Annotated in this window: 95 protein-coding genes, 1 tRNA gene and 1 pseudogene (2 of these 97 only partly in view); 51 read left to right on the top strand and 46 right to left on the bottom strand. The window is 55.7% G+C overall.

Translation table 11 applies throughout. From position 1 onward, the window contains the following. A protein-coding gene (locus tag K1718_RS04320; protein WP_209006818.1) for a M23 family metallopeptidase crosses the window boundary here: on the top strand, positions 1-899 show its 3' end. Its footprint begins 988 nt before the window's first position; only the last 899 of its 1,887 coding nucleotides appear in the window; the start codon falls outside the window, past its left edge; it ends in the stop codon at positions 897-899. Positions 900-983: 84 nt separating this feature from the next. Here K1718_RS04320 and clpB read toward each other — a convergent pair whose 3' ends face one another. The 6 genes from clpB to K1718_RS04290 form a co-directional block, all read right to left on the bottom strand. Continuing rightward, entirely contained in the window at positions 984-3,581 is a 2,598-nt protein-coding gene (gene clpB / locus K1718_RS04315; protein ID WP_265679623.1) for an ATP-dependent chaperone ClpB, read from the bottom strand. A 215-nt stretch (positions 3,582-3,796) separates the two neighbouring features. Then, complete coding sequence (locus tag K1718_RS04310; protein WP_418068106.1) at positions 3,797-4,522, bottom strand: DUF4167 domain-containing protein; 726 nt, start codon at positions 4,520-4,522, stop codon at positions 3,797-3,799. Positions 4,523-4,886: 364 nt separating this feature from the next. Further along, the gene (prmC, locus tag K1718_RS04305; protein WP_265679625.1) at positions 4,887-5,741 is read right to left on the bottom strand and encodes a peptide chain release factor N(5)-glutamine methyltransferase; all 855 of its coding nucleotides are present in this window, start codon (positions 5,739-5,741) and stop codon (positions 4,887-4,889) included. A gap of 2 nt (positions 5,742-5,743) precedes the next feature. Then, complete coding sequence (gene prfA / locus K1718_RS04300) at positions 5,744-6,817, bottom strand: peptide chain release factor 1 (RefSeq protein ID WP_152499721.1); 1,074 nt, start codon at positions 6,815-6,817, stop codon at positions 5,744-5,746. Between the two features lie 53 nt (positions 6,818-6,870). Further along, the gene (ptsP, locus tag K1718_RS04295) at positions 6,871-9,138 is read right to left on the bottom strand and encodes a phosphoenolpyruvate--protein phosphotransferase (RefSeq protein ID WP_152499720.1); all 2,268 of its coding nucleotides are present in this window, start codon (positions 9,136-9,138) and stop codon (positions 6,871-6,873) included. Between the two features lie 72 nt (positions 9,139-9,210). Continuing rightward, positions 9,211-10,461: an aspartate kinase gene (locus tag K1718_RS04290; protein ID WP_152499719.1), complete on the bottom strand. Its 1,251-nt coding sequence runs from the start codon at positions 10,459-10,461 to the stop codon at positions 9,211-9,213. A gap of 303 nt (positions 10,462-10,764) precedes the next feature. Between K1718_RS04290 and ubiG the strand changes: the two genes are divergently transcribed. The 3 genes from ubiG (at position 10,765) to K1718_RS04275 (ending at position 12,968) form a co-directional block, all read left to right on the top strand. Then, positions 10,765-11,526: a bifunctional 2-polyprenyl-6-hydroxyphenol methylase/3-demethylubiquinol 3-O-methyltransferase UbiG gene (gene ubiG / locus K1718_RS04285; protein WP_152499718.1), complete on the top strand. Its 762-nt coding sequence runs from the start codon at positions 10,765-10,767 to the stop codon at positions 11,524-11,526. Next, positions 11,523-12,221 (top strand): alpha/beta fold hydrolase, encoded by a 699-nt coding sequence (locus tag K1718_RS04280; RefSeq protein ID WP_209006817.1) that lies wholly within the window; start codon positions 11,523-11,525, stop codon positions 12,219-12,221. The genes ubiG and K1718_RS04280 overlap by 4 nt, the downstream gene beginning before the upstream one ends. A gap of 246 nt (positions 12,222-12,467) precedes the next feature. Continuing rightward, positions 12,468-12,968, top strand: coding sequence for a hypothetical protein (locus K1718_RS04275; RefSeq protein ID WP_152499717.1), 501 nt, complete (start codon positions 12,468-12,470; stop codon positions 12,966-12,968). Between the two features lie 74 nt (positions 12,969-13,042). Here the strand turns inward: K1718_RS04275 and K1718_RS04270 are convergent, their stop codons facing one another. From K1718_RS04270 to K1718_RS04255, 4 genes are all read right to left on the bottom strand, one after another. Beyond that, positions 13,043-13,570 carry a DUF1178 family protein gene (locus K1718_RS04270; RefSeq protein WP_152499716.1) on the bottom strand — a complete coding sequence of 176 codons (528 nt, stop codon included), beginning with the start codon at positions 13,568-13,570 and terminating at the stop codon, positions 13,043-13,045. Beyond that, complete coding sequence (locus K1718_RS04265) at positions 13,567-14,421, bottom strand: carbon-nitrogen hydrolase family protein (RefSeq protein ID WP_152499715.1); 855 nt, start codon at positions 14,419-14,421, stop codon at positions 13,567-13,569. The genes K1718_RS04270 and K1718_RS04265 overlap by 4 nt, the downstream gene beginning before the upstream one ends. Before the next feature lie 45 nt (positions 14,422-14,466). Continuing rightward, the gene (gene grxC, locus K1718_RS04260) at positions 14,467-14,724 is read right to left on the bottom strand and encodes a glutaredoxin 3 (protein ID WP_152499714.1); all 258 of its coding nucleotides are present in this window, start codon (positions 14,722-14,724) and stop codon (positions 14,467-14,469) included. A 138-nt stretch (positions 14,725-14,862) separates the two neighbouring features. Further along, positions 14,863-15,621 (bottom strand): ComF family protein, encoded by a 759-nt coding sequence (locus tag K1718_RS04255; protein ID WP_152499713.1) that lies wholly within the window; start codon positions 15,619-15,621, stop codon positions 14,863-14,865. Between the two features lie 173 nt (positions 15,622-15,794). Here K1718_RS04255 and K1718_RS04250 point away from each other — a divergent pair, with 173 nt between their 5' ends. Then, entirely contained in the window at positions 15,795-16,685 is an 891-nt protein-coding gene (locus K1718_RS04250; protein WP_152499712.1) for a class I SAM-dependent methyltransferase, read from the top strand. 34 nt (positions 16,686-16,719) lie between these two features. Here K1718_RS04250 and K1718_RS04245 read toward each other — a convergent pair whose 3' ends face one another. The 5 genes from K1718_RS04245 to K1718_RS04225 form a co-directional block, all read right to left on the bottom strand. After that, positions 16,720-16,950 (bottom strand): Flp family type IVb pilin, encoded by a 231-nt coding sequence (locus tag K1718_RS04245; RefSeq protein WP_265679626.1) that lies wholly within the window; start codon positions 16,948-16,950, stop codon positions 16,720-16,722. A 29-nt stretch (positions 16,951-16,979) separates the two neighbouring features. After that, on the bottom strand, positions 16,980-17,381 hold the full coding sequence (mutT, locus tag K1718_RS04240; RefSeq protein WP_152499710.1) for an 8-oxo-dGTP diphosphatase MutT: 402 nt from the start codon (positions 17,379-17,381) through the stop codon (positions 16,980-16,982). 85 nt (positions 17,382-17,466) lie between these two features. Then, positions 17,467-18,708: a bifunctional glutamate N-acetyltransferase/amino-acid acetyltransferase ArgJ gene (gene argJ, locus K1718_RS04235; RefSeq protein ID WP_152499709.1), complete on the bottom strand. Its 1,242-nt coding sequence runs from the start codon at positions 18,706-18,708 to the stop codon at positions 17,467-17,469. A gap of 154 nt (positions 18,709-18,862) precedes the next feature. Further along, entirely contained in the window at positions 18,863-19,726 is an 864-nt protein-coding gene (locus K1718_RS04230; protein ID WP_209006816.1) for a peptidylprolyl isomerase, read from the bottom strand. A 128-nt stretch (positions 19,727-19,854) separates the two neighbouring features. Further along, on the bottom strand, positions 19,855-19,995 hold the full coding sequence (locus tag K1718_RS04225) for a hypothetical protein (protein ID WP_173005890.1): 141 nt from the start codon (positions 19,993-19,995) through the stop codon (positions 19,855-19,857). Here K1718_RS04225 and secA point away from each other — a divergent pair, their 5' ends adjacent. The 6 genes from secA (at position 19,996) to K1718_RS04195 (ending at position 27,958) form a co-directional block, all read left to right on the top strand. Further along, complete coding sequence (gene secA / locus K1718_RS04220) at positions 19,996-22,767, top strand: preprotein translocase subunit SecA (protein WP_265679627.1); 2,772 nt, start codon at positions 19,996-19,998, stop codon at positions 22,765-22,767. It abuts the gene before it with no gap. A 102-nt stretch (positions 22,768-22,869) separates the two neighbouring features. Next, on the top strand, positions 22,870-23,904 hold the full coding sequence (locus K1718_RS04215) for a glycosyltransferase family 2 protein (RefSeq protein WP_265679628.1): 1,035 nt from the start codon (positions 22,870-22,872) through the stop codon (positions 23,902-23,904). Next, positions 23,894-24,325 (top strand): GtrA family protein, encoded by a 432-nt coding sequence (locus K1718_RS04210; protein WP_265679629.1) that lies wholly within the window; start codon positions 23,894-23,896, stop codon positions 24,323-24,325. Before K1718_RS04215 ends, K1718_RS04210 begins: the two co-directional genes overlap by 11 nt. A 2-nt stretch (positions 24,326-24,327) precedes the next feature. Further along, positions 24,328-25,851: a glycosyltransferase family 39 protein gene (locus K1718_RS04205; protein ID WP_265679630.1), complete on the top strand. Its 1,524-nt coding sequence runs from the start codon at positions 24,328-24,330 to the stop codon at positions 25,849-25,851. Between the two features lie 58 nt (positions 25,852-25,909). Next, positions 25,910-27,100 (top strand): adenylate/guanylate cyclase domain-containing protein, encoded by a 1,191-nt coding sequence (locus K1718_RS04200; RefSeq protein WP_285806061.1) that lies wholly within the window; start codon positions 25,910-25,912, stop codon positions 27,098-27,100. A gap of 63 nt (positions 27,101-27,163) precedes the next feature. After that, positions 27,164-27,958: an alpha/beta fold hydrolase gene (locus K1718_RS04195; RefSeq protein WP_265679632.1), complete on the top strand. Its 795-nt coding sequence runs from the start codon at positions 27,164-27,166 to the stop codon at positions 27,956-27,958. A 24-nt stretch (positions 27,959-27,982) separates the two neighbouring features. Here the strand turns inward: K1718_RS04195 and K1718_RS04190 are convergent, their stop codons facing one another. Together K1718_RS04190 and K1718_RS04185 are read right to left on the bottom strand one after the other, a co-directional pair. Continuing rightward, on the bottom strand, positions 27,983-29,167 hold the full coding sequence (locus tag K1718_RS04190) for an NAD(P)/FAD-dependent oxidoreductase (RefSeq protein WP_152499703.1): 1,185 nt from the start codon (positions 29,165-29,167) through the stop codon (positions 27,983-27,985). A 136-nt stretch (positions 29,168-29,303) separates the two neighbouring features. Continuing rightward, a complete protein-coding gene (locus tag K1718_RS04185) occupies positions 29,304-31,310 on the bottom strand; it encodes a methyl-accepting chemotaxis protein (RefSeq protein WP_265679633.1) in 2,007 nt (668 codons plus the stop codon). 138 nt (positions 31,311-31,448) lie between these two features. Here K1718_RS04185 and K1718_RS04180 point away from each other — a divergent pair, with 138 nt between their 5' ends. Next, entirely contained in the window at positions 31,449-32,324 is an 876-nt protein-coding gene (locus K1718_RS04180) for a DMT family transporter (protein WP_265679634.1), read from the top strand. Between the two features lie 15 nt (positions 32,325-32,339). Here K1718_RS04180 and K1718_RS04175 read toward each other — a convergent pair whose 3' ends face one another. Then, the gene (locus tag K1718_RS04175; protein ID WP_265679635.1) at positions 32,340-33,227 is read right to left on the bottom strand and encodes a YihY/virulence factor BrkB family protein; all 888 of its coding nucleotides are present in this window, start codon (positions 33,225-33,227) and stop codon (positions 32,340-32,342) included. 164 nt (positions 33,228-33,391) lie between these two features. Between K1718_RS04175 and K1718_RS04170 the strand changes: the two genes are divergently transcribed. From K1718_RS04170 to K1718_RS04155, 4 genes are all read left to right on the top strand, one after another. Beyond that, complete coding sequence (locus tag K1718_RS04170) at positions 33,392-35,080, top strand: acyl-CoA dehydrogenase family protein (RefSeq protein WP_265679636.1); 1,689 nt, start codon at positions 33,392-33,394, stop codon at positions 35,078-35,080. A gap of 167 nt (positions 35,081-35,247) precedes the next feature. Next, positions 35,248-37,125 carry an SLC13 family permease gene (locus K1718_RS04165; RefSeq protein WP_265679637.1) on the top strand — a complete coding sequence of 626 codons (1,878 nt, stop codon included), beginning with the start codon at positions 35,248-35,250 and terminating at the stop codon, positions 37,123-37,125. 157 nt (positions 37,126-37,282) lie between these two features. Beyond that, positions 37,283-38,443, top strand: coding sequence for a glycerate kinase (locus tag K1718_RS04160; protein WP_265679638.1), 1,161 nt, complete (start codon positions 37,283-37,285; stop codon positions 38,441-38,443). A 267-nt stretch (positions 38,444-38,710) separates the two neighbouring features. Continuing rightward, on the top strand, positions 38,711-39,085 hold the full coding sequence (locus K1718_RS04155; protein WP_152499697.1) for a YkvA family protein: 375 nt from the start codon (positions 38,711-38,713) through the stop codon (positions 39,083-39,085). Positions 39,086-39,111: 26 nt separating this feature from the next. Here K1718_RS04155 and K1718_RS04150 read toward each other — a convergent pair whose 3' ends face one another. Next, positions 39,112-39,594, bottom strand: a complete 483-nt coding sequence (locus K1718_RS04150; protein ID WP_265679639.1) for a translation initiation factor IF-3 — start codon at positions 39,592-39,594, stop codon at positions 39,112-39,114. A gap of 326 nt (positions 39,595-39,920) precedes the next feature. On the opposite strand from K1718_RS04150, the gene infC reads away from it, so the two are divergent. Together infC and K1718_RS04140 are read left to right on the top strand one after the other, a co-directional pair. Beyond that, positions 39,921-40,460 (top strand): translation initiation factor IF-3, encoded by a 540-nt coding sequence (gene infC, locus K1718_RS04145; protein ID WP_152499695.1) that lies wholly within the window; start codon positions 39,921-39,923, stop codon positions 40,458-40,460. A 94-nt stretch (positions 40,461-40,554) separates the two neighbouring features. Beyond that, positions 40,555-41,292 (top strand): class I SAM-dependent methyltransferase, encoded by a 738-nt coding sequence (locus K1718_RS04140; protein ID WP_265679640.1) that lies wholly within the window; start codon positions 40,555-40,557, stop codon positions 41,290-41,292. Positions 41,293-41,330: 38 nt separating this feature from the next. Here K1718_RS04140 and K1718_RS04135 read toward each other — a convergent pair whose 3' ends face one another. Then, on the bottom strand, positions 41,331-42,230 hold the full coding sequence (locus tag K1718_RS04135; RefSeq protein ID WP_265679641.1) for a GlxA family transcriptional regulator: 900 nt from the start codon (positions 42,228-42,230) through the stop codon (positions 41,331-41,333). A 96-nt stretch (positions 42,231-42,326) separates the two neighbouring features. On the opposite strand from K1718_RS04135, the gene K1718_RS04130 reads away from it, so the two are divergent. Continuing rightward, positions 42,327-43,163, top strand: a complete 837-nt coding sequence (locus K1718_RS04130; protein ID WP_265679642.1) for an MBL fold metallo-hydrolase — start codon at positions 42,327-42,329, stop codon at positions 43,161-43,163. A 6-nt stretch (positions 43,164-43,169) separates the two neighbouring features. Here the strand turns inward: K1718_RS04130 and K1718_RS04125 are convergent, their stop codons facing one another. Both K1718_RS04125 and ppk2 read right to left on the bottom strand, forming a co-directional pair. Further along, positions 43,170-44,177, bottom strand: a complete 1,008-nt coding sequence (locus K1718_RS04125; RefSeq protein ID WP_265679643.1) for a Gfo/Idh/MocA family protein — start codon at positions 44,175-44,177, stop codon at positions 43,170-43,172. Positions 44,178-44,377: 200 nt separating this feature from the next. Then, positions 44,378-45,286, bottom strand: a complete 909-nt coding sequence (gene ppk2 / locus K1718_RS04120; RefSeq protein WP_152499691.1) for a polyphosphate kinase 2 — start codon at positions 45,284-45,286, stop codon at positions 44,378-44,380. Positions 45,287-45,463: 177 nt separating this feature from the next. On the opposite strand from ppk2, the gene K1718_RS04115 reads away from it, so the two are divergent. The 9 genes and pseudogenes from K1718_RS04115 to K1718_RS04075 all read left to right on the top strand — a co-directional run bounded on the left by K1718_RS04115 (position 45,464) and on the right by K1718_RS04075 (position 54,861). Further along, positions 45,464-46,105 carry a TetR/AcrR family transcriptional regulator gene (locus K1718_RS04115; RefSeq protein WP_265679644.1) on the top strand — a complete coding sequence of 214 codons (642 nt, stop codon included), beginning with the start codon at positions 45,464-45,466 and terminating at the stop codon, positions 46,103-46,105. Position 46,106: 1 nt separating this feature from the next. Further along, the gene (locus K1718_RS04110; protein WP_265679645.1) at positions 46,107-47,714 is read left to right on the top strand and encodes a carboxyl transferase domain-containing protein; all 1,608 of its coding nucleotides are present in this window, start codon (positions 46,107-46,109) and stop codon (positions 47,712-47,714) included. A 9-nt stretch (positions 47,715-47,723) separates the two neighbouring features. Next, complete coding sequence (locus tag K1718_RS04105; protein WP_265679646.1) at positions 47,724-48,557, top strand: alpha/beta fold hydrolase; 834 nt, start codon at positions 47,724-47,726, stop codon at positions 48,555-48,557. A 3-nt stretch (positions 48,558-48,560) separates the two neighbouring features. Further along, positions 48,561-48,899: pseudogene (locus K1718_RS04100) on the top strand (ASCH domain-containing protein); the annotation flags it as partial. 81 nt (positions 48,900-48,980) lie between these two features. After that, positions 48,981-49,508 carry an O-acetyl-ADP-ribose deacetylase gene (locus K1718_RS04095; RefSeq protein ID WP_265682407.1) on the top strand — a complete coding sequence of 176 codons (528 nt, stop codon included), beginning with the start codon at positions 48,981-48,983 and terminating at the stop codon, positions 49,506-49,508. Then, complete coding sequence (locus K1718_RS04090; protein WP_265679647.1) at positions 49,508-51,502, top strand: acetyl-CoA carboxylase biotin carboxylase subunit; 1,995 nt, start codon at positions 49,508-49,510, stop codon at positions 51,500-51,502. The genes K1718_RS04095 and K1718_RS04090 overlap by 1 nt, the downstream gene beginning before the upstream one ends. Beyond that, the gene (locus K1718_RS04085) at positions 51,489-53,120 is read left to right on the top strand and encodes an acyl-CoA synthetase (protein WP_265679648.1); all 1,632 of its coding nucleotides are present in this window, start codon (positions 51,489-51,491) and stop codon (positions 53,118-53,120) included. Before K1718_RS04090 ends, K1718_RS04085 begins: the two co-directional genes overlap by 14 nt. 95 nt (positions 53,121-53,215) lie before the next feature. Continuing rightward, positions 53,216-54,076 carry a hydroxymethylglutaryl-CoA lyase gene (locus tag K1718_RS04080; RefSeq protein ID WP_265679649.1) on the top strand — a complete coding sequence of 287 codons (861 nt, stop codon included), beginning with the start codon at positions 53,216-53,218 and terminating at the stop codon, positions 54,074-54,076. Beyond that, positions 54,073-54,861 carry a crotonase/enoyl-CoA hydratase family protein gene (locus K1718_RS04075; RefSeq protein ID WP_265679650.1) on the top strand — a complete coding sequence of 263 codons (789 nt, stop codon included), beginning with the start codon at positions 54,073-54,075 and terminating at the stop codon, positions 54,859-54,861. Before K1718_RS04080 ends, K1718_RS04075 begins: the two co-directional genes overlap by 4 nt. Before the next feature lie 10 nt (positions 54,862-54,871). Here the strand turns inward: K1718_RS04075 and K1718_RS04070 are convergent, their stop codons facing one another. The 8 genes from K1718_RS04070 to hemC all read right to left on the bottom strand — a co-directional run bounded on the left by K1718_RS04070 (position 54,872) and on the right by hemC (position 63,987). Next, positions 54,872-55,693: a hypothetical protein gene (locus K1718_RS04070; protein ID WP_209006812.1), complete on the bottom strand. Its 822-nt coding sequence runs from the start codon at positions 55,691-55,693 to the stop codon at positions 54,872-54,874. A gap of 198 nt (positions 55,694-55,891) precedes the next feature. Next, positions 55,892-56,701: a response regulator gene (locus tag K1718_RS04065; RefSeq protein ID WP_265679651.1), complete on the bottom strand. Its 810-nt coding sequence runs from the start codon at positions 56,699-56,701 to the stop codon at positions 55,892-55,894. 285 nt (positions 56,702-56,986) lie between these two features. Beyond that, the gene (locus K1718_RS04060; protein WP_265679652.1) at positions 56,987-57,793 is read right to left on the bottom strand and encodes a type 2 periplasmic-binding domain-containing protein; all 807 of its coding nucleotides are present in this window, start codon (positions 57,791-57,793) and stop codon (positions 56,987-56,989) included. Between the two features lie 175 nt (positions 57,794-57,968). Beyond that, a tRNA-Thr gene (locus K1718_RS04055) sits at positions 57,969-58,044 on the bottom strand. Between the two features lie 218 nt (positions 58,045-58,262). Further along, positions 58,263-60,188, bottom strand: coding sequence for a heme biosynthesis HemY N-terminal domain-containing protein (locus K1718_RS04050; RefSeq protein WP_265679653.1), 1,926 nt, complete (start codon positions 60,186-60,188; stop codon positions 58,263-58,265). 72 nt (positions 60,189-60,260) lie between these two features. Next, positions 60,261-62,216: a COG4223 family protein gene (locus K1718_RS04045; protein WP_285806060.1), complete on the bottom strand. Its 1,956-nt coding sequence runs from the start codon at positions 62,214-62,216 to the stop codon at positions 60,261-60,263. A gap of 120 nt (positions 62,217-62,336) precedes the next feature. Then, positions 62,337-62,975 (bottom strand): uroporphyrinogen-III synthase, encoded by a 639-nt coding sequence (locus K1718_RS04040; RefSeq protein WP_285806059.1) that lies wholly within the window; start codon positions 62,973-62,975, stop codon positions 62,337-62,339. Between the two features lie 85 nt (positions 62,976-63,060). Beyond that, positions 63,061-63,987 (bottom strand): hydroxymethylbilane synthase, encoded by a 927-nt coding sequence (gene hemC / locus K1718_RS04035; protein ID WP_265679658.1) that lies wholly within the window; start codon positions 63,985-63,987, stop codon positions 63,061-63,063. Positions 63,988-64,082: 95 nt separating this feature from the next. Between hemC and tsaD the strand changes: the two genes are divergently transcribed. The 15 genes from tsaD (at position 64,083) to K1718_RS03960 (ending at position 76,722) form a co-directional block, all read left to right on the top strand. Beyond that, positions 64,083-65,189, top strand: coding sequence for a tRNA (adenosine(37)-N6)-threonylcarbamoyltransferase complex transferase subunit TsaD (gene tsaD, locus K1718_RS04030; protein WP_265679659.1), 1,107 nt, complete (start codon positions 64,083-64,085; stop codon positions 65,187-65,189). 132 nt (positions 65,190-65,321) lie between these two features. Further along, positions 65,322-65,825, top strand: a complete 504-nt coding sequence (locus K1718_RS04025; protein ID WP_265679660.1) for an NUDIX hydrolase — start codon at positions 65,322-65,324, stop codon at positions 65,823-65,825. Between the two features lie 6 nt (positions 65,826-65,831). Further along, complete coding sequence (locus K1718_RS04020) at positions 65,832-66,329, top strand: NUDIX hydrolase (RefSeq protein WP_265679661.1); 498 nt, start codon at positions 65,832-65,834, stop codon at positions 66,327-66,329. Continuing rightward, positions 66,316-67,323 carry an NAD(P)H-dependent glycerol-3-phosphate dehydrogenase gene (locus tag K1718_RS04015; RefSeq protein WP_265679662.1) on the top strand — a complete coding sequence of 336 codons (1,008 nt, stop codon included), beginning with the start codon at positions 66,316-66,318 and terminating at the stop codon, positions 67,321-67,323. Before K1718_RS04020 ends, K1718_RS04015 begins: the two co-directional genes overlap by 14 nt. Positions 67,324-67,484: 161 nt before the next feature. Continuing rightward, positions 67,485-67,775 (top strand): YciI family protein, encoded by a 291-nt coding sequence (locus K1718_RS04010; RefSeq protein WP_152499673.1) that lies wholly within the window; start codon positions 67,485-67,487, stop codon positions 67,773-67,775. Beyond that, positions 67,776-68,201: an EVE domain-containing protein gene (locus K1718_RS04005; RefSeq protein WP_265679663.1), complete on the top strand. Its 426-nt coding sequence runs from the start codon at positions 67,776-67,778 to the stop codon at positions 68,199-68,201. It begins immediately after the preceding gene. 1 nt (position 68,202) lies between these two features. Next, on the top strand, positions 68,203-68,862 hold the full coding sequence (locus K1718_RS04000) for a class I SAM-dependent methyltransferase (protein WP_265679664.1): 660 nt from the start codon (positions 68,203-68,205) through the stop codon (positions 68,860-68,862). Between the two features lie 147 nt (positions 68,863-69,009). After that, positions 69,010-70,182: a M20 aminoacylase family protein gene (locus K1718_RS03995; protein WP_152499670.1), complete on the top strand. Its 1,173-nt coding sequence runs from the start codon at positions 69,010-69,012 to the stop codon at positions 70,180-70,182. 57 nt (positions 70,183-70,239) lie between these two features. Then, the gene (locus tag K1718_RS03990; protein WP_152499669.1) at positions 70,240-71,034 is read left to right on the top strand and encodes an AlbA family DNA-binding domain-containing protein; all 795 of its coding nucleotides are present in this window, start codon (positions 70,240-70,242) and stop codon (positions 71,032-71,034) included. Then, entirely contained in the window at positions 70,991-71,812 is an 822-nt protein-coding gene (locus K1718_RS03985; RefSeq protein ID WP_152499668.1) for a sulfite exporter TauE/SafE family protein, read from the top strand. Before K1718_RS03990 ends, K1718_RS03985 begins: the two co-directional genes overlap by 44 nt. Before the next feature lie 189 nt (positions 71,813-72,001). Continuing rightward, a complete protein-coding gene (gene leuB, locus K1718_RS03980) occupies positions 72,002-73,114 on the top strand; it encodes a 3-isopropylmalate dehydrogenase (RefSeq protein WP_265679665.1) in 1,113 nt (370 codons plus the stop codon). A 43-nt stretch (positions 73,115-73,157) separates the two neighbouring features. Next, positions 73,158-73,610 (top strand): hypothetical protein, encoded by a 453-nt coding sequence (locus K1718_RS03975; protein ID WP_265679666.1) that lies wholly within the window; start codon positions 73,158-73,160, stop codon positions 73,608-73,610. An 11-nt stretch (positions 73,611-73,621) separates the two neighbouring features. After that, complete coding sequence (locus K1718_RS03970; protein ID WP_152499666.1) at positions 73,622-74,011, top strand: VOC family protein; 390 nt, start codon at positions 73,622-73,624, stop codon at positions 74,009-74,011. A gap of 186 nt (positions 74,012-74,197) precedes the next feature. After that, positions 74,198-75,274 carry a patatin-like phospholipase family protein gene (locus tag K1718_RS03965; protein WP_152499665.1) on the top strand — a complete coding sequence of 359 codons (1,077 nt, stop codon included), beginning with the start codon at positions 74,198-74,200 and terminating at the stop codon, positions 75,272-75,274. Next, positions 75,271-76,722, top strand: coding sequence for a GntP family permease (locus K1718_RS03960; protein ID WP_152499664.1), 1,452 nt, complete (start codon positions 75,271-75,273; stop codon positions 76,720-76,722). The genes K1718_RS03965 and K1718_RS03960 overlap by 4 nt, the downstream gene beginning before the upstream one ends. A 34-nt stretch (positions 76,723-76,756) precedes the next feature. On the opposite strand, the gene K1718_RS03955 is transcribed toward K1718_RS03960, so the two are convergent. The 3 genes from K1718_RS03955 to K1718_RS03945 form a co-directional block, all read right to left on the bottom strand. Continuing rightward, positions 76,757-77,191, bottom strand: coding sequence for a YqaA family protein (locus K1718_RS03955; protein ID WP_152499663.1), 435 nt, complete (start codon positions 77,189-77,191; stop codon positions 76,757-76,759). Positions 77,192-77,438: 247 nt separating this feature from the next. Next, positions 77,439-79,334 (bottom strand): methyl-accepting chemotaxis protein, encoded by a 1,896-nt coding sequence (locus tag K1718_RS03950; protein ID WP_152499662.1) that lies wholly within the window; start codon positions 79,332-79,334, stop codon positions 77,439-77,441. Positions 79,335-79,531: 197 nt separating this feature from the next. Continuing rightward, entirely contained in the window at positions 79,532-81,745 is a 2,214-nt protein-coding gene (locus tag K1718_RS03945; RefSeq protein ID WP_265679667.1) for an esterase-like activity of phytase family protein, read from the bottom strand. A gap of 228 nt (positions 81,746-81,973) precedes the next feature. Between K1718_RS03945 and K1718_RS03940 the strand changes: the two genes are divergently transcribed. The 5 genes from K1718_RS03940 to K1718_RS03920 all read left to right on the top strand — a co-directional run bounded on the left by K1718_RS03940 (position 81,974) and on the right by K1718_RS03920 (position 86,371). After that, entirely contained in the window at positions 81,974-83,173 is a 1,200-nt protein-coding gene (locus K1718_RS03940; RefSeq protein WP_152499660.1) for a multidrug effflux MFS transporter, read from the top strand. A gap of 203 nt (positions 83,174-83,376) precedes the next feature. Further along, entirely contained in the window at positions 83,377-83,514 is a 138-nt protein-coding gene (locus tag K1718_RS03935) for a hypothetical protein (RefSeq protein WP_265679668.1), read from the top strand. Positions 83,515-83,624: 110 nt separating this feature from the next. After that, complete coding sequence (locus K1718_RS03930; protein ID WP_152499659.1) at positions 83,625-84,659, top strand: aspartate-semialdehyde dehydrogenase; 1,035 nt, start codon at positions 83,625-83,627, stop codon at positions 84,657-84,659. Positions 84,660-84,733: 74 nt separating this feature from the next. Further along, complete coding sequence (locus K1718_RS03925; protein ID WP_265679669.1) at positions 84,734-85,474, top strand: TenA family protein; 741 nt, start codon at positions 84,734-84,736, stop codon at positions 85,472-85,474. Positions 85,475-85,477: 3 nt separating this feature from the next. Continuing rightward, a complete protein-coding gene (locus tag K1718_RS03920; RefSeq protein WP_265679670.1) occupies positions 85,478-86,371 on the top strand; it encodes a DMT family transporter in 894 nt (297 codons plus the stop codon). Between the two features lie 23 nt (positions 86,372-86,394). Here K1718_RS03920 and K1718_RS03915 read toward each other — a convergent pair whose 3' ends face one another. The 7 genes from K1718_RS03915 to K1718_RS03885 all read right to left on the bottom strand — a co-directional run bounded on the left by K1718_RS03915 (position 86,395) and on the right by K1718_RS03885 (position 94,706). Further along, positions 86,395-87,390, bottom strand: coding sequence for a LacI family DNA-binding transcriptional regulator (locus tag K1718_RS03915; protein WP_152499656.1), 996 nt, complete (start codon positions 87,388-87,390; stop codon positions 86,395-86,397). Between the two features lie 73 nt (positions 87,391-87,463). Beyond that, positions 87,464-88,390: a ribokinase gene (gene rbsK, locus K1718_RS03910; RefSeq protein WP_265679671.1), complete on the bottom strand. Its 927-nt coding sequence runs from the start codon at positions 88,388-88,390 to the stop codon at positions 87,464-87,466. Further along, positions 88,387-88,797, bottom strand: a complete 411-nt coding sequence (rbsD, locus tag K1718_RS03905) for a D-ribose pyranase (protein WP_265679672.1) — start codon at positions 88,795-88,797, stop codon at positions 88,387-88,389. The genes rbsK and rbsD overlap by 4 nt, the downstream gene beginning before the upstream one ends. Beyond that, positions 88,794-89,792 carry an ABC transporter permease gene (locus K1718_RS03900; protein ID WP_152499653.1) on the bottom strand — a complete coding sequence of 333 codons (999 nt, stop codon included), beginning with the start codon at positions 89,790-89,792 and terminating at the stop codon, positions 88,794-88,796. Before K1718_RS03900 ends, rbsD begins: the two co-directional genes overlap by 4 nt. Next, positions 89,789-91,357 (bottom strand): sugar ABC transporter ATP-binding protein, encoded by a 1,569-nt coding sequence (locus K1718_RS03895; RefSeq protein WP_265679673.1) that lies wholly within the window; start codon positions 91,355-91,357, stop codon positions 89,789-89,791. The genes K1718_RS03900 and K1718_RS03895 overlap by 4 nt, the downstream gene beginning before the upstream one ends. Positions 91,358-91,436: 79 nt before the next feature. After that, on the bottom strand, positions 91,437-92,357 hold the full coding sequence (locus K1718_RS03890) for a sugar ABC transporter substrate-binding protein (RefSeq protein WP_152499651.1): 921 nt from the start codon (positions 92,355-92,357) through the stop codon (positions 91,437-91,439). Positions 92,358-92,720: 363 nt separating this feature from the next. Continuing rightward, complete coding sequence (locus tag K1718_RS03885; protein ID WP_265679674.1) at positions 92,721-94,706, bottom strand: vWA domain-containing protein; 1,986 nt, start codon at positions 94,704-94,706, stop codon at positions 92,721-92,723. Positions 94,707-95,177: 471 nt separating this feature from the next. Here K1718_RS03885 and K1718_RS03880 point away from each other — a divergent pair, with 471 nt between their 5' ends. Beyond that, on the top strand, positions 95,178-96,266 hold the full coding sequence (locus K1718_RS03880) for an HD-GYP domain-containing protein (RefSeq protein WP_265679675.1): 1,089 nt from the start codon (positions 95,178-95,180) through the stop codon (positions 96,264-96,266). A 38-nt stretch (positions 96,267-96,304) separates the two neighbouring features. On the opposite strand, the gene K1718_RS03875 is transcribed toward K1718_RS03880, so the two are convergent. The 6 genes from K1718_RS03875 to K1718_RS03850 form a co-directional block, all read right to left on the bottom strand. Continuing rightward, entirely contained in the window at positions 96,305-96,826 is a 522-nt protein-coding gene (locus K1718_RS03875; protein ID WP_265679676.1) for a DinB family protein, read from the bottom strand. A gap of 2 nt (positions 96,827-96,828) precedes the next feature. Beyond that, complete coding sequence (locus K1718_RS03870; RefSeq protein WP_152499648.1) at positions 96,829-97,503, bottom strand: carbonic anhydrase; 675 nt, start codon at positions 97,501-97,503, stop codon at positions 96,829-96,831. 109 nt (positions 97,504-97,612) lie between these two features. Further along, the gene (locus tag K1718_RS03865; RefSeq protein WP_265679677.1) at positions 97,613-97,924 is read right to left on the bottom strand and encodes a P-II family nitrogen regulator; all 312 of its coding nucleotides are present in this window, start codon (positions 97,922-97,924) and stop codon (positions 97,613-97,615) included. 10 nt (positions 97,925-97,934) lie between these two features. Next, positions 97,935-98,924, bottom strand: coding sequence for a sodium-dependent bicarbonate transport family permease (locus K1718_RS03860; RefSeq protein WP_152499646.1), 990 nt, complete (start codon positions 98,922-98,924; stop codon positions 97,935-97,937). 195 nt (positions 98,925-99,119) lie between these two features. After that, positions 99,120-99,500 carry a hypothetical protein gene (locus tag K1718_RS03855; RefSeq protein WP_152499645.1) on the bottom strand — a complete coding sequence of 127 codons (381 nt, stop codon included), beginning with the start codon at positions 99,498-99,500 and terminating at the stop codon, positions 99,120-99,122. A gap of 192 nt (positions 99,501-99,692) precedes the next feature. Next, complete coding sequence (locus K1718_RS03850) at positions 99,693-101,690, bottom strand: protein meaA (RefSeq protein WP_265679678.1); 1,998 nt, start codon at positions 101,688-101,690, stop codon at positions 99,693-99,695. Positions 101,691-102,081: 391 nt separating this feature from the next. On the opposite strand from K1718_RS03850, the gene ccrA reads away from it, so the two are divergent. Then, on the top strand, positions 102,082-103,377 hold the full coding sequence (ccrA, locus tag K1718_RS03845) for a crotonyl-CoA carboxylase/reductase (protein ID WP_265679679.1): 1,296 nt from the start codon (positions 102,082-102,084) through the stop codon (positions 103,375-103,377). 189 nt (positions 103,378-103,566) lie between these two features. Then, positions 103,567-103,577, top strand: the 5' portion of a protein-coding gene (locus K1718_RS03840) for a CAP domain-containing protein (RefSeq protein ID WP_335343017.1). 526 nt of this gene lie beyond the right edge of the window; the window shows 11 of its 537 coding nt (coding positions 1-11); the start codon lies at positions 103,567-103,569; its stop codon lies beyond the right edge, outside the window.

Here is a 103,577-nt window from a genome sequence, read left to right as displayed (position 1 = left end):
TTGCCCGGTCCGATAGCGGAAGCTACATCAAGGCCAAGGAGCCGAGCACCTTTTTGGCTGGCGCGTTCGAGGAAGCGGACCGCGTTTCATACGGCGGTCCGACACCGGCCATTTATGACAGTCTCTATCAGACTGCGCTCGAACAAGAGCTGCCGGAGGAAATCATCAACGATCTGGTGCGGATGTTCTCTTTCGACGTCGATTTCAACGCCAGAGTGCAGCCAGGCGATGCGCTGGAACTGTTCTTCACCCAGTCCGACGCAAATGCGGCGCCAAAGATCCTCTACGCTGCTTTGAATACTGGCAACACCAAGCGAGAATTCTATCGCTACCGCACACCCGACGACGGCATCATGGACTTTTATGACAGCTCGGGTCAGAGCGCAAAGAAATTCCTGATCCGCAAGCCGCTCAATGGCGGCAAGTTCCGGTCCGGTTTCGGCATGCGCCGTCACCCGATCCATAAATACACCAAAATGCACCGTGGCGTGGACTGGTCTGCACCGCGCGGCACGCCGATTATGGCAGCAGGCAATGGGACGGTCCAAAAGGCCGGCTGGAGTTCAGGTTACGGACGCCGGATCGAGCTGCGTCACACTAACGGCTATACCACCACCTACAATCACATGACCGGCTTTGCCAAGGGCGTGCGCGAAGGTGCGCGCGTGACCCAGGGTCAGATTATCGGGTATGTCGGCTCAACAGGTCTTTCGACCGGGCCTCACCTGCACTACGAAGTTCTTGTCAACGGGCGTTACATGGACCCGATGCGGATCAAACTTCCCAAGGGCCGTACCCTCGATGGCGAAATGCGCACAGCATTCGAAGCTGAGCGCTACCGTGTCGACACTTTGATTGATCGCGCCCGCAAACCTTCCCGCGTTGCTGCGGTCAACTAAATCCGGAAAGTCTGCTTTGATCAAAAAAAGCCCGCGGATTGCTTCCGCGGGCTTTGTTCATTTCAGCTCGAAACGAAACCTCCGTCAGGCAGCGACGATTTCAGAACCGGCGACCTGAAACAGGAGACGGTCCGCACCTGCTGAAACATCTACAGTCTGCCCATCCATGACATCTCCGGACAACAGTTTTTCTGCCAGAGGATCCTGAACGTCCTTTTGGATAATACGCTTCAGCGGCCGGGCTCCGTATGCCGGGTCGTACCCCTTCTGCGCCAGCCAGCCGAGGGCGCTATCGTCCAGATTCAGCGTGATCTTGCGATCGCTGAGCAGACTGCGAAGCCGCTCAAGCTGGATCGTGACAATATCAGCCATCTGCGACCTCTGCAGACGGTGGAACAGGACGATCTCATCCAACCGGTTCAAAAACTCGGGTCGGAAATGAGATCGGACTGCGCCCATGACTTCATCGCGCACCGCATCCGTATCCTGGCCCTCCGGCTGGTTCACAAGATACTCAGCGCCAAGGTTCGACGTCATGATGATCAGCGTGTTGCGGAAGTCGACTGTGCGTCCCTGGCCGTCAGTCAACCGCCCATCATCAAGCACCTGAAGCAGCACATTGAAGACATCTCCATGCGCCTTTTCGATTTCGTCGAAAAGGACGACCTGATACGGGCGTCGTCGCACGGCTTCGGTCAAAGCACCGCCTTCCTCGTAACCGACATATCCCGGAGGCGCACCGATCAACCGAGACACGGAGTGCTTCTCCATATATTCCGACATGTCGATGCGAACCATCGCGCTGTCATCGTCGAACAGGAAACTCGCCAATGCCTTGGTAAGTTCCGTTTTGCCGACGCCGGTCGGCCCGAGGAACATGAAAGAACCGATCGGCCGGTTGGGATCCTGAAGACCAGCCCGCGCGCGGCGCACGGCTGTCGAGACCGCATGAATGGCTTCTGCCTGACCGATCACTCTCCCGGCAAGAACATCTTCCATCCTCAGCAGCTTTTCCCGCTCGCCTTCCAGCATCTTATCGACTGGAATGCCGGTCCATTTGGAAACAACCTGCGCAATATGCGAGGGCGTAACGGCCTCATCCACCATGGCGTCCTTGTCTTCGGACGCTTCGGCATCGCTCAGCTTCTTCTCAAGATCCGGGACCACGCCATAGGCAAGCTCACCGGCCCGCGACAGATCACCACTTCGCTGTGCAATTTCCAGGTCGATACGCGCCTGTTCGAGTTGCTCCTTGATTTTCTGCTCAAGGTTCAGTTTTTCCTTTTCGCCGAGCCAGCGGTTCGTAAGTGACTGCGACTGTTCCTCAAGTTCCGTCAGCTCTCTTTCCAGCTTGGCGAGCCGATCCTTGGACGCCTCGTCGCTTTCAACTTTCAAGGCTTCACGCTCGATCTTCAGCTGAATGATCCGGCGGTCCAATTCGTCCAGTTCTTCAGGCTTGGAGTCGACCTGCATACGCAACCGGCTTGCAGCTTCATCCATCAGATCAATTGCCTTGTCGGGCAAAAACCGGTCAGTGATGTAGCGGTTGGAAAGCGATGCTGCTGAAACAACGGCAGAATCAGTGATCCGAACACCATGATGGAGTTCGTACTTCTCCTTGATGCCACGCAGTATCGAGACAGTGTCTTCAACGGTTGGCTCGCTGACAAAGACGGGCTGAAAACGACGGGCAAGCGCTGCATCCTTTTCAACATGCTTGCGATACTCGTCGAGCGTCGTCGCACCCACACAGTGAAGCTCGCCTCGCGCCAGCGCAGGTTTGAGCAGGTTCGAAGCGTCCATCGCGCCATCGGCCTTTCCGGCTCCGACCAGCGTGTGCATTTCGTCAATGAACAAGATGATATTGCCAGCGGCTGCCTCAACTTCCGACAGCACCGCTTTCAGGCGCTCTTCGAACTCACCGCGATATTTGGCCCCGGCAATAAGAGCGCCCATGTCGAGCGCGAGAAGTTGCTTGTCCTTAAGCGATTCGGGCACATCTCCATTGACAATACGCAATGCGAGCCCTTCAGCGATTGCCGTCTTGCCTACGCCTGGCTCACCGATCAGAACGGGGTTGTTTTTGGTCCGTCGAGACAACACCTGGATCGTGCGACGAATTTCCTCATCGCGCCCAATAACAGGATCAAGCTTACCGTCCCGGGCAACCGCCGTCAGATCTCGGGCATATTTCTTAAGAGCGTCATACTGGTTTTCTGCCGTTGCGCTGTCCGCGGTCCGACCCTGACGCAGCTGATTGATCGCTTCATTCAGACCGTTGGGCGTAACGCCGTGACGTTTCAACAGCTTGCCGGCTTCACTGCCACTGTCCATGGCAAGCGCCAGCAACAATCGCTCTACGGTAACAAAGCTGTCACCAGCTTTTTCGGCAATCTGTTCAGCCTGTTCAAACAGGCGCGCCGTCGCCTGGCCCATGTAAAGCTGACCTGAGCCGCCTGAAACCTTGGGCATTTTTTCAAGCACGCCTTCAAGGTCACCTTTCAGCGCCTTTGACTGACCGCCTGCCCGATCGATCAGTCCGCTTGCCATACCTTCCGGATCGTCCAGAAGCACTTTTAGTATGTGTTCGGGAGTAAACTGCTGATGACCGCGCCCCAACGCAAATGTCTGAGCGGACTGGACGAAGCCACGGGCACGCTCAGTGTATTTTTCAAAGTTCATATTCAACCTCCTATCCGCCCGCACCACCCGAAGCGTGGAGAGCGTCTTGGGATCCGGACCCTGCAATCAGGCATCCGCACAGTTATTTTCGAACTGCCACTCATATATAGTGTTGCATTTTCATCACAAAAGTCCCCTGTGACAAAATCCGCAGACAAAAGAAAAACGGCGCTCCAATGAAGCGCCGTTCCAAGAGTTCTATTGTCGTCAGTGGTCTATTCGCCAGCACCGGCTTCTGCAGAAGTTTCTTCCGTCGCTTTGGGCCGGCGAGTGCGCGTTGTCCGTCGCCGTGGCTTCGGCTGCTCTTCTTCAGCACCCTCTGCAGTTGCCTGTGGCGCGTCCGCGCTGGCGTCAGCTGAAGCTTCGGCAGTCGCGTCATCGCCAGCACTCCGGCGAGGAGCGCGCGACCTAGGCGTACGGGCACGTCGGCGCGGCTTTTCTTCCGAGTCGGCATCGTCGGCTTCGGCCTTCTGACCGGCACCATTGACTTTGCCTTCCTGGTCGATCACCGGCATGTCCTCGATAAAGGGCTGCGGGCTGTTTGCATCGACAACGTCACCATCAGCAGAAGCTCGTTCCTGCTGCGCCGGTCTTTCCGACCCGTTTGCAGGGCCGGAACCATTGGCCTGAGTGGCATCAGGCGCATCTTCGTTTTCGTTGCGAGCTTGTTGCTGCTGTTGTGCGGCAGGTTGCTGCTGCGGCTGCGCTGCAGCCACGATACGCTGATAGTGCTCGGCGTGTTGATTGTAGTTCTCGAACATCACACGGTCGCCGGATGCCTGAGCATCGCGTGCAAGCTGCTGGTACTTCTCCGCAATATGCATCGCTGTGCCACGGATTTTCACATCTGGACCGTTAGACTCATAAGTCCGGGTTAACGGATTAGGACCTTTGCGGCCCCTTCCGCGCATACGCTTATTGCTTTGATTTCCTGGTCTCATCCTGCCGTTTTCTCTTGCGGAACGGCGGTCAACTGTCGCTGACCCAACATCGGAATTGTTTAAAACCGACACGAAATACATCACCGAAACCAACAATGCTGGTTAGCGGCTGTCATTGAAAACATACGCAGCGCGTTAAAGGCCACTGGCCAACGCGATTGTCTTTTTCCTCGACAGTCCGAAAACACCGGATAGTCCGATACGCAACGGATTCCTTGGCGCTAAATTTGCGTCAGTCCCCACGCTGCCGGATGCGTTATGCCCCGCTGAACGCTGATCACATCTCCGGTCTCGGCAACTGGAACCTAACCGTTTCCGTCGAGTTTTCCAAGTGCTTTTTCGCTATTGGATCAAAACCGTAGAATTATCGCCTGCAGGCCAGCAGCACTCGGTCGTTTCCAGAAAGATCCTTAACGATTTCAATTGCTCCAAAGCTATGATGACGCAACCGTTTTTCAACGGCGTCGGCTTGATCGAAGCCAATTTCGAGTGCGATTCGCCCTCCTGACCTGAGAAGCATTTCGGCTTGCGCGATGATTCGCACATATCCTTCCAATCCGGATTCGCCGCCATCAAGAGCCAAGACAGGATCGTGCTTTGTGACTTCCGGACTTAACCTTACAAGATCTTCAGTACGGATATAGGGCGGGTTGCTCACCACCCAATCGAAGACGCCGGATTTCGCACCTTCAAGCGCGGATGCATAATCTGAACAAAGTGGCAAAAACCGATCAGATACCTCATGCAGCTCTGCATTTTCCGAAGCACATAAGAGCGCTTCAAGGGATAGATCGACGGCAACCGTCCTGGATCTTGTCATTTCCGCAAGAAGCGTCACCGCAATGGCCCCGGTTCCGGTACCGATATCGCAAATCAACAGCTCCTCGCTGGGAACGCTCAGTGTGATCACCGCATCGATCAGAACTTCTGTGTCAGGCCGCGGTTCCAGCGTTGCCGGGTTCATGAGAAACCGCCTGCCGTAGAACTCTCTTTCCCCCAGGATCCGCCCGACCGGCATGCCGGCAAGGCGCTTTGCGGCATGAGATTGCGCTGTAGCAGAATTCGTATCGCTTACCGGATCGTCGCCACGCAGCATCAAATCAGAGATCGAGATTCCCAGTGCAGCGCTCACCAGCAGTTTCGCGTCGAGTGCAGGCAGGTCCAGTTCTGCATCCCGAAACATGTCGCGCACCTGCCGATAAAGCTGGCCGACTGTCATGGTCAGGCTTCTTCCGATGCCAGCAGATTTGCCTGATGATCCACGATCAACGCATCGATCACTTCGCCAAGGCCTTCACCCGCAACGATCTGATCCAGCTTATAGAGGGTCAAGCCGATGCGGTGATCGGTGACACGCCCCTGGGGATAGTTGTAAGTCCGAATTCGCTCCGAGCGGTCGCCGGACCCGACCTGAAGACGGCGAGCCTCAGTACGTTCGCTAGCAGCCCGTTCCCGCTCTTCATCATATATGCGAGCCCGGAGCAACTGCATCGCCCGAGCCTTGTTCTTGTGCTGAGAGCGCTCATCTTGCACGGCCACGACGATACCAGTCGGCATATGTGTGATACGCACTGCAGAATCCGTGGTGTTGACGTGCTGTCCACCTGCGCCCGAGGCCCTGAAGGTATCAATCCGCAGATCGCTGTCCTGAATGTCGACGTCGACATCCTCCGCCTGTGGCAGCACGGCGACGGTTGCCGCCGATGTATGGATCCGGCCACCAGACTCCGTTGCCGGTACGCGCTGCACCCGGTGCACGCCCGATTCAAATTTAAGTTTCGCGAACACGCTGTCACCTGAAACGGAAGCGATGATTTCCTTGTAACCACCAACTTCTCCGTCACTGGCAGAAAGCACTTCGACCTTCCAGCCCTGGAGTTCTGCAAAACGCTGGTACATTCTAAAGAGATCGCCTGCAAAAAGAGCAGCTTCGTCTCCGCCGGTGCCAGCTCGAACTTCCAGAATGGCGTCATTCGTGTCCGCTTCGTCTTTTGGCAGCAGACCAATGCGTACATCCTGCGTCAGAGTTTCCACTGTTGCTGACAGCTCACTGCATTCCAGTTCAGCCAGCTCACGCATTTCTGCATCCGTTTCCGGATCGGACATCAATGCCTCAGCGTCGGACAATTCGTCTTCCGCCTTGATCAGGGCCCGGATCTTGAAAACAAGGGGCTCAAGTCCGGCATATTCGCGGGATAGTTTGACATAGGCAGCAGGGTCCGGATTCGCCGACATCGTGTGTTCGATTTCGGCAAAACGATCCAGCAAATTATCAAGTTTGTGACGCGCCAGCATACGCGCTGATTCTCCTGAAACCCCAATGCGGGAATGAGTTAAGACTGATCGTGCTAAAGAGCAACATCGGTTTCGGCAGCAAAGCGCTGCAGCACGTCCCGGATGCTCCTGTCATTGTGGCCCGGCTCCAGCCTGGGCAACAACCGAGCAGACAAGCGCCCCGCATCAACGGTTCGCAACATCGCCTTCACCGGCCCCAGCGAGGCTGGAGACATCGAAAGATCTTTAAAGCCGAGTGCGAGCAAGGCCATGGCCTCAAGCGGGCGTCCTGCGAGTTCACCACACAATGTCACCGGGACATGAGCTTTATGTGCGGCGTCTGCAATGGATTTCAAGGCGCGCAGGAAGCCGACGCCCAAAGTATCGAAACGATCCGCGACACGCGTATTGCCGCGATCAACCGCACAGAAAAACTGAAACAGGTCATTGGAGCCGACCGAGACAAAGTCGACACAATCCATCAGTTCTTCAAGCTGATACAGAAGCGAAGGCACTTCGACCATAACACCCAACCGGATATTTTCCGGCGTCGCATGGCCATGTTGCCGCAAGTGTTTCACTTCCTTGTCGACAAGCGACTTTGCCTCCAAAAACTCCTCAACGACCGCAACCATCGGAAACATCAGTTTCAGGTCCCGGCCGGCGGCTGCATGCAGGAGGGCTCGAATTTGGGTTCGCAGCAAGCCTGGTCGATCCAGCCCAAGCCGAAGGGCACGCCAACCCATGGCAGGATTTTCTTCCTGGATCGAACGCAGATAGGGAAGCACCTTGTCGCCGCCGATATCCAGCGACCGGAAGGTCACCGGTTTGCCGCCGGCCGCGTCCAGGATCTGGGAATATTGCTGTTGCTGCTCGCGCATGCGCGGAAACGATGAAGCAACCATGAACTGCAGCTCTGTTCGAAACAGTCCGACACCAGCCGCTCCAGATTCTTCCAGATGCGGAAGATCGACCAGCAGACCGGCATTCATCTGCAATGAGAACTCGACACCATCGCGTGTAACCGAGGGCTTGTTTCTCAGCCTGCGATACTGGGCCTGCCGGCGTGCCCGGAACCGCACCTTTTCCGCATATGCATTTTCCAGGTCCGCAGCGGGTCTCAGATGAACTTCGCCAGTATCGCCATCGACAATGATTGCGTCGCCGCCATCCGCCAGACTGACAATGTCATCCACCAGACCAACCATCGGAATACCGAGCGCACGCGCCACGATGGTCACATGACTGGTCGGCCCGCCTTCTTCCAGCACCAGGCCCCGAATGCGGTCGCGACCATAGTCAAGCAGCTCCGCAGCACCCATGTTGCGCCCGACAATAATGGCATCCTGCGGCAACTCGTCGAAGCCCGGACCGTGTTCACGCCCCATCAACTCACGGATCAAACGGTGTGCTAGATCATCCAGATCGTGAAGTCGTTCGCGCAGATAAGGATCCGTCTGGCGCAACATCCGGGCTCGTGTGTCGCTTTGCACCTTTTCGACGGCAGCTTCTGCCGTCAGGCCATTCTTGATCGCGTCTTCGATTTTCCTGATCCAACCGCGATCATAGGCAAACATGCGGTAAGCCTCGAGCACCTCGCGATGCTCTCCCGTTGCAGCGATTTCTCCACTTGCCAAAAGATCGTCGATAGAGAGCCGCAATCGATTGATGGCAGCTTCCAAGCGGCTTTTTTCCGTGTCCGTGTCTTCCGCAATCAGGTTGGTAACGACGACACGCGGTTCATGCAGAACCACATGTCCAAGTCCGACACCTTCGGAAAGTCCGACACCATTGGCAGTGATCGGCCGTGACAAATCAAGCCCGGTGGCTTTTTGGGCAATCGCCTCCAACTCGCCTGCCGCAACCATTTCGGCGATCACCATGGCCGTTGTTTGAAGAGCCTCAACCTCGTCTTCCAGATACGTCCTGTGGGACTGGTTCTGTACGACGAGAACGCCAAGGGTCCGGCCTGCCCTGAGAATTGGCACACCAAGAAATGAATTATAGGCTTCTTCACCCGTTTCAGGCAGATACGCAAAACCCGGGTGAGCGCTGGCATTGGGAAGATTAAGCGGGCGCGCTTCGGCAGCGATCAGCCCGACGAGCCCTTGCCCGACGCGCAGTGACGCATTGTGGACCGCAGACCTGTTCAAGCCTTCTGTTGCATAGAGTTCAAGAACACCGTCGGCGCGCAAGATATAAACGGAACAGACTTCGGCGACCACGTTCGACGCGATCAGCACAACGATCTTGTCGAGTCGCTCTTGCGCCGTGATTGGCTCCGCCATGACTTCACGAAGCCGGCGGAGCAACAGGCGCGGTCCGGCTAGGTTGCTGCGCATTGCGCCCCCGATTGATCCCGCTTCTTGCAAGTTCCCGTAAGGATCCCGATCAGTGATCTCTTGCAGAAAATGCTATCCGTCCAACCCGTATAGCGAATGGAGAGTCCGGACCGCAAGTTCTGCATAGGCGGAATCGATCAGGACGGAGATTTTGATTTCCGATGTCGTGATGGCGCGAATGTTGATGCCCTTGGACGCAAGACCGCTGAAGCACTGCGCAGCGATCCCGGCATGAGAACGCATGCCAATCCCGATGACAGAGACTTTGACCACGTCGGTCGCCCCTTCAAGAGCCTGAAAACCGATCTCGCCGCGGTTCTCATCCAGCACTTTCTTGGCACGGTCAAAATCACCCTCCGGAACCGTGAAAGTGATGTCCGTGGTCTTTCCGTCAGGAGAAATGTTCTGGACGATCATGTCGACATTGATGTGCGCGTCTGCCAGAGGACCAAACACGGACTGGGCAACACCCGGCTTGTCAGCCACGTCACGAATTGAAATTTGAGCTTCGTCTTTGGCATAGGCAATGCCGGTGACAACCTGCTGTTCCACGAGTTCATCCTCGTCGCAAATTAGAGTACCAATCGGAAGGCCGTCAGCGCCGACCTGAGATGCTTCCGGATCGTCGAAGCTGGAGCGGACAAAGGTCCTAACACCGTGGACCATGGCCATCTCGACGGAACGCACCTGAAGAACTTTTGCCCCTAGAGACGCCATTTCGAGCATTTCCTCGAACGAAACCCGGCCGAGACGCTGCGCCTTGGGAACGATGCGAGGGTCGGTCGTATAGACCCCGTCGACATCGGTATAGATATCACATCGGTCAGCCTTGATGGCCGCAGCAATGGCGACAGCACTGGTGTCCGACCCGCCACGCCCGAGTGTCGCAATGCGATTGTCGGGGGAGATACCCTGAAATCCGGCCAGTACGGCAACCTGCCCTTGTTCCAGGCGCTCGCACAGGAAACCGGCATCGATCTCCCGGATCCGGGCTGCACCGTGGTTCTCATCGGTTTTGATCGGCACCTGCCATCCCTGCCAGGAGCGGGCATTAACGCCCATGTCCTGAAGGACGATCGCTAGCAGACCGGACGTTACCTGTTCACCGGAAGCAACAACCGCATCATATTCTCTTGCATCGTGAAGCGGCGACGCCTCTCGGCAGAACTGGACCAGTTTGTTGGTCTGGCCGGCCATTGCCGAAACCACGACCGCCACCTGGTGACCGGCGTCCACTTCCCGCTTTACATGACGGGCCACATTGCGGATGCGATCGAGATCAGCAACCGAAGTCCCGCCAAATTTCAATACCAGTCGGGCCATACCACTCGTAAGTCTTGTTGTCGTTTCGTGTCGGCGTTGTTACGCCGGATGGATCGGCGCACATCCATACAGTCTGCATTCCCTTGCTGCAACCGCCCATCTCCAGGCATTTGCTGCCGGGACTTGCAATTTTCAGGAGCTGTCTTGAGAAACGCTCAACAGCACATACTGAAAGAGGATCTCCTGCGACCATTCCCCAACTTCCCAAACCCCCTATAACCTTGACAAACAGGCTTGGACTTTGAAACGACAGCGGTCTGACGAGCGGGAGCGGCAAAAGCATCGCTCATGAAAGGAACACCGATGACAAGCAAAGCGCAGCAGACGTCCGGGACGATCGACAGCGAAGAAGTCGCGCGTTTTTCCGCCATGGCGCAGGAGTGGTGGGATCCGGCAGGCAAATTTAAGCCATTGCACAAATTCAATCCGGTACGCCTTGCCTATATCAAACAGGAAGTCTGCCGCCGATTTGACAGGGACCCCAAATCTTCAGACGCCTTCAAAGGCTTGAGATTTCTTGATATCGGGTGTGGCGGTGGCCTTTTGAGTGAACCCATGGCACGTCTTGGCGCAGATGTCGTCGGTGCAGATCCGTCGCAAACCAACATCGAAATCGCGCGACTGCATATGCAAAGTTCCGGACTGACGATCGACTACCGTGCCGAAACTGCCGAGGGGCTTGCTGCGGCAGGAGAGACATTCGATGTTGTACTCAACATGGAAGTCGTGGAACACGTCGCCGATGTTCCTCTCTTTCTTGAAACGACCAGCAACATGGTTCGACCGGGCGGGATGATGTTCGTTGCAACGATCAACAGGACCATGAAGGCCTATGCACTTGCCATTTTTGGTGCCGAATACGTGCTTCGCTGGCTGCCAAAAGGTACCCATTCCTACGACAAGCTGGTGAAACCGTCCGAAATTGAAACCCCGCTGAGCACAGCCGGCCTCAATATCATCGACCGCAGCGGTGTCAGCTACAACCCGTTGACTGACAGCTGGGCACAATCCCGCGACATGGATGTGAATTATATGCTGCTCGCGGAACGTCCTGAGACCGCATGATGAGCGATCCGATCGTCTTCATACCAGGCTTGTTGTGTACGGAGGCGCTGTTCGCACCGCAAATAGCTGCATTCGCAGATCGGCCAATTATGGTTGCCGATCATCGTCACCACGACAGCATTCCGGACATAGCTGCTGCAATTCTGGAAAGAGCTCCTGAACGGTTCTCTTTAATTGGCCTGTCCATGGGTGGCTATATTGCGATGGAAATCATGAGGGAAGCACCTGGCCGGGTCAGCAAACTGGCTTTGCTCAACACCAATTCGCGTGCTGACACGCCGGAGAAGTCGGAACGGAGGACGTTTCTCATTGATCTGACCCGCAAGCGCGGGTTTACGAAGGTGCCGCATTTGCTTTTTCCCGGATTTGTACACGAGAAAAACGAAGAAAATGAAGACCTGAAGTCCGTCGTGGTCGACATGGCCAACGACACGGGATCTGACGCTTTCATTCGTCAACAGACCGCGATCACCCACAGAACGGATTCTCGAAAAAGGCTCAGCGAGATCACTTGCCCCTCACTGATTCTGGTCGGCGATGGCGATCGACTGACACCGCTTGAACTGTCCCAAGAAATTCATGATTGCATTCCAGGAAGTGAACTTGAGGTGGTTCCCGGATCGGGTCACCTTTCCACACTTGAAACACCCGAAGCTGTGACAAAAGCTCTCCAGAATTTTTTGGATCGGCCTTAGCGAAATGTTCCGCCGGTGTAGGTTCGCAGGTTGGGCCGGGATCACATCTTTTTCGAAAAATCAGCAGGCACATTTGATCCGGGTCAAGGATGGCCCCGTGATCCGGCGTATAATGAATACACCTTGGTGTATTCAAACTGAACTGAAGCCCAGGGCCTGCAGCCCACACCATACGTATGACCAGCGGTCAACGGAACTGGTTTGTAAAGAGCTGCAATCGACCAACACCAAAGCGGAGGACGTTTTATGGCTACGAAGCGCAATGCAGGTGCTTTCGATTTCGGCTTCACCATGCCCGAGTGGCCAATGCCCAACTTTTCAAACTGGGCCTTTGCCGAACGCGAAGACCGGATTGAGGCTAAGGCTGTCGCCAGTTTCCAGAAAATGGGCAAAACGGCCCTGACCCATGCTGAACAGGCTTTTGACGATCACATGGAGTTTGTCAGCCATCGCCTGCACGAGGATTTCGAGTGCGCGAAGTCGTTGAGCCAATGCACGATGCCGGAAGAATCCATGGCAACTCTGCAGGCTTTTTACACAAGGATGGCGACTGAATATCAAGAACACTTTGAAAAGCAGGCCGCCCTTTTTCGAAACAGCTTTTCTGAAAATGCTGCGGCCGTAGAAGAGCTCAATGAAACCGCGCTGGAAAGCGTCAACGAACTCAGCAAGGCCGCGGAAGAAAGCCTTGAGGAGGCCAAACCCGCAAAAACGTCCACGAGGCGTAAGGCAGCGTCAAAGACCTAGAAATCGATGTGCGAGCAGCGGTCAGGCTTAGAGCTGAAGTCGAAGCGCGCGCAAAGACATCAACTGGATTGCCGTCAGTTCTTGTCGTCCGGAAGGTCGGGCAGCGGAACGACGGCAATACCCTCTTCCATCAACGCCTCGGCATCCTTTGGTGTGGTCTGGCCATAGATGTTGCGCTCTTCGGCTTCACCATAGTGGATCTTGCGCGCTTCCTTGGCGAAATTCGAACCGACATTTTCAGAGTTTTCAATGATCTGGGCACGCACGACACGCAGTGCCTCGACAATTTCCTTCTTCTGAAGGTCTGCTGGCAAAAGGGCAGAGGTCTGTGTTGCAGGTGTAGCGTCCGCAGGTGCCACAGGTGCTGAAGGCGCTTTACTGACGTCAGTTTGGCCAACGCTTGGCATCACGGGTGCTGAAAGAGTTTCGCGTTTGCGCGCGGTTGAAACCGCAGGTGCCATCAATCCTTTTTTGACTTCTGTCGATCCACATATTGGACAGGTGACCAGGCCTCGCCCGCATTGCGCTTCAAAGTCATCCGAATTGCGAAACCAGCCTTCGAATGAATGGGTGGCATTGCAGACAAGCGTGTATTTGATCACGCAGGTATCTCCCTCAGGCCCTCGGCAACATGGCAATCGAAGGCCCGTTCATTGGCAATCGCGGGAATCCTTCCCCGCGCCTTGGACACAGTCTCAGTTTCAATCTCCGCCAGGATGTATCCTGGCTCATCATCGTCGCGCTCTGCAAGGATGCCTCCCCATGGGTCGACTATAAGGCTGTGACCGTAAGTCTCACGTCCATCTTCATGGAGACCGCCTTGCGCTGCAGATATGACGTAGGCGCCATTTTCGATAGCGCGGGCGCGCTGTAGCACATGCCAGTGCGCTTCGCCAGTCTGCTTGGTAAAGGCGGCGGGTCCCGTCAAAACCTCAGCGCCGTTTCTGGCCTGCGTCCGGAAGATTGCCGGGAAACGGATATCATAGCAGATCGCCATGCCGAACCTGGCAAATGGCAAGTCGGTGATGACTGTCTGGCGGCCCGGTTCATATGTTGCAGATTCCCGCCAGCTTTCACCGTTTGGCAGATCGACATCGAACATGTGTATCTTGTCGTAAGTGGCAAGTATCGACCCATTCGGCCCAATCATGAAGGCCCGGTTTGCAACTTTTCCTGTCTGGTTCAAGACCGCCAGAGACCCAAGATGCAGAAATACACCCTCATCAGACGCCACAGATCTTGCCATGCTCAAGAATGGATCGGCACCGGCATCGAAAATTCGCTCCAGCAGATCCTCACGGCTCCGGACAAGAACATTCGACATTTCCGGTGTCTGAATGTAACGCGCACCCTGTTTCGCAGCCGCCCGGATCAGCTCCTCGGCTGTTTGGCAATTCGCTTTCGGATCCATACCGCTGCGAAGCTGTATACATGCTGCCGTGAATGAGGTCATTAGACCACCTTTGTCGTGAACCCTTAACGTCGAGCGGCCAGTTAATCAGGACGCAAGCATTGCGTCCAGTTTGCCTGCTCGCTCCAGATCATGAAGGTCATCACAGCCACCCACATGCTTGTTGCCGATGAAGATTTGCGGAAAGGTCGCACGGCCATTTGCTTTCTGCACCATTTCACGCTTCAACGAGGGGCTGAAGGTCGCATCCTGTTCCTGATAGTCTACGCCCTTTTTGTCCAGCAAGCGCTTTGCCGCTGTGCAGAAGCCACAAAGTTGACGCGTGTAGATCACCACTTTGGACATTGGATAAGTGTTCCTTCTATCTTCGCGGTTTAATACGTGAAACACGATCTGCCGCCGGAAAATCTCGGCGTTATATGCGACCAATCTCAGAAAACTCAAGAGAGCCCAACTCTCAATGGGGACGCTCAGCGGCAGAAGTCACGTGCGAAGTGATGGATCTGCCAGTGCGAAAGTGAGCACATCCACCGAGCGAGCCCCAGCTGAAAGCAGAGTTTTGCTGCAAGCGCTAATTGTCGATCCGGTCGTCATCACATCGTCAATCAAAACGACGTGACGGCCCTGCAATTGAGTTCCCCGGCGAGGATCAACCACAAAAGCAGATCGGACATTTTTCCTGCGCTCTTCGGCAGACAGCCCCACCTGCTGGCGGGTCCGCTTCCGACGTTTCAGCATTTCCGGTTCAAACGAGCCACCGCACCCTGCGGCTATTTCCTTCGCAAGATCGGCGGACTGGTTGAAGCGACGCGAAACCAGTCGCAGCCAATGCAGCGGAACGGGAACGATCACACTGTCCGGCGACAAGAATTCTTGGCCGTTCCGGGCCATCCAGCGCGCCATGGGTTCGGCAAGCTCTCGCCTTTTCGAAAATTTGAGGGCCAGAACGAGATCCCTGGCCGGCCCCTCGTAGAGCGCAGCGGCCCTGAGGCGCTCAAAAACCGGAGGGTTTGCAATCGCGCGCGGGCTCCATGCTGCTTCCCCCACGTCATAGGAAAACGGAGAACCGAGACGATGGCACCAAGGCTTGTCTATGAAAGGCATTTCCTGCCAGCAAATGGCACACAGCGTGTTTTTTGTGGCAACGCGCGAACCGCAACTGATGCATCGAAGCGGCAACAAAAAATCCAGGGCAACTCCGGCAACCTTCACCGGTAGGTTTCGCAGCTGTTCCCTTGCCATGCGCACAACACACCCTCAAAGCGATACTTGCCACCCGACGTGTCAATAAGAAACATCGGTCCGAAATATTCAACCAGGCGACTCAAAACTCAAGGCTGAAAGTCGCACCTTTGACCTAGGTGTCTTGATACAATATGTGACCCGTTCAACGACAGCTGAAGACAGAATTGCAAGTGACCGACCAGCCTGATCTTTTTGACCGTTCTCTCTTAAGAGCCCGCCGTGCGCGTGCGCTCAAGTCTTCGAAATCAGGCTCGGACTTTCTTCTGCAGGCGATCGCCGAGGATCTTGAGGACAGACTGCATCTGGTCAACCGGCAGTTCTCAATTGCAGTCGACCTGGGTGGTCATACCGGTCTCATAAGTCAGGCGATCCGGAACACTGGCAAAGCTGAAAGACTGGTCAGAGCGGACTTGTTTGTTGCGGATCATCATATGTCACCACCGGACCTGGTTTGCGATGACGGCTTGTTGCCGCTGCGTGACCAGTCAGTTGATCTGGTGATTTCAGCCTTGAGCCTGCAGTTCGTCAACGATCTTCCAGGCGCTCTCATTCAGGTTCGCAGAAGCCTGAGGCCTGATGGCCTGTTCCTTGCGGCCCTTCCCGGCGCTGGTACCCTTGCGGAATTGCGGGACAGCCTGACGCGGGCAGAACTTGAACTCAAAGGCGGAGCAGCTGCAAGAGTGCTTCCTTTTGCAGATACGCGCGATCTTGGAAGTCTGCTTCAGCGAGCGGGATTTGCTTTGCCTGTAACCGACCTCGACACACTGACCGTCAGATACGATTCCATGTTCGGACTGATGGCGGATCTGCGCGCAATGGGCGCAACCTCCATTCTGAGAGATCGCAGCCGATTACCTTTGTCACGGAAGGTGCTGTTTCGTGCAGCAGAGCTTTATGCGCAAAACCATGCCGACGCGGATGGACGGATTCGGGCGACATTTGCTTTCGTGACACTGTCCGGTTGGGCTCCGCACGAAAGCCAACAAAAGCCCCTGAGACCCGGCGCGGCCAAGACAAGACTTGCAGATGCGTTGGGTACCAGAGAGCAGAAGCTCAAGTAGCCCTCACCGGATAGGATGAAACGACAAGCAATAGTTATTTAATGTTGCTGTCCGCGGACTTGATGGCGGTCGAGACTGGCGAGAAAACACCATCACGCAGCGATGTTCCGATCACGGTCATTGAGAGCAAAATGGCGATACTGATCGTGCCGACGATAAGGCCGTATTCGATCAGTGTCGCACCCGACTGGTCACGTCCGAACCTTGCAAGGAGCTTGCGAAACGGTCTCTGACGGTCTGAAACAGATAATTTTCGGCTTTTCATTTCAGACCTCGATACTCGCTGCGCTGCCGCTATACGGCGTCCATCAGATGCGGGATGAGAGGTTCGTCGGCGGCCGGCATCGGATAATCCCGCAACCTCACAGCCCGCACCCATTTGAGTGCCTGACGTTCCTGACCTTGCGGGACACCTTCCCATCTTCGGCAAATGAAAAGTGGCATAAGTAGATGAAAATCTTCGTAAGTGTGGCTCGCAAAAGTAAGGGGGGCGAGACACGCTTCGTTAACCTCAATTCCGAGTTCCTCGTGGAGTTCCCGGATCAGTGTTTCCTCAGGCCGCTCGCCGGTTTCAACCTTTCCCCCGGGGAATTCCCACAGCCCTGCCATGGATTTGCCTTCCGGACGCTGTGCCAGAAGGATCCGGCCATCGGTGTCCACAAGTGCGCAGGCAGCAACGAGCACGATTTTGGTCATTGGCGAAGTGTCCGAATTCGAAACGCCCGACGAAGGCGCAATTAAGCATAAGTGTGACGAGAAGCTGGATATCACCAGAGGACCATCAACTGCGATAGTCACCGTTGATAGCGACATATTCCTTGGTGAGGTCGCAGGTCCAAACGGATGCAGCACCTTCGCCAAGACCAAGATCGACCCGCAGAAGAATTTCCTCGCACTTCATCACCTCTGAAGCAGCTTCTTCGCTGTAGTCTGGATCACGCTCGCCCTCGACAGCCACCCGAATGTCGCCGAACCAGATCGCCAGCCGGTCCCGATCGGCAGGTTCGCCTGCCTTTCCAACCGCCATGACGACGCGTCCCCAATTGGCGTCTTCCCCCGCAATGGCCGTCTTTACGAGGGGCGAATTGGCGATGGCCAAGGCGATTTTTTTGGCCGAAGCTTCATTTTTCGCGCCTTCGACGCGAACTTCGACGAATTTTCGAGCCCCTTCCCCGTCCTTCACGATCTGATGTGAAAGATCGAGCATCACATCACCGAGCGCAGTGCGGAGAATACCGATCCTTGGGTCGTCAAGTGATGTCACCGGATCCACGCCGCTGTCAGTAGCTGCACCGGTTGCGAACAAGAGAACAGTATCGGATGTCGATGTGTCGCTATCGACCGTAATAGCGTTGAAGCTGCCGGGCGTTTCATCGCTGAGAAGTGCCTGCAACACATCCGGGGCAATAGCGGCATCGGTAAAGATGAAGGACAACATCGTCGCCATGTCAGGCGCGATCATGCCTGCCCCTTTTGCAATACCGTTGATAACAATTGTCTTTCCGTCCAGATCAACACTGGCCGTTGCGACCTTCGGGTAGGTATCCGTGGTCATTATGGCACTCGCAGCATCCAGCCATGTTGCTTTGCCCTGGCTGGTCTTGAGGCCCTCCACAACAACTGAAAACTTCTCAGCTGGCAACGGTTCACCAATCACACCGGTCGATGCCAAAAAAACGTCTTCTTCGGCAACATCCAGCGCACCCGCGACGATTTCAGCCGACAGTTTGACGGCAGCCATGCCCTTTCTTCCGGTAAAGGCATTGGCATTTCCTGAATTCACCAGCAATGCCCGCACCGTCCCGCCAGCAAGGCGAGACCGGCACCAATCAACCGGAGCAGACGGGCACTTGGAGCGGGTGAAGACACCTGCAACAGAGGTCCCCTCGGCGACAGTCGCCAGCAGCACATCGGTTCTGCCCTCATATTTGATGCCAGCTTCGGCGGTCGCAAACTTGACGCCTTTGAGTTCCGGCATGTCCGGGTAGGACGTTGGGGCAAGCGGGGAAACGGTCGTCGACATGAATTCGGTCCCGGTCAGAAAGTGTGCTTGTGCTCTAGCCGCAAGCTTGACCGAAGCGCAAGTCCTTTCAAGCGTCGTCAATCGGCGTTTGGCAACAAAAAACCCGGCGGCACAAGGCCGCCGGGTGATCAGCGCACCATTACGGTACTAAAACTTATTCCGTGGCCGGCTTTTCTTCGCCCGGCTTGGCAAGTTTCTCGTCCAGAACTTCAACAGTGGCCGCACCCTTGAGTTCCGCCATCTTTGCTTCGTACCGATCGCGGAAGAGCTGTTGCCGCAATCCGTTGGCAACCTCTTCAAGAGCAGGTTTTTCCTGCTTGCGCTTTCCTTCAAGCTTGATGACGTGCCAGCCGAACTGTGTTTCGACGGGTTCCTTTGTGTAGGTGCCCGGATCAAGCGCAAAGACGGCTTCGTCAAAAGGAGGCACCATCTGGCCACGACCGAAGAAACCGAGGTCACCGCCATTGGGTCCAGACGGGCCGGTGGATTTTTCCCGGGCCAACTCGGCGAAATCAGCGCCGCCGTCCAGCTCCTTGATCAATTCTTCAGCTTCGGCCTTCTCCTTCACCAGAATGTGACGAGCATTGACCTCTTCTGCGCCTTCGAAATCGGCGAACTCCTTATCATAGGCAGCCTGCAGATCTTCGTCGGAAATCGCATCACCTATTTTCTGCGACAAATACGCATTGCGAAGCGCTTGCAGCTCCAGGAATTCCATTTGCTTCTGGAAATCGGGATCCTGATCGAGTCCATCCTGCCGCGCAGCCTGGGCAAGCAGCTCCATGTCAACGACGGCATCAAGCAACAGCTGCCGCCACTGCGCAGGTGGAAACCGTTGCAGTTCCTGGCCTAAGTCTTTGGCAGCAAACGCGAGATCCGCTTCCGTGATTTCCGCTTCACCCACCTTTGCCACCACATCGCCGGGCTCGGCTGCAGACAGCGAAACGGATCCGAGCGACAGAGCCATAAGGGAAACGGCAAGCGTCTGAACAGGCCTGCGCATCGAAATTCGGAACATATGAAGTCCTTTACGTATAGGAACGGTATTCGTTGTCCCTCTATTTAATCGAGGGCGTGGCTACTTTGCGCATTCCAGCGACGTTGACAAGCTTAGAGCCCCCTCTTATCTGTCGAGCGTTCCGGCAGTCAGGCTGGATTGGCATCTTTTCGGCCGCGTTCACCGGCCAGCGCGTTGCGCTCGGCGGCAACGTGGACAGCAATTGAGACGATTTCATGGGCAGGCGCCAGATTGCCAATTGGCGCCGCCTTCAGAGGAAGGACCGCCACATGGCTGGCCTTGGCGCTTTAGCACGTAAGTTATTCGGTTCGGCAAACGACCGGAAGATAAAGACATTTCGTTCAACGGTGGAGCAGATCAACGCGCTCGAGCCTGAAGTGCAGGCCCTGTCGGACGAGGCGCTGCGCGCCCGAACGGACGAGTTCCGCGAGCAGCTGAAAAACGGCGCCAGCGTGGAAGACCTGCTTGTCCCTGCCTTTGCAACCGTGCGCGAGGCAGCCCGCAGGGCGCTCGGCCAACGCCACTATGACGTACAGTTGATCGGCGGCATGGTTCTCAATTCTGGCCAGATTGCAGAAATGCGCACCGGTGAGGGCAAGACACTGGTTGCAACCGCGCCGGTCTACCTGAACGCGCTGACCGGCAATGGCGTTCACGTGGTGACCGTCAACGACTATCTGGCACAGCGCGACAGCGAATGGATGGGCCAGGTTTACAGATTTCTTGGACTGACGGTCGGCTGCATCACACATGGCCTTTCAGACGAAGAACGCCGGGACGCCTACGCAGCGGATGTCACTTACGGTACGAACAACGAATTCGGCTTCGACTATCTGCGCGACAACATGAAACATGACCGCGAGTCGATGGTTCAGCGCGATCATGCCTATGCCATTGTCGATGAAGTCGATTCCATCCTGATTGATGAAGCAAGGACGCCGCTCATCATTTCTGGTCCGCTGGAGGACCGGTCGGAATTCTACAATACCGTCGATGCCTTCATCCCGCACCTGACGGACGAAGACTACGAGCTCGACGAGAAGCAACGATCCGCCACATTTACGGAAGCCGGCAACGAGAAGCTCGAGGGATTGCTCAGCGAAGCGGAGCTCTTGAAGGGCGATTCGCTCTATGACGTGGAAAACGTTTCAATCGTCCACCATCTGCAGCAGGCTCTAAAAGCTCACAAGCTGTTCCAGCGTGACAAGGACTACATCGTCCGCAACGACGAAGTCGTCATCATCGACGAGTTCACCGGGCGCATGATGCCGGGACGCCGCTTTTCCGAAGGTTTGCACCAGGCTCTCGAAGCTCGCGAGAAAGTGCGCATTCAACCGGAAAACCAGACCCTCGCGTCAATCACGTTCCAGAACTATTTCCGTATGTATGGCAAGCTTGCCGGCATGACCGGCACCGCGTCGACAGAAGCCGACGAATTTGCGGACATCTACAAGCTGGAAGTTGTCGAGATCCCGACCAATGTGACCGTCAAACGTATTGACGATGACGACGAAGTCTATCGAACCGTCCAGGAGAAGTTCATCGCGATTGTCAAACTGATTGACGATTGCAAGGAGCGCGGCCAACCGATCCTGGTGGGAACCACGTCCATCGAAAAGTCCGAGCTTCTTGCCGAGCTTTTGAAGAAACAGCATGGCTACAAGCAGATTGATCTGAGCGACCCGGCAGCATTCGCGGCCGCGCAGAAGAAAGACGACGGCAAATCCAAGGTCTTTGCGGTTCTCAATGCCCGTTACCATGAACAGGAAGCGTTCATTGTCGCGCAGGCGGGTCTTCCGGGCGCGGTCACCATTGCAACCAACATGGCCGGTCGCGGTACCGACATTCAGCTGGGCGGCAATGCCGACATGCAGATTGCCATGGAATTGGGTGACATGCCGGAAGGCGCTGAGCGCGAAACGAAGGAAACCCAGATCCGCGACGAAGTCGAAAGACTCAAGACCAAGGCCCTGGAAGCCGGCGGTCTTTACGTCATCGGTACGGAACGGCATGAGAGCCGCCGGATCGACAACCAGCTGCGAGGCCGCTCCGGTCGTCAGGGCGACCCGGGACATTCCAAGTTTTTCTTGTCGCTTCAAGATGATTTGATGCGCATCTTCGGCTCGGAGCGCATGGACACCATGCTGCAAAAGCTCGGCCTTGAAGAAGGCGAAGCAATTATCCACCCGTGGATCAACAAGGCGCTGGAAAAGGCACAACAGAAAGTCGAGGCCCGCAACTTCGACATTCGTAAGAACCTTCTGAAATTCGACGACGTCATGAACGACCAGCGCAAGGTTGTTTTTGAACAGCGCATCGAATTGATGGACAGCGAAGCCATTCAGGACGCTGTCGCGGACATGCGGCATGACGTGATCGATGATCTGGTCGCAAGACACATTCCCGAAAAAGCCTACCCGGAACAGTGGGACACGGAAGGTCTTCAGGAAGAAGTGGGCAAGTACCTCAATCTCGATGTCCCGGTAAAGGACTGGGCGGACGAGGAAGGCATTGCCGACGAAGAAGTTCGGGACCGGCTGCGCAAGTCAGCGGACGAGGCCATGGCCCAGAAAGTCGCCAAATATTCGCCCGACGTGATGCGTCAGGTCGAAAAGGCAATCCTGCTCCAGACACTCGACAACCTCTGGCGCGAACATCTGTCGAACCTCGACCATTTGCGCTCAGTGGTCGGCTTCCGTGGCTATGCACAGCGTGATCCTCTTCAGGAATACAAGACCGAAGCCTTCACGCTGTTTGAATCGATGCTGGCACAACTCCGTCAAATGACCACGGCACAATTGCTGCGCGTCGAACTCGTAACGGAACAGCCCCCGCAAATGCCGGAAGAGCCGGAAATGCACGCCCATCACATCAACCCATTGACCGGGGAAGACGAAATGGCGCTTGCAGGAACAAACCCGGCACCGCGCGGCGAACGCAATCCGGAAGATCCATCGACCTGGGGCAAAGTTGGCCGCAATGAGCCTTGTCCGTGCGGATCGGGCAAGAAATTCAAACACTGCCACGGTGCCTTGGTGTAACCACACTGGAATTGAACTGATTTGGGCCAGCCTGAACTCTTGGGCTGGCCTTTTTCGTGATTTTCCGGCAGGTTGCGCCGAATTCAAACGGCCAGAACATCAATGGAAAACACTGCCGCAGCATCCGTCTACGTTTCCCGACGCGAAAACACTCGCCCAGATGCACCTGTTCTCAGCGTGCTCGTACCTGTTTTCAACGAGGAAGAAGTCATCCTCCACTTCCTGGAGGCAACGAAGCCCGTACTTGAACGCACTGGGCTGCAATATGAGTATGTCTTCATTGACGACGGCAGCCGCGACAACACAGCAGACCTGCTCGCACAGGAGCTGAAAACAGGCCTGCCCGGGCGCCTTTTGGGACTGTCTCGCAATTTCGGCAAGGAAGCAGCGCTTTCAGCTGGGCTGGAAGCTGCGAAAGGCGACATTGCCATCATCATTGATGCAGATCTTCAAGACCCGCCAGAGCTCATTCTTCAAATGCTCGACGGTTGGCGAGCTGGCTATGACGTCGTCTACGGTCTGAGGGTGGACAGGTCGTCCGACACACTGATGAAACGCTCCACCGCTGGACTGTTTTATAAGCTTTTCAACCGGTTAGCGAATATAGACATGCCTGCGAATGCCGGTGATTTCCGCCTGATCGATCGGGCGGTAATCGACGCCTTGCTTCGATTGCCGGAGCGAAACCGATTCATGAAAGGACTTTTTGCCTGGGTCGGATTTCCGTCCATGGCCCTGCCATATGAACGACCGCCCCGAAAGGCAGGCAATGGAAAGTTCAACTATTGGAAGCTCTGGAATTTCGCGCTTGATGGTCTGACAGGCTTTACCACCTTGCCTCTACGCATCTGGTTTTATGGTGGCATGATCATTTCTCTGGCGGCCTTCGCCTATGCTTTCTACCTGACGCTTCGCGTGTTTTTGCACGGCATCGACGTGCCTGGCTACGCCTCGCTCATGGTGGCTTTGTTGTTCTTCTCGGGTGTTCAATTGCTCTCGATCGGCATGATTGGAGAGTATATCGCGCGGCTGTTCAACGAGGCCAAACAGCGGCCGGTTTTTGTTCTGCAGGACGTTATAGAAGGCACCGAACCTCAGACAGCACCGCACGTGGACAAGACCTCTGATGACGCCTGAGCGCACTCGGCAAACGCTGAAGACCGAGACTACGGCTGCCGGAAAATTTGCAATTGTCGGCATCCTTGCGACGCTCACCCATGCAGCTGTTGCCGGCGGACTATTGGAAACCGGTCAGCTTTCCGCTTTTCCGGCGAATATCTGCGGTTTTCTGGTCGCGTTTTTTGTTTCTTTCGGAGGGCACTATTTCTGGAGTTTTGCGCATTTGCGTCAACAGGGTACGGCAATGAAAAGCATGACCCGGTTCCTTGTCATTGCTCTAAGTGGTTTTGCGCTCAATTCAACCGTACTGGCACTCTGGCTTGGATTCACCCCCTGGCCCGATCTCATCGGGTTGATGTTCTCCATCGCTATCGTGCCAGCCTTAACCTTCCTGGGAGCGCGTCTTTGGGCCTTCTCCCATCGAACCGCTGAAACCTGATCTTGTCCACGCCCTTATGCAACATGCCCGCCTCTCGCGCCGCCCTTCTTTATGGTGGCATTGTCTGCCTGCTTTATGCGCTTGTTCCCAGCCTGTTTTTTCCCGGACCACCCTTGGATGTTGTGGAAGGTTTTGCCTGGGGCCGCGAACTTCAGCTTGGATATACCAAGCACCCGCCCATGCAGGCTTGGCTACTTGAAGCGACCTACCAGTTGACGGGAGGATATGCCGGGGGCTATTGGCTGAGCGCGCTCTGCGCTGGGATCGGATACGTCTTCGTCTGGCAAATCGGCAAACGGCTTGGGTTCAGCGATTGGCAAGCGTTCTGGGCCGTCGTTCTGACAAGCGTGACTTTCTACTTCACGCTCCCGATGCCTGAATTCAATCCGAATATTCTGCAGATCCCGGTCTGGACCGGAATGATCTTGCTGTTTCACCGGGCCTTACAAAAAGGACACCTGCTTGACTGGATGCTTTTGGGTGCTCTGGCAGCCTTCGGGTTTTACGTCAAATACTTCGTGCTGCTTCTGGTTGGAACCATCGGCCTCTATTCACTTGTGTTCAAAGACGCCCGGCACCATCTGCTGACCCCCGGACCGTGGCTGTGTGCCATCACCTGCCTGATCCTGCTTGTCCCACATGGTTTTTGGCTCCTGGAAACAGACTTTCTGACGTTTCAATACGCAGCCAGTCGCAGCAAACCTGCGATGCTTTTCTGGGATCACATTTTCAATCCTCTCAATTTTTTGGGAGCTCAGATCGGAAACCATGCCGGACTATTGGTGGTCGTTCTTGCCGGCCTCGGCTTTCACGGCCTGACTCACTTCCTGTCCAAGGTGGAGGAAACATCGAACGAGCGCGACAGGAGACACGATCGATTTCTGCTTTGGTTTGGCTTTGTTCCGTTGACTGTGGTGTTGCTGACTTCGGCTTTGAGCGGAAACGAGTTTGAGCACATGTGGGGAACGCCGATGTTCGTGCTGTCCGGTGTACTTGCCGTCCGGTATTTAGCGCTACCGGCAGCATGGCCCCATCCGAAGAGAGCTCTATGGTCGGCTGGCTTTATCCAGTTTGTCTTTCTGACAGTTCTCTTTGGACAGGCGGTTCTGGAACCTCATTGGAAGACCAAACAATCCAGGATGCACTATCCGGCAAAGGCTGTTGCGCTTGAGCTTGCTGCGATATGGCAGGAAGAAACTGGAAGCAACCTTGCTTATGTTGCCGGTGACATGTGGTCCGCGGCCAATGTCACCTTGTTCGCACCGGAGCGGCCATCAATGTTCTATCTGCACGATCAGGTCCTGAGCCCATGGATCGACATTGACGATATCCAGAAGAAGGGACTGATGATTGTTTGGCGCGGCGAGCGGGACAAACCTTTGAACGAGATCCTGCACCATTACCCGAACGCCGTTCGTCACGGCCAGAGAACCTTTCCCTACCAGACTTCCGGACCAATGCCAGATGCACGTATCAATTGGATAATCATCCCGCCTGGTGCCGTTTCCGAAGCAATGCCAAAATAGTGTTGTGAGGAACCGTGCCCGTCTGGAAACCGGAACAAAAGGTCACTAACCTGACGCCATGATCAGTATGGCTGAAATAGACGGCATCGAGGACTGGCTGATTGACCAGGCACTCGGATCTCCGGACATGGCCTCCATGTTTGCCGAAATGTGCGAGCGATTGCGCCAGTGCAATGTTCCCATCGACAGGTCAATGCTGGTGTGGTCAGCGCTGCACCCGCTCATCGAGGCTGAGCTCGCATTCTGGGAAAACGGTGGCACGGTGCAACACGAACGGATCCAGCACTCGGCCGAAGAAACGGACGATTGGCTGACAAGTCCGATCCGCGCTGTCCTGTTGAGCGGTGAACCGATGCTCCGGCGCCGATTGACCAACCAGAACGCACCGTTGGAGTTCCCGTTGCTCAAAACGCTGTCGGAAGCGGGTTACACCGACTACATGGTGATGCCGACCCAGTTCAATATTCCCTCTATTCCGAGCGAATACCCAACGACGGGCATCATTGTCAGCTGGGCGACACGTCAGGAGGGCGGCTTCTCCGACGAAGCCTTGAAGGCTATTCAGTATATCCAGAGACGGCTCGCGCTCGCAGCCCGAGCAACTTTGGAAGGGCAGATCAGCCAAACCATTGCCGAGACCTATCTTGGCAAGATTGCCGGTGACAAGGTCCTCAACGGACAAATCCGTCATGGCGACGGTGAAACGATCGACGCGGTCATCTATTACAGCGATATGCGCGAATCCACGGCCATTGCGGAAACCCTCGGGCCTGATGCCTATCTTGGCTGGCTGAACACTTATTTCGAAGCAACCGCGGGTGCTGTTTTGCAGCATGGAGGTGAGGTTCTCGATTTCATTGGCGACGCGGTTCTTGGGGCCTTTCCGATAGGCGATCAAGATCTGGAGGAATGCGTCAACCGCGCGATCGCCGCCGCCGACGAGACTAGAAAACGTCTGCAGTCGATCAATCTGAGCGCATCTCAGGATCGACCAATGAAATCCGGAATTGCTCTGTCCGTCGGGTCCGTCATGTTCGGCAACATCGGTGTTCCGCACCGGCTGACATTTTCAGTGATCGGTCAAACGGTTCACGCTGCGGCGCGTGTCGAGAGCCTGACAAAACAGCTCGGTGTCGATGTTCTGATGACCCAAGACATTGCGCGCTTTGCAGAATCCAGATCACAGCCGGTTGGCGCTTTTGAGCTCAATGGGTTTTCTGAACACCAACCACTCTTCTCGTTGACCTGACACATTTCAATTAACAGACCCGGCCGTATCCCGCGTTCCCGGACAGACAAAGAAATTGATCTCATGACAGACCTAAGCCCTTCAGCTCGGCCGCATCTACCGTTCCGCGATCAGGAAGCAACCGCCCGGGACGACGGCGCTCCCATCGTTCTCCTGCACGGGTTCGGTGGCGACCGCCTGAGCTGGCAGAATATTCAGGTGGCTCTCAGCACCAAGAAGCGTTCAATCGCTTTTGACTTGCCCGGCCATGGCGAAGCCCTTGATTGGCCGCGGATCGGCAATGCCGGTGTGGCTGCCAAGGCCGTGACACAGTCGCTTGAGTCTCTGGAATTGCCCAAGGTTCATATGGTCGGCCACTCCATGGGCGGCGCAGTGGCCGCTCTGGTGGCGCTGCGAAACCCGGATCTGGTTGCCAGCATGACTTTGCTGGCACCCGGTGGCTTTGGCCCGGAAATCAATCACCGGCTGCTGCGCCGCTATGCGACCGCGACAGACGCTTCGGAAATGGAAGTTCTTCTCGAACAGTTTTTCGGCTGGGAATTCAAACTGCCGAAATTTCTCGCATCAACGGCAGCTGAAAGCCGCGCGCGACCGGGAGCGGTTGCGACTCTCGAGGCTATTGCCGACGAAATCATCGATGGCCGTGTGCAAAGGACGTTACCAAGGGACGATCTTGCAGCCTTGCAAATGCCGATCAAGGTGCTTTGGGGAACCCAGGACCGAGTGCTCCCAACCCGGCAGGCTCACAAACTGCCTGGCATCGTGGCGACCCACATATTCGAGCGTGTCGGTCACATGGTGCATCTGGAGATCCCCAAGGATGTGACCCGGCTTATCCTTCAAAACGCCGGTGCCTGACGCTTGACCGAACGCCGTGCGTCCTCAAGCGTCGGGTAGCAGGTCGTCACGCCACACGTCGCCGATCACGCGGCGTGCCATCATGTGCGAGCGCGGCGAATTGATGCTGTCGACGGCGATGAGCTGACCCTCCTTGAGGTAGGCAACATAAAACTTGTTGCCTTCCGGAGATCCAGTGAGAACCGTATCGTCATAGCCGTCTGACAGTCCGGCAATCTGCAGCTTGATGTCATATTGATCGGACCAGAACCAGGGCAACGGGTCATAATCGACCTCGTGTCCAAGCAAAGCCTGCGCCGCTGCCTTGGCCTGGTCGATTGCGTTTTGAACACTTTCCATGCGCACCGAGCGCTGATACCGGTTGGAATAAAAACGTGTGCAGTCCCCCACAGCGAATATATCAGTGTCGCTGGTCTGCCCGGTGCCATCCACCAGAATACCGTTGTCTGTTTCCAATCCGGCCTGTTCGGCAAGCCAGTCATTCGGTTCAGCACCAACGGCCACGAGCACAAGCTCGGCAGCAACGACTTCACCGGAAGACAGCTTGACCCCGGTCACAGCATCATCGCCTTCCAGCGCTGCAACGCCAGTGTCCAACTTCAAATCAATGCCCCGCGCCCGATGGAGCGCTGTGAAATAGTCCGAAACGGCTTGGCTGACGACACGCTTCATCGGTCGGTCCTGCGCCTCGATAACAGCAACATCCTTGCCAAGCGACTTTGCAACCGCCGCCACTTCAAGACCGATATAACCCGCACCGATAATGGCAATATGCTTGCTGTTGCTCATCCGTTCGCGAATATCGTCAACGTCAGTGATGGACCGGAGGGTTACGACGCCTTTCTTGTCCGCACCCTCCAGGGTCAGTTTGCGGGCGTTCGTACCGGTCGCGAGCACCAGCTTCCCGTAAGGCAGCGTGTCACCATTTTCCAGGGTTAATCGCTTCCCGGCCCTGTCGATCGCGACAACCTTGGTGTTGGGAATGTGATCGATCTTGTTGGTTTCAAAAAACGCAGGAGGCCTGAGCCACAACCCTTCCGCTCCAATTTCTCCGGCCAAAAATTTCTTTGACAGCGGCGGACGCTGGTAAGGCGGATGCGGTTCGTCACCTATCAGACGCAAAGGCCCTTCAAACCCGCCCTGGCGCAGAGATTGGGCAACCTGGGCGCCGGCTTGTCCTGCACCGATGATGACGATTTGTTCCTGCATTCCGTTCCACGCTCCTCAAGCTTGGCCTTTTGACCTTGCCTTGCCCTAGCATGAAGAACGCCCGCCCGCCAGACGGGCGAAACGCCGCGACGGGACGGTCGCGACGTTCAAAAGACTTTTATGAGTAAGAACAGCGTCAGGCGCTGCGGACGCTTAGCAGAAATTCAGCAACTTCCTGACGGATAAGGTCACCCTGACGCCCGAGCGTCTCTGCAAGCTGCTCCACTTCCGCACCGTTTGAGCGGGCAAGTTCGGCTGCAGAACCGACCGCTTCCATGCGATTGGCGCCTTCGTCGGATCGATCTGAAGCACTAGAGACATTCTGGGAGATAATCTGGACAGCTTCATCCTGCTGGCCAACGGCGGCGGCGACAGCAGATGCGAGACCTTCCATGTCGGTAATGATTTTGTTCACGTCCTCGATTGCCCGCACAGCCTGACCGGACGATCCCTGAATTGCCTCGATCTGAACTGTAATGTCTTCGGTTGCCTTGCTGGTCTGATCGGCAAGCTGTTTCACCTCTGCGGCCACAACGGCAAACCCTTTTCCGGCTTCCCCGGCTCTGGCCGCCTCGATTGTGGCATTGAGCGCCAGAAGGTTGGTCTGGTTCGCGATATCACGGATCAACCCCATGACCTCACCGATACGATCTGCTGCGCCGGAAAGTTCCCGCATTGTCGCAACGGTTGAAGAGGCACTGTTCACGGCCTGTTGCGCGACTTCGGTGGATTTGTTGGCCTGCCCGGCAATTTCTGCGATTGATGCGGCAAGTTCTTCAGCCGAGTGCGCCGCGGACGTTACATTCTCCGCGGCTGTACGCACGGCACCTGCAGCTTCATTCGACTGGTCAGCAACATCGTCAGCCGATTGCTCCATCGACAGAGACGTCTGCTTCAGTTCCCCATTTGCCCTGTCCAGACTGTTAAGTGCGTCAGAAACTGTGCCTTCAAACCCGCCAATAAGTTCATCGAGATGCGTGACACGTTCTTCGCGGCGCTGGTTCTCTGCAGCCTGCGAGGACGCAAGTTGCGCCCTCTCAACAGCGTTGTCCCGGAAAACCGTTACGGTGCGGCTCATGGAGGCGAGTTCAGTTTTGCCTGTCAATTCGGGAAGATCGAGTTCCGTCTGACCACTGGCAAGAGCTTCCATCGCCGTTTGAAGTCGCGCCAGCGGCTGCGAGATGGACTGACCGATCACCAGCGCAATGGCCGGCAACAGAATGAGAAGCGCCAGAATCGTGCCGCCAATTCCGAATGTTGCGATTGAACGGGCGATTGTCAGCTGCGCACCTGCTTCGCGCTGAATATCCATGGCAGCCTTGTTCAATGAGGCGATATGTGGTGGCACGAGTTCAAATAGGTTCTGAAGCAGCTCAAGATGCCCGGCCATATCGATTTTTGCGGCCGTGTAGTCGTCAAACGTGGCCTTGTACTTCGCCATGTTGTCCGACAGCTCTTTCTTGATCGCGTCGGAGATGTAGACCTTTTTGAGCAATTTCTCGAACGCTGCGAACTGAGTGGCGAACGCTTCAACAGCCTCTTGGGTATTGTCCAGCGTAAACGCTTTCTCGGCCAGCTGAACCGCGAGAATGGCGCGTGCAAGCTTCTCAAAGTCCGGCCCACCACCGAATTTCATTTCTTCAGCAAGGCGGTCTTTGACGGCTCCGGTGGTTTCGTTCAAAACGGCAAGATAGCCCTGCGTGCTGTCGTAACCGATCTTTTGCTGTACTGCGTCAAGCATTTCGAACGCACCCATCGTGCCTTCGAGCGTGTCTTTTACGTCGGCAACCTGGGGCGCATAAGGAGCAGCTGTCGGGTTTGTCGAGACTTTGGCAATAATCTGCTTGGCCCTGTCCAGCTCTTCGTTGAATGCCTGGAACTTTTCAGCAGATGGGTGACCGATATAGCGCTCTTCAATGACGCGCAACGCTGTTCCCGATTCTGACAACTCGGCGACTTCCTCTGCGAGCAGAGAACTGTCACTCATCCGCGAGAAGGCAGTATCGAGTTCGCTTTGATTCCAGAAGAAAACGGCGCCGATAGCCAACAGGCCAACGATTGTGAAGAGGCTCAACGCCATGATGCGAACCTTGACCGACAGTCGGGACAAGATCTGAATTGGTGATTGCGAACCGAGGGTCACCGGTATATTTCCTTTGAGTGTCACGCGATGAGCAAATGGTTGGCCATAAAAGCTGATTTACTATTAACGTGATGGTTACCATGTCTGCCCTCCGCTTCGTTTCGATCAGCGGCGCAGGGTCTTCCCATTGAGGCCGAATTGAAGTTTCTCGCCAAAGCCGCGCCGGCTATTTTCGTTCTGCTCTGGTCCACGGGCTTTGTCGGTTCAAAGCTCGGTGCGCCCTACATCGAGCCGATGGCATTTTTGACGCTGCGTTTTCTGGCAGTTATTCCGGTCTTGTTCGTACTCGCCTTGCCATTGGTAAAATCCTGGCCATCGGCTCCAACCATGATTGGCCATTGCATCATCACCGGTATGTTGGTGCATGGAATTTATCTCGGCGGCGTTTTTTGGGTGATCAAGCAAGGCATGCCGGCCGGCCTGTCATCGATCATTGTTGGTTTGCAACCGGTCCTTACAGCTCTCATGGCAGTGGCATTGCTGAACGAATCAATCTCAAGAAAGCACTGGCTCTCCATGGCGATTGGAGCCGCGGGCCTCGCGCTTGTTCTTGGGCCCAAATTCGATCTTGGAGGATCTGGCATTACACCTGTGACGATCGCGGTGGTCTTTGCAGCTGTCGCTGGCATCAGCCTCGGCACGGTCTACCAAAAGCGATTTGTCCAGCAGACGGACCTGCTCGCCGCCACCATCTGGCAATATGTCGGAGCTTTGTTGATTACCGTCCCACTCTCGGCCTTTGAAAGTTGGCAGATAACCTGGTCCGGCGATCTCATCTTTGCGATGGTCTGGCTCGTCCTGGTTCTGTCCGTCGGTGCCGTGCTTCTTTTGATGCTTTTGATCCGGGAGGGAGCAGTCTCGCAAGTTGCAAGCCTATTCTACCTGGTTCCCGTGGCGACTGCGGTCGAGAGTTACTTTCTCTTCAACGAGACCCTGTCCCTTGTTCAGATCGCCGGCATGGCACTGGTTATTGGCGCGGTTCTGACGATAAGAACCGTATCGCGAAAACCGTGACGGTAGGCCGACAAGCTACTTCGCGGCAACAAGCATGTCCTGTTGCTGCTTTTTCCTCTGCCAGAAGCGTCTTTGCCGAGAGATCGCGGCATTCAGTTCTCCACCGAGAATGAAAACCAGGGCGCAGATATAGAGGAAAATCAGTGCGGTCATGATCCCCGCAAGGCCGCCATAAGTCGAAACGTAATTGGCGAATTTTGCCAGATAAGCTCCGAAAACACTGCCTGAAATGATCCAGAGAACCAATGTTGCCAGGATGCCGGGCCAAAGGTCCATAAAGCTGCGTTTGCCGCTCGGCAACAGCCAGTGGGTAATGAAAAGGCCGATGATCAGCAGCGACCCGGCAAGCGTAAAGCGGGCAACATTGATCGACAGGAGGAAGCTCTCCACCTGCGGCACGTAGATCTTGAGCGTCTCGAGCGCCAGAGGCGCTAGCACCACAAGAAAAGTGTAGGCTATCAGGATAGCAGCTCCCAAAAGCACAAGACCAAGACTTTGCAGGCGCAGCAGCACGAAATTTCGCTTTTCCTGCTGACGGTAGGCCCTGTTCAAGGCCGTCCGGAGCGCTTCCACACCATTGGATGAAAACCAAAGCGCTGCCACGGCGCCGAAAGTCAGAAGATCTCCCCGCGGAACGGTCAGCACATTGTGGATTTCACGCACGACAGGCGCTGCGACGCTCTCGGGCCAGGCATCGAACACAAGGTCTGAAGCAGTGTCTGCAGCACCGGCAAATCCGAAGAAACCGGCCAGAGAGGCAATAAAGATAAGCAGTGGAAAGACAGCAAGCAGGCCCGACAGGGCGACATGACTGGCCATGGCGAACCCGTCATCGCTGGTAAAGTGTCCGACCGCATCCTTCAGGACGGCAAATGTCACCAGAATCGTTTGCTGTGCTCTCATGCTTTCTGATGTGGCCTTTGACGCCGCATTTCGTCAAGTGGCCACCGCGAAAACCGCCCCCTCCAAAAGATGAAGAAATTCCAGCTCGACAAATGAGTGTGTGCAACGCAACATAGCTTCAACAAAATGCGCTGCTGCGCAACAAATGAAAACGGAGATCGCCAATGTCACCTGCCGCCATGACCGCGACGGAATTGCCGAAAAGTCAAAGCCAACTGACGGAAGCCGCCGTTGCATCTTTGGACCACCTGTTGGATCTGGCCGCGCAGCGTGTACGAGATCTGGTTTTGGAGGATGGCCGGATTTCCTCACGCCGAATGGAGGCGGAACAACGGGCAACACACGGTCTGGCCTGGTTGGCGACCTACGTGGAATCCATGCGGCAACTGGATGCCTATGCCCAGCGCCTGACAGGGGAAGGTCGCTACGGCAACCTTGAAGACAAGATCGTTCAACTCGGATTCGCGGAATATCTCGCCCAGATCTTCGGCGGCATCGCCATGAACCAGGGTGAAATCGTCCGGTTGGCAGATCTCGGCATTTCGGCAAAGGAAGCTGCTGAATTTCGGACTGACGAAATTGAGACATTGATCGAAAACGGAAATTCACCGGAAATCCGTGCCGAGATTACCCAACTGATCCGGGATCAGGCAGGTCACTCGACCTTCGGCGATCCCGGCCTTGACGAAACAATGGAGCAGATCCGCAACGAAATGCGGCGCTTTGCGGAAGGAACTGTTGTTCCAAATGCACACGAGTGGCATCTGAAGAACGACTACATTCCTCTGGACGTCATCAATCAGATGTCTGAACTCGGTGTCTTCGGACTGACCATACCGGAGGAATTCGGCGGCCTTGGGCTGGGCAAGGAGGCCATGTGCGTTGTGTCCGAGGAACTCTCACGCGCCTATATCGGCGTTGGCTCTCTTGGAACACGTTCTGAAATTGCGGCGGAGCTGATCCTGTGCGGGGGAACCGAGGAGCAGAAGCAGCTTTGGTTGCCCAAGATTGCGTCCGGGGAAATTCTGCCGACGGCAGTCTTTACCGAGCCCAATACGGGCTCTGACCTTGCGTCCTTGAAAACCAGAGCCGTCCAGGACGGTGACGTCTGGAAGGTATCAGGAAACAAGACCTGGATCACGCACCCCGTGCGCGCCGACATCATGACCCTGCTGGCCCGAACCAATCCGGATGAACCCGGCTACAAGGGTTTGTCCATGTTCATTGCGGAAAAACCCAGAGGCACAGACGAGGATCCCTTCCCGGCCGAAGGCATGAGCGGCGGTGAGATCGAAGTGCTCGGCTATCGCGGCATGAAGGAATACGAGATCGCCTTTGACGGGTTTGAGGTCAAGGCTGAGAACCTTCTGGGCCAGGTTGAAGGCGAAGGCTTCAAGCAGCTTATGCAGACATTTGAGGGTGCGCGCATTCAGACCGCCGCCCGAGCCCTTGGCGTCGCACAGTCAGCCCTTGATCTCGGCTTGAAATACGCCGAGGAGCGCATTCAGTTCGGCAAGGCGCTTGTCAACTTCCCCCGGGTTTCTGACAAGCTGGCCCTGATGACCGTTGAACTGATGATCGCGCGGCAGCTGACCTATTTCTCATCCTGGCAGAAGGACTCAGGCAAACGCTGCGATCTCGAAGCTGGAATGGCCAAATTGTTGGGAGCCCGTGTTGCCTGGGCGGCAGCAGACAACGCATTGCAGATCCATGGCGGCAATGGCTTTGCGCTCGAATATGCGATTTCTCGTGTCTTGTGCGATGCCCGTATCCTGAACATTTTTGAAGGTGCTGCGGAAATCCAGGCTCAGGTGATCGCGAGGAGACTATTGGAAACGCGTGGCAACGCCTAGGCCCGGCAACGGAGCACCCTTGGCAATGCTCCACTTGCAACTCCACATCACCAGTCAGAAGGGGCGGTGTTGAACGCCGCTCCGAGTGGCGCATCGAATTCCATTGCGCCGGCAGGGAATAATTCCTGAGCCAGCTTCGTAATCTTCCAAACGCACGACACTGGAAGATGATGATGGACCCCCTTGCCGCGACACCCGCCAACATACAACAGCTCGTCAAACCTGACCGCTCCAGCAAAAGGTCTTCGCTGCCAGGCCTCAGCGTTGTAGCTGCAACGCTGATTGCGGTTGGACTGTTCGCATTTGTCTTCTTGGCCCCGCACGAGCTGTCACGCCCGGCCGCTATCACCTTCCTGCTGACCGGTCTGGCAATCGTCGGCTGGACACTGACACCCATACCGGATTCGGTGGTGGCGATCTCCGCGGCTCTTGGCCTTGTTTTGACGGGCGCGCTACCAGAAGAACGTTTTTACGCGGCTCTTGGAACCGAACTTGTCTGGCTGCTCATCTCTGCATTTGTCATTGCAGCCGCAATCAAATCCTCAGGCCTGACCGAACGTTTCGCGCAAAGCGTGGTTAAGCCGTTTTCCACCGTCAACGGTTTCTTCCACGCACTGACATTTGTTGTTTCCGCTACGGTTTTTTTGATCCCCTCAACTTCGGGACGAGCAGCTTTGCTGCTCCCGGTCTTTGTTAGCCTTGCGCCGGTCATGCCAACACCCAGTTTGCGCCGCGCGCTTGCGCTCCTGTTTCCAAGCGCAATTCTCTTGTCTGCAGGGGGATCGCTCATTGGTGCAGGGGCTCATTTCATCGCGGTTGAAACCATCCAAACCTCAACTGGTCTTACCGTCTCCTTTCTTGAATGGATCCTGCTTGCCCTGCCAGTGGCCCTTCTTGCCTCGCACGGTGCGACAGTCCTGATTTTGCTGCTGTTCGTGCCCCCTGAGGAGCGTCGCTTGCCTCTTCGCACCAAAGATCGCGTGCCAGAGGCAAACTTCTCAGGCAAACACAAGAAACTGATGTGCCTATTGGGCCTCCTGATCGCGGCATGGATCACTTCCGGCATCCACGGCATCGGGATCGCAATTATTGGCTGTGTGGGGGCAGCACTTGTTGTCACTCCCCTGTTCACTGACGAAAAACCAAAGGCTCTGTTCAAAAACGTAGAGACCGAGTTGCTGGTTTTCCTGGCATCGACCTGGGTCATTGCGCAGGCGGTGGTTTCAACCGGCAAAGCGAAGTGGCTCGCCGACAAGCTCCTGTTTGTCTTGCCACTGGACCTGTTTCAGCACCGTGAATTTGTGATCCTGGTGACGATTGTCATTGCGACCGCCGCACACCTGGTCATCAATTCCAGAAGCGCGCGCGCAGCAGTGCTCATCCCGTCGCTTGCACTTCCGCTTGCTGAATTCGGACATGACACGATGATCCTTGTGATGGCGACGGTTCTGGGAACCGGTTACTGCCAGACCATGGTTGCGAGCGCAAAACCGATCGCAATTTTCAAGTCGGCAGGTGATGACCTGTTTGGCCAGAAAGACCTGTTCAGGCTGGCTATGCCTCTGCTGCCCCTCAAAGTTGGTCTGATAGCAGCCTTTGCCATGTTCATCTGGCCCCTTCAGTCGCCATCACAATCCGTCAACGACGCTGACCTCAGCCCAACAGCAAACGCCCTCAGACTGTCGAACCCGGATCCCGTTCGTCTGACCGCGCTGCAATTCGAACCTCAGGAACCGATGAGGGGCGCACTTTGCACCAGAACCGAACTCGAAGCGTTGATGTTGGCAACCATTTACGAACGCCGTATGTGGGCGGCAGGTTGGTGGCACGTCTGGGACAGGCTGCGCAAGGATGGTGTGCCGATTGAAAAATCTGCTGTCAGGGACATCTACAAGTCTCAGGACATGGTCAGGCTTCGCTCCCACTCCCTCAAATTTGCGGAGGTCAATCTAGAGGCGGCGTCTGTCACGCGCGCCAGAATGTCCTGCAGCGGAAAGCCAACTTCAAATAATGAAATAGTGCCAACACCGCGTAAGAAACCCTGACTTAACAAGCGGCAGAAATTGAACATGAATACATCTGGCGTCAAATAGGAGGCCAGATGTATTTATCGTATTATGGCAGAATTAATTGAAAATTCCGGGAATAATTACTGACCTGAATCGTCTTACTCCTATCACCCCCCAAGCATAGGAGAAGAAAATGACTCTCAATATTCTTGTCGCACCGTCGGGATTTAAGGAGTCTCTGGATGTGGACGACGTGGTCGCAGCCATTTCGGAAGGCTGCAGACGCGCACTTCCCGAGTGCACCATCTTGAAAGCTCCGATGGTCGACGGAGGCGAAGGCTTCACAAAAGCCCTTGTCAACGCGACTGGCGGCAAGCTTCACGAAATCATGGTCACGGGACCTGTAGGACAAACCGTTTCGAGCTTTTTCGGCATGCTTGGGGGCAAGGATCGTCGGACGGCAGTTATCGAAATGGCAGCCGCTGCGGGATTGAGCCTGGTTCCCCGCGATCAGCGGGATCCGACCCGAACAACGAGTTACGGTGTGGGCGAACTGATCCTGGCCGCCCTTGATGCAGGCGCGAAACGTATTCTGATCGGCTGCGGCGACAGCGGCATCAACGACGGCGGCGCGGGCATGGCTCAGGCCTTGGGCGCGCGCCTGCTTGATGCGAACAACATCTGTATCGGGCGCGGAGGAGCTGCACTCGCAAACTTATCGAGGATCGATATCTCTGGACTTGATCCACGCCTGCGTGAAACGCAGATCGATGCCGCGGTGAACTGGCACAATGTTTTGCTGGGCGATCGTGGGGTCGCACGTGTTTTCGGACCGCAGAAGGGCGCAACACCGCGCCAGGTTCAGTCACTTGAGGAAGCCCTTGAGATCTACGCCCTGCTTCTCAATCGTGATCTCGACCTGGATCTTGGTCATAGAAACGGGTCAGGTGCATCCGGCGGACTGGGAACCGGACTGATCGCATTTGCGGGTGCACGTCTGCACCCACGCTTCAACATCGTGATGCAGTACCTGGAATTCGACAGTTTGTTGAAATCCGCCGACCTTGTCATCACTGCGGAAGGTGCACTGGACGGCCAGAGCCCGTTTGGCAAGGTGCCTTGTGAGGTCGCGCAACGGGCGCGTAAGCGAAACATACCTACGATCGCATTGGCGGGCACAATAGGCAGCGGGGTTTGCGAAACCTTTGAAACCGGCATCGATGCATTTGCCTCGATTTTGAAACGTCCCTGCACATTGGAAGATGCAATCTCCGATGCCGGAAAGCTGCTTCGGAACGCCAGTGAAGACGCCCTTCGCATGGTGTTGGTCGGCTCAAGGTTGAAGGTCGCCTGACTTGGCTCGAAGCCCCTGAGCTGGAAAGGCTTGCTTGAAAGGAGTTCTGTTGCCATTTTTTTCACCTGCGAAAACAGGCTCGATTCGGCATCAAATGGCAACAGGCACACCTCGCTGAGACTGCTTCTTTCGCTTCATTAAATGATTGTAATTGATGGATTTTCTCAACTTTCGCATTCGCTGAACAGCCAAGGCTTGACGCAACCAAAGTTGAAGATCTGCTCGTCTGCCCTTATCTTTTTCATAGTGAAGCAGGCGGGACAATCTATGAACACGACCTTCGAAGATCTCGGGTTTGACCCGGAAATTCTCGGGCCTGAGGATGAGCAAAAGCAAACCATCCGGCAGAAATTGATGGCGACCGCTCGCAAGGCGGCCCGTCAGGTTCCGTTTATGGAAGATGTGATTGCCGGCTATTTCTGCGCATTGGATCCAGGCACACCAACCAAGGTCCGCGCGACGGTGTTTGCCGCACTCGCCTATTTTGTTCTTCCAATCGACACTATTCCTGATTTCCTGATTGGCGTCGGGTTCGGCGACGACGCAACCGTGCTCATGGCGGCCATCGCCATGGTCCGCAGTCATATGCGGGAAGACCACTATCAGGCTGCCCGCGAGGCGCTTAAGGACGGCGAACTTTAGCGCAGAAGTCGAAAGAACGGAGAAAGCTAGGCATTGCCGTCTTTGGAACCGCTCGACCTCTCTTGATCCTTCACGGGTGACGGATTTGAGTTGGAATGCCAGGCACCGGAGGAGCGACCGGCAATCAACCAATAAATTGCCCCGGCCAGAAACCCGGCAGCAAGAGCGACAACGCTGCCAGGTCGAAATCCGTCTGCTGTTGCCGGATCACTGAGTGTCCAGACCCCAAATGCGATTGCACCGGCGGCCCCGACATGAAAGACGAGGCTGCGCAGACGCGCTGCTTCCGCAATTGCAATGAGTATCGAAGCGGGCAGAATTGCCGTTGCTCCAACAACGCTGCCACCGACCAAACCCGTCCCGATCATGGCTGCAAACGCGATCGGGTCGTCATTGGGATGAGATGCACGGAAGAACCCCCAGGCAAGAAACAAACCGCACGCGACGACAGCCAGAACAAAGCCCAGGATGACCTTAAGCAGCTGAAATAAGAATTTTCCGCCGTCCAATTCGAGTTCTTCCTTGTGTCAAAGCGCCACGGTACTTACTTGCCCATCAGGCAGCTGGAATGCAACAGCCAGAACGCATCGCCTTCGCTTCCAACGCGCCAATTGCATGCATTTGCCCGCAAAACAACGACTTGCGCTCCTGCAAACGCCTTCTGAATTACTGAAAACCGCTGTTTTCGGTTGACTTTTCACCGGTTTCGCAGGAGCTTTAGGTCGGCGTCAGGAGACACGCGACAGTGGCCTTGGTACTTGTGTTCCAGGGTTTTTCGTGTAGGAACCGAGCCAGTTCCTGACGCTTAAGTGAAACGATAGAGGAGATTGCGACCATTCGCCGTCCGTTCCGCGCCCCGCCTCCTACGAAGGAAGGCCCGCGCACTAACAATGAAATTCGCGTTCGCGAAGTCCAGTTGATTGATCATGAAGGCGCCAACCGCGGCGTCGTGCCGACCGAAGAAGCGATGGATATCGCGATGGATGCCGGCCTGGATCTGGTAGAAATCCAGCCAAATGCCAACCCCCCAGTCTGCAAGATCCTGGACTACGGCCGTTACAAATATCAGGCCCAGAAGAAAGCTGCAGAAGCTCGCAAGAAGCAGAAGACCGTTGAGATCAAAGAGATCAAGATGCGTCCGAACATCGACACTCACGATTACGAAGTGAAGATGAAAAACATGCTGCGTTTCTTCAATGACGGTGACAAGGTGAAAGTTACGCTTCGATTCCGCGGCCGTGAAATGGCCCACCAGGATCTGGGCATGAAACTTTTGAACAAAGTCCGCGAGGAGACCTCCGAAATCGCCAAGGTTGAATCGTCGCCGAAGCTTGAAGGCCGGCAGATGGTCATGGTCCTTGCTCCGATCAAATAAGACGGCAGGCCAATCTGATTTCATGAAACCCCGCTTCGGCGGGGTTTTTTATTCAGTCGAAATCTGAACTCAACCGATATTTTGGAAGCTGAAGATGATGGATGGCAAAGGCAAGGACAGAGCCCATTGGACCAGGATCGCCAATGACTGGATCAAGTGGGCGCGTACACCTGGTCACGATGCATTCTGGGCTTATCGCGATCAACTAGCCGAGTTCATCGGCAAGGGCCCCGGCGAAGCGCTCGAAATCGGTTGCGGTGAAGGCCGGGTGTCCCGGCTGTTGACGGAATGCGGCTTTCGCGTAACGGCAACCGATCCCGTGGAGGCTTTCATCGACGCGGCAAAGGGCGCAATGTCGGCAAATACCTTTGCAGTCTGTGCAGCTGACACCATCCCGTTTCCGGACAACAGCTTCGATCAGGTGACCGCCTACAACGTCCTGATGGATGTCGAGGATGTACCGGCAACACTTTCTGAAGTCGCCCGTGTGCTGAAACCCGATGGCATTCTCACGATTTCGATCGTGCACCCATTCGCAGATATCGGCAGCTTTCAGAACGCAGGCCCGAATGCGCCGTTCGTTATAACCGAACCATACTTCGAGCGGACACAGTTCGAAGAGACGATGGTCCAGGACGGATTGGAAATGTCTTTTTTCGGCTGGTCGCAGCCGCTGCAGAATTACGCGGCCGCATTGGAACAGGCCGGCCTTGCCATCACATCGATCAAGGAACCCGTACCAGATCCGAAGTCCACACCCGACCGCTTGAAAAACTGGCAAAGACTTCCGTTATTTCTTTGGTTGAAAGCAAGGCCACTTGCGAAAACGTAGCAGCCGGACCTGTCCTGCGAACGCCGGGACAGGAGCGTTTATTTGAAGTGCTCGCGAAAGCCGCCCGGTGGAAGTCCGCACAGGCGAACAAACAAACGCACGAAAGAGGGCGGATCGTTGTACCCAACGGCATAGCAGATCTCCGCAACGCTTTTGTCGGTCTCGATCAGCAGGTCGCGCGCACGTTCGATACGCAGCTCCTGAAGATAGGCCTTTGGTGAATAGCCGGTGGCGGTCTTGAAGCGCCGCAAGAACGTCCTGCCAGGCAATCCAGAAGACCTTGCGACCATTTCCACAGTTACGTCTTCACATGCAACGCGATCCAAAAAGTGCTGCGCTTTCAGAACAGCACCATCACCATGGCGCAATTCAGGAACAAAGCGGCGGAACCGGCGCTGATCGCGACGGCGAAATTCGACAATGAAATGCCGTGCCGTCTTGGCTGCAACTGAATAGCCCAGAAAGCGTTCGATCAGGGCAAGTGCGAGGTCGATCCAGGTCATCATACCGCCGGCGGTGATGAGATCGGTGTATTCGACCAGAATGGCTCCCGTATCCAGGCTGAGTTCCGGGTGGTTTGCCTTGAGCCTTTGTTCCAGTCCCCAATGCGTTGTAACCGTCCTTCCGCCGTCCAGCTTCGCAGCCAGAACAAAACTGAGGCCGGTACAGGCGGAGCAGACGACAGCTCCTTTTTCGTGCACCCTTTTCAAAAACGGCGGCAAGTGCGGCACTTGTTCGACCTTCACTTCGTCGGTCGACGGGGGAAGTATCACCGCATCATACCCAGCGGAAATGGCCTCAAAGTCTGTCAGGACGCTGATTTGAAGCTTCTCCGTACTGCTCTCGGACGCGAATGCCAGAATGTCCTGCAATCCGAGAACAGCTGAATGCATTGCTCCCGGGTAGGCAAGGATGGCAAAATGAAAGGCCTTGGTCATTTGGCCGATTTAGCACATCATTTGGCTAATACGCCAATCGTCTTGGCCATGTCCTGAAACTAGTCTCGCCCCAGCTACAAACACTGGGAGCACCACATGCGAGATATTAACGAGACTTCCGCGACCCTTGCACTTGGCGATCTGACGATCACCAGTCTCTCCGATGGTCATCTTCAAATCCCATCAGACTATTTTTTGAATACGCAGCCTCATGAGCGCGAAGCGGTTACACCGACAACGCGCATTGGTGCAAACACCTGGTTGATCGAAACGAAAAACAGGAACGTTCTGGTAGACGCAGGATCTGGAAGCTGTCTCAAGGAACGCTTCCCGGAAACAGGACGGTTGAACTGGCAAGACCCGGATCTTGAACTCAAACGGTCAACAATTACCGATATCGTGATCACGCATATGCATGCAGATCACATTGGCGGATTGAGCGCCAACGGCAACAGTCTCTTTCCGAATGCTGAAATTCACATTCAGGCTCGGGAATGGGCGTTCTGGACCGATCCGCAATTGTTGTCGTCCGCCGAGGACCCACAGAAGCCGATGATTGGTCTGATACAGGCACTTGCAGAACCGCTGAAAAATCAGCTCACTCAGCACTCAGGTGACGTGGATCTTGGCAATGGGATCGGATTGTTGCTCGCCCAGGGCCACACGCCAGGCCACCAGGTCGTGCACCTGGCGTCTGGTCGGGAGGATTGCCTGCTCCTGGCCGACGCCGTGGTCTCGGACAAGCTTCAATTTTCAAATCCGGACATCACCTATGCGCTCGACAGCAATCCTGGTGACGCTGTTCGAACGCGCCGAACACTGTTTGACAAGATCGCATCGGACCGCATTACCTTCGGCGCGACCCACGTCAACACGACTGCGTTTGCCACATTGACACGCCGCGAAAAAGGTTATGCGTTTGAGCCTCTTTGAAGGAATTCATCCTTCAAGATTTACCCAGCCTCCACGGTCTGCCGACGCAAAAATTGCATCCAGGATCTTCATGTTCTGAATCGCGTCGGCGACACCAAACGGCAAAGGCGTCTCGCCTGTAATTGCACGATCGAACACATCGACAAGCTCGGCATACTGATCACAGGCTGCAATCGTCTCTGAAACACTCGATCGATCCCCCAAAGCAGACCCATCATCGAGACGAAGCTCAACCGGCTCACCCTGAGGAGCATTCACTGGGATCATGATCTCAAGACGCTTCTTGGTCCCAACAAGCTGAAATCGCTGATAAGCCGCCAACTGGGTGGATACGACAAAGTTGAGATGCCTGTTCTGTCCGAAATCCAGCAAGGCACTGGTCATGCGATCCGTACCGAAATCAGGATCGCGGTCGATCAGTGATACAACGCGGGTCGGTTCCGCATCAAAGAAATACCGGCCTGCCAACATTGTGTAACAACCAATATCAAGAAGCGCGCCGCCACCGATGTCAGCGTTGTTTCGGATGTTGCCAGGATCGGCGTTGAAATAGCTGAAAAAGGCCTGAATGGCCTTGAGTTCACCAAGAGCGCCGGACTGCACAATCTCCCGCGCCCTGATCCATTGCGGATGAGCACGCACCATGAAGCCTTCGGCGACCAGTTTGTCCTCTGGAAGCTCAAGCAACTGCTGCGCTTCATCGGCATTCAGCGCGATAGGTTTTTCGCAAAGAACATGTTTGCCGGCATTCACCGCCTGGATCGTGACGGGCACGTGCATATGGTTTGGCAGCGGATTGTAGATCGCATCGATGTCGGGATCGGCCAGGAGATCTTCATAGCTTCCGTAAGCCTTCTCAATTCCAAGCGCCTTGGCCGTTTCCTGTGCCTTGTCCAGCGTCCTTGAAGCAATCGCTGCGGCAATTCCCGTTTGCGATCGTTGAATGCCCGGAATGACCTTTTCGACGCCGATCTTTGCCGTCGAAACAATTCCCCATCTGATCTTGTCTGCCAAATTCCATTCTCCTGTCACGGCGTCGGTCATGGGACGAGGAGACCGGTTAGCCCGCTCTCTTCGTCAATCGCCCCTTGTATGCCGTCTGCCGGCGCTGCTGACAATGCGCGGTTGCGTGAAGAGACCCCTCTGCAGGCATGTCCAGAGCACCCTCGGCACACTTGCATGTTGGAGCGTATCGTTGAAAGCAGGCAGCTTGATCAGAACTTTTCCGGGACATAGAGATGTTCGGGCAAAACCTTGCGCTCATAGTCCTGATTGTAACGCCGCTCGGGCAGCACAACCGGATCATGGGGCACCTCCTCGTAAGGTAGCATCGACAAGAGGTGATTGATGCAGTTCAGGCGCGCTTGCTTCTTGTCGTTGCCTTCAACGATGAACCAGGGCGCTTCGGGAATGTTGGTGCGTTCAAACGTGTCTTCCTTGGCCTTGGTATAATCTTCCCAGCGCACGCGCGATTCCAGATCCATCGGCGACAGTTTCCACTGTTTCAGGGGATCATGGACACGCATCAGAAAGCGGAGCTGCTGTTCTTCATCCGTGATGGAGAACCAGTATTTGATCAGCGTGATTCCCGACCTCACAAGCATGCGTTCGAATTCAGGCACGTCGTTGAAGAACTCCTCGACCTGATTTTCGTCGGCAAACCCCATGACACGCTCGACACCTGAGCGGTTGTACCAGGAACGGTCGAAAAGCACGATTTCACCGGCAGCCGGAAGGTGCGGAACATACCGCTGGAAGTACCACTGGCTCTTTTCGCGCTCCGTCGGTGCCGGCAAGGCAACAACACGGCAAACCCTTGGATTGAGGCGCTGCGTGATCCTTTTGATCACGCCTCCCTTGCCCGCGGCATCCCGCCCTTCAAAAACGATGACGATCTTCTTTCCGGTGTGCTGGACCCAATCCTGAAGCTTGACCAGTTCGGCCTGCATTCGAAGCAATTCGTGAAAATAGGTATTCCGGCTTATCGACGACTTGTGCTTCTTGTCGGAGATGAACGCGAGATCCTTAGCGATCAGATTGTCGTCAATCTCCATTTCGATTTCTTCATCGAGGCTGTCGGCCCATTCAGCCTCAACCCAGGTTTTTGCGTCGGCATCGGTCATCAATCGGTCCCTTTAGCAATCAAGGCGAAATGCTCAGTGTCTGTGAACAGTTTATCCATGTAAGTTTTTTGACAGAGCCCCGACTTCGCAATGATTTATCTCAGCCCAGGGTGTCTTCCTGTGAAAATTTTCTTGTAAATGAATGATCGTTCATTTATTTACAGTCTTGGAGGAAAAATGGCACACACAGCTGCAAAGACGCCTGTCCGGCCTCAACCCAGGGCAAAAGGCCAGGAAACTGCTGCGCGTGTGCGCAGTGCCGCACTTCGCAGGTTCGCCACGTCGGGCTATGCGGCTGTCTCCATGCGGGAAATCGCTGCCGATGTCGGCGTCCGGCCAGGAGCGCTCTACAACCACTTTCCGACCAAGCAGGACATTCTCAAGGACTTGATGCTGACCCACATGGCCGAACTGCTGGCCGCCTGGGACAAGGCATCCGTTGAGGAGAAGATGGACCCGCTTGAAAGGTTTGTCCGCTTCCACATCCGCTACCACCTGGAACGCGCGGACGAGGTGTTCATTTCCTATATGGAACTGCGCAATCTGGAGCCGCAGAACTTCGAACTCGTTGAAGTCGAGCGTCGCCGCTATGAGGCTATCCTGACTAAGATCCTGGAACGTGGTAGCGAATTGGGGCGCTACGCCGTGGACGATGCGAAGGTTGCAACAAGGGCGATCATCGCCATGCTGACCGGCATTCCTGCCTGGTACCGTGAAGGCGGCCATCTGTCCGAAAAGGACATTGAAGATCTCTATCTCAAACTGGTGCGCAAGGCAGTCGCGCCAGGTCAGGACACATCCCAAAGGGAGACCGGGTGACATGAGCATCCTCAAATCGAGCCTCTCGCCGAAGAGCGCACAATTTGCGCAGAACCGTGAAGCCCATGAAAAGGCCATGGACTCTGTTAAACAGGCCGCGCAATCCGCGCTTGACGGTGGCGGCGAGAACGCACGGCAACGTCACCTTTCAAGAGGCAAGATCTTGCCGCGTGAACGTGTCTCGCGTCTGCTCGATCCGGGGTCTCCCTTCCTGGAAGTGGGTATGCTTGCCGCACACGATATGTATGGCAGTGCAGCACCAGCGGCTGGCATGATCGCCGGGATCGGCCGTGTCGAAGGCCAGGAAGTGATGATCCTTGCCAATGATGCAACGGTCAAAGGTGGCACCTACTACCCAATGTCCGTAAAAAAGCATCTGCGCGCTCAGGAAATTGCTGCTGAGAACAACTTGCCGTGCATCTATCTGGTGGACAGCGGTGGCGCCAACCTGCCCAATCAGGACGAGGTCTTTCCTGACCGCGACCATTTCGGCAGAATCTTCTACAATCAGGCTCAGATGTCGTCGAAGGGCATTGCCCAGATAGCAGTGGTGATGGGGTCGTGCACCGCGGGCGGCGCTTATGTGCCGGCCATGTCCGACGAGACCATTATCGTCAAAAACCAGGGCACGATCTTTTTGGCTGGTCCTCCTCTGGTCAAAGCCGCAACGGGCGAAGAAGTTACGGCGGAAGACCTCGGCGGTGGAGACGTGCACACACGCCTGTCCGGTGTGGCAGATCATCTGGCCCGCGATGATGCCCACGCGCTCGCATTAGCCCGTCGGTCTATCGCCAGCCTGAACCGAACGAAATCCTCCATCGTTGCCATGGAAACGCCAGAAGACCCGCTCTACGACCCGGAGGAAATTCTGGGTGTTGTTCCAGCCGATCTGAAAACGCCCTATGACATCCGCGAAGTCATTGCACGCACTGTCGACGGCTCACGGTTTGATGAATTCAAGGCCCGTTACGGCACCACGCTGGTCTGCGGTTTTGCCCACATTCACGGAATGCCGGTCGGCATCATCGCCAACAATGGCGTTTTGTTTTCCGAAAGTGCGGTCAAGGGGGCGCATTTCGTTGAACTTTGCTCGCAGCGCAAGGTTCCGCTTGTCTTTTTGCAGAACATCACCGGCTTCATGGTCGGCCAAAAATATGAGAGCGGCGGGATCGCCAAGGACGGCGCGAAGCTAGTCACCGCTGTCGCGACGACCTCGGTTCCGAAAATCACAATGCTGGTCGGCGGGTCGTTCGGCGCAGGCAACTATGGCATGTGCGGCAGGGCATATTCACCGCGCTTCTTGTGGACCTGGCCGAATTCACGCATTTCGGTGATGGGCGGAGAACAGGCTGCGGGCGTGCTGGCAACCGTTCGCCGTGACGGCATCGAGCGCAAGGGCGGCAGCTGGACGCAGGAAGAAGAACACGCGTTTAAACAACCCATCGTCGACCAATTCGAAGAACAGGGCCATCCGCTTTATGCGACGGCACGCCTTTGGGATGACGGCATCGTTGATCCGCGAAAAACCCGCGACATTCTCGGCTTGTCGCTGTCTGCGGCCCTGAACGCTCCCATTGAAGACACCCGGTTCGGCCTGTTCAGAATGTGAGGACGTATCATGACCTGGCAGACACCGCAGACATTCGACTTTGAAGGTCATTCAATCCGGTGGGGCAGCCTCGGCGTGGGCACCCCTCTTGTGATGATGCACGGCACGCCGTTCTGGTCTCATGAATGGTCAAGACTGGCTCCCTTGCTGGCCAACAGCCACACGGTCTTTTTCTACGACATGCTGGGTTACGGCAATTCAGACAGGCCTGACGGTGACGTGTCACTCGGTATCCAAAATCGCCTGTTTGCCGCACTGACAGAACATTGGAAGCTGGACCGGCCCGATGTCGTCGCACACGACTTCGGCGGCGCGACCGCACTGCGCGCGCACCTGATCGATGCCGTCGACTACAACAGCCTGACACTGATTGATCCTGTCGCCCTGAGGCCGTGGGGCTCACCTCTGGTGCAGCATGTGAAACACCATGAGACCGCCTTTGCCGAAATGCCCAGCTACATGCACGAGGCCATTCTGCCCGCCTATCTGCAATCGGCAATGCATCACAAGGCAGGCCCCGAGGTTTTGACCCCTTATGCAGATCAGTGGGTCGGCGCAGAAAAACAGGCCGCCTTTTACCGCCAGATCGCCCAAATGGACCAGCGTTATACGGACGAGGTTCAGGACCGATATGCAGAGATCCGTTGCCCGGTGCAGATCCTGTGGGGCGAGGAAGATGAGTGGATCCCGATAGACCGTGGACGCGAACTGCATGCAATGATCCCTGGATCAAGTTTCGTCTCTATCCCGAATGCAGGACATCTGATGCAGGAAGACGCGCCGGAAGCAATTGCCTTTCATGTGCAGAGTTTTTTGCAGGCTCAACACAGGGCTGGGAGCTAAACGATGTTCATTGATGATCTGAAAAAGAAATATCCCGGCGCTGAAACCTTCAAGTTCGGTGACAGCAAGGACCTGAGCGACCAACTCATCGCACTGGTTCGAGACGGAAGGAAAACCGCTACCTGCGGCGCTTTGCGAGACTTTCAGAACGGCGATGAAGCCCTTCCCGTAGTTGGTCGTCGCGACATAGCGCTCAATTGGGATGGCACTCCTGCATTTGTCATTGAAACCGTCGATGTGACAATCAATCGCTTTTGCGACGTTGGCGAAGACTTTGCCCTTGCCGAGGGTGAAAATGACGATCTTGGCGGATGGCAAAGAGAACATCAGGCCTATTTTGAACGAAATGGCGGGTTTTCACCGGAGATGGACCTTGTCTGCGAACGGTTCAAGCTTGTCGAAAATTTCCAAAGTCGCGATGGGGTGTCCAACGCTCCCGACCGCATCGAAACACTGATTGGAGACATCACCAGTCTCTCCGTCGATGCAATTGTCAACGCCGCGAACACAAGTCTCCTTGGTGGCGGTGGTGTCGATGGAGCGATCCATCGCGCAGCAGGCCCACAATTGCTTGAGGAATGCCGCAGGCTCAACGGTTGCGAACCCGGTCAGGCAAAGATCACTGGTGGCTATGACCTCTCCGCCAGACATGTGATCCACACTGTCGGTCCCATCTGGCAAGGCGGTAAAAACGGTGAAGCCGAAATCTTGACCAGTTGCTATGAATCCAGTTTGCGGCTTGCTGCGGAAAACGCCTGCGAAAGCATCGCCTTCCCGGCAATCTCAACCGGCGTCTATGGTTATCCCACGGATCAGGCAGCGGAAATTGCCACCTCCACGATTTCGAGATCGCTTGTCGACCATCTGAATATCAGATCCGTCATTCTCGTTGCCTTCAGTGAAGAAAATCACCGTCATCTCTTGGCCGCGCTTGGGAGGGCGGAAGACTGATGTTCAAGAAAATTCTCATTGCCAATCGCGGCGAAATTGCCTGCCGGGTCATGGAAACCGCCGGAACACTCGGCATCAAGACGGTTGCGATCTATTCGGACGCAGATGCAGGCTCGAAACACGTCGCGATGGCCGATGAGGCCTATCGGATTGGACCGGCACCGGTTGCCGACAGTTATCTGAGGATCGACCGGATTGTCGATGTTTGCCGCAAAAGCGGTGCTGAAGCGGTACATCCGGGCTACGGCTTCCTCTCAGAAAACCCGGGTTTTGTCGAAGAACTGGAAAAGGCAGGAATTGTCTTCATTGGCCCAAGTGCGCACTCCATACGCGCCATGGGTCTGAAGGATGCTGCCAAGGCCTTGATGGAAGAAGCGGGCGTCCCGGTTGTGCCCGGCTATCACGGTGACAATCAGGACCCGATATTCCTGAAAGGCAAAGCGGATGAAATAGGATATCCGGTCTTGATCAAGGCCCGCGCAGGCGGTGGTGGCAAGGGCATGCGCCGCGTGGATGCACCTGGCGATTTTGCTGCGGCACTTGAAGGCGCTCAACGCGAAGGCGAAGCCAGCTTCGGTGATGCCACGGTGCTGATCGAGAAATATCTTACCAAGCCGCGACACATCGAAATCCAGGTTTTTGGCGACAGCCACGGAAACGCGGTGCACCTTTTCGAACGTGATTGTTCCCTGCAGCGCCGACATCAGAAAGTCATTGAAGAAGCACCCGCACCCAGCATGCCGGACGACATGCGTTCGGCCATGGGTGCGGCTGCCGTCAAGGCGGCGAAGGCAATTGACTATGCCGGTGCGGGCACGATCGAGTTCATCGCAGACGTGTCCGAGGGCCTCCGGTCCGACCGGTTTTACTTCATGGAAATGAACACCCGCCTTCAGGTCGAGCACCCGGTTACCGAACTCATCACCGGCGTGGATCTCGTGGAATGGCAGCTTCGCGTCGCCTCAGGTGAGCACCTGCCGAAAGCTCAGGAAGATTTGTCCTTCGATGGCTGGGCCTTTGAAGCGAGACTTTATGCAGAAGACGCGCCAAAGGGTTTTCTGCCGGCGATCGGAACGCTTGAACATCTTTCGCTTCCTGACCACAGCGCACGCGTCGATGCCGGAGTGCGTGCCGGGGATGAAATCAGCCCTTTCTACGATCCGATGATTGCCAAAATCATCGTTCACGGTCCAACCCGTGAAGCAGCGCTCGGCAAGTTGCTGGCAAGTCTGGAAGCGACGGAAGTTGCCGGCTGTGTGACCAATGCTGCTTTCCTGGCTGCGCTCTGCAGGCATCAGGGGTTCGCCGCTGGAGACGTTGACACCGGCCTCATAGATCGCGATCTGGACCAGCTCATCGACGAACCGGCGGTGCCTGAGGACGCCGTTGCCTTGGCTGCGCTGACATCCCTCGGCCTGACACGGCCTGTCGCCGGCACCGATCCATTTGAAACACTCGCCGGCTGGCGAATATGGAGTGCGTCCCGTCAATTCGCTCTTCTGGAAATTGGCGGAGACCGCCGCGATGTGGAAGTTCACGCGCTCGGACAAAACCGGTTTGCCGTGCACTTGGCCGATGGCAGCCGCGACTATTCCCTGGTTGAGGTCAGTGGCAATTCCATCACCTATGACTGCGAAGGCCATCGTGCCCGTGCCGTTGTCGTGGAAGACAGCAAGGGTCTGACCGTCTTCCTGAATGGTTTTGCTTTTCCGGTAGGCCTTCCAGATTCCCTTAGCGCGGACGAGGATGCGGGCAGCGCGGATGATACGCTGGTCGCACCCATGCCCGGCCTGGTGAAGGTACTCAGTGCGCGTGCCGGCGACACAGTGGCGAAGGATCAGCCGTTGCTCATTCTTGAGGCCATGAAGATGGAACACACACTGAAGGCCCCTCGAGATGGCGTCATAGGCGAAGTCCTGGTGGCTGAAGGTGAACAGGTTACAGACGGAACCGTGCTTCTTGCACTCGCGGAGGAAGCCGATGCTGCCGCATGATGCAGGAAGCTACGAAGACCTGACTGAAAAATTCGATTGGGACATTCCGGAACGCTTTAACATCGGTGTCGCGATTTGCGATGTGTGGGCCGAGAAAGAGCCGAACCGAGAAGCCCTGGTCTTCGTCAACGAAGACGGCGATATCGCAAGTTACACTTATGCGGATCTGCAAAGGCTCTCAAACCAGCTCGCCAACCTTCTGAGAAGCCGAGGTGTTCAGCCGGGCGACAGGATTGGGGTCCTCCTGCCACAACGCCCCGCAACAGCCTATGCCCACATTGCGGCTCTGAAACTTGGCGCTATTTCCATACCGCTTTTCACCCTGTTTGGCGAAGAGGCCCTGGAATACAGGCTCCGCGATTCCGGGGCGAAAGTTGTCATCACGGATCAGGACGGTGCAGACAAACTGGCGGGCTTGCGCGACCGGTTGCCCGAACTGACAACCGTATTTTGCGTCGACGGCGAAACTGGTGATGCACAGGATCTGGCGAGCCACATGGCTGGCCACGAAGACACGTTCGAAGCGTTCAACACCACTCCGGACGACCCGGCAATCATCATCTATACCTCCGGCACGACGGGTCAGCCCAAGGGTGCGCTGCACGGCCATCGGGTCCTGCTTGGACACTTGCCGGGCGTAGAAATGAGCCATGATTTTCTCGGGCAACCCGGCGACCGGATCTGGACACCTGCGGACTGGGCCTGGATCGGCGGCCTTCTGGATGTTCTGATGCCGGCGCTTTTTCTCGGCGTTCCGGTTGTTGCATGCAGATTTAAAAAATTTACAGCAGAAGCCGCCTTTGAACTCCTGCAGGACCAGAAAATCCGCAATACCTTCCTGCCACCCACAGCGCTCAAGATGATGCGTCAGTGCGAGAACCCGCTGGCGCACTGGAAGCTTGATCTGCGCTCCGTTGCATCCGGGGGTGAGACACTCGGCGCTGAACTGATCGACTGGGGCAAGAAGACCTTCGGTCTGACAATCAACGAATTCTATGGTCAAACAGAGTGCAACATGGTGGTCTCAAGCTGCACACGGTTGATGGCCTCCAGACCCGGCATCATGGGTCGAGCGGTGCCTGGACACCGCGTCGCCATTGTGGACGACAAGGGCGAAGAGCTGCCTGCCGAAACACTTGGAAATATTGCGATCAAAAGACCGGATCCCGTGATGTTTCTCGGCTATTGGAACAACCCCGAAGCGACAGAAAACAAGTTTGCCGGAGACTGGCTGCTAACCGGCGACACCGGTCTTTGCGACGCCGATGGGTGGCTTCGTTTTGTCGGACGGGACGATGACGTCATCACGTCCTCCGGCTACCGTATCGGGCCGGGCGAGATCGAAGACTGCCTGATCAAGCATCCCGCTGTTGCAATGGCAGGCGTCGTCGGCAAACCCGACGCGCAGCGCACCGAGATCGTCAAGGCTTATGTGGTTTTGAAAAACGGCGTCGAGCCTTCAGACACACTGGCAAAAGAAATTGCCAACTTCGTAAAGACGCGCCTGGCTGCACATGAATATCCAAGGGAAGTTACGTTTGTCGATTCTCTGCCGTTGACGACAACCGGAAAAGTTATTCGACGAGCACTGCGTGCAAGGGCGGAGAAGGAGGGGTGATGCGCGATTCGTGCCCCAAACAGATTCCATTCCCGTTCAAACGGCTTCTCACCAAATAATCAGACCTCCTCCAAAAAGGTATTGCGAGCCCACACATGTCCGAATTCGTCACCATTTTTGAAATGGGTCCTCGTGACGGCCTTCAGAACGAAAAAGTGTTCGTGCCGACGGCTCACAAAATCGAGCTGGTCGACCGGCTTTCCACTTGCGGGTTTCGCAAGATCGAGGTGACCAGTTTTGTCAGCCCGAAATGGGTTCCGCAAATGGCCGATGCGCAAGACGTCATGGACGGGATCTATCGGCATCCTGCCGTGGTCTATTCGGTCCTGACACCGAATGTGAAGGGCTACACCGCCGCCCGGAAAGCTTCGGCGGATGAAGTCGCGATATTCGGCTCCGCATCCGAAGGGTTTTCGAAAAAGAACATCAACTGCTCCGTGGCGGAGAGCATCGAACGTTTCAAACCTTTGCTCGAGAAAGCCCACCATGACGAGATGCCCGTTCGCGGTTATGTTTCCTGCGTAACCGACTGTCCCTTTGACGGGCCGACACCACCTGAAAAGGTTGGTGAAGTTGCCGGCGCACTTTTCGAGCTTGGCTGTTACGAAATTTCTCTTGGCGACACGATCGGTGCCGGAAGGCCGGAAACAATCGGCAAGATGCTCGATGCTGTGCTGGACCGAGTGCCGGCCGACAAACTCGCCGGGCATTATCACGACACCAAAGCCCGGGCCCTTCAAAACATCAGTGTAAGCCTGGAAAAGGGTCTTCGGACCTTTGACAGCGCGATTGGCGGCCTCGGCGGTTGCCCGTATGCGCCGGGAGCCAAGGGCAACGTCGCGACAGAAGCCGTTGTTGACCTGATGGAAAGCAATGGCTTTGAAACGGGCATCCGCCGCGACCTGCTGACTGAAGTTGCCGAATATGCACAGAACCTTAGGAGCACGGACACATGAGATATGAGACCCTGTCGCTCTCAGTTGACCAACGTGGCGTTGCGACACTCAAACTGAACCGGCCAGAGAAGCACAACGCGCTGTCCGCTACCATGATCGACGACTTGAGTGCCGCAGCCAAGCATCTGGGGTCCGACAACAGTGTTCGTGTTGTTGTCCTCACGGGTGCCGGCAGCAGTTTTTGTGCCGGGGGTGATCTCGGCTGGATGCGCGAGCAATTCGAAGCGGACCGTGAGAAACGGATGGCCGAGGCGCGTAAACTTGCCATGATGCTAAAAAGTCTCAACGAAATGCCGAAACCGTTGATCGGCCGCGTACAGGGTCAGGCCTTTGGCGGCGGCATCGGTATGATGAGTGTCTGCGACACGGTTGTCGTTGTTGAGAGCGCAAAGTTCGGACTAACCGAAGTGCGTCTTGGCCTCATCCCGGCAACCATTAGCCCTTATGTTTTGGCGCGCATGGGCGAGGGCAAGGCGCGTAGGGTCTTTATGTCTGCCTGCATCTTTGGCGCGGAAGAAGCGGTTTCTCTCGACCTTGCGAGGATCGTCGTTCGAGAGGCAGATCTGGACGCTGCAGTGGAGCGGGAAATAAAACCCTATCTTTCGGCAGCTCCGGCGGCCGTCGCAGCCTCAAAGGCACTTGCCCGATCTCTCGGATCTGACATCAGCGAAGCCGTGATCGAAGACACGGTGCGAAGGCTGGCAGACACATGGGAAACAGAGGAAGCCCGCGAAGGCATATCTGCGTTTTTTGAAAAACGGAAACCAACATGGACCGTCACTTGACGGTCCAGCTTCAGCTACCGCCGCGTCTTGCGTGTTCGATCAACGCCGCAATCCGGGCAACCTGTTTTTCTTCAATCACGGGCTCGTCTTCCGGCGCACCACCATACATGCGCTCTCGCTTACGCCGGATCTTCTTGCGCTGAAAGTCGCTGATGCCATCAGGAAGCTCCATTCCAGCCCGGTCAATACTGATGAGCACGCGCTGCAGGTCCGGAATAAGCTCCGACGAAATTGTGAAAGTCGCACTGTCGTTGCGTTTGAAAACGAGCGTTTTTGTGCTTTCCGCGCCGTTCAGCAACACAGCCTTGCGCGGCCCCGCCGACCCGATAGTCGACTGAAACCAGGCAACCCAGCCGGAAGCCTGCCAATGCTTGATTTCGATCGATTTCACATCTTCGTAAGGAACACGAACACGCAAGCCGAATTGCGTGAATTCAAACCCATTGCCAAAAAAGCGGACCCAGGATGTTTCCTGCCGCACGGCAACAGTGAAAAACACCATCGATAGGCACGCGGGCAACAGACACATCAGCGCCAACAGCGCTGCGGCCCCACTCCAGACACTCATTCCGATGAATGCGAGCGGAAAAAAAACAACGCCAAATCCGAATCCGATTGCATCCAGTACCGGAATTGCAGGTCTGGAAATCGGTTTAACAGCACCGGACGGCATCGTTGGACGCGGCAGAGCGGCATAAATGCCGGCCCCGGCGACAAAACAGAGCAAGCTGCTCAGGATGGACATGAAAAAGTATCCACCGACCACACCCAGCAGGCAGAGCGCCAAGGGCACGATGCGGCGAACGAATTCAAGTTTTGCTGTTTTGCCCAACCCGTTCTCCACGTTGCCAGACAGTGAAACTGATTTAAGCTGGAAGACTTACTGATTCTTCTATTGAATCAATAGTTGGTTTCCAAATCAACATTCAGGAAAAGCTATCCAAAACCAATCGCGGGAACTGGTGAACACCACAATTCCAAAATCAATAAATGTCGTTTGAATTCAGAAGATTGTTGGTCTGAGAAAGGGTCAGGACGCTTTCATCTCAGGTTCGTCGAAACTGAACATCCCGCGCGACTTTCCAAATTTTGGCGCGTCGATTTGCAAGAATCGATGCATGACACTGTCAATATCTTCGGGCGTGAAGGGCTTCTGCAGGAAACCGGAGATGCCGACGAAGGCCGCAGATCTTTGCAGGTAAGATGTCTCGTTGGTCGACATCATGTAGACACCGACTTTGCTGGACAGATCGCGAATAGATCCGGCAAGCTCAAGCCCGTCGGCACCTGGCATGTGAAAGTCCGTCAGCACCAATTTGAATTTGCCGGATCTCATCGCTTTGATCGCTGACTGTGCGCCATCTGCTTCTGAAATGTCGAAGCTGAAACGACTGCCTTCCAGGATCTTGCACGTCATTTTTCGCATCGTCGCGGAATCATCGACAATCAGGATCGGACAGGCGGTCCCCATCTTGATTTGAGTCGCAACGAGGTTGGATACGTCATCCTGATGAAATGGCTTCTTCAGAAAATGGTAAGCGCTGTTTCGCCGCAAACTGACTTCGGCCTGCTCGTCCAGACTGTTGGACATGGCCACAACAAGACATTTGTCGGACTTCGTACCCCTTATTGAAGCAACCACTTCCGGTCCGCTCAGGCCCGGCAGATTGACATCGATGAAAGCAAGATCGATCTGTTTTTGCTTGAGGACCTCAAGTGCAGCCAGCCCGTTGTTGACGATGTCGACCTCGATATACCGTTTGGAACGGTGAACGTTGATGCCATCATTAACCACATCACGGGCAATAGAGCTGGCATCAGCGACCAAAATGCGGATCATTTTGTGAAGCAATGTCTATTACCTTTACATGCTCAGTCATCCGCACCTTGCGGACCTGTCGAATTTGACAATTAAAATAGCTGAACAATTGTATATTTTCAGTTACTCAATCCTAAGCACAAATTACAACCTAAGATATACTAATCGAATACACGTTCTAAATGGATGAGCGGATTGAAAAATATAGAATATTTTCTTATTTGCGAGAAAACTTCTTCAATTTGTACGACAAAAAACTCGATTATTACCAAGGCTGGACATACCCTCGGTTGCCGCACACACTGTTCACTCAGTGAGCGGAACCTCTTCCGTGTGTTCGTCAGGCTGTTCAAATTCTGCGTGTTTTCCAAAGATGTCACGGGTCACACCGGACGCGTGCATTCGTGCAATTTCTGAATTGACTGTCTTCAAAAACGCTCTGCTGACCGCGCTGTCATGGCAAACGAACGTAATGGGAAATCTCAACGTATCCGGCGCAACCGGACTGACATGCAGCGCATCCGGCCTGTCAAGATCTTCCAAAGCAAGGGCAGTATCCGGATGGTGTCCCAGAAAAGCGTCAATCCGGTCCAGCTCCAGCATCCTGATCAATTGTTCCTCAGAGGCGATCGGAACATACTGGTCGGAGTTTTCTCCAAGAAAATGCACCGCACCCGAACCACGAATATAGCCAACACGTTCAGGCCGGAAATCAGCAAGCGCTGCTCCAGTTGCTTGTCGCTTTGCCGTATAAAGCCGCAAGGAGACGATATCCACTGTGTCGGACGTTCCAAACCTCGAGGCTACCGTGTCCAGTTTGAGTGCACGAATGTTTGACGGAAAGATGCAGGATTGCTGGTCCTGTCTGAACAGGTTGCTTGCACGCAGCAAAGGTGCCGACTTCCGTTCTATCGCCAATCCTGTTCGATCGAACAAAACCTCCAGAAAACGATCATATTGTCTGCCACTGTCTTCCGTCAGGCGATGCGGGAGGTAGTACATATAAAGCGTCAGGCTGTCGGAAGCGTTTGCCGGGGTCTTGCCAAGCAAACAAGCAAGACCAAGGACGAGCAAGGACAGTCGGCACCAGCGTCTTTCCCGTCGACAAATCATACTCGATACTGCCCGGCGCACGGACAACATGCAAGACACGCCCCTTGGCGCACGATTTCTTGGCCCCTGCAGGCACTTCTCTTTGACAAATAACGACATTTTTCAGCTCGAGCTCAAAGCTCGTGTCTCCGGCACAGACCGTTACCAAAATCTTCGGACTAAGCATGTGGAAATCTGGTGCTGCTGAAGGGACTCGAACCCCCGACCCCATCATTACGAATGACGTGCTCTACCAACTGAGCTACAGCAGCACTTGCTTGCAACCAACAAGCCGCGCGCATTGCGCGATCGCACCCGATTTCCTCGGGTGGGCCGCTAATTACCGGAGCTTGGCATCATATGCAAGAGCCTAAAACCAGCTCTTTTCCGGATCATCACATCTTCCCGAAAAGCGCCGGGACTGTGAAGTCTGCTGAAAAAAACCTGAGGCCAACAGACAAATCAGGCAATTGATCAGCGAGCCCGGAGTTTAGTTGAAAAACCGGGGTCGCGTGGTCTTGGCCGCCTTTTTGTCGTCGTCATCATCATCAGGACCGGGATCATCCGGCATTCTGGACAACGGAAACTCGATAGGCCGATTGAGGTCTTCCTTGTCCAGATCTGGCTCGGCCGCATCCGCCTTGGGCTTTTCGGGCTCTTCGGTTGCATCGGCATCGACCGCAACAACCTTCTTATTGTCGTCTTCTGCGCCAGCACCTGCTTTGTCATCGGATTTTTCCGGTGCCTTTGGTTCTTCAGATTTGCTCGCAGAAGGCGCCGGTGCCGCGGCAGAGGACGTTGCTTCAGGAAGATCCTTCAAAGCCGGACTATATTTGACATCGTCTGTCGTGCCTTCGTAGCCCTGTTTTCCGGCCTTTGCTTTTTCACCCGACGAAACATCTGCGGTTGCTTCCGCACTATTGTCAGCTTGCGTTGATGCGCCGGCAAACTGGCTGTCTTTGGAAACGGGCTCAGCTTCAAGATCCACGGCGGCCGTTTCTGAGACAATTTCAACCGGCGGTGAAACAGGTTCAGAGTCTGCCATCGACGCCGCGGGCGCCAGTGCAGGTGCCTCGAACAGGCTATCCTCAAGAACATCGCCCGCTTCTTCACCGAAGTTTCCGGTCGTGGTCCATTCGAATGCGTCCAACCGTCCGGTGACCGGCGAGACAGCCTGCCAGTCGGCAGAAACGATGCCGTCGGCAACCCAGGCCTTGTCCATCGGTGCATTGACGGCACGCGCCAACCAGTCGCGCATGCGGCCCTTGTCGCCGCTTTCGGTCTCTTCAAGTTCCGCCATGGCAAGAAACGCCTTGCGGGTCGGTTCACTCTGGAGAGCCTTCTTCAGCTGCTTGCGGGCTTCTTCGAACTCACGCGCTTCCATTGCGGCCTTGGCAATGGCCATGGCGCCTTCGGGCGTGTTGGCGCGTTGAGCCGACAACGCCTTCACGCGCTTGAGCCGATCTACAGCTGAGTCACCCGTGCGTACATGGGCATATGTCTCGGCAAGATCTGGGTGCGGAAACAGGCGCCAGGTCGCCTCCAAAACCTTTGAGGCCTTACGAATATCGCCCCGCCGCGTCGCGAGGCGCGATGTCAGAACCGAAGCAGGCACAAGATCCAATGCAAGTCCGTGCGCTTCCTTGGCCAGGGAATATGCCCGTTCGGGTTCACCATCTTCAAGCTTCTGGGCAAGCGCGGTCAGGATGACGGCGCGCTGACGCCGATACGTCTTCTTGTCCATCAACTTCGCAGCATAGTTGCGCTCCAGGGTCTTCAACGCTTCGTCCCAATGATGAGCAACGGCCTGATAGCCAAGTACAGCCTTGCCGGCCCACTCCAGTCCAGGTGATGTCTTCGCGGCTTCCTCAGCATAGTGACGTGCTGCAATCGGTTCTCTGTGGCGTTCGGCTTCCACGAAGAGCCCATGCAGCCCAAGTGCTTTTGTCGACGGATCGTCCAACATGGCTTCGAACCGCAGCCGTGCCTCGTCATCCTTACCGGCCAATTGTGCGGTTTGGGCAAGCAAGAGCTTCGTCGCCGGCTCCTCAGAAAGAAGTTTATCGGCATCGACGCCGAAACGGCGCGCCAGTTTCGCGTTGCCGGTCCCAAGCGCAATAAGACCTTGAGACAACGCGCTGTAGCCCTTGTCCTTGCGCCTGCGCTGAAAGAAGCGGCTCGCAATGACAGGCGATTTGAGGATCACGCGGATGATCCAGACAGCAAGAAGGAAGACTGCCAGAAGCACACCCACCACGACAGCTGCGACCGCTGGTGTCTGTTGCCAAACGATCGGAACCCTTTCAGGGTCCGGGCTTGTCCACTGGATGGATACCATCCCCGGCACATCCGCGAGCCACGCAAAGCCCAATGCGACGAGAAACACAATTATGAAAAAGCCGAGGACCCGAATCATGAAAGTCGCTCCCGAGGATTATCGGTCGAAACCGGTCGTGTATCGTTTATTCCGGCAAGCAGCAGCTGCCGGTCAGCTTTCTTTGTTGGCAAGCGCATTGAGCACTTCCTCTGAGGCTTTGTTGGTCAGGTCATCGACTTCAACACGGGCCTGAGCCCGTGCCACCCAGGTTGCCGCTACGGACTGAGCATCAGCAGGTAGCTCCTGATATGCAGCTATTGCCGCTTTCAGATCGCCCTGGCTGACCGCAGTATCCATCCTGTGCAATGCAGCCTCTGGCCCACTCCCCTCTCCGTCACCAAGGCCGCGCACACTGACGATCGATCTGGCGCTGGACAGGAGGTTGTCAATCACGTCGCCGGTGCGGTCCGGTTCTGCAAATGTCTGGTAGATCTTTTGCGAGACAGGTGGGAACTGGGCAATAAGAACAGCAACCGGCTCAACCCCTTTTGACGCATGTGCCTCAAGCGCATTCAGATCAATATCCGACGGCAAGCCGGCCTTCACTGCCGCCAGCTCGGTTTCATAGGGACGACCGGAATCGACGGCTGATTTCAAAGCTGACACAGAAAGTGCACGGGCGGCAACTTCACGGGCCGTGGCATCTCCCATGGTGGCTTCGACCGCGGCAAGACGCTTGGACATCGCTTCCAGTTCAGATCTGATGGTTTCCATTGCCGAATTGTTCGCACTGCCGACTGACTTGATGTCCGCCGAAAGGCTGGACAGTGTTTCCGTTGCGCGCGCCTGGCTATCGGCAAGGGTCTTCAACGAAACGTCGGACGTGGAGACGGCGGTTTGAGCGGCCTTGGCTGTCGCCGCAGTGTTATCCAGCTGTGTCTGCAATTCACCCAGCGACAACTTCAGTTCACCCAATTGAGTGTCCAGACCGGACACTGATCCGGACAGTTTTTCCGCCTCGGAAGATGACGAGCTTGTTGCTGCTTCCAGCTTCTCAAGACGGTCTTCAATTGGCTTGACGTCGACCGGTGACGAACCGCTTGGGGAATTCTCCAATGCCGACACACGATCCTGCAGGGGTGTCAGATCAACAGCAGCGCCCCCACCGCCAACAGCGCTGACAGAAGCCACTTCGCTTTTCAGACCCTCAAGCTCCTGCTTGAGCGCATCGACTGCTGACCCGGCATCGGTGGATGTCGCCGATACTGCGTCCTCGAGCTTGCCTTCAAGCGCGGCAACTTTACCCTCGAGCGCTGACAGGGCACCGCCCGCATCGGACCCGGCAGCGCTCGACGTGATCTCGCCAAGCTTCTGTTCCAGATCTGCGATCTTGCTTTCCGCTGCCGACAACGCACCGGCAACCTGCTGATCCTGCTCGGGCGTCAACTTCAAAATGCCGGCCTGGTGAAGCCCGAAACCACCGCCGAGCACGATGATGCCACCGATCACGGCAGCAATCAGAACACCGAATGCGCCGACACCGCCGCGGTCTTCCGCTGCTGGTGGACTTGAAAACGTTGTGGAACCGGTTGCCTGCGAAGAACTGGTCGAGGAGCTGCTGCGGCTCGCACCGGTAGACGTGCCACTTGCCGGTTTGGAAGGTTTCGTTGCCGTTGAGCCAGTCGAAGGCTTGGAAGCCGAACTTGAACCTGAAGACGGCACGCTCGCGGACGTCGTCCCGCCTTTGGGTGAACTATGAGAAGATCCTGCTGTGGAACTGCCCGGTTTCGCGCCTTTGGATCCAGCTGCAGAGGACGCAGAGGTTCCGTATTTGGCCGCAGAAGACGTCGCACCCGAAGTACCGCCGCTGCTTGACTTAGGGCTTGTCGGCGATGTGCTCCCGGCTGCACCGCTCTTTGGCGCTGCAGACGTGCTTCCTGCGGATTTGGCATCCACTTTTTCGGCCTTTAGATCAATGGTCACCGGACGCTTCGAACCAGCTGAGGACGCGCTTGTGCTACCTGAAGAGGATTTGGCAGCGCCTTTTTCCCCGGCAGCGCCATCGCCTTTGGACCCGCTTCCGCCTGAAGAGGATGTCCCGTCAGAAGATTTCTTGTCCGTCGCCATTTCGATTCCTCCTGAACCCAATCGGTTCCAAGATCTTCACTATACACACCTCTTTGCGAAGCGGTACCACTGCGCCAAAGTCTTTTGCGCGCTGCAAAAGAACGACTCTCCCGGATCTGGTTAACACTCCGCTAACGCCAGATCCAGCAGGGCTTTTTCATTTGGTGCGTCCGCGACATGCACCTTCATGATCTTAGAGATTGGCTCTGCAGCCTGCTGCGAAATGGCGTAAACCGGCAAACCGGAAAAATTGTGTTCAAGACCTTCCGATACGATCAGGTCTTGCAGCACTTCTGCAGTTCGCCTCGAATATACGAGAATGCGATCCGTACGCCTCTGCCTGACGGCACTGAGTGCATCGACCGGAAAACCTGCCACCGGCTCCATGGCATAAACAACTGAAAGACGGCACTCGATGTCCATCTTGGCCAGCAATCCGACGAGGTCTCCCGCTCGGTCGGCAGCAGCTGGATAAAGCAGTTGCCGACCGGAAATCTCTGCCTTGTGTCTACAAACCAAATTCGCGAGCGCTTCAAGATCTCCACCGGCAGTGAAGACACGTTCAAATCCAGCAAAACGGCAAGCTCCAGCAGTGGCCTCACCCACAGCAAACACAGTGAGTTTGCGTAGCAGCTCAATTTCTGTGTGGTGAGATAGAACCGTAACGGAGCGGCGGCTTGTTACGGCAAGTGCAGCAACCGTCTGCAAGCCGAACGATGCAGGCGGACACGAGCGAAACTCCAGTAGCGGAGCCTCCACGGCAAAATGTCCTGCAGCCCGCAATTTGTCTGCGGTTCGTCTGCAATCCGGTTGAGGGCGTGTTACCAGAAACCGCATCGCCCTGTTAGTGATCCGCCAGAAAACCGGGGCCCATTTTGGCTTTCAACGCTTCCCCGGCAGTCCGGCCGATTTCAACAGCGTCCGACACGTTGCCTTCGTTCGTTGTCTCATGCATCTCGGAACCATCCGGCTTCAGCACAACGCCTTTGAAATGCATAACCCCATCGGCAATCATGGCAAGTCCGCCAATCGGCGTCCGGCAGGACCCGTCAAGAACGGCCAGGAAAGCCCGTTCAGCATCCAGCCGGTGTTGTGTTTCCGGGTCATGGATCGCGGCCAGCATGGCAAGCGTTGCCTCGTCTCCCTCACGGCTTTCTATGCAGATTGCACCCTGTCCGACAGCAGGCAGAAATTCATCGGTTTCCAGAAGGCTGGTGATCTCTTTCTCAAGCCCTAGCCGTCTCAAGCCGGCTGCTGCAAGCAGCGTCGCATCGACTGCGCCTTCCGCCAGTTTGCGCAGTCGCGTTTGCAGATTGCCGCGATACATCACCACTTCCAGGTCCGGCCGCAGCCGCTTGATCATGGCCTGACGGCGCAAGGAACTCGATCCAACCACAGCTCCTTGCGGCAAATCGGTGAGGGTTTCGGCCTTTGGCGACAAAAACGCATCTCGCACATCTTCGCGAGGCAGGAACGCCGTCAAAGCCAGCCCGTCGGGCAACACGGTCGGCATATCCTTGGAAGAATGCACGGCGATATCGATCCGCCCGTCAAGCAATGCTTCCTCGATTTCCTTGGTAAAGAGGCCCTTTCCCCCCACTTCTGACAGCGGCCTGTCCTGGATCTTGTCGCCTGAAGTCTTGATTACGACGATCTCAAAAGCATCTTCACCAAGCCCGTGCGCCGTCATGAGCCTTTCACGGGTCTCGTGTGCCTGTGCCAACGCCAACGCGCTTCCTCGGGTTCCAATGCGCAAAGGATTTGTTTGCAAGATTTACCGTCCAGATGTTACGCCCGGCATTCCGTCGCAGGGCACGTTATTTTGTCTGATCGAATGACCTATCACAGGCCGCAGCTGAAAAACCAATGACTTCAGTCAAGAAAAACAACAATACGGCCACACTAACCGTTCTGGGAATCGAAACCAGCTGCGACGAAACAGCCGCAGCGGTCGTAACGGGTCCGGGAGACAGAAAAATCCTGTCGAATACGATCCGCTCGCAGATTGACGAACATACGGCCTTTGGTGGCGTTGTTCCCGAAATCGCGGCGCGAGCCCATATCAACATTCTCGACCGGATCATCGATGAGGCAATGCAACAGGCCGGCTGTGACTGGGATGACATCGACGCTGTTGCGGCAACGGCCGGACCCGGCCTGATCGGCGGTGTCATTGTCGGTTTCATGACCGCCAAGGCAATTGCCATGGCAGCCGACAAACCACTGGTTGGCATCAATCATCTGGAAGGGCACGCGCTCACCGCCCGATTGACCGACAATCTGGAGTTTCCATTTCTGCTGCTCCTGGTGTCAGGTGGCCATAGCCAGTTTCTACTTGTCCGTGGTGTTGGCGATTATGAACGGCTTGGCACCACAATCGACGATGCGATTGGCGAAGCTTTCGACAAGACCGCCAAGTTGCTCGGCCTTCCTTACCCGGGAGGGCCTCACGTTGAGAAAATGGCAAAACGGGGAGATGTCACCCGTTTCAGGTTGCCGCGCCCCCTGCTCGACCGACCAGGGCTGGATATGTCCTTTGCGGGCTTGAAAACCGCGCTGCGAACACAGGCCAAAAAACTGGAACCGATCGATGACCAGACGGTCGCCGATCTTTGCGCGGCTTTTCAACGTTCCGTTTCCGATGTACTTGCAACCCGGACCAAATCCGCTCTTGCGCTTTTCAGCGAAAAACACCCGGACGCCGAACCAGTCATCGTGGTTGCCGGTGGCGTTGCTGCAAATCAGGAAATTCGCGAAAGTCTGCTTTCGGCAGCCCAGGCTTCAAATGCCCGCTTCGTGGCACCACCCATGTCGCTATGCACAGACAACGCAGCGATGATTGCCTGGGCCGGCATCGAACGCCTGCAGCTCGGTCCGGTTGACGACATGGCGCTTTCACCTCGTCCGCGCTGGCCGCTGGACAGCGCCAACGCCGGTGTGCTTGGTGCAGGAAAAAAAGGGGCCAAGGTCTGAAATCTCGGCAATGTAGACCACCTTGATCGCCTCTCGGAATGTGGGCTGAGAGGGTCCCGCTGAAACTTGCTCTTTAGAATGTCGCCGGAGCCTGATAGGAAACTTCAGCTCTGCAAGACGGATCCCATTTGAATGCGCGTCTACCACAAGGCTTATGTATACCTGACCTGCGGGACGGACCTTCTGGTCTTCAACGAACCTGACACGCCGCATCTCGGCCTTCAGGTTCCCGGGGGTACCGTGGATCCTGGCGAGAGCTTTTTGAAGGGAGCCATGCGCGAGTTCGCCGAGGAAACCGGACTGACGCTTGACGCAGCCTTTGATCATTTTTCAGATCAGGACCTGCCCTTTGAAACCTTTCCAAAGGTCGGCCAGTTTCTGGCTCCACCGAACCGCCCGTTGAAGGGCCGCCACATTCGCCGCAACTATCATGTCACGCTTTCAAAGCGGCCCAAGGAGAAGTGGGAGCATTTCGAGATGTTTCCAAGCAGCGGAGGAGATCCGATTCGTTGCCATTTTTTCTGGATTGATCTCTTTGGCGCAGAGGCGATGACTGAGGAGACTTTTTTTGCAGCATTCGGCGCTCCGCTCTCCCTGCTTCGCAAGCGTTTAGCGCCTCTGCAAGACGCAGCCTAAGCCTTCTTGGAGCCGGAGGACGCGGTCATGCAGATCTACCACAAGGCGTATGTTTATCTGACCTGTGGGCCGGAACTTCTGGTGTTTATCGAGCCTGACCATCCCAATCCGGACCTGCAAGTGCCAGGAGGCACACTCGATCCCGGCGAAAGCTATTTGCAGGGTGCCAGACGCGAGTTCGTCGAAGAGACAGGACTTTCATTGGATATCGCGCTCGAATCGTTCGCCGACCAAGACCATATCTTCGAAAATGTTCCCAATTGTCTCGACGGACTGCATCGGCGGCGACATTTCCACGGCCGTATCCTGCAAAAGCCGGCAGTGGAATGGGAACATTATGAAATGACCCCGAGCACAGGCGGCCCGCCGATCCGGTTCCGCCTGTTCTGGCTCGACTTGTTTGCCGACGATGCGCCCGCCGAAACCCGGTTCTTTCAAGGTTTTGGAGCGCAGCTTGAAACACTACGGACGCGCATGGAAAGGCAGAGCAATGGGCGCCATTAGGACGATTGGCGTCATCGGCGGTGGCGCTTGGGGAACCGCCCTGGCCCTCACGGCAGCCCGCTCCGGCAGCGATGTGCGCTTGTGGGCACGTGATCCGGGCATTGTTTCTGATATTCGATCCCGCAGGCAAAACAGCCGATATCTGCCCGGCATCACGTTCGACGAAGACCTGAACGCGACCACGTCGCTCGAAGATGTCGCCGGCGCGGACGCTTTGCTGTTGGTCACACCGGCGCAAACAACGCGTGCGATGCTGGCAGCGCTCAAGAAAACCGGCAGGGCGCAAGGACCTGTCGTCCTCTGCGCCAAGGGTATCGAGCAGACCTCCGGCAAGCTTCTGTCCAAAGTCCTCAGCGAAGAACTTCCGGGCGCAGAAGCTGCGGTGCTGTCGGGTCCGAGTTTTGCTGACGATGTTGCGCGTGGGCTGCCAACAGCAGTCACCGTCGCAGCAAGCTCGGCCAAAACGGCTCTGAGCCTTTGCGAATCAATGCAATCGCCATGTTTCCGTCCCTATGCGTCAATCGACATTCTCGGCGCCCAGATCGGCGGGGCCCTGAAGAATGTTCTGGCCATCGCCTGCGGCGCGGTTGTTGGCCGGAAACTCGGCGCGAGTGCCCAAGCTGCTCTGACCGCGCGTGGTTTTGCCGAACTCAGTCGGCTCGGGACTGCAATGGGAGCACAATCAGAAACACTGACAGGCCTCTCCGGGCTTGGAGATCTGGTACTTACCTGTTCTTCCAGCCAATCGCGCAATTTCTCCTTTGGCCTGCGGTTGGGCGAAGGCTTCATGGCCTCTGAGTTGATTTCAGCTGGCGGCAAACTGGCCGAGGGAGCTTATTCGGCGCGCGTTGCCGTCAAACTCGGACAGAAACACGACATTGATGTTCCGATCTGCGAAACGGTGGCAAGAATGATCGATGAGGATTTGTCCATTGACGATGCCCTCAACACATTGATGGCAAGGCCTTTGAAACCCGAATCGGAAGTTGTTTGACGCGCAAGCCTCGCCTCTGACTTCTGGGTGGAACGGCAGTACCATCGGGTAATCGGACGGAAAATGCAGTTTTCCGTACTCTCACGCGGCATATCAGCATTGAGTTTGCAAAGCGTCGGACCTAGGTTCTGGCAAGAATTGGCAACTCGAGGTTCCCTTACATGCTTTATGCACTGATCTGCACCGACAAACCGGGTGCGCTTCAAACCCGCCTTGACAACAGAGAAGCCCATATCGGCTTTCTGAAGGCTCTCGGCAATGGGCTCAAGGCCGCTGGTCCTTTCACCGATGATGAAGGCAACATGACTGGTTCGTTGGTGGTTATTGAAGCCGCCAACCGTGACGAAGCGCTGGCGATTTCGGAAGAAGATCCATATGCCAGGGCCGGTTTGTTCGAAAGTGTGGAGATCCGCCCATGGAACTGGGTGATCAAAAATCCGGAGGCATCTTAAGTGCAATACTGGCTGATTAAGTCCGAGCCGGACAAATGGTCCTGGGACCAGCAAAAAGCCAAGGGTGAAGCCGGCGAAGAATGGGACGGCATCCGGAATTACCAGGCACGCAACAACATGCGCGCCATGGAAATCGGCGACAAGGCCTTTTTCTACCATTCCAATATCGGCAAGGAAGTTGTCGGCGTTGTTGAAGTCTGCAGTGACATTCATCCCGACAGCACGACGGATGACCCGCGTTGGGAGTGTGTTGATTTCAAAGCCGTCTGCGACATTCCCCAGCCGGTGACCCTTGCCCAGGTTAAAGCCGAGCCAAGGCTTGAGAAAATGTCTCTGGTCACTTCCATGCGTCTGTCGGTTCAGCCGGTCACGGAAGCGGAATGGAAAGTCGTCTGTGAAATGGGCGGACTGAAAGAGCCGGCCTGATATGGCCGCAATCGAGGATCCGGCCGCATTCATCTTGAGGGAAACGAAGGTTAAACCGGTTCCTCATGCAGAGGAGATCCAGCTTCATCTGGCCGATGAAGCAATGGCGTTGTGGCAAAAGACAGAAGAGCAGCTCGGCGAACTTGGTCTCGCCCCGCCATTCTGGGCGTTTGCCTGGGCTGGCGGGCAAGGTCTGGCCCGCTACATTCTGGACACGCCAGAACTGGTTTGCGGCAAGAAGGTGCTCGATTTTGCCTGCGGCTCCGGACTCGTCGGGATCGCCGCCATGATGGCTGGTGCAGCATCCTGCCACTCGGTGGATGTCGACCCTTTTGCCTTTGCCGCAACCAAACTCAATGCCGCGTTGAACAACGTTTCCCTGATGCCGGAAACCGCGGATATCACAGCTTCGGGCATGCCCGAGGCAGACATACTCTTTTGCGGTGATGTCTTTTACGACCAGCACATGGCGGCAAAGGTCCTCGCAATGCTTGAACGTGCCCTGAATGAAGGAATGCTGGTCTTGATTGGTGATCCCGGTAGATCCTATCTGCCGAAGGAGCGTCTTGAAGAACTGGCGACATTTGTTGTTCCAGTGACCGGCGCACTGGAAGACAATGAGATAAAACGGACACAGGTTTTTCGGTTCAGAGCCCTTTGAACTAGCAGCTCATATTCGATCCCGTTTTGCGCGGATCGGTTGGCAGCACAAAGATTTTCACCTTTGCCACTTTCCCTTTTGACGGCTTGCGATAGGTTAGCCGCTTGAGTGTCAAACACCTTCGGCTCGCCGTATCAGGAGTTCTAAATGCCAGTCATAAACCGTCTTGCGGACCTGTCAGATGAAATCACGGCCTGGCGCCGCGACATCCATGAAAATCCGGAAATCCTTTATGAAACCGTCCGGACCGCAGGTAAAGTGGCCGAACTCCTTGAAAGTTTCGGCGTCGACGAAGTGGCCACCGGGTTAGGCAAGACGGGCGTTGTTGGCGTGATCAAGGGTCGCAACGGTGGGGACGGCAAGACAATCGGCCTTCGTGCGGACATGGATGCATTGCCGATCGAGGAAGCAACCGGCAAAGACTATGCATCAAAGGTACCCGGCAAAATGCATGCCTGCGGCCATGACGGTCACACCGCCATGTTACTTGGAGCCGCGAAATACCTTGCCGAGACCCGCAATTTCGACGGAACGGTTGTCGTGATTTTCCAGCCCGCAGAAGAAGGCGGCGCGGGCGCAAAGGCGATGATCGACGATGGCCTGATGACACGTTGGCCCATCGATGAAGTCTATGGAATGCACAATTATCCAGGCATGCCTGTGGGGGAATTTGCGATCCGCAAGGGTCCGATCATGGCTGCAACGGACGAGTTCCGCATTACGATCACTGGCAAGGGCGGCCATGCCGCAAAGCCTCATATGACCATCGACCCGATTGTCGTCGGTTCAAAGATGGTGTCTGTGCTGCAAACGATTGCCAGCCGAAACGCCAATCCACTCGATTCCGTCGTTGTTTCGGTCACCGTCTTCCAGGCAGGCAATGCGTTCAACGTGATCCCGCAGGAGGTTTTCCTGCGCGGAACCGTACGCACGCTCACGCCAAAAATGCGTGACCTTGCTCAAGAGCGCATGGAAGCCATCGTCAACGGCACGGCCGAAACTTTCGGCGCGACGGCAAAGCTGGAGTTTATTCGCGGCTATCCGGTGACGGCCAATCACGACGATCAAACAGACTTTGCCGCAAATATCGCCGAAGGCATTGCCGGTGAAGGCAAGGTCGACCGCCAGATCGAACCGATGATGGGTGGCGAGGACTTTTCCTACATGCTGGAAGAACGCCCGGGCGCTTTCATATTTGCCGGCAACGGCGACAGTGCCGGTCTTCACCATCCCGAATATGATTTCAACGACGACTTGATTCCGGTCGGTTGCTCCTACTGGGTGAAGTTGGTGGAAACAGCCATGCCTACGGCGGCCTGAGAAAAAGTGTGATATGAAAGCGCCGGTTGCGACCGGCGTTTTCTCTCAGGCCCTTCTATGTCATTCTCTCCGTTCAGACTTTCTTTCATTGCAAACTACGTGATCCTTGGCGCTTTTGTTGGCGTTCTGATCATTCACCCCTTGAACCTGATCGTGGTTTGGTGGGAGTTGTCGCGCTTCTCTGACACAGCACCCAACCTGATGGAATTTCTCTCCGCGCGGCTCTGGCTCGTTCTGCTTCCCAGGCATCTGGACGTTGCTGTCGCCTATACGCTGGTCGGCGCAATTGTCGGACTGGCCTTTGGCATATTCAGCCGAAATTACATGCAGACCTCAGAGGCCTATAAGTCCTTGCGGGAGGAGCAGACCACACTGATCCCCGACCTGATGAAGCGAGGGGAAACAAGCCGGGTCGAATTCAAGTCGTCGCTGCGTTGGGACATGCAGGAAAACCACATCAATCGTGGCCTGGAGAAGGTCATCGCCAAGACGTTGGCCGGTTTCTACAACGCCGAAGGCGGACATCTGCTGATCGGCGTCAATGATGCGGGCGAGCCCCTTGGTCTTGACAAAGATCTGGCAACACTCAAGAGCCCAGATCTCGACGCTTTTGAACGAACGGTCAATGACATCGTATCCAAGAACCTGGGTGGCGACCTCTGCCCTTACATTCACACGGTCTTTGCAAGTGTCGGCGGTAGGGATGTGGCCATGATCATCGTTCGGCCGGCACCACGCGCGGTTTACATGGAAGAAAACAAGGCCTCGGTCTTCTACCTGCGCAGTGGCAATTCGACCCGGAAGCTCGATGTTCGGGAAGCTGTCAACTACGCCAACACGAGATGGTCCTGAGTTGTCAGACTTCTTTGCCGTGATTTTGCCCGATCAGTTGCACGCGACAGCAACAATTGCGCTGATCGGTGTGAGTTTCTTCACATCTGCGATGACAGCCGCAGTCGGTCTTGGAGGTGGCATTGCTCTCATTGCGATCATGGCGATGATCATGCCGGCAAGTGCATTGGTGCCGGTCCACGGTATGGTGCAGCTTGGTTCGAATGCAGGGCGGGCCATCGTTCAGATCAAACATGTCGACTGGCTGATCGCGATCTGGTTCGCTTGCGGCGCCATCATCGGCGCTGCACTTGGGGGCGCTATTGCTGTTGAATTGCCGGCGGCGGTTCTCAGAGCCGGCATTGGCTGTTTCGTCATCTGGATTGTCTGGGGCAAAGCACCGAAATTCGGCAAGGCACGCAAGCGTGCCATGGCAGGTGCAGGATTTGCGTCCACGTTTCTGTCAATGTTCTTTGGAGCGTCCGGTCCTATTGGCGGCGCGGTTCTGTCGACGCTTGAACTGACCCGCCACCAGTTTGTCGCCAATCAGGCAATTACGGCGATGATGATGCATGTGTTCAAGGTTCTGGCGTTCGGTGCCCTTGGCTTTGCTTTTGCACCATGGCTAGGACTGATCCTTCTGATGATCGCGAGCGGATTTCTCGGCACATTGGCCGGCACTCGTCTGCTCGGCAAGATGAACGAGAAAACGTTCAAGACCGGCTTCAAATGGGTCATGACCGCACTGGCGGTGAACCTGTTCTTTCAGGCGGGCCGTGAATGGATGATCGGTTTGTAGGCATTCGGCTACGGTCAGATTGTGCCGCGACTTCCGATATGAATCGTACCTCGCGCTGTGGCACCGCGGCGTTATTGACCTTTCCGACGCCGTTGATTGAGTTCTTCGCAACTGCCTTTGCCTTGAAAGAGCGGAACCAACACGGTAACCCAGCGCAATCGGTTTTCAATAATGCGGGATGGAACGTCCATGGCTTCTCAAAAACTTCTGCTTCTGCCGGGTGATGGCATTGGCCCGGAAATTATGCCGGAAGTGAAAAAGGTAATCAGCTGGTTCAACGAAAACGGCGGCATGTCCTTCGAGACGGAAGAAGGTCTCGTCGGCGGCTCGGCGTATGACGCTCATGGCCAGTCGATCTCCGAAGAAGACATGGCAAAGGCCATGGCCGCCGATGCCGTCATTTTCGGTGCGGTCGGGGGTCCGAAGTGGGACGACGTTCCCTACGAAGTGCGCCCTGAAGCGGGGCTCCTGCGTCTTCGCAAGGACATGCAACTCTTTGCAAACCTGCGTCCCGCAATCTGCTATCCGGCCCTCGCCGATGCATCTTCGCTGAAGAAGGACATCATCGAGGGACTTGATATCCTGATCGTTCGGGAGCTGACAGGCGGCGTTTACTTCGGCGAACCAAAGGAAATCACGGACCTTGGCAACGGCCAGAAGCGTGGTGTCGATACTCAGGTTTACGACACATACGAAATTGAACGCATTTCGAAGGTTGCCTTCGAGCTGGCCCGTACGCGGAATAACAAAGTCACCTCAATGGAAAAACGGAACGTCATGAAGTCCGGTGTTCTGTGGAATGAGGTCGTCACACAGACGCATGGCAACGGTTATCAGGACGTGGAACTGGAGCATATGCTGGCCGACGCCGGCGGCATGCAACTGGTCCGCTGGCCGAAACAGTTCGATGTGATCGTCACCGACAACCTTTTTGGTGACATGCTGTCTGATGTCGCCGCCATGCTGACCGGTTCGCTTGGCATGCTGCCATCGGCCTCACTCGGCGCTCCTGACGAGGCGACCGGCAAGCGCAAGGCGCTTTATGAACCCGTCCATGGCTCCGCTCCGGACATCGCCGGAACAGGCGCAGCCAACCCGATCGCCATGATCGCAAGCTTCGGCATGGCGCTGCGGTATTCCTTTGAGGAAGTGGAAGCGGCCGACAAGCTGGACAAGGCAATTGCTGTTGCGCTCGACAAGGGCCTGCGGACCAAGGACATTGCCAGTGAGGGCCAAGCGACGGTTTCGACTTCCGAAATGGGTGATGCCATCGTTGCTGAACTCTCTGCACTGAGCGCCTGACAACCATTACAATTTGCACGTGGAACCGCCAGCGGCTATGCCGGTGGCGGTTTTTCCTTTTACCCATGTTGGTCAGATGATCGAAGACAAACTCGCACCCTTTCTCGGCTCCTGGATCCTCGACACCGAGGAAAGCGATTTCGAGCAGGGCGATCCGCCCAAAAGCGCAACACTGAAAATCGACGACAATTTCGGAATGGCCTGTTTCACCATGAATCAGGTTTCAGCCGAAGGCGAGGTGACCAACGACACCTTCGAGGCGATGCCCGACGGCCCGGAAGTGAAGCTTGGCAAAAGCGGACTGGTCGACGCAATGCGCCTTGTCTTTGAAGGTGACCGCAACCTCGTCTCAGAAGCCAGGCGCGGCGGCCTGACCATCATGAAGGCCGAGCGGCAGCTCTCCGACGACGGCAACACGCTGACCATCACCCAAACCGTGCACCTTGTTGATGTTGCAAGCTTCAAGAACATATCGGTCTATCGGAAAGCACAATAGGGACAAACGCAATGAAGCAACGAATTGGAGCCCTCGCGCTGCTGGTCCCGAATTACGATCAGGCGATCACCTACTACACGGAAAATCTTGGCTTTGAACTTGTCGAGGATACCAAGCTTTCGGAGACAAAGCGCTGGGTGTTGATTGCACCTAAGGGGAGTTCCGAAACCCGCATACTACTGGCAGAGGCCGATGGACCGGATCAGCAAAAGACCATCGGCAATCAGTCAGGCGGACGGGTGTTTTTATTCTTGAATACAGACAACTTTGACCGAGATCATGCCGCGATGCAGGCAGCTGGCGTTGCTTTTTTGGAAGAGCCCAGAACCGAGCCATATGGAAAGGTTGCTGTTTTTGAAGACCTGTTCGGCAACAAATGGGACCTTATCGAGAGCTATTGATCGCAGCTTTCACACCTGAACAAGCGCTACTTTCTTAGTCCCCTCCTGCCTCATTTGCCCAGGATGCGTCACACAATCGCAGTTTAACTTGATTGGCGTTAAGAAGCAGACGACACAGGACAATCTTGCTACTAATTGCACATGGCAAAATTTTAAACCGGGCAAACAAGGAGGCGGCCGCCTCTCATGAAACGCAAACCCGTAAAAGTGGATGTAGCTTTGCAGGGCGGCGGGTCGCACGGTGCTTTTACATGGGGTGTGCTCGATCGTCTGCTTGACGAAGACTGGCTCCAGATTGAAGGCGTATCGGGGACAAGCGCCGGGGCAATGAATGCAATCGCGCTGACGCAGGGACTTTGCGAAGGTGGCCCGAAGCGCGCGCAGGAACTGCTCAGGGAGTATTGGAACGCAGTCAGCGAAACATCGCGCTACAGCCCGATCCGCCGAAGCGTTATGGACAAGCTTCTGGGCCGCTGGACACTGGACTATTCCCCGTCATATTTCGCATCGCAGATCTTCGGCAGGGTCCTGTCGCCCTACCAGTTCAACCCGATGGACATCAATCCGCTGCGGGATGTCGTTGAAGAGTGTTTTGACTTTGACCTGATCAATCAGCCTGCGGCTCCAAGATTGTTCCTGTGTGCAACGAATGTCCGGACAGGACGACCCAAGATTTTCCGACAGCCCGAAATATCCTGCGATGCTGTCATGGCCTCAGCTTGCCTGCCAACCCTGTTCAAGGCGGTTGAGATTGACGGTGAAGCTTATTGGGACGGTGGGTATATGGGCAATCCGCCGCTCTTCCCGTTGATCGACGAGACGGAAGCACGAGATGTCATCCTGGTTCAGATAAATCCATTCGAAAGGCCCGGCATCCCGACAACACCGGCCGAAATTGAAAATCGACTCAACGAGATCACGTTCAACGGCAGTCTGATCAAGGAAATGCGCTCCGTTGGCTTCCTGTGGGAGGTCATCCACCACGAAGGACTGGACCGGGCGGCATATCGCGATGCCCACCTGCATATGATCGGCTCGGAAAGCGAACTGTGTCACTACGGCGCTTCCAGCAAACTGAACGCTGAACGGGTCTTCCTGGAAAAACTGCATGAACTCGGTCACCGGACAGCAGACACCTGGCTTGACCAGAACGGCTCGAAGGTAGGCAAAGAAACCACCTGGCGACCGCGCGATCTCTTTGAAGAAAGCCTTCAACCGGCGCATCTTGAACCTGGCACCGAGAGGAACTTCAGGAAGTCATGATTGAACTGCTCGGTATTCTTCTGCCTCTCGGCTTGCTGATGTATTTCGCCTTCAGGGGCATCACGCTTCTGCTGCTTGCACCGGTGATGGCCGTCTTTGCTGTTGTGCTGTCCGGAGGATTGTCACCGCTGGCGGCCTTCACCCAGATTTTCATGATCAACACGGCCGACTTCATCCTGGCGTTCTTTCCCTTGTTCTTCCTCGGTGCCATTTTTGGCAAGCTCATGGATGACAGTGGTTCGGCTGAATCGATCGCCCGCTGGGTCATCGGAAAGTTGGGAATGGGCAACGCCATGCTTGCGGTGGTTATCTGCTGCGCGGTGCTGACTTATGGCGGCGTTTCCTTGTTCGTCGTGGCCTTTGCCATTTTTCCGATCGCTTCCGCCCTGTTTCGCGATGCGGCAGTCCCAAAACGCCTTATCCCCGGTGCAATCGCTCTTGGTGCCTTTACTTTCACCATGTCGGCCTTGCCTGGAACTCCTGCCATCCAGAATGCAATCCCGATGCCTTACTTCGGCACAACGGCCTTCGCCGCTCCGGGCCTTGGGATCATCGCGGCTATCATGATGTTCGGGCTGGGCATGCTTTGGCTCAATCACAGGGCAAGTGCTGCTCTGGCCACCGGTGAAGGCTACGGAAACCACGATGACGGCCTGCCCGAGCCAGACACGGTCATGCGGGCTCAGGCGCAAAATGAAGGTTTTGACGTCAACGAAATCGAAGCAACCGAAGATACCCGGAACCTGCCACCCTTTATTTTGGCGATAGCACCGATCGTGATCGTTGTTCTGGTCAATTTTCTATTCGTCGAATTTGTGGTCCCCCAACTGGAAACCGCCTATCTCGCCGAACCGCTTTTCGGAGCAACCTCGATCGAGGCCGTCCGCGGCGTTTGGGCCATCGTGGTCGCGCTCACCGCTTCGATACTCTTTCTGATCCTCTCAAATTTCCGCCGGTTCCCGGACATTCGAGAAACCTTGAACAAGGGCGCAGATGCTGCCGTTTTGCCGATTTTCAATACGGCAAGCCTTGTCGGTTTTGGCGGCGTGATTGCCGCTCTGCCTGCCTTTGGCGAAATCACGGACGGCCTGATGTCGCTGAGCGACGGTAATCCACTGGTCTCCGTCGCCATGTCTGTAACAACACTGTCCGCGCTGACAGGTTCAGCGTCGGGCGGCATGAGCATTGCTCTTGATGCTCTGGGTAGCACCTTCGTCGCTATGGCCAATGCGACAGGCACATCGCTTGAAGCCATGCATCGGGTAACCTCTGTTGCATCCGGCGCTTTGGACGCCCTACCGCACAATGGCGCTGTGATCACGGTGCTTGGAATTGCCAAACTGACTCACAAGGACAGCTATCTCGATATTTTTGTTACCGCTGTCATCGTGCCGTTTATCGCGCTTGTTGCGATCATCGTTCTGGCGAACTTGTTCGGCGGCTTCTGAACTGTTTCGGTTCTCCTTGCCGTATGGACACGTTTTAAGAGAGCGCTTGCACAGTTAAAAAGGCAACGATGATGTAGCGCGCTGTCTTGGCTATCGCGACCAGGATGAAGAAACTCCAGAGCGGTTCTCTCAGAACCCCTGCGGCCAGGGTCAGCGGGTCACCGACAATGGGCGCCCAGCTCAGCAGCAGGCTCCAGCGCCCATACCGCTGATACCATTTGGTTGCCCGTTTCAAATTGTCAGCCTTCACCGGAAACCATCGGGCATTTGCGAAGTGTGCCACACCTCTTCCCAGCCACCAGTTGACGACTGACCCCAGCGTATTGCCGAGACTTGCCGCGAAAACAAGAAGAGGCACCGGGTCCTGGCCAAGTGCAATCAATCCCGAAAGACCGAGCTCGGACTGCGCAGGCAACAAGGTCGCGGCAAGAAATGAAACGCCAAAAAGGCCAAGCAGACCTGCACTCATGATGGTGCGTCTTCAACCTTCTGCAGATGCGAGATAGAGCACACAATAAAAACAATCATGTCTTGCTATGTAGTGAGACATTAAATGACAACACACCTCTGACCCAAAACACTCAATCTGACAGCATTGACGGCCATGGCGGGAGCTGGCTGCAACGTAGACGAAGGCAGCCTTTTGATGAAGACACAACAGAAGGCCGGCGGACTGCCGCCGCAACAGCTTGCTACCGGGTATCAGTCAAATTGCATCACGCAGCGGCGACCTCAGCCAGGAAGGCATTCACTTCTTCGCGCAACTCTTCGGTCCGCTTGACGACATCACCTGTGCGGCGCCCCATATCGGCGGCTGCATCGCTTGACCGTTCTGCAATCGCCTCGACCCCGGCCATATCATCGACCACGGATCGTGTCTGCTCTGCTGCTTGAAGAACATTTCCTTTGATATCGTCGGTGGATTGTCGCCGTGTTTCAAGATCCGCCGCGATTTGGGTCGTGTGATTGGTGACATCGCCGATGTCGGAGATAATCTTCTGGATCGCATCCACGACACGGACTGTCCTTTGCTGGACAAGCGATACCTGTTCAGTGATCTGGTCCGTCGCGGATGCTGTTTGACCGGCCAGTGTTTTGACCTCGCCCGCGACAACTTCAAACCCTTTTCCAGCCTCTCCCGCCCGCGCGGCTTCGATCGTTGCATTCAGCGCGAGCAGGTTGGTCTGGTCGGCAATCGCATTGATGATCGAAACGATGTCGCCAATGGCGTTGGAGATTTCCGAAAGGCTCTCGATCTCGGAATTCGCGGCCGACGCATTTTCGTTCGCCGTCTGCGCGATTTCCGTTACATCATGCGCTTTTTGGCTGATGGCCGCGATTTCATTGGCAAGTTCCTCGGCCGCACTTGCAACCGCATCGACATTTTCCGATGCGCCGGACGATGCCGCAGCAGTGTCCCGAGCCTTTTGATCAGCATTCTGGGCGACGCCCTTCAGAGCGCCGGACGTGCTCTGCATGTCGCCAAGCGCTTCATCGACATCTTTCAGCAAAGCGGCCATGCGCGTCTTGAACGCTGCGATCAATTCGTCGATGCGCTGCTGACGGTCCGCCGCGGCCTGACCTTCCTGCCGTTGCCGCTCCTTGGTCAATTCGATGGTCTTGTCCCGATAGTAGCCAACCGCACGGGCGATATCAGAAATCTCCGTGTGGCCATATGAGAAAGGCAATTCACTCTCCACACCATCTGAGTCGGCAAGGTTCCGAATGGAGCTGTTAAGCGATTCGATGCAATGAAGGATTGATCTGCCGAAGTACCAGGATGTTCCGAACGCACCCACAAACACCAGACAAAGTGCCCCGGCAACTCCCCACATCCGCATCCGAAGGTCGCTCACCATGGACTGCAACTGCGCCGCAAGTTGGTTGTGGCTCACCTTGTGCAGGCCATCTATCGCGCTCAGGAAGGCTGCATATCTGTCTCGAACCGGTTGCAGATCAAGTGTCGTACCGTCAGCGCCTTGCCCGACCTTGGAAGCGACTTTTGCAAGCGCTCCCTGGAATTTGCCATTCGCCTGCCGGTAGGCTTGTGCTGCTTTGCTGAAGGCGGTTTCCTTGCCTTCTTCAACGGCACCGGGGCCGGTTTTGGAAATCGAGCTGATCTGATCCGCCAGCACCTTGAACTGACCAGCGCCGACCAGAACGGACATGGAGTCCAGGTGGCTCAGTTCGGTCTTCTTTGCGACATTCTCGCTGTTGCGCACAACGGCAGCTGTGCGCACGACCAGGTCGGACAATTGTCCTGACACAAGTTCGGCCAGCAAGTTGGTGGTCTGAACAGTGTTTGCAGCAAGACCCGCGTCGTTACCGATGCAATCTATGACCTTGTGCGCATTGGAAAGTGCCTTTGCAGCTGAGCCTGCCGCTTTTTCCGGTGCACATGCCGGATATTTGGCCAGGACGTCGCTTGGAAGCTCCTTTGCTCCTTGCGTGACGCCGGCCTGCCAGACCCTCTCAAGAGCCGGCAAACTGGCCAGTTTCACCTTGTCCCGTTCGAGGTCCGAATAGGCGGAAAGTATGATCCAACCTGCACAAAAGACGATTGGCACTGTCAAAACGATAACCAGTACAAAAAGTCTTTTTCTGATCGTCATGGGAAGTCTCGCGAATCATCTGGAACTAGATGACAAGAAAACTAGCTTGAAATTACCAATGAATTCGAAACAGGTTCAAATTTTTCTATTTTGACCTGCTCGCCCGCCAAGCCGTTCAAGCGGCCATCAAAAACAAGAACCCGGCAGTCGAAGCCTGCCGGGTCCTCAGGTCGGTCTTGGGAGACCTTACGGCTTGATCAGTTAAGTCGGCTCGCCGGACCCAGGTCGATCAGTTGTGTCTCACCTGGTGCATCATCGACGCCGTCATTGTCGGTCACCAGAATGAGACTGCCATCAGCTGTAATCGCCAGGCCTTCTGGCTTGTCCAGAACCCAGCCTTTGCTGGAAGACATTGCCGGAAGAAGGTCAACTGCGAACCTCTTTTTCAGCACCGGCAATTCTTCTCCATGTGCGGCAGGCGTAACACCTTCAAGGGACACCGTTGTGATCTGCTTGATGGCGGCGTCTTCGCCGCCTTTGTTGTCACGCTCCAGAATGGCGAACTGACCCTCACCCAGTGAGACAATCTCAGACAGGCCAACCCAACCGCCCGCAGCGCTCCTTGGCGCATCCAGAGGATAGTGAACAAAACCCCAGGACTTGTCTGACGGATTGTAGATCGCAATCTTGGAAAGTCCTTCCGGGTCGTCGCTCCACTCCCGCTGAACGGCAACTGCGACAAGCGTTTGTCCGCTCATTTCAAACTCGGCAACGCCTTCAAAAGAAAAGCGCTTGGCCTGTTCTACAAGTGACGGCGGCAAGGAGATCTCTTCTTCGACCGCACCACTGGCACTGACTTTCAACAACAGATGCTGACGGTCTTTGTCTGGATGGCCCTCGGAGGCAAGCCAGAACCCGCCATCTTTTGACACTGAAATTCCTTCCAGATCCAGCCGCGACTGAACGAAACCCGTCACCGTGACGTAAGAGGTAATCTGTGCCGGCTGGGTTGCAATATCCAGCGTATAGATGCGGGCATCGTCATAGAAGCTGTCACTGACGGCATAAAGCGTATTGGCATCCTGCGGATCCGCCGCCAAGGCAGAGAGCGCGCCCCAGCCAATCGGTGCGCCTTTTTCAGGATCTCTGGCAGATACGATGGACGGATAGGAAGGGGCATCTGCGCCAAACTGATAGAGCGAGATGTGGGACCGTACACCGTCTTCATCCACTTCGTTGGCGACCGCAAACAAATCACGGTTCGGGATCGCCAGAAGACCTTCCGGACCGACATGCGTCGGCAACAGCTGGACAAACTCAGGCGCGCCGCCGGTATCCTTGTATACCGCGACAAAATTACCGCGTTCGGAGTTTACGAAAATAAGGGTTTCACCGCCGAAGACACCGACTGCGACACCTTCAGGCTCAGTACCTTTCTTGTGGGCACGTTTCGCCGGATAGTGGCCATGTGCCATGCCCAGATGTTCCATCTGATTGCCACTGTCGAAAAGAACGTCGCCTTTGGTGTTCCAAATTGTGAAGCCCCGGGAGCCGCCTTCATAATCGCCTTCATTGGCGGTAACGAAACGCTCAGTGTCGATCCAGGCAACCGCGTCAGGTTCACGAGCAACGTTTTCATTGTTGCCGGACGCATCGCTCATGCGGGCCTTTGCCACGGGGATGTTTTCTGCCGAGGCAACGCCGGCAGAAAAGTCGGCAACAACCTTGCCGGATGCCAGATCGACCACAGCCAGATGATTGTTTTCCTGCAAGGTAACGACGGCCTGATTGTCTTCGTTGATTGACACGAATTCCGGCTCCGGATCTGTCGGAGCAACTTCGGCAAGGCCTGTCAGATCCACGATCCGAACTGCATCGCAATTGGTTGGCACACCGGTTTCATCAAGATCGAAGATTGCCAGATGCCCAGCCGGCATTTGAGGAATCGCCCCATCGTTCAGATCTTCATCGCGTTCGTTTTCGATCGCAATCGCAATGAACTTTCCGTCCGGTGAAATCGCGACACTGTCCGGCTGGCCCTTGGCATCGCATTTTGCGGTAATGCCCATGCCCTCAAGCGCAATCACGGCAAGATGCCCTGAGGCATTGATGAAGTCTTCGCTTGTGTTCACACCTGCATAGGCAGCGCTATCACCCATGGCGACAGACGTTGGCTCGCCGCCAAGCGCAACTCTTTCCATCGACTGAATGTTGAGCGGGTTGGCGGCATTGATGAAAACAATCGCCTCGCCCGGGCTGTCGGTAAACGCAAGTGTACGGCCGTCTTTGGAAGCGTAGATGATCTCAGCAACAGTTTCCATTGCCCTGTCTGCGCCTTCCGGCAAAGTCTTATAGACCGGGTAGGAATTGATCCGTTCGAAATAGTCGGCCTGCGCGGAAGAAACAGCTCCGATACCGAACAGCACTGCGAGACTGACGCCTTTCAAAAAACGTCCGCGAAGGTTCGCCATTGCACTAGCTCCCATAACAATTTTCTGGGTTGAAGGTGCGCGAAAGCTAGTTGTCCTCCTTACAAGATCGGTGACAGTTGCATGAAGGTTTTGTGACATCAGGGCAAAGCCGGTAATTCGATTGCAAGCATGTCTTGTGCAGAAAGAGCTGGACAATCAGGAGCAATTCAACCACCTTCGCTGCTTCCCACTTTTCGGCGCTCCTGGCGCAAACATTCGGACAATCAAATGCAAATCGGATTTGCACGCTCAGCCGTGGTGCTGGGTTTATTGGCTGCGGTCGGTCCTTTTGCGATTGACCTTTATCTCCCGGCGATGCCTGAAATCGTGCAGAGCCTGAACACGGATGATGCTGCGGCCCATATGACCTTCACGGTCTATTTTATCGCTTTCGGTATCGCCCAGCTTTTTTACGGCCCTCTTGCAGACCGTTTCGGCCGCAAGCCGCCGGTGTTTCTGGGACTTGTGATCTTCATCATCGGGTCAATTCTCTGCGCGATGGCAAGTGATGTTTCAATGCTCACGCTTGGCCGCTTTATCCAGGCTCTTGGAGCTGCTGCACCGATGGTGATCGTTCGCGCAGTCGTCCGCGACCTGCACACGGGTACGGAAGCAACGAAACTGATGGCGCTTGTCATGCTGGTCATCAGCATTTCGCCGATGCTGGCGCCACTCACGGGCAGCATGATCATACAGTTCGGCAGCTGGCGCCTGATTTTCTACGCTCTTGCCCTGATTTCCCTGGCCGCAATGGTGCAGATGGCCTTTCTGTTGCCGGAAACGCTGCCAGATGACCGACGTGCACGGATCGATCCCGTTGCCATGATTCGGAGCACTTTCTACCTGCTTCGCGACGGGAAGTTCATGGGTTTGACCCTCATTGGCGGCTTCTCGCTCGCCAGCTTTTTTGTCTTTATCGCGTCCGCGCCACTTGTCTACATGACGCAATATGGTTTGACCCCGACAACTTTCAGCCTGGTGTTCGCGGTCAATGCCATCGGTTTTTTTGCCTCTTCACAGTTTGCGGCCTCGCTTGGGCAACGCTTCGGCATGGGCCGGGTGGCACTGGTCGCCGTCTTCGGTTTCGCTGCTGCGACGTCTTTGCTGTTTGTTCTCGTTTGGGCCGGTTTTGACGATCTCTGGGTGCTGATGGCGCTCTTTTTCATCGGCAATTCCTGCCTTGGTCAGGTGATTGCCCCGACAATGGTCATGGCTCTTGAAGACCATGGTGAACATGCGGGCATGGCATCAAGCCTCGGGGGAACCTTTCAAATGGTTGCCGGCGGTATCATGATCCTGATCTGCAGTCCGTTCTTTGACCGGACGGCGCTTCCACTCGTCGGTGCTGTTGCCGCCTGCGCCCTGACAGCGCTCGTGATCGCTCTTTTGACATTGCGCAGCGAACCGGCTGGCGACGCAGTATCGTGAATTCGCCACCATCCGGCTTTGCCCGCACGAGACTGGAAATGTGCGGGCTGTAAGCTTGGAATGACCAGATGGGATTCGCCTGACGTCGCCTTCGAGCAACAGGTTGATTGCCAATAAGGCAATTCCATCGAATTCCTTGTTGACTCGTCTGGATTTCCGGGCAAAAACACCGCCGTCTCAAGTTTTGACGATTGCGAGCACCAATGAACCGGCTGAAAGCCGACATTCTGGATACGATGTCTCAGGCCCTTGCCAGCGTGACCTTCACACGCAGCGAGACCGCGACACATGCCGCAACCGCACCTAAACGCACAACAAAGACAACCAAGACCACCGCTTAACGGTGCCGCTCGTCCCGCCTCCCCGGGGATGGGAGGCGCCGGGAGCCGGCGACGCCCATCTGACAGGGACGAGCCGGTGAAGCGGGGAGACGGACAAGGACAAGTCGAAAATGGGTTTTAAGATCGCAATTGCAGGCGCTACCGGCAATGTTGGCCGTGAACTGCTGGACATTCTGGACGAGCGTGGATTTCCGGCAGACGACGTCGTGGCGCTTGCCTCACGCCGCTCCCAGGGCACGGAAGTTTCTTTCGGCGACAAAACGCTGAAAGTTCAGGCCATGGAAAACTACGACTTTTCCGATACCGACATCTGCCTGATGTCCGCGGGCGGAAGTGTTTCCAAGGAATGGGCTCCAAAAATTGCAGCCAAGGGCTGTGTTGTCATCGACAACTCCTCAGCCTGGCGCTACGACGCGGAAGTTCCGCTGATCGTTCCTGAAGTGAATGCCGATGCTGTCGCCGGCTTCACCAAGAAGAACATCATTGCAAACCCCAATTGCTCTACCGCGCAATTGGTCGTGGCCCTGAAGCCATTGCATGATCACGCAAAGATCAAGCGCATCGTCGTGTCGACCTACCAGGCCGTTTCCGGCACTGGCAAGGAAGCCATGGAAGAACTTTTCAACCAGACCCGCGCAGTGTTCGTGAACGATCCGATCGAACCGAACAAATATCCGAAGCGGATTGCCTTCAACGTCATTCCCCATTGTGACGTCTTCATGGAAGACGGTTACACCAAGGAAGAATGGAAGGTGTTGGCCGAGACCAAAAAGATGCTGGATCCGGCCATCAAGGTCACCTGCACAGCCGTCCGTGTTCCTGTCTTCATCGGCCATTCGGAAGCCGTCAACATTGAGTTCGAAAACGAGATCACGGCAGAGGAAGCTCGCAACATTTTGCGCGAAGCCCCTGGCTGCCTCGTCATCGACAAGCACGAAGACGGTGGCTACATGACGCCTTATGAGGCCGCTGGCGAAGACGCGACATACATTTCCCGTATCCGTGAAGATGCAACCGTCGAAAATGGCCTGAACCTGTGGGTTGTCTCCGACAATCTGCGAAAGGGCGCTGCGCTCAACACGATCCAGATCGCTGAAGTGCTGGTCAACCGCGGGCTCATTACACCCAAGAAGGCCGCGGCCTGATGTTGTCTTGACGGGCGCTTTCGAGCGCCCGTTTTCATTCAGTTTCCCGACGCAAAAGGGAGCATGGTGCAGCAATGCCCACGCCGTATGACGGGTCTTTCCCGCAGTTTCAGTCTGCGCATCCAAACGCCGCTTTTTCGGACTGGCTGGTTGCCCGGGCGGAGCCATTTTGGTCAGCGGCCACCGAGCATCCGTTCACCCGAGCGATCGGTGACGGCTCAATGCCTGATGAGGCTTACACGCGCTACCTGATTGAGGACTATACCTTCGTTACGGATCTGGCCTCAACGCTCGGCTATCTGGTTGCCAAAGCACCGCGCATGCAGTCCAAGACGCAACTTTCCGCGTTTCTGGCTTTGCTGACCTCGGAAGAAAACGACTATTTCCTTAGGTCTTTCGAAGCACTCGGAGTGCCCGCATCAACTTATGAAACCGCAGCACAGGGGCCAACCACAAGAGCTTTCGCCGACCTGCTGGTTTCATCGGCTGGCAAAGGATCCTATCCGGACGGACTTGCCTGCCTTTTGTGCGCTGAATGGTGTTATCTCACCTGGGGTCGCCGCGAAGCGCAGAAGCCGAAACCAGAAGCATTTTATCTCGCGGAATGGATAGACCTGCACGCCGTACCGGGTTTTGAAGCCTTCGTGAACTGGATCATTGAGGAAATGAACGGGATTGGTCCGACGCTTTCTCCAGACGATCAGGACCGTGTCTCACGCCTGTTTCGGCACATGAGCGCACTTGAATTCGCGTTCTTCGAGGCGGCCTGGACCGGCAAGACACCGGACCTTCCGGAAGAATTCCGGCAGTCCTGACCAATGTATATTTACGAAGCCGCCGCCCTTGGCGCTGCCGCGCTCTGGGCTCTGACCGGGCTTCTATCGGCAGCCCCGGCCCAACATCTCGGCGCCATCGCCTTCAACACAACGCGCATGGTGCTCGTCACCATCATGTTGTGCCTTTGGGTCGCGCTGACAAATGGCTGGGGTTCCATTGGCAACGACCATCTATTGCCACTTGTCCTGTCCGGATTTGTCGGGATCTTCATGGGCGATACCGCTCTTTTCCTGACACTCAACCGGATGGGGCCACGCCGGACAGCCATGCTGTTTTCCCTGAACGCTCCCATGTCGGCCATACTTGGCTGGCTGCTACTGAACGAGGACCTCACCATTCTTCAGATATCTGGGATCGGGTTGATTTTCCTGGGTGTCCTGTTGGCCATCCGCTTCGGCAAGAGAAAATCGCAGCTGCACAAATGGGAGAGCATCAAAGGACCTCTCTGGATCGGGGTTTTGCGCGGTTTGGTCGCCGCTCTTTCACAATCGATCGGCTCTTTGATCGCTCGCCCGATCATGGAAGCAGGTGTTGACCCAGTGGCAGCATCCAGTCTCCGGGTTGGGACGGCGGCGCTTGGCCTGGTTCTTTTGTCCAGACTGCCCTTTTCCTGGGTAAAGCCTGCCGGAAGGTTCACGTTTCCAGTGGTCAGCGTGGTCGCTCTTTCCGGTTTCCTCGGCATGGGTGTCGGCATGACGCTCATTCTGTTTGCGCTCTCGGGAGGAGACGTCGGCATCATTGCAACACTGTCGGCGACAACACCCGCGCTCCTGCTGCCAATGATGTGGTGGCGAACCAAGGAAGCCCCTGCGCTTGGCGCCTGGGTTGGGGCCGGGCTGGTGATTGCAGGAAGTGGGTTGTTGTTTGCAAGCTGAGACTTGAACGAAAAGAGCTGATCTCAGGTTCCGACAGGGTTCGGCCCGGTTGATTCCCGTTCGACGATATCGCCCGCAATCGCCATGTCTTTCAGTGAAGCCTTTGACTGAAAGATCTGTTCAACAGCTGACACAGCGAGAGCTTCAATCGGCTGGCGAAGGGTCGTCAGGCGAGGAACCACCAACGAAGCCAAAGTGATATCATCGAAGCCGGCCACCGACAGATCTGCCGGCACATCTAGCTTCAAATCCCGCGCGCACCGAAGTACTCCGATGGCCTGCTGATCGCTGGCTGCGGCAATGGCGGTCGGCCGGTCATTAACCCCAGCCTGATTGAGAATTTCTCGGCCAAGCTCTTCCCCTGAATCATAGTCGAACTGCCCCTCGAAAATCGTCAGCTCTATCGGATCCTCGGCGCTTGAAAGAGCTTTGATACGGCTGACGAAGCCCTCTCGTCTGCTCCGGGCAACGTCCATGCTCAAAGGACCGGCGATATAGGCAATTCTTCTGTGACCAAGCGCATGAAGATGATCTGCGATTTTTTGAGATCCGTCGAAGTGATCCGTGGCGATCAGCGGAAACTCCCCGAAACGTCGGTCCAGTGACACAATTGGCACATCGGTCGCGTCAAGACTCCGCCCATCCGCTGTTGCAACGACGATGACACCGCAAACGGCTCGGTCGAGAAGTGCCGCAATCTGCGTCTTTTCCGTATCGGCATCGTCATGCGAGTTGGCAACCATCACGGAGTGGCTGCGTTTGGCCGCCTCCATTTCGATATTCTTGGCGAGTTGGGCAAAAAACGGATTGGTGATGTCGGGCACGACAAGGCCAATGACATCGATACTGTTGGTGCGCAGCGCGCGTGCAGCGAGATTGGGCTTGTAGTCAAGCTCCTTCATCGCCGCCTGCACCTTCAGCTTGAGCGGGTGCTTAACAGTCTCGTTCTTGGCCAAAACACGCGAAACAGTACCAACGGACACCCCGGCCTTCCTGGCGACGTCTTTGATCGTTGGCATTTCCCGCAGCACTCCTTAACCCCTTCTTTCCTTGAAGCATTCCTGAGCCTGCCAATCAAGCACCGCCTTAAATTCAGGCGAAGACCGGGTTGCGGAAATTCTCCAGTTCCAGGCGGGTCGGAAGTGAAACCGAGGCTCCCTTGCGCGTCGTCGCGATTGCAGCCGCGCGTAATGCAAAGGCAATCGCATCGCGCATGGATGCCCCCTCCGCCAAGCAGGTTGCAAGTGCCCCGTTGAAACAGTCGCCGGCCGCAACCGTATCAATGCTTTTCACCTTGAACGAGGGCAGCGACCCCAGAGTGCCATCGAATGACCAGGCAACCCCAAGACTGCCCATCGTCACAATGGCACCACGCAATCCCATTTCCACGAGCAACGAGGCGGCTCTTTCACCATCTTCGAGCGTCGCCGGCTGCGCGCCCAGCAGCATTCCGGCTTCATGCGCATTCGGCGTCAGAACGTCGAACGAGGTGAATACATCCTGTTTCCAGGTGGGGTCCGGGGCGGGTGCCGGATCCATGATCACAAGAGATCCTGCGTCGCGGGCAATACGTGCTGCCTCCAGGGACGCCGGTAATCCGATTTCGTTTTGCAGCAACAGCACGCCACTCGTTCGGATGGCTTCTGCATGAAGCGACACTTGCGCTGCAGAAACGGATCGATTTGCGCCACCGGAAAGACGGATCATGTTGTTGCCGTCCGGCCCGACATCGATAAACGCAAGACCGGTCGAGACGTTGGGGATCTCACTCAAGCGAGAGCGAACACCCGATCGATCAAGCTGCGATTTGGCATCCTGGCCGAAACCATCGCCGCCTATCGCCCCGACAAGAGTGACGTCGGCACCAAGCCGCGCGGAGGCCACGGCCTGATTGGCACCTTTACCGCCAAGAGAGGACGTCGTTTCGCGAACCGCAACGGTTTCACCGACGTCCGGCCAGCGATCAAGATAGCTGACCAGATCGATATTGACGCTGCCGACAACTGCTACAGGTTTCAAAACGGGACCCCGCTTATCAGGAGTATGTTGGCGTAAGGTGTAAATTCACCGGTGCGGATGATCGCACGGACCTGGCCCGACTTGCGCTTCAGCTCTGCATGAGACACGCGCGAAGTCGTGACGTTTTGCTCAGTCTCCAAAGACCACTGATCGATTTCCTCTTGCATGAGGGCGGACATCTCATCCGATGTTTCTTCCGCCCATATGGCACTTTCGATCACAAGTTCGGCGCGCAACGCTTTAAGGAGGTCCTGAAAGCCTGGAACACCTTCGCTTACGGCAAGGTCGATGACCCTGACACCTTGAGGAACAGGAAGGCCTGCGTCGGCGACGATGATTGCGTCCAGGTGGCCGAGCGAAGCGACCAGTTCGCTCAAGTGCCGGTTCAGGAGGGCCGTCCGCTTCATTTCGACGTGTACTTTGCACGGTAATAGTCGAGAATGACGGCGACGATGATGACAACACCTGTAATCATCTGGCGCATGAAATCCGACAATCCGATCAGGATCAGTCCGTTGGCCAAGACGCCTATGATAAAGGCCCCCAGCAGCGTACCGATGACCGAACCGCGCCCTCCGCTGAGGCTTGTGCCTCCGATGATGACGGCGGCGATTGCGTTGAGTTCAAAACCGATACCGGCAATCGGGCTGGAAATATTCAGGCGGGCCATATAGACGATCGCGGCAATTCCGGCGGTAAAGCCGCAGATGGTAAAGGCCGCAACCTTGTACCAATAGACCGAGTGCCCGGCGAGACGGACAGCCTCTTCATTGTTGCCGATGCCATAAAGAAGTCGCCCAAACACAGTGAAGTTCAGCACGAACCAGGCAACAAGAACCAGGAAAAGCGCGACCAGAAACACCACGGGAACGCCATAGATCATGGCAGAACCGAATTCCTCGAAGGCATAGGGAAACGAATAGATGGTCTGGGCATCGGAGACCTGCAGCGCCGCTCCGCGTGCAATGTTGAGCATGCCCAAAGTGATTATGAAGGACGGCAAGGCCCAATAGGCGCTGATGACACCATTGATCATCCCGCAGGCGACACCGGTCAATGTCGCCGCGACGATGGCCAGCGCAATCGCCTCTGTGGGACCAAAGCCCGGCAATGTGATCGCTTTGCCGGCGACAACCGCCGCAAACGCCATCACCGATCCGACCGAAAGATCGATCCCGCCAATGAGGATGACAAAGGTCATGCCAACGGCGAGCACCAGGTTGATGGTAATCTGGGTCAGAATGTTGGTGATGTTGTTCGGTGTCAGAAAGTGTTCCGTGAACACCGAAAAGAAAAGGATGAGCGCAAGCAGCGCGAGACCGATGCCCGCGTTCTGCAGAACGGTGCGCACGGAAAATCTGGTGGTTTTTGGCATGGTTTCTGAAAGGGTCTGCGTTGTCATTGCTTCTGTCCTCCGGCCTGCCGGGCCTGGCCATAAGCCAGTTTCAGGATGTTTTCTTCCGAGAATTCGGGACGCGTCAGCTCTCCCTGGATTTCATGTTCGGCAAGAACGAGTATCCGGTCAGCAAGCGTCATCAGCTCTGGCATCTCAGACGACACCACAAGCAATGCGACGCCTTCTCGTGCCAACTCCTTCAAAATTGCGTAGATCTCGGCCTTGGCACCGACATCGACACCGCGGGTCGGTTCGTCCAGCAAAAGCACCTTCGGATTGCGCGCGAGCCACTTGGCAAGAACGACCTTTTGCTGATTGCCGCCTGAAAGACTTGAAACCGCGTCGGAAATCCTTCCGTATTTGAGCTTCAGCTTCGCGCCTCCATCGCGGGAGCGCCTGTTCTCCTCAGAAAACTGCAACAAGCCGGATCTGGAGACGGCATGCATATTGGCGAGCGATATGTTGGCCGCGATTGGCATATCCAGGATCAGACCTTCATCCTTTCGATCCTCGGTGACAAAACCGATACCGGCGGCAATCGCGTCGCGCGGGCCGCTGAAATGCACTTCTTTGCCAGCCTGAAACAGGCGACCGGATCGGATCGGATCAACGCCGAAAATGCCTCTGAGAATTTCGGTCCTGCCAGCACCGACAAGTCCTGCAATACCGACTATTTCGCCGTATCTGAGATCGAACGAGACCCCTGTTTCCTTCGGGTTCGCCTGCGTGCAAAATTCATCAAGGCTGAGTGCAAGCTCTCCTGGCACGCGATCTGGGTCCGCCTCGTTCGCGGTCGTAGCCAGTTGCCGGCCAACCATTTTCTGCACCACGCCGTCGGGCGTCGTGTCCGCAATGCGATCCGTCCCGATGGAGACGCCGTTTCTGAAGACCGTGACCCGGTCACAAATCGCGAAAACCTCGTCAAGGTGATGAGACACGAAAACAACCGTGACGCCTTCAGCCTTGATTGATGCAATGATGTCGAACAGACGTTTGGTTTCCCGTTCGGTCAGTGTCGCGGTCGGCTCATCGAGGATCAGAATCCGGCTTTGGCATTGCAACGCTCTCGAAATTTCAACGAGCTGCCGGTGGGCGATGCCAAGAGAACTGACTGGCGCCTTCACGTCGACATCCGTGAGCCCGATGGCATCTAGCGCCAGTCGTGCGCGCCGGTTCATCTCCTGCTTGTCCAGAAGGCCAAAACGGGTCGTCGGCATACGCTCGACGGAAATGTTCTCGGCAATGCTCAAATGATCCAGAAGATTGAACTCCTGATGAACCACCTGAACTCCAAGTTCCTTTGCGACGTGCGGATTGGCGGGTCGGTAATCCTCTCCCGCGAGGGAGATGCTGCCGGAATCGTAAGGGAAGACTCCGGACAGAATTTTGATGAGTGTGGATTTGCCGGCCCCGTTTTCGCCAACCAGGGCATGCACTTCACCCTTAAGGAGCGAAAAACTGACCCCATCAAGCGCCTTGACCCCACCAAAGTGTTTCTTCAATCCGTCCACGGACAGAAATGCAGGGGTCTCGGCCGGATCGGGCACGGCTGCAAGCGATACGGCTGCCATAGTGTGTCCAGTCAACTTGCTTTGGAAAAAGGGCCGCCCCCGCCTTAAGGCTGACCAAGCGGGGGCGCATGGTGATCGCTTAGTTCGCAGTCACCAATTCGATCGGGGTCTTTACCCAGCCTTCAAGCTGAGGTCCGCCCTTGACCACTTCGAGAGCGAGGTCGATGGAATTCGCCGCCATGTCCGTGCCGAACTGGTCGACGGTTGCAAGCATGCGACCATCTGAGATCATCGGACCCACAGCGGGAATGTTGTCGAAGCCGACCACGACAATGTCGTCACGCCCAGCGCTTTCCAATGCCTTGACCACACCGATGGCCATGGAATCGTTCGCCGCCATAACGCCTTGAATGTCCGGATGCGCCGTCAGCATGTTGGAGAATACGGAATTTGCTTCCTCTGTCTCCCAATGGGCCGTGCGGCTGTCGAGCAGATCAAGTTCGAACTCGGCCACGGAGTCTTCAAAACCGAGACGTCTTTCGTTTGCGTTGTCCGCGCCGGGATTTCCTTCGATGATGACAACCTTGCCGCCGGCACCAAGTTTCTTGCCCAGCGCATCGCCAGCCAGCTTGGCCCCACCGCGGTTGTCCGGCCCGACAAAAGCCAGTTCAACGTTTTGTTGTTTCTTGGCCTCTGTATCCAGGGCCACGTCGAAGTTGACGACAACAATGCCGGCTTCCATCGCCTTCTTCAAAGGGCGAACCATTGCGCGGGAATCTGCAGGGGCTACCACGATTGCATCAACACCTTGGGTGATGAAGTTTTCGACGGCATTGATCTGAGATTCAAAGTCCGTCTCGTTCTGCATACCGACGGCCAGCAATTTGTAGTCGCCGCGCTTTTCCTCATGAGCCTGAGCGCCCGCCATCATGTTTTGAAAAAACTCGTTGGCAAGAGACTTCATGATGAGGCCTACAACCGGCTTGTCATCAGCTTGAGCGGTTCCAGCAAGCAAAGCGAGACCGGTCGCTGCCGCGGCAGCGATTTTCAATAACTTCATGATTTTCCTCCCAAAAAAGGTAATGCCCATTCACATCGGGCTGCTGAGGTGAACTGGCCAATTAAGCAAAACACGGGACTTGGGATTCGTCAATATGAAACGTTTCATTTTTTTGAATGCATTCATTCTAAACGAGAAATTGTGCTCCCTCTGACCTGGAATCGGTCGTTTCAGGATCTAAATCTGGTCAAAGTGAAAGATTTTTTGGCCTCGACACACGCGCTGTGGACACGCGTCCGGTACCGAAATTCAGCACAATCTGATTGCCGCAAGTCAGCCCAACCGTCTCAGCATGGTTGCGACAGACAAACGAAAAGGTCGCCGCCCATATCGGGCGGCGACCGAGCGTCAAGTCTCGTCGGCTTACTTTTTCAGAAGCAATGATGCGTCTTTCACTTCTCCAGCTGACACGTCCATCGGGAAACTATAGGTCTCGTTCCCGTAGCGAACATTCAACTGATAGCTGCCTTCCTTGAGACGAAAAATCGGCTTGGCATTGCCGGAACGCGTGATTTCCGCCCGTTTTCCTTCCAGATCCTGCTGTCCGCTCATGACATACCAGAAGACACCTTTGTCGAGCGCAGCGCCGCCTTCCTCAAGAACTGTTTCAGCACGCAACACACCGGCATTTTGGACCATGGTCTGGTCCGTCAGGGCACCGGCGTCGACAGTCAGATCTGCAGTCACGCTCGAATTGCCATAAGTGGCAAGGACGTGATAGTCGCCGGCACTCAACCGGAACAAAGGCTTGGCATTGCCGGACCGGTCAACTTCCTTACGCTTGCCTTCAAGGTCCTTCTTCGCTTCATAGACATAGTAAAAGACGTCCTTGTCGACCGGCGGCTGGCCTTCGGCCAACAGATTGGCAATCCTGAGATAACCGACATTCATGTCCACGGTTTCGTCGGACAGCTGATCAGCTCCGATCGTGACATCGAATGATGTACGCGCTTTGCCATGCGTTGCAACGACGTGATAGTCGCCCGCACTCAGCCGGAACAAAGGTTGCGCAGCGCCGGACCGATCCACTTCCCTGCGATTGCCTTCAAGGTCCTTCTTCGCCTCAAAGACATAGTAGAACTGATTGTCCTTGAGCGGTTCCGCTCCCGATGTCGGGACCCCTGTGATCCTGAGATACCCTGCATTCATATCGAAAACATGGTCCGTCAGAGCGCCAGCCTCGACAGTCAGATCCGCAGTTGCACGCGCTTTGCCGTGAATGGCGACAATATGGTACTCACCCGCGGGCAGCCGGAAGACGTGGTTGGCAGCACCAGACCGGCTCACTTCCTTGCGCTTGCCTTCGAGATCCTTTTTGGCTTCGTAGACATAATAAAACATCTTGTCGTTGAGGGATGTGCCGCCTGGCGCGGCTTCAGCCCGAACACGCAGGTTGCCTGCATTCAGGTTGATCACACCTTCGGTCAGCTGTCCGGCAGAAACCGTGAAATCACTGCTGACATAGGCCTCACCATACTTGGCGCCGAGATGATACTCTCCTTGGCCGGTCTCAAAAATCGGCTGTGCATTGTTGTTGCGGCTGATTTCCTTGCGCTTGCCGTTTGCATCGGCCTTGGCCTCATAAAGGTACCAAAAGACATCCTTTTCCAGAAAGTCGCAGGTTTCACAAAGCTTTGCGAGTGCTTGAATGCCTTGTGGGCCAGCAGGTGCGGGCGCAGGCTCGGGCTTTGCTTCAGCAACAACCACCGGCTCTGGAGCGGGTTCAGGTTCGGTCACGGCAATTGTCTGCACCGTCTGAGCCAGAGCTTCCGTCAACTCGCCGGAATTTCCGGCGAGAAAGAACTGGCCGCCGGTGTTTTCGGCCAGGCAGGAAAGCTGCTTTGCTTCATTGGCCGAGATGTCAAAACCAATCACATGTGCAGTAAAGTCAACACCCTGTGCTTCAAGGGACGAAGCCAGCGCACAAGGGTCAGCTTCGCAGGTCTCAAGACCATCACTCAGAAGCACAACGGTCGCACGCTCTTCGGTAAAGCGCATCTCTTCCGCCGCGAGACGAACTGCGGTTGAAAGCGGTGTCTTTCCTTTGGGACTGATAGAATTCACAGCACCTTGAAACGCGTTTCCGTTCAATGGCTGAGGTGGAACAACAAGCTCGATGTCATTGCAATCGCCCTTGGTCCGGTGACCGTAAGTCATAAGACCGAGGTCGATGTTCTTGTCCCATCCTGTCAGCATCTGGGCGATTTCGCCGCGCGCGATTTCGATCTTCGATACGCCGTCAATCTGACCCCACATGCTGCCGGATCCATCCAGCACAAGAATGGCGCGTTCACGATCTTGTGCCTGCGCACCAATGGTCAGAAGTGAAATAGTAAATAAGGCCAGCAACAATGCTGCCGACCTGAAAAATTGGTCTATTCCCATAATCATTTTGTCTAAGCCCTTCTTGCCCTTTTCAAAGCGTGAAACAGAAGTTTCAAAGGCGGCCCGGTCAAGCGCCGGAGAGCACACCTTGATGACAAATATTCAATAGAATTGAGAGAGCTCCTGTGACAACAGTCACGGTTCATGCGGTTTCGCTGATGTCTTTGTGCCAGTGGCCGCTCCTTCGATTGAGGCAATCTTTTGCCGCTGGAAAGACACTCAATTTGCTGCACCGCAACCTGAAGTCTAAATGAACATAAGTATAAACGCGTCAACATTAGGTATTTTTGACAATTACTAAGGAATGGATAGGCTCCTGAACGGACCAACTAACAATAAATCGACACTCAGAAAGGCTTTACTCCACTAATTATTTTTTTACGAAAATAGAATAGAAAAAACGTCCGGTATTTCTCGCGGGACAAGTAGTTTTTCATGAAACGAGTTATTATTGCAGTTGAGAACCTTGGGTCTGTTCCGCAGCAATTATTGCAAATCACGGCTGTATATCCGGCCGAGCTGGTGGCCTACGACAAACTCCAGTCCCTGTCCTTCGATAGCCCCGCCTTGCTCATCGTCGATCTTGAAAACATGACGCGCGACTGTCTCAGTCGGCTCAAGAGCATGAGTAACAACTCCGTTCTGGAAAAGCTCTGTGTGCTCGATACAAAGAGCCGTCATCAGGTGTTTCAGGCGCGGGAACTCGGGATTTACAATCTGGTCCACAAGGACGACTTCGCCTCACTAATGGTCAAACTTCGAGAGTTGCTCGGCAACTACTCGAAACCGAACCTGGGCACGAACTGCTCCAGCCAGATGGGAAGTGCAGTTAATGCCGCGTGCTCTGCACTCGATCAGATGTCTCAGGCGATCCTGAACGACGCACCGCTTCCTGTTCCCAAACTCGCAAGAAGTGCGGTGGACATAACAAATACGATATGCACTGAAGGGCTCGACAACTGGCTTTCCGCCGTTCAACAGCACCACAGTCACACCTATTGCCACACAATGATGGTGACGGGACATGCGGTCGGTTTTGCAAAAGCTCTCGGCTTGCCGGAACAGAAGCAATACATGCTGGGCCTTGGCGGACTCGTCCACGACCTGGGAAAAGTCAGGATACCCTTGTCGGTGCTCGACAAACCGGCAAAACTGAACGCCGAAGAACGTGATCTGGTCAACAGACACCCACGTTTCAGCCAGGAAATTCTGCGCGGGCGCAAGGAAGTTCCAAAAGAAGTGGTCGACATGGCCGTCTGGCATCACGAGATGCTCGATGGCTCTGGATACCCTGACCGCCTCAGCGGCGAAAGCATTCCGGATTCCGTTCGGATGGTCACAATCGTCGATATCTATTCCGCGCTTACTGAAAAACGCGCCTATAAGGACAGTTACAGTCCACGACAGGCTTTTTCGATCATGTCGGAGATGGGCAGCAAACTCGATCAGCAGCTTCTTCGCACGTTCCGAAAATCAATTCTCAAAACAGATCTCGGTGCATTACGGCGTACCGTTGCCTGTTAGCCGCAAGGCACCCAGAGCTGCGCGCATAAAATCTTTCGTTAGTCGGAATATTCGCCAATCAGATCTGGCATGAAAGGCAGATCAGTCACGCCAATGTCTATTCCTGCCTGAAACAGCAGGGTCGATAGTTGACCCCGGTGGTGCGTTTGATGATTGAACATGTGTGTCACCAGCAGCCAACGTGGACGCCGGCGCGTCTTGCGATCAGTCACACTCGTCCATTCAAGCGTGCCAGAGAGCCAATCTTCAGACAGCTCATCCGCAAAGACATTGATATCATCGCAGATCTGAAGGTGCGCGGTCGTCAGTTCGTCAAAATTATCAAAGAGGTCGACCCCCATTCCCTTAATGTCATAGGGACGGCCGGTAAATCGCCGCATCCAGGCCCTGTCTGCGAACAGGATATGGTTGAGCGTGGAATGCACGGACCGGAAAAACGCACCTTTGTCCGCTTTTCGCTCCGCATCACTCAGATTGCCTGCCGCCTCATAGGCCTTTTGCGTCATCCAGCTATTATAGGCTGCCATGCGTCGATAAAGCTCAGGATCAATATGCGTCAACGTCAGTGGCCTGCTGATTGCGCGATCACTTTGATCGGCGGATGCTCGACCTCTTCAAAGCGTTGGCTGTCTTCGTTCATGACCCTGAGTTCACCGGAACCGATATCGAACCAGGCACCGTGGAGCCGCAGGGTCTCGTCCTGAACAGCTTTTTCAACGAATGGAAATGTCATCAGGTTTTTCAGCGACTGGCGTATCCCGGCATATTCCATGGCCAGTTGCGGGTCGTCCGCCTGATCCAGAGGCATGCACGCCATTGCGATCGCAGCAGGTTCCAGCAACTTGATCCAACGGCCGATAAACTGTCCCGTTTCCATTGGCGCATTGGCATGTTCACGGAACGCTTTAACGCCGCCGCACTGTCCGTGCCCCATGACGACGATATGCTTGACCTTGAGGCTACCGACCCCGAACTCGATCGCTGCACTGGTGCCGTGCTGACCTTCTGTATCTTCATAAGGCGGAACGAGATTTGCGACATTGCGTACAACAAAGAGCTCACCAGGACCCATGTTGAAGATGCCTTCGGGGGTTACACGGCTGTCGCAGCAGGAGATGACCATCACCTCCGGTTTTTGCCCGTAAAGGGCGAGCCTTTCGTGGGTCTCACGATTCCTGACAAAACCCTTGTTCAGATAGCGTTCGTAACCATCCAGCAGATGCTTGGGCAAGCTCAAATGCCGATCTCCCGATTTGCGCCGCCAGCGTGGCAGCTTCCTCAAAAGACCTTTTTATCAGCTTCCTGAAACGAAAAAATCCGATGATATACGTATATTACCGTATAAATCAGAAGCGTTCCGCGCGTAGCACAGAGCAGTCTGTCACGGTGACGACACCGATATGCCGTTCCACGACGCTGAAAGCCGCCTCCAAAAGCGCATCCAATCGGTCAGGCCGGATGATGCAGATAATCTGGATCATGCCACCAGCGCGCGAAACCTGACCCTCACGACTCCAGCGCCCGGACCGCCCGCTGCCGCCCATAACCGGCAAAATCGTATAGCCCGTCACACCTGCTCCATCGAGTGCATCCGTCAGCCGCGTTTCCATCGGTGCCTCGATGGTGATTTCGACTCTTTTGGCGTCTTTCATTTCCATGGCGACATCCTCAAATGACCTGCGCAAGCGATAGATATAGCGGAATACCGATCGTCAGATTGAACGGAAAGGTAATCCCGAGTGACATGGTCAGGTAAATTGATGGATTGGCTTCGGGCAAGGCAACCCTCATTGCAGCCGGCACCGCAATATAGGACGCCGATGCGCTCAGCGTCATGAGCAATACCGTGCCTCCCGTGGAAAGGCCGATCATGCTGGCGGCGATCAGACCGGCAAAGGAACCAATGATCGGCATGACAATACCGAAAAGGATCAACCCGGGACGCAGATAATGCGCACTCGACCTGAGGCCGCGGCCAGCGACCAGACCCATATCCAGAAGGAACAGGCAAAGCACACCTTTGAAGGGAGCAACAATGAAGCTCTCGATATCCGACAAGCCTTGTGGGCCCGACAGGAACCCGATCACGAAGGATCCGACCAGCAAAACGATTGAACCGTTAAAAAGAATTTCCCTTAAGAGCCCCTTGGAATCCTGTGCCCGGCCCTCATTGGCCGCCTGTGTTGAAAACCTGGCGGCAAGCCACAAGGCCGACAGGATCGCGGGCGCTTCCATGACGGCAGCAACGGCAACCAGATAGCCTTCGCTGGCTATGCCCTGGCTTTGCAGAACCGACGTGGCCGCGACGAATGTCACGATTGAAATCGAGCCGTAGTGGCCAGCGACCGCGGCTGCGTCCAAAGCATCAAGCCGTGTCATCACTCGCAATAGGCCAAATGCAACAAACGGCAGGAGAAAAGACAGGATCAACCCCGCTATCAGCGAAAAAACCAGCGTGGCGTCGACACCATGATCGCTGACACTGACACCGCCTTTGAAGCCGATCGCAAACAATAGATAGATCGAGAGGGTTTTTGCAGCTGCCTCCGGCACCGAAAGGTCGGAGCGGACCAGAGCTGCTGCCAGGCCAAGAGCAAAAAACAGAATGATAGGCGACAACAGGTTTTGTGCCGCCAAATTCAAAATCGTATCGACCAAGACCAATGCGCCCCTGCTGCGGCCAAACCTCGAGATCAATCGTGGTTTGCACCAGATCTGCCCCACCCTTGTCATCGCAAATTGCGAGATACGTAGGATTACTTACCCGCGACATAGCCGCTCGGCCAGCGGGACGCAAGAGCTGAGCGCTTAAGCTAAGGGGTGATCAACTGCCGGGTGGGCTGCAACGATGACTCAAGTCGCAACGTTGACTTCATGCGGCAGCGGCTCCGTATCGCCATGGTCTTCATAGGCATGACGAATGTTGTCCGCCGGCAATCGGTCCACGGGCCCCCGGAGCGGGTTGACCGGACCGTGATCAACGCTTGGTTCCAAGGCACTCAAGGCAGCCGCACGATAGGCCGCGACGCCGTCAAGCGCATGACTGTCAACAGGATGAGACTCTACAAGAACCGCCGGATTGTCCTCAGACCCTCCGGTTTGTGTTTCATGGCGCTCTGCGGTGTTACGCTTCTTTCTGCGGTCGTAGCCGGTGCCGTCACCGTCGCGGTCCGCTGGATACTCTGTCGCATGCGCCACGACCTGGGCCGAGTGCGGCCGCTCAATCGTCGCCATTCCGGCCTCCTGGCCATTCAGAGAGGGTTCGCCTTCTGGCAAACCTTCCTGAATATCTCAACAAAGAGTTAACAAAGCTTTACGTTAAGTTAACCCGTTGTTTCGGATAGGACAATAGCCAGCCCAGCGTCAGGACAGAGCTGAACTATCCGCGCACTCCAGTTCGGTCGAGCTGTCCCGCCTTGCACGGACCTAGGCCGCCTCATCCGCACGCGTTCCGACAATTTTCACAACATCGGCCATGATGTCGGTTAGCTGGAAGTCCTTTGGCGTATAGACCGCCGCAACGCCCATGGCCTTCAGCTTCGCAGCATCCTCATCCGGAATGATGCCGCCCACCACGACTGGAATGTCATCTGCGCCTGTTGCACGCAACTTCTCCATGACATCTCGCACCAACGCCAAGTGAGACCCGGACAGGATCGACAGTCCAATCACGTGGACATCTTCCTCGACTGCCGCATTGACGATTTGAGCCGGTGTCAGTCGGATACCCTCATAAACCACTTCCATGCCGCAATCGCGCGCGCGCACGGCGATTTGTTCGGCACCGTTGGAATGACCATCGAGACCCGGCTTTCCGACCAGGAACTTCAACCGTCGCCCGAGCGTCTTTGAAACGACGTCAACGTCACCTCGAACCGCTGCGAGGTCACCAGCTTCATCACGCACTGCCTGACCGACGCCGGTCGGAGCGCGGTATTCTCCAAAGACCTGGCGCAGCGTTCGGCCCCATTCGCCCGTGGTGACGCCGGCCTTGGCCGCCGCGATCGAGGGCTCCATGATATTGCGGCCTTCCTGCGCGGCCGACTTCAAATCTTCAAGGGCTTGCTCAACAGCCGCATCATCGCGCGCATCGCGCCAGGCCTTGAGCTTTTCAATGGCCTCGCCTTCAACATGTTCGGGAACTGTCAGGATTGCACCATCGTCCCCTGTTGCCAATGGAGACGGTTCACTGTCCGTCCATCGATTGACACCGACGACCACTTGATCTCCAGCTTCAATTGCCGCCAACCGCGCCGAGTTGCTCTCCACAAGCTTGCGCTTCATATAACTGGAATCCACGGCCGCGACGGCACCTCCCATTGCGTCGATCCGGGCCAGCTCCTCACGCGCTTCCGCTTTCAGCGCTTCAACCTTTTTCGTGATCTCCGTCGACCCATCAAAAATGTCGGCATATTCCAGCAGATCCGTTTCGTAGGCGACAATCTGCTGCATTCTCAAAGACCACTGTTGGTCAAACGGACGTGGAAGGCCAAGCGCTTCGTTCCAGGCCGGCAACTGGACCGCACGCGCGCGTGCGTTTTTGGACAACACGACCGCAAGCATTTCAAGTAGGATGCGATAGACGTTGTTTTCCGGTTGCGGTTCGGTCAAGCCAAGAGAATTGACCTGAACGCCATAGCGGAAACGACGGTAACGCTCCTCCTCGACAGCGTACCGTTCACGGCAGATCTCGTCCCAGAGTTCAGTGAACGCACGCATCTTGCACATCTCGGTGACGAAACGCATACCGGCGTTGACGAAGAAGGAGATCCGGCCGACCGCCTTGGGAAAGTCTTCGTCAGGAATGGCACCGCTAGCCTTCATGGAGTCCAAAATGGCGACAGCCGTTGCAAGCGCAAAGGACAATTCCTGGACCGGCGTGGCACCTGCCTCCTGCAAGTGATAGGAGCAGACATTCATCGGATTCCACTTGGGCATGTTGGAATATGTCCAGGCGATCACGTCCGTTGTCAGTCTGAGCGACGGCGCGGGTGGAAACACATACGTACCGCGAGACAGATATTCCTTGATGATGTCGTTCTGGGTGGTGCCTGAAAGAAGCTTCCGGTCAGCTCCCTGTTCGTCAGCGGCCGCAATATAGAGCGACAGAAGCCAGGGCGCCGTGGCATTGATCGTCATGGACGTGTTCATGCGTTCCAGCGGAATCTCGTCAAAGAGCGTATGCATATCGCCAAGATGAGCAACCGGCACACCAACCTTGCCGACTTCACCACGTGCCAGCTGATCATCAGGATCATACCCAGTCTGGGTTGGCAGATCGAACGCAACGGACAAGCCGGTCTGCCCTTTTGCGAGATTGCCCCGGTAGAGTTTGTTTGATTCAGCGGCTGTTGAATGACCCGCATAGGTCCGGAAAATCCAGGGCCGATCCCGCTCCTGCCCCTTTTCACCTGTTGCGCTCATACCGCTATCTCCTCCGTGATCGACCGGCCTGCAAGACTACACATGAAATCCGTTCGCCTGATCAATCCTCAATTGGCCCAACACCCAGACCGTATAGCCACGATCAATGGATGTTCTAAGGCATTCTCCAGCCTGTTTTTTTCGCACTCGGCAACACGGCTTTGGTCGGTTTGTGACATCCCGCAACACGTGCACCCGAATTTACGCGCTTGCGAGATTTTTCTCTCGCAATGCAAAATATGCTTGGCATCAAAACGCAAGTTAAGCAATAGTCGAATAGATGTACGCGTCATTTTGAACAATAGTTGCGCAAAACCGGGTTTCGATCCGAACGCGCTTTGTGCAATTGCGAAATTATGCGGCGACCAAAAAATGCCCTGGGAGGGGAAGTATGACAGCAGCGCCTGAAGCCAATGACAACCTGACGCGGGGAGAAGCTCCCTTGAAAGATCTATATGAAGTCGGCGAGATTCCGCCCCTCGGTCATGTTCCCAAAAACATGTACGCATGGGCAATCCGCCGGGAGCGTCACGGCGCTCCGGAAGAGGCAATGCAGCTCGAGGTCGTACCGACCTGGGAGCTGGACAGCCACGAAGTGCTGGTCCTGGTGATGGCCGCAGGCGTCAATTACAATGGTATCTGGGCCGGTCTCGGAGAGCCCATCAGCCCATTTGACGGCCACGGAGCCCCCTATCACATTGCAGGCTCTGACGCGTCAGGCATTGTCTGGGCGGTCGGGGACAAGGTTAAGCGCTGGAAAGTGGGTGACGAAGTCGTCATTCACTGTAACCAGGACGACGGTGACGACGAGGAGTGCAACGGCGGCGACCCGATGTATTCCAACAGCCAGCGCATCTGGGGCTATGAAACGCCGGACGGTTCGTTTGCTCAATTCACCCGCGCTCAGGCCCAACAGCTGATGCCTCGCCCCAAGCACCTGACCTGGGAAGAAAGTGCTTGTTACACACTGACCCTGGCAACGGCTTACCGGATGCTGTTTGGTCATCACCCGCATGAACTCAAACCCGGCCAGAACGTGTTGGTCTGGGGTGCTTCAGGCGGTCTCGGTTCCTATGCTATTCAGCTGATAACCGCAGCGGGCGGCAACGCCATCGGTGTCATCTCGGACGAAGACAAACGCCAGTTCGTGATGGAGCTTGGCGCCAAGGGTGTAATCAACCGTAAGGACTTCAAGTGTTGGGGACAGCTCCCGGCGGTTGGCTCCCCGGAATATTCGGAATGGTTCAAGGAAGCGCGGAAGTTCGGCAAGGCCATCTGGGAGTTCACCGGAAAGGGCAACAACGTCGACATCGTCTTCGAACATCCTGGCGAAGCAACGTTCCCGATCTCAACATTTGTCTGCAAGAAGGGCGGCATGGTTGTGATTTGTGCGGGCACGTCCGGTTTCAACTGTACCTTCGACGTGCGCTATATGTGGATGCACCAAAAGCGGCTGCAAGGATCTCACTTTGCACACCTGAAACAGGCGTCAGCCGCGAACAAGCTCATGATCGAGCGTCGCATCGATCCTTACATGTCTGAAGTTTTCCCCTGGGATCAGATTCCCAAGGCCCATACCAAGATGTGGAAGAACGAGCATGCACCTGGAAACATGTCTGTATTGGTCTCTGCGCCGACCACAGGCCTGAGAACCCTGGAAGATGTGCTCGAAGCAGGCAAACGCTAACACAAAGAGCTCCCCAGAAGGCCATACTAAGAGCCTCAAGCAGCCTTGCCAGTCCGCTCAGCGGGCTGGCTTTTTTTGCACGAAATTTGCAACTCCTTAAGCTGCTGCCGCAATTCTGCTCGGGTTTCGCTCCATCACCTGTCGATCGGCAAGCGAATCGCTGTCCTTTTGCGTCTGGAGCATCATTTCGTGATTGATTT

The sequence above is a fragment of the Roseibium porphyridii genome (assembly GCF_026191725.2).
In the GTDB taxonomy this organism is placed as follows: domain Bacteria; phylum Pseudomonadota; class Alphaproteobacteria; order Rhizobiales; family Stappiaceae; genus Roseibium; species Roseibium porphyridii.
The sequence above is the reverse complement of the archived record's forward strand: the minus strand, read 5'-3'. Positions and strand labels throughout refer to the sequence as shown.

Bases quoted from the DNA above. Each gene is read 5' to 3' on its own strand.
- clpB (WP_265679623.1), bottom strand. From the start codon at position 3,581: ATGAACTTTGAAAAATACACTGAGCGTGCCCGTGGCTTCGTCCAGTCC.
- K1718_RS04310 (WP_418068106.1), bottom strand. From the start codon at position 4,522: ATGAGACCAGGAAATCAAAGCAATAAGCGTATGCGCGGAAGGGGCCGC.
- prmC (WP_265679625.1), bottom strand. From the start codon at position 5,741: ATGACAGTCGGCCAGCTTTATCGGCAGGTGCGCGACATGTTTCGGGAT.
- prfA (WP_152499721.1), bottom strand. From the start codon at position 6,817: ATGCTGGCGCGTCACAAACTTGATAATTTGCTGGATCGTTTTGCCGAA.
- ptsP (WP_152499720.1), bottom strand. From the start codon at position 9,138: ATGCGCAGCAACCTAGCCGGACCGCGCCTGTTGCTCCGCCGGCTTCGT.
- K1718_RS04290 (WP_152499719.1), bottom strand. From the start codon at position 10,461: ATGGCCCGACTGGTATTGAAATTTGGCGGGACTTCGGTTGCTGATCTC.
- ubiG (WP_152499718.1), top strand. From the start codon at position 10,765: ATGACAAGCAAAGCGCAGCAGACGTCCGGGACGATCGACAGCGAAGAA.
- K1718_RS04280 (WP_209006817.1), top strand. From the start codon at position 11,523: ATGATGAGCGATCCGATCGTCTTCATACCAGGCTTGTTGTGTACGGAG.
- K1718_RS04275 (WP_152499717.1), top strand. From the start codon at position 12,468: ATGGCTACGAAGCGCAATGCAGGTGCTTTCGATTTCGGCTTCACCATG.
- K1718_RS04265 (WP_152499715.1), bottom strand. From the start codon at position 14,421: ATGACCTCATTCACGGCAGCATGTATACAGCTTCGCAGCGGTATGGAT.
- grxC (WP_152499714.1), bottom strand. From the start codon at position 14,724: ATGTCCAAAGTGGTGATCTACACGCGTCAACTTTGTGGCTTCTGCACA.
- K1718_RS04255 (WP_152499713.1), bottom strand. From the start codon at position 15,621: ATGGCAAGGGAACAGCTGCGAAACCTACCGGTGAAGGTTGCCGGAGTT.
- K1718_RS04245 (WP_265679626.1), bottom strand. From the start codon at position 16,950: ATGAAAAGCCGAAAATTATCTGTTTCAGACCGTCAGAGACCGTTTCGC.
- mutT (WP_152499710.1), bottom strand. From the start codon at position 17,381: ATGACCAAAATCGTGCTCGTTGCTGCCTGCGCACTTGTGGACACCGAT.
- argJ (WP_152499709.1), bottom strand. From the start codon at position 18,708: ATGTCGACGACCGTTTCCCCGCTTGCCCCAACGTCCTACCCGGACATG.
- K1718_RS04230 (WP_209006816.1), bottom strand. From the start codon at position 19,726: ATGTTCCGAATTTCGATGCGCAGGCCTGTTCAGACGCTTGCCGTTTCC.
- secA (WP_265679627.1), top strand. From the start codon at position 19,996: ATGGCTGGCCTTGGCGCTTTAGCACGTAAGTTATTCGGTTCGGCAAAC.
- K1718_RS04215 (WP_265679628.1), top strand. From the start codon at position 22,870: ATGGAAAACACTGCCGCAGCATCCGTCTACGTTTCCCGACGCGAAAAC.
- K1718_RS04210 (WP_265679629.1), top strand. From the start codon at position 23,894: ATGACGCCTGAGCGCACTCGGCAAACGCTGAAGACCGAGACTACGGCT.
- K1718_RS04200 (WP_285806061.1), top strand. From the start codon at position 25,910: ATGATCAGTATGGCTGAAATAGACGGCATCGAGGACTGGCTGATTGAC.
- K1718_RS04195 (WP_265679632.1), top strand. From the start codon at position 27,164: ATGACAGACCTAAGCCCTTCAGCTCGGCCGCATCTACCGTTCCGCGAT.
- K1718_RS04190 (WP_152499703.1), bottom strand. From the start codon at position 29,167: ATGCAGGAACAAATCGTCATCATCGGTGCAGGACAAGCCGGCGCCCAG.
- K1718_RS04175 (WP_265679635.1), bottom strand. From the start codon at position 33,227: ATGAGAGCACAGCAAACGATTCTGGTGACATTTGCCGTCCTGAAGGAT.
- K1718_RS04170 (WP_265679636.1), top strand. From the start codon at position 33,392: ATGTCACCTGCCGCCATGACCGCGACGGAATTGCCGAAAAGTCAAAGC.
- K1718_RS04165 (WP_265679637.1), top strand. From the start codon at position 35,248: ATGATGATGGACCCCCTTGCCGCGACACCCGCCAACATACAACAGCTC.
- K1718_RS04160 (WP_265679638.1), top strand. From the start codon at position 37,283: ATGACTCTCAATATTCTTGTCGCACCGTCGGGATTTAAGGAGTCTCTG.
- K1718_RS04155 (WP_152499697.1), top strand. From the start codon at position 38,711: ATGAACACGACCTTCGAAGATCTCGGGTTTGACCCGGAAATTCTCGGG.
- K1718_RS04140 (WP_265679640.1), top strand. From the start codon at position 40,555: ATGATGGATGGCAAAGGCAAGGACAGAGCCCATTGGACCAGGATCGCC.
- K1718_RS04135 (WP_265679641.1), bottom strand. From the start codon at position 42,230: ATGACCAAGGCCTTTCATTTTGCCATCCTTGCCTACCCGGGAGCAATG.
- K1718_RS04130 (WP_265679642.1), top strand. From the start codon at position 42,327: ATGCGAGATATTAACGAGACTTCCGCGACCCTTGCACTTGGCGATCTG.
- ppk2 (WP_152499691.1), bottom strand. From the start codon at position 45,286: ATGACCGATGCCGACGCAAAAACCTGGGTTGAGGCTGAATGGGCCGAC.
- K1718_RS04115 (WP_265679644.1), top strand. From the start codon at position 45,464: ATGGCACACACAGCTGCAAAGACGCCTGTCCGGCCTCAACCCAGGGCA.
- K1718_RS04110 (WP_265679645.1), top strand. From the start codon at position 46,107: ATGAGCATCCTCAAATCGAGCCTCTCGCCGAAGAGCGCACAATTTGCG.
- K1718_RS04105 (WP_265679646.1), top strand. From the start codon at position 47,724: ATGACCTGGCAGACACCGCAGACATTCGACTTTGAAGGTCATTCAATC.
- K1718_RS04090 (WP_265679647.1), top strand. From the start codon at position 49,508: ATGTTCAAGAAAATTCTCATTGCCAATCGCGGCGAAATTGCCTGCCGG.
- K1718_RS04085 (WP_265679648.1), top strand. From the start codon at position 51,489: ATGCTGCCGCATGATGCAGGAAGCTACGAAGACCTGACTGAAAAATTC.
- K1718_RS04080 (WP_265679649.1), top strand. From the start codon at position 53,216: ATGTCCGAATTCGTCACCATTTTTGAAATGGGTCCTCGTGACGGCCTT.
- K1718_RS04075 (WP_265679650.1), top strand. From the start codon at position 54,073: ATGAGATATGAGACCCTGTCGCTCTCAGTTGACCAACGTGGCGTTGCG.
- K1718_RS04065 (WP_265679651.1), bottom strand. From the start codon at position 56,701: ATGATCCGCATTTTGGTCGCTGATGCCAGCTCTATTGCCCGTGATGTG.
- K1718_RS04060 (WP_265679652.1), bottom strand. From the start codon at position 57,793: ATGATTTGTCGACGGGAAAGACGCTGGTGCCGACTGTCCTTGCTCGTC.
- K1718_RS04050 (WP_265679653.1), bottom strand. From the start codon at position 60,188: ATGATTCGGGTCCTCGGCTTTTTCATAATTGTGTTTCTCGTCGCATTG.
- K1718_RS04045 (WP_285806060.1), bottom strand. From the start codon at position 62,216: ATGGCGACGGACAAGAAATCTTCTGACGGGACATCCTCTTCAGGCGGA.
- tsaD (WP_265679659.1), top strand. From the start codon at position 64,083: ATGACTTCAGTCAAGAAAAACAACAATACGGCCACACTAACCGTTCTG.
- K1718_RS04025 (WP_265679660.1), top strand. From the start codon at position 65,322: ATGCGCGTCTACCACAAGGCTTATGTATACCTGACCTGCGGGACGGAC.
- K1718_RS04015 (WP_265679662.1), top strand. From the start codon at position 66,316: ATGGGCGCCATTAGGACGATTGGCGTCATCGGCGGTGGCGCTTGGGGA.
- K1718_RS04010 (WP_152499673.1), top strand. From the start codon at position 67,485: ATGCTTTATGCACTGATCTGCACCGACAAACCGGGTGCGCTTCAAACC.
- K1718_RS04000 (WP_265679664.1), top strand. From the start codon at position 68,203: ATGGCCGCAATCGAGGATCCGGCCGCATTCATCTTGAGGGAAACGAAG.
- K1718_RS03995 (WP_152499670.1), top strand. From the start codon at position 69,010: ATGCCAGTCATAAACCGTCTTGCGGACCTGTCAGATGAAATCACGGCC.
- K1718_RS03990 (WP_152499669.1), top strand. From the start codon at position 70,240: ATGTCATTCTCTCCGTTCAGACTTTCTTTCATTGCAAACTACGTGATC.
- K1718_RS03985 (WP_152499668.1), top strand. From the start codon at position 70,991: ATGTTCGGGAAGCTGTCAACTACGCCAACACGAGATGGTCCTGAGTTG.
- leuB (WP_265679665.1), top strand. From the start codon at position 72,002: ATGGCTTCTCAAAAACTTCTGCTTCTGCCGGGTGATGGCATTGGCCCG.
- K1718_RS03970 (WP_152499666.1), top strand. From the start codon at position 73,622: ATGAAGCAACGAATTGGAGCCCTCGCGCTGCTGGTCCCGAATTACGAT.
- K1718_RS03965 (WP_152499665.1), top strand. From the start codon at position 74,198: ATGAAACGCAAACCCGTAAAAGTGGATGTAGCTTTGCAGGGCGGCGGG.
- K1718_RS03960 (WP_152499664.1), top strand. From the start codon at position 75,271: ATGATTGAACTGCTCGGTATTCTTCTGCCTCTCGGCTTGCTGATGTAT.
- K1718_RS03955 (WP_152499663.1), bottom strand. From the start codon at position 77,191: ATGAGTGCAGGTCTGCTTGGCCTTTTTGGCGTTTCATTTCTTGCCGCG.
- K1718_RS03950 (WP_152499662.1), bottom strand. From the start codon at position 79,334: ATGACGATCAGAAAAAGACTTTTTGTACTGGTTATCGTTTTGACAGTG.
- K1718_RS03945 (WP_265679667.1), bottom strand. From the start codon at position 81,745: ATGGCGAACCTTCGCGGACGTTTTTTGAAAGGCGTCAGTCTCGCAGTG.
- K1718_RS03940 (WP_152499660.1), top strand. From the start codon at position 81,974: ATGCAAATCGGATTTGCACGCTCAGCCGTGGTGCTGGGTTTATTGGCT.
- K1718_RS03935 (WP_265679668.1), top strand. From the start codon at position 83,377: ATGAACCGGCTGAAAGCCGACATTCTGGATACGATGTCTCAGGCCCTT.
- K1718_RS03930 (WP_152499659.1), top strand. From the start codon at position 83,625: ATGGGTTTTAAGATCGCAATTGCAGGCGCTACCGGCAATGTTGGCCGT.
- K1718_RS03925 (WP_265679669.1), top strand. From the start codon at position 84,734: ATGCCCACGCCGTATGACGGGTCTTTCCCGCAGTTTCAGTCTGCGCAT.
- K1718_RS03920 (WP_265679670.1), top strand. From the start codon at position 85,478: ATGTATATTTACGAAGCCGCCGCCCTTGGCGCTGCCGCGCTCTGGGCT.
- K1718_RS03915 (WP_152499656.1), bottom strand. From the start codon at position 87,390: ATGCCAACGATCAAAGACGTCGCCAGGAAGGCCGGGGTGTCCGTTGGT.
- rbsD (WP_265679672.1), bottom strand. From the start codon at position 88,797: ATGAAGCGGACGGCCCTCCTGAACCGGCACTTGAGCGAACTGGTCGCT.
- K1718_RS03900 (WP_152499653.1), bottom strand. From the start codon at position 89,792: ATGACAACGCAGACCCTTTCAGAAACCATGCCAAAAACCACCAGATTT.
- K1718_RS03895 (WP_265679673.1), bottom strand. From the start codon at position 91,357: ATGGCAGCCGTATCGCTTGCAGCCGTGCCCGATCCGGCCGAGACCCCT.
- K1718_RS03890 (WP_152499651.1), bottom strand. From the start codon at position 92,357: ATGAAGTTATTGAAAATCGCTGCCGCGGCAGCGACCGGTCTCGCTTTG.
- K1718_RS03880 (WP_265679675.1), top strand. From the start codon at position 95,178: ATGAAACGAGTTATTATTGCAGTTGAGAACCTTGGGTCTGTTCCGCAG.
- K1718_RS03865 (WP_265679677.1), bottom strand. From the start codon at position 97,924: ATGGAAATGAAAGACGCCAAAAGAGTCGAAATCACCATCGAGGCACCG.
- K1718_RS03855 (WP_152499645.1), bottom strand. From the start codon at position 99,500: ATGGCGACGATTGAGCGGCCGCACTCGGCCCAGGTCGTGGCGCATGCG.
- K1718_RS03850 (WP_265679678.1), bottom strand. From the start codon at position 101,690: ATGAGCGCAACAGGTGAAAAGGGGCAGGAGCGGGATCGGCCCTGGATT.
- ccrA (WP_265679679.1), top strand. From the start codon at position 102,082: ATGACAGCAGCGCCTGAAGCCAATGACAACCTGACGCGGGGAGAAGCT.